General features: G+C 61.7%; 77 protein-coding genes, 2 pseudogenes and 1 riboswitch. Of the genes and pseudogenes, 47 read left to right on the top strand and 32 right to left on the bottom strand.

The features are described 5' to 3' along the window. Positions 1 to 102: 102 nt before the first annotated feature. Positions 103 to 1,077, bottom strand: coding sequence for a LysR family transcriptional regulator (locus HYE77_RS23365; protein ID WP_003215630.1), 975 nt, complete (start codon positions 1,075 to 1,077; stop codon positions 103 to 105). Between the two features lie 215 nt (positions 1,078 to 1,292). Between HYE77_RS23365 and HYE77_RS23360 the strand changes: the two genes are divergently transcribed. From HYE77_RS23360 to HYE77_RS23340, 5 genes are all read left to right on the top strand, one after another. Next, positions 1,293 to 1,727 carry a RidA family protein gene (locus HYE77_RS23360; RefSeq protein ID WP_003215629.1) on the top strand — a complete coding sequence of 145 codons (435 nt, stop codon included), beginning with the start codon at positions 1,293 to 1,295 and terminating at the stop codon, positions 1,725 to 1,727. Positions 1,728 to 1,744: 17 nt separating this feature from the next. Further along, positions 1,745 to 2,188, top strand: coding sequence for a type II 3-dehydroquinate dehydratase (locus HYE77_RS23355; protein WP_023658744.1), 444 nt, complete (start codon positions 1,745 to 1,747; stop codon positions 2,186 to 2,188). 109 nt (positions 2,189 to 2,297) lie between these two features. Beyond that, positions 2,298 to 3,548, top strand: a complete 1,251-nt coding sequence (locus HYE77_RS23350) for an NAD(P)/FAD-dependent oxidoreductase (RefSeq protein ID WP_177019890.1) — start codon at positions 2,298 to 2,300, stop codon at positions 3,546 to 3,548. Between the two features lie 303 nt (positions 3,549 to 3,851). Further along, positions 3,852 to 4,178, top strand: a complete 327-nt coding sequence (locus HYE77_RS23345) for a DUF6124 family protein (protein ID WP_177069466.1) — start codon at positions 3,852 to 3,854, stop codon at positions 4,176 to 4,178. 115 nt (positions 4,179 to 4,293) lie between these two features. Continuing rightward, entirely contained in the window at positions 4,294 to 4,692 is a 399-nt protein-coding gene (locus tag HYE77_RS23340) for a hypothetical protein (protein WP_177069465.1), read from the top strand. A 124-nt stretch (positions 4,693 to 4,816) separates the two neighbouring features. On the opposite strand, the gene HYE77_RS23335 is transcribed toward HYE77_RS23340, so the two are convergent. Continuing rightward, on the bottom strand, positions 4,817 to 5,224 hold the full coding sequence (locus tag HYE77_RS23335) for a VOC family protein (protein WP_102368782.1): 408 nt from the start codon (positions 5,222 to 5,224) through the stop codon (positions 4,817 to 4,819). Between the two features lie 215 nt (positions 5,225 to 5,439). On the opposite strand from HYE77_RS23335, the gene HYE77_RS23330 reads away from it, so the two are divergent. The 7 genes from HYE77_RS23330 to msrA all read left to right on the top strand — a co-directional run bounded on the left by HYE77_RS23330 (position 5,440) and on the right by msrA (position 12,181). After that, a complete protein-coding gene (locus HYE77_RS23330) occupies positions 5,440 to 6,405 on the top strand; it encodes an amino acid ABC transporter permease (RefSeq protein ID WP_003215624.1) in 966 nt (321 codons plus the stop codon). Positions 6,406 to 6,420: 15 nt separating this feature from the next. Next, the gene (locus HYE77_RS23325) at positions 6,421 to 7,185 is read left to right on the top strand and encodes an amino acid ABC transporter ATP-binding protein (RefSeq protein WP_023658742.1); all 765 of its coding nucleotides are present in this window, start codon (positions 6,421 to 6,423) and stop codon (positions 7,183 to 7,185) included. Positions 7,186 to 7,259: 74 nt separating this feature from the next. After that, positions 7,260 to 8,099, top strand: a complete 840-nt coding sequence (locus tag HYE77_RS23320) for a transporter substrate-binding domain-containing protein (RefSeq protein WP_177069464.1) — start codon at positions 7,260 to 7,262, stop codon at positions 8,097 to 8,099. A gap of 83 nt (positions 8,100 to 8,182) precedes the next feature. Next, positions 8,183 to 9,490, top strand: a complete 1,308-nt coding sequence (locus HYE77_RS23315) for an FAD-binding oxidoreductase (RefSeq protein WP_177019889.1) — start codon at positions 8,183 to 8,185, stop codon at positions 9,488 to 9,490. A gap of 27 nt (positions 9,491 to 9,517) precedes the next feature. Next, positions 9,518 to 9,988, top strand: a complete 471-nt coding sequence (locus tag HYE77_RS23310; RefSeq protein ID WP_003215617.1) for an Lrp/AsnC family transcriptional regulator — start codon at positions 9,518 to 9,520, stop codon at positions 9,986 to 9,988. 202 nt (positions 9,989 to 10,190) lie between these two features. After that, positions 10,191 to 11,678: an MFS transporter gene (locus HYE77_RS23305; protein WP_177022100.1), complete on the top strand. Its 1,488-nt coding sequence runs from the start codon at positions 10,191 to 10,193 to the stop codon at positions 11,676 to 11,678. Then, positions 11,675 to 12,181 carry a peptide-methionine (S)-S-oxide reductase MsrA gene (msrA, locus tag HYE77_RS23300; RefSeq protein WP_087693735.1) on the top strand — a complete coding sequence of 169 codons (507 nt, stop codon included), beginning with the start codon at positions 11,675 to 11,677 and terminating at the stop codon, positions 12,179 to 12,181. Before HYE77_RS23305 ends, msrA begins: the two co-directional genes overlap by 4 nt. A 139-nt stretch (positions 12,182 to 12,320) precedes the next feature. Here msrA and HYE77_RS23295 read toward each other — a convergent pair whose 3' ends face one another. The 4 genes from HYE77_RS23295 to HYE77_RS23280 form a co-directional block, all read right to left on the bottom strand. Continuing rightward, positions 12,321 to 13,664 (bottom strand): cytochrome c, encoded by a 1,344-nt coding sequence (locus HYE77_RS23295; RefSeq protein ID WP_177069463.1) that lies wholly within the window; start codon positions 13,662 to 13,664, stop codon positions 12,321 to 12,323. Positions 13,665 to 13,681: 17 nt separating this feature from the next. Next, a complete protein-coding gene (locus HYE77_RS23290; RefSeq protein WP_177044964.1) occupies positions 13,682 to 15,934 on the bottom strand; it encodes a molybdopterin cofactor-binding domain-containing protein in 2,253 nt (750 codons plus the stop codon). After that, positions 15,934 to 16,389, bottom strand: coding sequence for a (2Fe-2S)-binding protein (locus HYE77_RS23285; RefSeq protein ID WP_003215609.1), 456 nt, complete (start codon positions 16,387 to 16,389; stop codon positions 15,934 to 15,936). Before HYE77_RS23285 ends, HYE77_RS23290 begins: the two co-directional genes overlap by 1 nt. Before the next feature lie 250 nt (positions 16,390 to 16,639). Continuing rightward, complete coding sequence (locus tag HYE77_RS23280; RefSeq protein ID WP_177036115.1) at positions 16,640 to 17,533, bottom strand: LysR family transcriptional regulator; 894 nt, start codon at positions 17,531 to 17,533, stop codon at positions 16,640 to 16,642. Between the two features lie 94 nt (positions 17,534 to 17,627). Between HYE77_RS23280 and HYE77_RS23275 the strand changes: the two genes are divergently transcribed. From HYE77_RS23275 to HYE77_RS23260, 4 genes are all read left to right on the top strand, one after another. Then, entirely contained in the window at positions 17,628 to 18,812 is a 1,185-nt protein-coding gene (locus HYE77_RS23275; RefSeq protein WP_177036114.1) for an MFS transporter, read from the top strand. A gap of 185 nt (positions 18,813 to 18,997) precedes the next feature. Continuing rightward, entirely contained in the window at positions 18,998 to 19,519 is a 522-nt protein-coding gene (locus HYE77_RS23270) for a helix-turn-helix domain-containing protein (RefSeq protein ID WP_177069462.1), read from the top strand. A gap of 22 nt (positions 19,520 to 19,541) precedes the next feature. Further along, a complete protein-coding gene (locus HYE77_RS23265) occupies positions 19,542 to 20,651 on the top strand; it encodes an HlyD family secretion protein (protein WP_008434719.1) in 1,110 nt (369 codons plus the stop codon). Continuing rightward, complete coding sequence (locus tag HYE77_RS23260; protein ID WP_008434720.1) at positions 20,648 to 22,213, top strand: DHA2 family efflux MFS transporter permease subunit; 1,566 nt, start codon at positions 20,648 to 20,650, stop codon at positions 22,211 to 22,213. Before HYE77_RS23265 ends, HYE77_RS23260 begins: the two co-directional genes overlap by 4 nt. Before the next feature lie 9 nt (positions 22,214 to 22,222). On the opposite strand, the gene HYE77_RS23255 is transcribed toward HYE77_RS23260, so the two are convergent. Beyond that, positions 22,223 to 23,002: an SDR family oxidoreductase gene (locus HYE77_RS23255; RefSeq protein ID WP_177069461.1), complete on the bottom strand. Its 780-nt coding sequence runs from the start codon at positions 23,000 to 23,002 to the stop codon at positions 22,223 to 22,225. Between the two features lie 109 nt (positions 23,003 to 23,111). Here HYE77_RS23255 and HYE77_RS23250 point away from each other — a divergent pair, with 109 nt between their 5' ends. After that, positions 23,112 to 23,552, top strand: a complete 441-nt coding sequence (locus tag HYE77_RS23250) for a helix-turn-helix domain-containing protein (RefSeq protein ID WP_003215603.1) — start codon at positions 23,112 to 23,114, stop codon at positions 23,550 to 23,552. On the opposite strand, the gene HYE77_RS23245 is transcribed toward HYE77_RS23250, so the two are convergent. Then, positions 23,547 to 24,080 (bottom strand): hypothetical protein, encoded by a 534-nt coding sequence (locus HYE77_RS23245; RefSeq protein WP_177069460.1) that lies wholly within the window; start codon positions 24,078 to 24,080, stop codon positions 23,547 to 23,549. The genes HYE77_RS23250 and HYE77_RS23245 overlap by 6 nt on opposite strands. 46 nt (positions 24,081 to 24,126) lie before the next feature. Continuing rightward, positions 24,127 to 24,288, bottom strand: coding sequence for a DUF2986 domain-containing protein (locus tag HYE77_RS23240; protein ID WP_008434728.1), 162 nt, complete (start codon positions 24,286 to 24,288; stop codon positions 24,127 to 24,129). Between the two features lie 145 nt (positions 24,289 to 24,433). On the opposite strand from HYE77_RS23240, the gene HYE77_RS23235 reads away from it, so the two are divergent. Together HYE77_RS23235 and HYE77_RS23230 are read left to right on the top strand one after the other, a co-directional pair. Beyond that, positions 24,434 to 25,060 carry a glutathione S-transferase family protein gene (locus HYE77_RS23235; protein ID WP_102368774.1) on the top strand — a complete coding sequence of 209 codons (627 nt, stop codon included), beginning with the start codon at positions 24,434 to 24,436 and terminating at the stop codon, positions 25,058 to 25,060. A 95-nt stretch (positions 25,061 to 25,155) separates the two neighbouring features. Next, a complete protein-coding gene (locus HYE77_RS23230) occupies positions 25,156 to 25,782 on the top strand; it encodes a LysE family translocator (RefSeq protein WP_177022092.1) in 627 nt (208 codons plus the stop codon). Here HYE77_RS23230 and HYE77_RS23225 read toward each other — a convergent pair. Continuing rightward, positions 25,779 to 26,642 (bottom strand): sensor domain-containing diguanylate cyclase, encoded by an 864-nt coding sequence (locus tag HYE77_RS23225; protein ID WP_008434731.1) that lies wholly within the window; start codon positions 26,640 to 26,642, stop codon positions 25,779 to 25,781. The genes HYE77_RS23230 and HYE77_RS23225 overlap by 4 nt on opposite strands. Positions 26,643 to 26,951: 309 nt before the next feature. On the opposite strand from HYE77_RS23225, the gene HYE77_RS23220 reads away from it, so the two are divergent. Then, entirely contained in the window at positions 26,952 to 27,524 is a 573-nt protein-coding gene (locus tag HYE77_RS23220; protein ID WP_177069459.1) for a helix-turn-helix domain-containing protein, read from the top strand. A gap of 17 nt (positions 27,525 to 27,541) precedes the next feature. Here HYE77_RS23220 and HYE77_RS23215 read toward each other — a convergent pair whose 3' ends face one another. After that, complete coding sequence (locus tag HYE77_RS23215; protein ID WP_177069458.1) at positions 27,542 to 28,150, bottom strand: LysE family translocator; 609 nt, start codon at positions 28,148 to 28,150, stop codon at positions 27,542 to 27,544. A 114-nt stretch (positions 28,151 to 28,264) separates the two neighbouring features. On the opposite strand from HYE77_RS23215, the gene HYE77_RS23210 reads away from it, so the two are divergent. From HYE77_RS23210 to HYE77_RS23200, 3 genes are all read left to right on the top strand, one after another. Further along, positions 28,265 to 29,128, top strand: coding sequence for a LysR family transcriptional regulator (locus HYE77_RS23210; protein WP_177019879.1), 864 nt, complete (start codon positions 28,265 to 28,267; stop codon positions 29,126 to 29,128). A 101-nt stretch (positions 29,129 to 29,229) separates the two neighbouring features. Beyond that, positions 29,230 to 29,769, top strand: coding sequence for a YbhB/YbcL family Raf kinase inhibitor-like protein (locus HYE77_RS23205; RefSeq protein ID WP_087694683.1), 540 nt, complete (start codon positions 29,230 to 29,232; stop codon positions 29,767 to 29,769). 5 nt (positions 29,770 to 29,774) lie between these two features. Then, a complete protein-coding gene (locus HYE77_RS23200; RefSeq protein WP_134326305.1) occupies positions 29,775 to 30,584 on the top strand; it encodes an AraC family transcriptional regulator in 810 nt (269 codons plus the stop codon). Between the two features lie 134 nt (positions 30,585 to 30,718). Here the strand turns inward: HYE77_RS23200 and HYE77_RS23195 are convergent, their stop codons facing one another. Next, the gene (locus tag HYE77_RS23195; protein WP_177069457.1) at positions 30,719 to 31,978 is read right to left on the bottom strand and encodes a serine hydrolase; all 1,260 of its coding nucleotides are present in this window, start codon (positions 31,976 to 31,978) and stop codon (positions 30,719 to 30,721) included. Between the two features lie 319 nt (positions 31,979 to 32,297). On the opposite strand from HYE77_RS23195, the gene HYE77_RS23190 reads away from it, so the two are divergent. Together HYE77_RS23190 and HYE77_RS23185 are read left to right on the top strand one after the other, a co-directional pair. Continuing rightward, the gene (locus HYE77_RS23190; protein ID WP_003209751.1) at positions 32,298 to 33,524 is read left to right on the top strand and encodes an MFS transporter; all 1,227 of its coding nucleotides are present in this window, start codon (positions 32,298 to 32,300) and stop codon (positions 33,522 to 33,524) included. 358 nt (positions 33,525 to 33,882) lie between these two features. Then, positions 33,883 to 34,212, top strand: a complete 330-nt coding sequence (locus HYE77_RS23185) for a DUF6124 family protein (protein WP_032899015.1) — start codon at positions 33,883 to 33,885, stop codon at positions 34,210 to 34,212. A gap of 217 nt (positions 34,213 to 34,429) precedes the next feature. Here HYE77_RS23185 and HYE77_RS23180 read toward each other — a convergent pair whose 3' ends face one another. Then, the gene (locus HYE77_RS23180) at positions 34,430 to 35,743 is read right to left on the bottom strand and encodes a phospholipase D family protein (RefSeq protein WP_102605913.1); all 1,314 of its coding nucleotides are present in this window, start codon (positions 35,741 to 35,743) and stop codon (positions 34,430 to 34,432) included. A gap of 316 nt (positions 35,744 to 36,059) precedes the next feature. On the opposite strand from HYE77_RS23180, the gene HYE77_RS23175 reads away from it, so the two are divergent. From HYE77_RS23175 to HYE77_RS23135, 9 genes and pseudogenes are all read left to right on the top strand, one after another. Then, positions 36,060 to 37,049, top strand: coding sequence for an aldo/keto reductase (locus HYE77_RS23175; protein WP_003209745.1), 990 nt, complete (start codon positions 36,060 to 36,062; stop codon positions 37,047 to 37,049). After that, positions 37,046 to 37,636, top strand: a complete 591-nt coding sequence (locus tag HYE77_RS23170; protein ID WP_102605912.1) for a flavodoxin — start codon at positions 37,046 to 37,048, stop codon at positions 37,634 to 37,636. Before HYE77_RS23175 ends, HYE77_RS23170 begins: the two co-directional genes overlap by 4 nt. A 24-nt stretch (positions 37,637 to 37,660) precedes the next feature. Then, the gene (locus HYE77_RS23165; protein ID WP_177069456.1) at positions 37,661 to 38,653 is read left to right on the top strand and encodes an aldo/keto reductase; all 993 of its coding nucleotides are present in this window, start codon (positions 37,661 to 37,663) and stop codon (positions 38,651 to 38,653) included. Between the two features lie 62 nt (positions 38,654 to 38,715). After that, positions 38,716 to 39,183: a cupin domain-containing protein gene (locus tag HYE77_RS23160; protein ID WP_008432610.1), complete on the top strand. Its 468-nt coding sequence runs from the start codon at positions 38,716 to 38,718 to the stop codon at positions 39,181 to 39,183. Positions 39,184 to 39,411: 228 nt separating this feature from the next. Beyond that, positions 39,412 to 40,185 (top strand): carboxymuconolactone decarboxylase family protein, encoded by a 774-nt coding sequence (locus HYE77_RS23155; RefSeq protein WP_003209734.1) that lies wholly within the window; start codon positions 39,412 to 39,414, stop codon positions 40,183 to 40,185. 121 nt (positions 40,186 to 40,306) lie between these two features. Then, positions 40,307 to 41,251 carry an alpha/beta fold hydrolase gene (locus HYE77_RS23150; RefSeq protein ID WP_173406085.1) on the top strand — a complete coding sequence of 315 codons (945 nt, stop codon included), beginning with the start codon at positions 40,307 to 40,309 and terminating at the stop codon, positions 41,249 to 41,251. Positions 41,252 to 41,299: 48 nt separating this feature from the next. Further along, on the top strand, positions 41,300 to 42,352 hold the full coding sequence (locus tag HYE77_RS23145) for an alpha/beta hydrolase (protein WP_008432604.1): 1,053 nt from the start codon (positions 41,300 to 41,302) through the stop codon (positions 42,350 to 42,352). Between the two features lie 81 nt (positions 42,353 to 42,433). Continuing rightward, the gene (locus HYE77_RS23140; RefSeq protein WP_003209726.1) at positions 42,434 to 43,327 is read left to right on the top strand and encodes a LysR family transcriptional regulator; all 894 of its coding nucleotides are present in this window, start codon (positions 42,434 to 42,436) and stop codon (positions 43,325 to 43,327) included. A 283-nt stretch (positions 43,328 to 43,610) separates the two neighbouring features. Continuing rightward, a pseudogene (locus tag HYE77_RS23135) lies at positions 43,611 to 44,408 on the top strand (methyl-accepting chemotaxis protein); the annotation flags it as partial. Positions 44,409 to 44,549: 141 nt separating this feature from the next. Here HYE77_RS23135 and yiaY read toward each other — a convergent pair. Then, positions 44,550 to 45,698, bottom strand: coding sequence for an L-threonine dehydrogenase (gene yiaY / locus HYE77_RS23130; protein WP_177008673.1), 1,149 nt, complete (start codon positions 45,696 to 45,698; stop codon positions 44,550 to 44,552). A 329-nt stretch (positions 45,699 to 46,027) separates the two neighbouring features. On the opposite strand from yiaY, the pseudogene HYE77_RS32685 reads away from it, so the two are divergent. After that, positions 46,028 to 46,156 (top strand): annotated as a pseudogene (locus HYE77_RS32685) (DUF6691 family protein); the annotation flags it as partial. A gap of 47 nt (positions 46,157 to 46,203) precedes the next feature. Further along, complete coding sequence (locus tag HYE77_RS23125) at positions 46,204 to 46,980, top strand: nucleotidyltransferase domain-containing protein (RefSeq protein WP_003212643.1); 777 nt, start codon at positions 46,204 to 46,206, stop codon at positions 46,978 to 46,980. 36 nt (positions 46,981 to 47,016) lie between these two features. On the opposite strand, the gene HYE77_RS23120 is transcribed toward HYE77_RS23125, so the two are convergent. After that, a complete protein-coding gene (locus HYE77_RS23120; RefSeq protein WP_102606381.1) occupies positions 47,017 to 47,316 on the bottom strand; it encodes a hypothetical protein in 300 nt (99 codons plus the stop codon). Between the two features lie 291 nt (positions 47,317 to 47,607). Here HYE77_RS23120 and HYE77_RS23115 point away from each other — a divergent pair, with 291 nt between their 5' ends. The 3 genes from HYE77_RS23115 to HYE77_RS23105 all read left to right on the top strand — a co-directional run bounded on the left by HYE77_RS23115 (position 47,608) and on the right by HYE77_RS23105 (position 51,068). Next, positions 47,608 to 47,949 (top strand): hypothetical protein, encoded by a 342-nt coding sequence (locus tag HYE77_RS23115; protein WP_177069455.1) that lies wholly within the window; start codon positions 47,608 to 47,610, stop codon positions 47,947 to 47,949. Between the two features lie 436 nt (positions 47,950 to 48,385). After that, the gene (locus HYE77_RS32825; protein WP_177069454.1) at positions 48,386 to 49,882 is read left to right on the top strand and encodes a methyl-accepting chemotaxis protein; all 1,497 of its coding nucleotides are present in this window, start codon (positions 48,386 to 48,388) and stop codon (positions 49,880 to 49,882) included. A 385-nt stretch (positions 49,883 to 50,267) separates the two neighbouring features. After that, positions 50,268 to 51,068 carry a GNAT family N-acetyltransferase gene (locus HYE77_RS23105; protein WP_177069453.1) on the top strand — a complete coding sequence of 267 codons (801 nt, stop codon included), beginning with the start codon at positions 50,268 to 50,270 and terminating at the stop codon, positions 51,066 to 51,068. Between the two features lie 102 nt (positions 51,069 to 51,170). Here the strand turns inward: HYE77_RS23105 and HYE77_RS23100 are convergent, their stop codons facing one another. Beyond that, positions 51,171 to 52,112, bottom strand: a complete 942-nt coding sequence (locus tag HYE77_RS23100) for a LysR family transcriptional regulator (RefSeq protein WP_177036102.1) — start codon at positions 52,110 to 52,112, stop codon at positions 51,171 to 51,173. A gap of 98 nt (positions 52,113 to 52,210) precedes the next feature. Between HYE77_RS23100 and HYE77_RS23095 the strand changes: the two genes are divergently transcribed. Then, a complete protein-coding gene (locus HYE77_RS23095) occupies positions 52,211 to 53,410 on the top strand; it encodes an MFS transporter (RefSeq protein WP_177069452.1) in 1,200 nt (399 codons plus the stop codon). Positions 53,411 to 53,845: 435 nt separating this feature from the next. Here the strand turns inward: HYE77_RS23095 and HYE77_RS23090 are convergent, their stop codons facing one another. Further along, positions 53,846 to 54,610, bottom strand: a complete 765-nt coding sequence (locus tag HYE77_RS23090; protein WP_177069451.1) for a sulfite exporter TauE/SafE family protein — start codon at positions 54,608 to 54,610, stop codon at positions 53,846 to 53,848. Then, positions 54,595 to 55,257 carry an FMN-binding negative transcriptional regulator gene (locus HYE77_RS23085; RefSeq protein WP_008432591.1) on the bottom strand — a complete coding sequence of 221 codons (663 nt, stop codon included), beginning with the start codon at positions 55,255 to 55,257 and terminating at the stop codon, positions 54,595 to 54,597. Before HYE77_RS23085 ends, HYE77_RS23090 begins: the two co-directional genes overlap by 16 nt. On the opposite strand from HYE77_RS23085, the gene HYE77_RS23080 reads away from it, so the two are divergent. Continuing rightward, positions 55,256 to 56,857, top strand: coding sequence for a PLP-dependent aminotransferase family protein (locus tag HYE77_RS23080; RefSeq protein WP_008432589.1), 1,602 nt, complete (start codon positions 55,256 to 55,258; stop codon positions 56,855 to 56,857). The genes HYE77_RS23085 and HYE77_RS23080 overlap by 2 nt on opposite strands. A 250-nt stretch (positions 56,858 to 57,107) precedes the next feature. Here HYE77_RS23080 and HYE77_RS23075 read toward each other — a convergent pair whose 3' ends face one another. After that, on the bottom strand, positions 57,108 to 57,839 hold the full coding sequence (locus HYE77_RS23075; protein ID WP_177019861.1) for a hypothetical protein: 732 nt from the start codon (positions 57,837 to 57,839) through the stop codon (positions 57,108 to 57,110). 333 nt (positions 57,840 to 58,172) lie between these two features. On the opposite strand from HYE77_RS23075, the gene HYE77_RS23070 reads away from it, so the two are divergent. Together HYE77_RS23070 and HYE77_RS23065 are read left to right on the top strand one after the other, a co-directional pair. Further along, a complete protein-coding gene (locus HYE77_RS23070) occupies positions 58,173 to 58,934 on the top strand; it encodes a BPL-N domain-containing protein (protein ID WP_177069450.1) in 762 nt (253 codons plus the stop codon). Positions 58,935 to 59,097: 163 nt separating this feature from the next. Further along, positions 59,098 to 60,150, top strand: a complete 1,053-nt coding sequence (locus tag HYE77_RS23065; RefSeq protein WP_177069449.1) for a DUF1176 domain-containing protein — start codon at positions 59,098 to 59,100, stop codon at positions 60,148 to 60,150. Between the two features lie 74 nt (positions 60,151 to 60,224). On the opposite strand, the gene HYE77_RS23060 is transcribed toward HYE77_RS23065, so the two are convergent. The 3 genes from HYE77_RS23060 to HYE77_RS23050 are packed head-to-tail and all read right to left on the bottom strand — an operon-like array spanning position 60,225 to position 62,782. Continuing rightward, a complete protein-coding gene (locus HYE77_RS23060) occupies positions 60,225 to 60,881 on the bottom strand; it encodes a hypothetical protein (protein WP_177045014.1) in 657 nt (218 codons plus the stop codon). After that, positions 60,878 to 62,350 (bottom strand): M48 family metallopeptidase, encoded by a 1,473-nt coding sequence (locus HYE77_RS23055; protein WP_023658733.1) that lies wholly within the window; start codon positions 62,348 to 62,350, stop codon positions 60,878 to 60,880. The genes HYE77_RS23060 and HYE77_RS23055 overlap by 4 nt, the downstream gene beginning before the upstream one ends. A 3-nt stretch (positions 62,351 to 62,353) precedes the next feature. Then, a complete protein-coding gene (locus HYE77_RS23050) occupies positions 62,354 to 62,782 on the bottom strand; it encodes a hypothetical protein (RefSeq protein WP_003210496.1) in 429 nt (142 codons plus the stop codon). Between the two features lie 161 nt (positions 62,783 to 62,943). Between HYE77_RS23050 and HYE77_RS23045 the strand changes: the two genes are divergently transcribed. Then, entirely contained in the window at positions 62,944 to 63,891 is a 948-nt protein-coding gene (locus HYE77_RS23045; protein WP_177069448.1) for an AraC family transcriptional regulator, read from the top strand. A gap of 37 nt (positions 63,892 to 63,928) precedes the next feature. Here the strand turns inward: HYE77_RS23045 and uvrA are convergent, their stop codons facing one another. From uvrA to lexA, 6 genes are all read right to left on the bottom strand, one after another. Continuing rightward, positions 63,929 to 66,457 carry an excinuclease ABC subunit UvrA gene (gene uvrA / locus HYE77_RS23040; protein WP_177069447.1) on the bottom strand — a complete coding sequence of 843 codons (2,529 nt, stop codon included), beginning with the start codon at positions 66,455 to 66,457 and terminating at the stop codon, positions 63,929 to 63,931. Positions 66,458 to 66,622: 165 nt separating this feature from the next. Continuing rightward, positions 66,623 to 68,332 (bottom strand): ATP-binding protein, encoded by a 1,710-nt coding sequence (locus tag HYE77_RS23035; protein ID WP_177069446.1) that lies wholly within the window; start codon positions 68,330 to 68,332, stop codon positions 66,623 to 66,625. 113 nt (positions 68,333 to 68,445) lie between these two features. Further along, positions 68,446 to 71,535 carry an error-prone DNA polymerase gene (locus tag HYE77_RS23030; RefSeq protein WP_371321565.1) on the bottom strand — a complete coding sequence of 1,030 codons (3,090 nt, stop codon included), beginning with the start codon at positions 71,533 to 71,535 and terminating at the stop codon, positions 68,446 to 68,448. After that, a complete protein-coding gene (locus HYE77_RS23025) occupies positions 71,511 to 72,926 on the bottom strand; it encodes a DNA polymerase Y family protein (protein ID WP_177069444.1) in 1,416 nt (471 codons plus the stop codon). The genes HYE77_RS23030 and HYE77_RS23025 overlap by 25 nt, the downstream gene beginning before the upstream one ends. Positions 72,927 to 72,933: 7 nt before the next feature. Continuing rightward, positions 72,934 to 73,545 carry a translesion DNA synthesis-associated protein ImuA gene (gene imuA, locus HYE77_RS23020; protein ID WP_008432576.1) on the bottom strand — a complete coding sequence of 204 codons (612 nt, stop codon included), beginning with the start codon at positions 73,543 to 73,545 and terminating at the stop codon, positions 72,934 to 72,936. Further along, complete coding sequence (gene lexA, locus HYE77_RS23015) at positions 73,545 to 74,162, bottom strand: transcriptional repressor LexA (RefSeq protein ID WP_003210482.1); 618 nt, start codon at positions 74,160 to 74,162, stop codon at positions 73,545 to 73,547. Before lexA ends, imuA begins: the two co-directional genes overlap by 1 nt. Positions 74,163 to 74,263: 101 nt before the next feature. Further along, a riboswitch (cobalamin riboswitch) is annotated at positions 74,264 to 74,471 on the top strand. A gap of 93 nt (positions 74,472 to 74,564) precedes the next feature. On the opposite strand from lexA, the gene HYE77_RS23010 reads away from it, so the two are divergent. Genes HYE77_RS23010 through HYE77_RS23000 form a run of 3 tightly spaced genes read left to right on the top strand, consistent with a single transcriptional unit; the run spans position 74,565 to position 77,760 of the window. Beyond that, positions 74,565 to 76,499 carry a TonB-dependent siderophore receptor gene (locus tag HYE77_RS23010; RefSeq protein WP_177069443.1) on the top strand — a complete coding sequence of 645 codons (1,935 nt, stop codon included), beginning with the start codon at positions 74,565 to 74,567 and terminating at the stop codon, positions 76,497 to 76,499. Positions 76,500 to 76,510: 11 nt separating this feature from the next. Then, on the top strand, positions 76,511 to 76,843 hold the full coding sequence (locus HYE77_RS23005; protein ID WP_008432571.1) for a ferredoxin: 333 nt from the start codon (positions 76,511 to 76,513) through the stop codon (positions 76,841 to 76,843). Continuing rightward, entirely contained in the window at positions 76,840 to 77,760 is a 921-nt protein-coding gene (locus HYE77_RS23000; protein WP_177069442.1) for an ABC transporter substrate-binding protein, read from the top strand. The genes HYE77_RS23005 and HYE77_RS23000 overlap by 4 nt, the downstream gene beginning before the upstream one ends. Positions 77,761 to 78,053: 293 nt before the next feature. Here HYE77_RS23000 and HYE77_RS22995 read toward each other — a convergent pair whose 3' ends face one another. From HYE77_RS22995 to gspE, 4 genes are all read right to left on the bottom strand, one after another. Further along, positions 78,054 to 90,617 (bottom strand): filamentous hemagglutinin family protein, encoded by a 12,564-nt coding sequence (locus tag HYE77_RS22995; protein ID WP_177069441.1) that lies wholly within the window; start codon positions 90,615 to 90,617, stop codon positions 78,054 to 78,056. 201 nt (positions 90,618 to 90,818) lie between these two features. Beyond that, the gene (locus tag HYE77_RS22990) at positions 90,819 to 91,982 is read right to left on the bottom strand and encodes a substrate-binding domain-containing protein (RefSeq protein ID WP_003210472.1); all 1,164 of its coding nucleotides are present in this window, start codon (positions 91,980 to 91,982) and stop codon (positions 90,819 to 90,821) included. A 483-nt stretch (positions 91,983 to 92,465) separates the two neighbouring features. After that, positions 92,466 to 93,677, bottom strand: a complete 1,212-nt coding sequence (gene gspF, locus HYE77_RS22985; protein ID WP_008432563.1) for a type II secretion system inner membrane protein GspF — start codon at positions 93,675 to 93,677, stop codon at positions 92,466 to 92,468. Then, a complete protein-coding gene (gspE, locus tag HYE77_RS22980) occupies positions 93,677 to 95,095 on the bottom strand; it encodes a type II secretion system ATPase GspE (protein ID WP_008432561.1) in 1,419 nt (472 codons plus the stop codon). The genes gspF and gspE overlap by 1 nt, the downstream gene beginning before the upstream one ends. Positions 95,096 to 95,301 lie beyond the last annotated feature (206 nt).

The raw sequence follows: 95,301 nt of genomic DNA, 5'->3' as shown, positions 1-95,301 counted from the left end.
GCTGGCTTGCCTGCGATAGCATCGCCCCGGTGTACCTGGAAGACCGAGGTGCCTGCATCGCAGGCAAGCCAGCTCCCACAGAAAAGCAGGAAAGCACGCGGCTCAGCCCGCGCCGTTCAGGGTGCGCACCGCATGGGCATCAAAAAAGCTCGGGGCCGCCATGCCCGGGATGTACTGGTCTGAAACGAACATGCGGCAACGCTCGGCAAACGCCGACACCACGCGGGACAACTGGGTATTGCTCGCCGTGGCATAGCCCAGCTGCATGGGCCGGTGCGGGCCGGACAAGCGCAGGCGGATCAAGCGCTTGCCGTCCTGGGAAAGATTGGCTTTGGGCCGGGCATTCGCGAAGGAATAGCCGATGCCATTGCCAACCATCGAGCGCACGGTTTCAAGGTTGCTGGAGCGCATGATGATGTTCGGTGTGGTACCGGCCTGCATAAAGAAGCTGAGGAAATATTCCCGACTCCAGGGCGTGTCCAGCAGCACCACCGGGTAATCCTCAAGGTCGAGCATGCTCACCGCCGACAGGCTTGCGAGCGGGTGGTACTCACCCACCATCACATACGGCGGTAATTGCGCCAGCGGCTGGAAGTCGATGTCGTCACTGGTCACCAGGTCGTAGGTCAGGGCGATATCGATCTCGGCGCTGCGCAGTTTTTCCAGCATTTCCTCGTGGTTGCCCTCCACTTGCGTGAGGCGTACACCTGGAAACGCGCGGCCAAAACCAAACACCAGCTCAGGGGTGATCATCGGCGCCAGCCACTCCAGGCAACCCACCCGCAGCGGTCCGCGCACGGTGTTCAGCGACTCGGAAGCGATGGTGTAAAGGTTGGTCATCTGCTCCAGGATCAGCTTGGCCTCCTGCATCACCTGGCGCCCCACTGCCGTGAGGGAAATGCCCTGGGCGTGATGCCGCACAAACAGCTGGATGCCCAACTCGGCCTCCATGTGGGTGATCGCAGCCGAGATAGACGGCGACGACACATGAATGCGCTCAGACGCCGCACTGATGCTGCCTGCCTCACCGGAAGCCACGAAATATTCCAGTTGGCGCTGGGTAATACGACTGAGCATCACGCCTCCACATCATCAATAAGCTGACGCCAAGCCGGCGCCGCCTGCCTCAAACACAGCGTTGCATGGTTCATGCCGATTGCTGTTAGCCCGACGCTGACGCCGGCGGATGGCGCTTCGGTTTTGCCTAAGCATTACCTCGCGCAAATGCTGGTTTCGCGCGGGCGAGGCCAATGTGAAGCTGGATTTATTCCGCGCCTCATGAGTTGCCAGCAATGCCCACCCATACCCGTATCCGCATGTTCAACACCAAGCAGACCTACCCCAACCAGGCGCTGGACAACGACCTGTGCCAGGCCGTGCGCGCCGGCAATACCATTTATGTACGTGGCCAGATCGGCACGGACTTCGACGGCAACCTGATCGGCCTCGGCGACCCGCGCGCGCAAGCCGAACAGGCAATGAAAAACGTCAAGCAACTGCTGGAGGAAGCCGGTTCCGATTTGTCGCACATCGTGAAGACCACCACCTACCTGATCGACCCGCGCTACCGCGAACCGGTGTACCAGGAGGTCGGAAAATGGCTCAAGGGCGTGTTCCCGATCTCCACCGGCCTGGTGATTTCGGGTCTGGGCCAGCCGGAGTGGTTGATGGAGATCGATGTGATTGCGGTGGTGCCGGATGACTGGAACCCCAACCAGCAACCATGAGCCACCTGGAGCTTGCCATGCCCCGCACTGTGTATTTCCTCAACGGCCCCAACGCCAACCTGTACGGTCTGGACAAGAACGGCACCTACGGCAGCGAAAGCTTCGCCAGCATCGAAGCGTGCTGCCAGCGCCACGCTATCGAACTGGGCCTGACCCTGGATTTTCGCCAGAGCAACCATGAAGGGGTGCTGGTGGACTGGATTCAGGAGGCCCGGCTCAACGCCGACGCGGTGATCATCAACGCCGCCGGCCTGACCTACAGCTCGGTGCCGATTCTCGATGCGCTGCTGGCGTTCGACGGCCCGATCATCGAAGCGCACATGAGCAACATCTGGAAGCGCGAGGCTTTCCGTCATCACTCCTATGTGTCCAAAGCCGCCACCGGCGTGATCGCAGGCCTCGGCGCGCTGGGCTACCGCCTGGCCCTGACGGCGGTGGCCGAGCTGCTGGAGGCCGATTGAAGGGCTTTGGTTTTGCCTAACCTCTACGTTCAAAAAGCATAATTTCCGGCTGGCGGTTGCTTGATCACACTGATACCGGTCGATGGTCGCTTATCTTTAGGAAGCTCACATGTCAGTTGAAAAGATCAACACCCTGGTGGTGGGCGCAGGCCAGGCGGGGGTCGCCATGAGCGAGCATCTGTCACTCATGGGCGTGCCGCACATCGTGCTGGAGCGTAACCGCATCGCCGAGCGCTGGCGGTCCGAGCGCTGGGACTCGCTGGTCGCCAACGGCCCGGCCTGGCACGACCGTTTTCCCGGCATGAAATTCGAAGGCATTTCCCCCGAGAGCTTCCCGCCGAAAGAGCGCATGGCGGCCTACTTTGAAGAGTACGTGAACATGCTGAAGGCTCCGGTGCGCACCGGGGTTGAAGTGCAGCAAGTGGAACGCCACGTGGGTCGCCCCGGGTTCAAGGTGACCACCTCGGCGGGTGTGATCGAGGCCACCAACGTTGTTGCGGCGACAGGCCCGTTTCAACGTCCGTCCATTCCGAATCTGGTGCCCGCACACGCCACGGTTCAACAGCTGCACTCCTCGGCCTACAAGAATCCCGGCCAGTTGGCCGAGGGTGCTGTGTTGGTGGTGGGCGCTGGCGCATCGGGTTCACAAATTGCCGAGGAACTGCAAAAGGCCGGCAAGACCGTGTACCTCTCGGTGGGCGAACACTATCGCCCTCCTCGCTCGTATCGTGGCCGTGATTACTGCTGGTGGCTGGGCGCGCTGGGCTTGTGGGACGAGGTCAAAATCCAGCCGAAGAAGAAGCATGTGGCGTTTGCCGTCAGTGGCTATGAAGGCGGCAAGACCGTCGACTTCCGCCGCCTGGCGCACATGGGCATTACGCTGGTGGGTGTTACTCGGTCGTGGAATGAAGGCGTGATGGAGTTTGAGCCCGGCCTGGCGGCTAATGTGGCTGAAGGTGACCGTGCCTACTTTGATGTACTGCGGGATGCCGACGCCTATATCGAGCAGAACGGCCTGCCGTTTGCGCCGGAGCCTGAGGCGTGGGAATTGTTGGCTGACCCGGAGTGCCTGGTGAATCCGATCCTGAGCCTGGATTTGGCTGAGGCCGGTGTGACCACGATTCTGTGGGCCACGGGTTTCAGTTTTGATTTCAGTTGGTTGAAAGTGAATGCGTTCGACGAGAAAGGTGAGCCTTTCCATAAGCGCGGGATTTCGGCGGAAAGCGGGATTTACTTTTTGGGTTTGCCGAACCTGGTGAACCGCGCGTCTTCGTTTATCTACGGGGTTTGGCATGATGCGAAGTACTTGGCCGACCATATTGTCTTGCAGAATGAGTACATGGCCTATAGCAAGCCGTGAGGTGCCTTGCCCCATTGCCTACAGTTGCGTCAGAATCCGCCGGCTTGTGCGCATGGGTATGGGGCTCTAAGGTTGCTCGGTCGCTGAAACCTCAGTGATCGGGTTTAGTAGCCCGAAGTATTCTAGGCAATGTGCATAAGCATCATCTGTCAGACGTCTTTGTCTGTGTTTAATGGTGGCTGTGTGCAGGGCGCCCTCGGGCGCGCCGGTTTTGTCTGGAATATCCGGTCTACTAACCTGCACACAGCTGCCACCTTTCGTTTAGTAGCGATAAGGCGGGGGCCAAAATGGAGCATCCAGACAATGTTCAAGGTTACCCCTAATCCTCCGGGAACTTCCGATCCAAAACTCCACCAGGCCGCCCAGCGCGCCATGGATCACTACCTCAATCCCAGTTCCAAACCCGCCCCAACGCCCTCAGCCCTGTTCAGCGTCGCCGCCGACGCCAGCAGCGAAAGCCTGATCACCAATAGCTACGAAACCTTCTCCTCCGTGAGTGCCTTGGTGCTCGATTTGTCCGAAGAACTGACCGGGAAAGACCGCGATGTGGCGTTGGCTATTCACCAATTGAGCGAGTTGGGGGTGCTGTTAATGGGCAAACTGATGGATCGAGAGGTGCCGTGTAGCTAGAACGGATTGAACGCCAGGTCGTGGCAACGACTTGGCGATTTTGACGGGCACTTCCATGCAGTCCACTGCAACATGAGCTAAACCTCCTCACGTCGAATCGACAGAGGATCGCAGAATGCTAAGTTCACCAGCGTTGTTCAGTGCTTGCCATGAAAGCAAGTGGAGGTCGATCTACCTCTGCCTTCAGGCGAAAGGCGGAGACTTTTACCTGACGGTTGAACAAGGCAATGTCGGTAACGTCTTTCTCAAGGTGAAACGCGAGGATGTCGCCAGGGTTTCAGCGTTTTTTGCTGCACCGTCCTATCCGATGGCGGTGACATGTAAACCGGCAAAGTTTGCGTGGTTCCGGCTGAGCTTTTCCAAAAATATAGTGCCGGGAGTGATCAACCTTCGGATATTCAGGATTACGCCACTTTCGATTCAGTTCACATCGGTACCTTTTGCTGTGGGGAAATTGATGCAGCTCGGACTCACATGGCAGACGTTGGCGACGGGTCCTCACAAAACGTGTTGAGAGGCTGCTTCGGGTCGACGCTCTTCGGAATGTACGTTCCAGAAAGGCATCGGAAACAAACTGCTGCGTAGCGTCCTGGCCTATGCGAAATCCCAGCCTCAGCTTTTGCTCGTTCAACTCACCCTCACCGAGGGTAATTTGCTTGTGGATCATGGCAGCACACGCACAGCTTGTTGCCATCAGTATCTCGAAAATACGCGCCGTAATAATCGGGGTGGTAGTGAGGCCTTAATCCAGGCTCTCCTTCACATATCCCGCCGAGCGCCAACGCCGCTGTATAACTTCTTCTAACCGCTTCCCGACTGGGTGCAAGTAGCCCCACCATCTGCCCATTCCCAGGTGCACTCGGTTTGCCATCAAATGGCGCCCCAATGACGAAGATCGGGCGAGGTTCGGTTTCAGCCACCCAACCGGCCCACGGTTTATCCGCATCGCAAAATTTCAACCTGAGGCCCAACTCAGCCATCACCTTCGAATAGAAAGCAAAAGCCCGATCAAAATCACCTGTACCTAAAAACACATGGGAAATCATGGTGGCTACCTTGGGGCGATGAATGCCCATGAGTCTGGCGCGAAATGATTGCTGGCGAAAGCCTGATGACTCCGTCCGGCATATGTACGGCTCCCCTCCCCTCATACGCTCATAAAAACCGCAAATCCCAACAATCCGCAGGGTGCCGCCCGGCATTTCGTCAACCCATAATGGGCTTACAACAATAAAGGGGCTCACCCCGGGGCGCGTAAGCCATGTACAAAGACCATATCGTCAAGACCCGCATGACGGACAGCGCGGTATTCATGGGCGCGGTGGCCGTGGTGATTTTCATCATCACGCTCGCCTGCGGCGTCGGTGAAGGCCGCCTATCCCACTTGATGGGCCCCATCGTTCTCGACCTGAAGGCACCACTGGCACGAGATATTGCAGTGGGCGGCACGTTCACCCTGACGGTGGTGCTGAACCTGTTCATCCTTGGCCGCTTTCCCTTGCGCGCGCAGATCATCACGGTCTGGTGCGAGTTGCTGGTGCTGTTCCTGTTGTTCTTCGACACCTTCAACCTTTCCTACAGTTTCATCGCGACCAAAATCGGCTTCATGATCACCCAGGGGGTGTTCACCACCGTCTACGTGTCGGCGATTTCGATTGCGATTGCGTTCGTCCTGGCGCTGCTGGGCGCCACCGCGCGCTTGTCTTCCAACGGCTTCGCGATTGCGATTGCGAGCTTCTACACCTCGTTTTTCCGCGGCGTTCCGCTGCTGATCCAGATCTATCTGATTTACCTGGGCATTCCCCAGCTCGGCTATGTCGTCGGGGCGGTTCCAGCCGGGATCCTGGCGCTCTCGCTGTGTTATGGCGCCTACATGACGGAGATCTTCCGCGCCGGTATCAGCAGCATCTCGCGGGGCCAGTGGGAAGCCTCGCGGGCGATTGGCCTGAACCCGTTCCAGACGATGACCCGGGTGATTCTCCCGCAGTCCATGCGCTTGATCATTCCGCCAACGGGCAACCAGTTCATCTCGATGCTCAAGGACAGTTCGCTGGTGTCGGTGATCGGCGTCTGGGAGCTGATGTTCCTGGCACGAACCCAGGGACGTGCCGAGTTCCGGCACCTGGAAATGCTGATCACCGCCGCCGTGCTGTATTGGCTGCTGTCGATCGTGCTGGAAACCGTCCAGGCCCGCCTGGAAAAGCACTTCAACCGCGCCCATCGCTGAACCAGGAGCATGACGATGAATCAGCCCTCAATAGTCCCTGCTCCATACCCTGCGATATCGATCCAGGACATGCACAAATGGTATGGCGATTTTTATGTGCTCAAGGGCATCGACCTGCACATTGCCAGCGGTGAAATCGTGGTGGTCTGCGGGCCGTCGGGCTCCGGCAAGTCCACGTTGATTCGCTGCCTGAACCTGCTGGAAGACTTCCAGAAAGGCCACGTGTTCATCGAGGGCACCGAGTTGACCCGTGATGCCGCCTGCGTGGCGGGCATAAGGCGCCAGGTCGGCATGGTGTTCCAGCAGTTCAACCTGTTCCCGCACATGACGGTGCTGGAGAACCTCATGGTGGGACCGCGCCTGGTGAGCAAGCTCAGCGAGCCCCAGGCCCGCGAACTGGCCTATGAATACCTGGACCGGGTGCGCATCGGGAACCAGGCCGACAAATACCCCAGCCAGCTCTCGGGCGGCCAGCAGCAGCGCGTCGCCATTGCCCGGGCCTTGTGCATGCGCCCGCGCATCATGCTGTTCGACGAGCCCACGTCGGCCCTTGACCCCGAGATGGTCAAGGAAGTGCTGGACGTGATGGGCGAACTGGCCCAGGACGGCATCACCATGGTCTGCGTCACCCACGAGATGGGATTCGCCCGGCGGGTGGCCGACCGGATCATCTTCATGGATCAGGGCTGCATCATCGAGCAAGCCAAACCCACCGAGTTTTTTGACAACCCGCAGCACGAGCGTGCCCGGGAATTCCTGTCGCAGATTCTCAGCCACTGAGCAGCACCGTCGAACCTTGCGAAGTCACCGATAAAAACAACAGGCACCGCACTCAAGATACTGGAGGCTTACCCATGATCTCGTTCACTCGCTTCTTCACCGCAGCCGCTGTCGCCACCGCCCTCACCAGCCTCACAGGCGCGGCCTGGGCGGGCTCGACCCTCGACCGCATCCATGAAACCAAGGTGATCAAGGTGGCCACCTCGGCCAACTGGCCACCGCAATCGTTCCTGGGCCCGGACAATAAGCTGCAAGGCTTCGATATCGACGTCGCCAGCGAAATCGGCAAACGCCTGGGCAGCAAAGTCGACTTCGTGACGCCCGAATACGGGATCATCACCGCCGGGCGCTGGTCGAGCCGCTGGGACCTGTCGGTCGGCTCCATGACCCCGACCACCGAGCGCACCCGGGTGCTCGACTTCCCCGCGATCTACTACTACACCCCGTATGTATTCGCGGTGCACAAGGACGCGGCCGAGACCAAAGTGGCGGACCTGAACGGCAAGATCATCGGCGTCGAAGCCGGTACGACTTCGGAGGACTATATCAACCGCCGCCTGAAGATCGACGCCGCCGATGTGCCGCCGTTCACTTACGAAGTCACCCCCGGCGAAGTTCGCACGTACGGCGACAGCATGGGCCCGCTGGATGACCTGCGCATGGGAGACGGGGTGCGCCTGAACGCAACCCTGTCCGCCCTGCCCACCATCGTCGCCGCCGTCAAGAATGGCTACCCCATCGTCAGGGTGGAAGGCAAACCCGCCTACTACGAAGCCCTGGCCATCGCCGTGGACAAGGGCGATGAGGCGTTCAACAGCGCGCTGACCAAGATCGTCGCCGACATGAAAGCCGATGGCACGCTCAAGCAATTGTCAGAGAAATGGTACGGCGCCGACCTCACCCAGGTGCAGTAAAAAACCCCACAGGCCGTACAGGCGCCCCGTCCTCGACGCGGCGCGCTGTATGCCTGCGCCGCAAAAAAAGGACGGCCGACTTCATGTTCACCTATAACAACAATTACTACACCGCCACGATGCGCGACACGACTGAACGCCAGGCGCTGTGTGGCAACGCCCGGGCCGATGTGTGCGTGATCGGCGCCGGGCTGGCGGGGCTGAGCACGGCGTGGGAACTGGTCTCCCGCGGGCAGTCGGTGGTGCTGCTGGATGCCGGTCGCGTGGCCTGGGGAGCGTCGGGGCGCAACGGTGGCTTCGTGCTCCAGGGCTGGTCCGAAGGGTTGGCCGCCATCGAGCGACGCTGCGGCAAACCTACAGCCGCCGCGCTGTTCAAACTGTCGCTTGAAGGCGTCGAGATTGTTCGGGGCATGATCGCCGGTCATCAGTTGCCCGGCTGCACGCCAACCCCGGGAAAACTGAGTGTGGTGCGCTACGAGGATGGCGACAACCTGCAGCGTGTGCGGGACAAAATGGCCGCGGATTTCGACTTTCACCTCGACTACCTGGATCGCCAGGCGGTGCGCGAAAAGCTCAAGACCGAGCGGTATTTCCAGGCGCTGCGCGACAACCATGGCTTTCACTTCCACCCCTTGAACTATTGCCTCGGCCTGGCCCGACTGATCGAGCAAAGTGGTGGCAAAATCCATGAACGCTCGCCCATGACCGCCGTCGAAAGCCGCAACGGGCGACACCGGGTCATCACCGATCAGGGCACTGTCGATTGTGCCCACGTGGTGTACTGCTGCGGCGGCTATGGGGGACCTGAGTTCGGCAAATTACGCCGCGCCTTCCTGCCCATCGCGACCTATGCAGTGCTGACCGAGCACCTGGGCGATCGCCTGGCCGAGGCGGTCTGTACCTCCGATGCCGTGGGCGATAACCGCCGGGCCTCGGACTATTACCGCATCGTCGAGGGCGACCGCCTGCTCTGGGGCGGCCGCATTACCACGCGCAACCTGCAGGATGAGAAACGCCTGGGGCAATTGCTGACGCAGGATATCCTCGACGTTTATCCGCAATTGCGCGGCATCAGGATCGACAAGGCCTGGTCCGGGTTGATGGGTTATGCGCGGCACAAGATGCCGCACATTGGCCCGCTGGGGCAGGGATTGTGGGCGTGTACATCATTTGGTGGCCATGGTATGAACACCGCGCCGATCGGCGCACGCGTCATCGCCGAGGCGATCTGCGGCGAAACCGATCGCTACCGCCTGTTCGATGCCTACGGCCTGGAATGGAATGGCGGCCCCCTGGGCCCGGCGGCCGCACAAACGGTTTACGCCGGCCTGAAAATGATGGATATGTTTCAGGAAAAGCGCTCGCAACACAGGGCGACTCATAAAAACTGAACCCCAGCGAGGGTCAAGGACGTGTCCATGGATACGCAGAATCCCGGTCCATTGTTTAACCTCACCGACAAGGACAGGCAATTGCTTGGCCTGCTGCAAGCCAACGCACGCGAACCCACCGCGTCATTGGCCCGCAAGCTCGGGGTCTCGCGCTCTGCGGTGCAGGAGCGGATTACCCGCCTGGAAAAGGCCGGCGTCATCACCGGCTACAGCGTGCGCATCGACCAGGACCGGCTTCAGCAGACGGTGACCTGCTTTACCATGACCTCCTGCACCAACAAGAGCTACACCGATGTGATGACCTCGCTGCGCAGGATGGAAGCGGTGCAGGCCGTTTACGCGGTCTCGGGGGAGTCCGATTTCATCATTCACCTGGCCACCGCCACCCTGAGCGAACTCAATGCCGAGCTCATCAGGATCAACATGATCAAAGGGGTGGCGCACACCGCTTCGCATATCGTGATGGAAACCAAGTTCAGCCGGAAACTGATGGTGTGAAGTGCTGCCGGCCGTGGGAAACCGCGCGTCTCACGCTCCCCCCTCGGCTGCCATAGCGACTCGGCCACCTGACAAGTCATTCCTTGCAAAATAATTCGCCTCAACGCAATATTAAAAGCAATTGCTTGGTTAATTACCTCAAGCCTGACGCTTATGCCCTTCGCCGGCTTCCATACCGCGAACGCATTACAAGGAATCGTTGATGCAAACCCAAGACAGCAGTTGGGGCGAGTTGCTTAGCGGCAAGAACGCCACCCGCTCCATTGCCCTTTCAGGCGGCATCGCGCTGTATGCCACCAACACCTACATCGCCACCACCATCCTGCCGTCGGTGGTTGCCGAAATCGGCGGCCTGGCGCTTTATGCGTGGAGCACCACACTGTACGTGGTGGCCTCGATCCTCGGTTCCGCCCTCACCTCCAAGCTGTTGCAACGCACCGGTCCACGGCTGGCGTATGCGCTGGCCACACTGGTGTTCATGGTAGGCGTGCTGATCTGTGCCCTGGCGCCGAACATGCCGGTGATGCTCGCGGGGCGCTCCATCCAGGGGTTGGGCGGCGGGGTCTTGCTGGCCCTGTGTTACTCGATGATCCAACTGGTGTTCGAAGAGCGCCTGTGGCCGCGCGCAATGGCACTGGTGTCGGGGATGTGGGGCGTGGCGACGCTCGTCGGGCCGGCGGTGGGTGGCGTGTTTGCCGAGATGGACGCGTGGCGCCTGGCCTTCGGCTCGATGGTGCCGGTGAGCCTGGCGTACATGGTACTCACCAGCCGCGCCCTGCCCCCACGCGACACCACGGCGACCGCTACCACCCGTTTGCCGGTGCCACAACTGGTGCTGCTGGCGGGCGCGGTGCTGGCGGTGTGTGCCGGCAGCGTCTCGGCGCTGCCGAGCTGGAACCTGTTGGGTATCGCCACCTGCGTCGTGCTGGTGGTGCTGTTGATCCGCAAGGAGTCCAGCGCCACCGTGCGTCTTTTGCCCCGGGATGCATTGAAGTTCAGCACCCCGCTCTGCGCGCTTTATGCGACCACCTGCCTGTTGGTGATCGGCATGAGCAGCGAGATCTTCATGCCGTACTTTCTGCAGCACTTGCATGGCCAGTCGCCGCTGATCGCCGGTTACATGGCCGCGCTGATGGCGGCCGGCTGGACGGTCTCGGAAATCATCAGCTCCGGCTGGACCGGCCGCGGTCCACATCGCGCCATCATCGCGGGGCCGCTGTTTATCGTGGCGGGCTTGATGATGCTGGCGATCACTACGCCCATCGCCAGCCAGGGCGAATGGACATTGCTGGCCCCTATCTGCCTGGGGCTGTTCCTGGTGGGGTTCGGCATCGGCCTGGGTTGGCCGCACCTGCTGACGCGCATCCTGCAAGTGGCTTCGGAACAGGACAAGGACACGGCCGCTTCGTCGATCACCACCCTGCAACTGTTCGCCATGGCCATGGGCGCGGCGCTGGCGGGGGTGATCTCGAACATGGCGGGCATCAATGAAGTGGCGGGCAATGGCGGCATCGCCCATGCCGCGCGCTGGCTGTTCGCGCTGTTTACCCTGGCACCCGTGTTGGCGCTGTTGATGGCGCTGCGGGCAACGCGGACGAAGCCGATCGAAGGCGCGCCCCTCGACCTTGGAATCGTCCAACCTGCCCCCATAACTAGCGAGGTATCCAACAAGGGGAAGCACAGACCATGACCAACCCGACCGAAACCGCCCTGCTCGCCGGCGGCTGCTTCTGGGGCATGCAAGACCTGCTGCGCCGCTACCCCGGCGTGCTGCACACGCGGGTCGGCTACACCGGCGGCGATGTGCCGAATGCCACGTATCGCAACCACGGCAACCATGCCGAAGCCATCGAGATCGTCTTCGACCCGACGGTGATCACTTACCGGCAGATCCTCGAGTTCTTTTTCCAGATCCACGACCCCAGCACGCCCAACCGCCAGGGCAACGACCTGGGCCCCAGCTACCGTTCGGCGATTTATTACCTGAGCGAACAGCAACGCGACATTGCTGAAGACACCGCAGCGGATGTGGATGCCTCGGGGTTGTGGCCAGGCCGTGTCGTGACGGAAATCGAACCGGCGGGGCCGTTCTGGGAAGCGGAGCCGGAGCATCAGGATTACCTGGAGCGGATTCCGAATGGCTACACCTGCCACTTCATCCGACCCAACTGGAAACTGCCGAAACGCGCCTAAAAATGTGGGAGCGGGCTTGCTCGCGAAAGCGGTGTGTCAGTCAGCAAGTTCTTCACTGACCCACCGCCTTCGCGAGCAAGCCCGCTCCCACATAAAGCAGTTCCTACATAAAGCGCCTCCCTCACAAGGCGCATTTTCCTCAGCGCATTTGCAGAATGATCGGGCTACTGCTCGCCGGGCCCGTGTGCTCACGCAACTTGCCCACCGCCTTGGCATCCACCGCCCCACCCTGATTGCCCCAGGTGCCGCGCACAAACGTCAGCACTTCAGCAATCTCCTGGTCCGACAACTGCTCACGGAACGCCGGCATGCGATAAGCGTCCGCCACATTGGCCGCCACTACGCGCTGCGAGCCATTGAGGGTGATGTTGATCGCCGAGGCGTCCTCCTTGGCCAGTGCGGAGGTGGCGCCGGCCAGCGGCGGCATCCAGTCCGGTTGCCCTTTGCCTTCCAGCCCGTGGCACGAGGCGCAGCGGGTCACATAGGTATGCGCACCCGGCGCATCCAGGCGTTGCGCAGCCGACACCGCCTGATACTGCCAGGCCGCACCGTCGCGCTGCTCGTCGCCCGGCAATGACCGCAGATAGCGTGCAATCGCCGCCAGGTCATCGTCGCTCATGAACTGCGTGGAGTTGTTGAACGCCTCGGTCATCGAGCCATAAACCACCGCATGTTTGTTGCGACCGGTCTTGAGGAACTGCACCACTTCCGGCTCGCTCCAGCGCCCCAGGCCGGTGTTGGGATCATCCCGCAGGCTCGGTGCGTACCAGCCATCGAGCAAGCCACCGGCCAGGTACGGCTTGCCACTTTCATCCAGTGCCTTCTCGTTGAAGGCCAGGCCCCGTGGCGTATGGCAACTGCCGCAATGCCCCGGGCCCTGCACGATATAGGCGCCCCGGTTCCACAGTTCATCCTTCCCGGCCTTCGCGGCATACGGCTTGCTGTCGGTAAACACGCCATTCCACAGCGCGATCGGCCACCGCATATTCAATGGCCACGGGATCGAACTCTTGATATTGGCCTGCTGCACCGGCGCCACGCCCTTCATGAAGAACGCGTACAGGGCGCGCACATCATCGTCGCTGAGCTTGGCATAGGACGGATACGGCATCGCCGGATACAGGCGGCGCCCACCCGGCGCGACACCCTGGCGCACCGCGCGGTCGAAGTCGGCGAGGCTGTAGCTGCCAATACCGGTTTCCGGGTTTGGCGTGACGTTGGTCGCGTGGATCGCCCCCAGCGGCGTGGCCATTTCCAGGCCACCGGCAAAGGGCTTGCCGTTGGGCACGCTGTGGCACGCCACACAGTCGCTGAGCCGGGCGACATACTCGCCTCGGGCGACCAGCGCCGGGTCCGTGGCGACGGGCTCGGCCCCCAGCGGCGAGACAGGCTCGCGGGTGACATACCAGGCCAGCAGGCCTGCGGCGACCAGGCACGGCAGCGCCAGCCAGCCAACGGTTCTTGCGAATCGACGGTTGTTCATAAGTGCTCAGGCCCCGGTCAGGTGAAGGAGTGGCGGCTTAACGGCATGCTGCGAACGCGCTGCCCGGTCAACGCCGCGACGGCGTTGGCCACGGCAGGCGCCACGGCGGGCAGCGGCGGTTCGCCAATACCGCCCATTTTTTCCCCGCTCTCGATCACGCGCACGTGCACCCGGGCCATCCGCGAAGGCGGCAACACCGGGTACAAATCGTAGTTACGCGCCCGAGGTAAGCCGTCCACATACACCGCTTCCTCCAACAGCACCTGGGACAAGCCCAGCGACACCGCCCCATTCACCTGCGCCTCGACAATCGCCGGGTTGACGATGCTGCCCGGGTCGACTGCCTGCCAGATGTCATGCACCTTGACCTGGCCGTTCTCGATCGACACCTCGGCAATCACCGCCGTCTGGGTGCCGAACGGTGACGCCATCGCCACCCCTCGTGCGCGCTTGCTGCCGTCCTCGGCAACAAACGGCCCACGTTTCCAGCCACCCGACAACTCGCCCACCGCCTTCAGCAGAGTGGTCAGCCGCTGGTTATCCCGCAACAGATGCAGGCGCAACTCGAACGGGTCCTTGCCCCCCTTGTCGGCCAGTTCATCCAGGAAGGATTCGTAGAAAAAGTCATTCAGCGAATTGCCCACCGAACGCCAGTAGCCCAGCATCACCGGGCCCTTCACATAGATCTGCGCAATACGCTTGTTGGGAATCGCATAGGACTTGCCGGACAGTCCCTCAAGGGCCGTCGGGTCGAGCTTCTCGCCCTGCTTGCCCGCCAGGGCCTCGGTCGGTCCCTCCGTGGCGCTCACCGCTTCAATCGCCACCGGCCAGCCGTCGCTGTCCAGCGCCCCACGGAAATTCACCGCTGCGACCGGGCGCAGCACATCCCGCAGGAATTCTTCTTCGCGGCTCCAGATCAACTTCACCGGGCGCCCCACCGCCTTGGCCAACTCGATGGCCTGCGGGTAAGGACTGGCCGAGTCATACAGGAAGTGCCGCCCGAAAAAACCACCCAACAACGGCGAATGCAGGGTAATGCGCTCCGGGGCCAGGCCGGTGCGCTTGGCGATATCGGCCAGGAACATGTCCTGCGCCTGATTCGGCAGCCAGATCTCCAGCGAACCGTCAGGGTTGAAGCGCGCCAGCGCCGAAGGCGGCTCCAACTGGGCATGGTGCAGGTACTGGTTGTGGTAAGTGGCCTCGACCCTGGTCTTGGCATTGGCCAGCGTGCCGGCCACGTCGCCCTCGTTCTCATCATCACGGGCCGGGCCGGTTTCTGCGGCCAGGCGCTTGAAATGCTCGTCGCTGGAAAAGTCCTTCGGCATCCCGCGCACCTTGGAATCAGCCGTCGGCTCCAGCCAGTCGACCTGAATCGACTCCACCGCACGCTTGGCATGCCACCAACGCTCGGCCACCACCGCCACCGCACCGGGCAGGCGATGCACCGAATGCACGCCCGGCATGGCCTTGACCTGGTCTTCGTTGCGCAGGCTGCCCACGGTCATGCCGAGTCGGGGCGCATGCTGCACGGCGGCATGGAGCATGCCGTCGACCTTCATATCAATGCTGTACAGCGCCTTGCCGGTGGACTTGTCATACGCATCGAGACGCTTCACCGGCTTGCCGATCCAACGGAACTGGCTTGGGTCGCGCAGCTTCACACTGGCCACATCCGGTACCGGCAGGTCCATCGCCCGCCCGGCCAACTCGCCATACGCAAGGGAACGCCCGGACGCCGCGTGTACCACCTTGCCCGGCTCGGTCGACAGCTCGCTCACCGGTACCTTCAGCGCCTGCGCCCCGGCCTCCAGCAACATGGCCCGGGCCAGCGCACCCAGCCGGCGCATCGTGGGGTAACTCATCCGCACCGACATACTGCCGCCGGTGATGCGCATGCCGTTCTCCATCACCACAAAGGCTTCACCGGGCGGGGCACACTCAACCAGGAACGTGGCCGGGTCGGCGTCCAACTCCTCGCCGACAATCTGCGCCATCGCGGTGAACGTGCCCTGGCCGCCTTCGATAAACGGGCTGAGCAAACGAATCGTGTTGTCCGGGCGAATCTCCAGGAAGGCCGGCACCTGCGTACCGCGTTCGGCCGTGGCCGCGGCGGTGGCCGCCTGCACTCGGCCAGACCCCAGCGGCAGGCCAAAACCGATCACCAGCGCGCCCACGGCCGTACTGGCCAGGAAGCGACGGCGGGACAGGTTCACCGGGTCAGTCAGCGCCGCGACCAAGGGCAGCGCAGTGGGATCAATGCGAATGTTCATCAGGCCTCTCCCTTCTGCGCAAGGTCATGCACGGCGGCATGAATGGCGTTATAGGTGCCACAGCGACAGAGGTTGACCATGGCGGCCTCGATCTGCGCATCACTGGGCTTGGGCGTGTGCTTGAGCAGCGCGGTGGCCGCCATTACCTGGCCGGATTGGCAGTAGCCGCATTGGGCGACCTGGTATTCGACCCAGGTGGCAACGACCCGCTTGCCGACGTCATCGGACTCGATGGCTTCGATGGTGGTGATTTCGCGGCCGACCACGCCGGAAACGGGCGTGACGCAGGAACGCACGACATTGCCGTCCACAAGCACCGAACACGCACCGCATTGCGCCAGGCCGCAGCCGTATTTGGTGCCGGTCATGCCCAGGTTGTCGCGGATGACCCAGAGCAGGGGCGTGTCGGGTTCGGCGTCGACTTGGTGGGTCTGCTGGTTAATTCGTAATTCCATGGCTCACCCGCTGATCATCGGTTGGTGTTGCATTTTTTAGTATTTTTAGACGGCAAGACGGGGCCTCGCCGCTGGGCATCGATGGCCCGTCTGGTTCGCGCGCGCGTGGTTTGAGTAGTCTAGCGGGCGATGGGAATGACTTTAGACCCTGGTTCATCAAGGCGCTATGCAGGGGTGGGCAAGATCGCAGGATTAGGCAAGTATTCAAGAGGATTGCGTCAGGGGGAGCGGCCCGTGGTGTCAGTGGCGGTCACGCCGGGTGGTGTTCCACCAGAAAGTCGACAAATGCCCTGACCCGCGCAGGCATCGCCGCGCCGCCGACGAACACCGCGTGAATCGGCTCCTGGTCTCCGGGGTTGTACGCTTCAAGCAACGGCACCAGATCACCGCTGGCCAGGTCATCTGCCACGCTGAATGCGCCAATGCGTGCGATGCCGGCACCCAGCTTGGCCAGCTGGGACAATACCTCCCCGCTGTTACCCTCGATCGTACCCGACACCTGCAGCGAAAAATCGCGCCCGTCCACGCGAAACGGCCAGTCGGGCGCTGCCCGGCGGAAGTTGAAACGCAGGCAGTTGTGGTTGAGCAAATCCTGCGGCAGCCGCGGCGTGCCGTGACGCGCCAGGTAGTCCGGGGAAGCCACGATCACCTCGCCGATGGAGCCGATAAGGCGAGCGGTCAAGGGGCTGTCGGCCAATTGACCGAAGCGGATTGCAACGTCCGCTTGCCCGCCCAGGATATCCACCACCTCATCCTCCAGCCGCAACTCAACCACGATGGCCGGGTAGCGCGCGCTGAACGCGGCAACCAGCGGCACGATCGACAGCCGCCCGTGTGCGAGCGCCGCGCTGACCCTCAGCCGCCCCCGTGGCGCGCCCTGGTCGGTGATCGCATCCTCGACTTCGGCCATGTCCGCCAGGATCCGCCGGGCGCCGCGCAAATACGCTTCGCCTTCGGCGGTGAGCGTGATCGCCCGGGTGGTGCGCAGCAGCAGGCGGGTGCCTATGCGCCCCTCGATGCGGGTGATGATGCGGCTGATGGATGACGGTGTGAGGCCCAGCACCCGAGCCGCCCCCGAGAGGCTGCCCTGCTCCGCGACCATGGCGAACACCGCCATCTCCCCCGACCGACCGCCTATGTCCACTTGTGATCTCCACGCAAAGCTGTAGTGCCCTGCCGAGGGCTACCGCCTGAAAAGTCGTGATTGTAGCATTTGACACAAAGATGAGGAGTCACCCATGCGTATCAATCCCCCCCTTGTAGCACTGTCCATCGGCGCCTTCGGCATCGGGGTCACCGAGTTTGCCCCCATGGGCATGTTGCCCGGGATCGCCGCCGACCTCGGTGTTTCCATTCCCGCCGCCGGGCTGCTGGTCAGCGCCTATGCCATGGGCGTGCTGATCGGCGCCCCGATCATGACCCTCGCGACAGCCAGGGTGGCGCGCCGTTATCTGCTGGTGGGCCTGATGGCCATTTTCACCCTGGGTAATCTGCTGTCAGCCCTGGCCACCGACTACCAGACCCTGATGGTCGCCCGGTTGGTGACATCGCTGAATCACGGGGCATTCTTCGGCATCGGCTCCATCGTGGCAGCGAGTGTGGTGGCGCCCGACAAACGCGCGGGGGCCGTCGCCGCGATGTTCCTCGGGCTGACCCTGGCGACCATCGGTGGCGTGCCCCTGGCAACCTGGTTCGGCGAGAACTTCGGCTGGCGTACGGCGTTCTGGGGCATCAGCGGGCTCGGGGCGTTCGTGATGGTGGCCCTGTGGTGGGCGCTACCGAATACGCCCGCTCCAAAAGGGGGAAGCCTGATGGCCGAAATCCGCGTACTGGGCCGCGGGCCGGTACTGGCAGCGCTGGCGTTGACCGTGGTGGGGTCCAGCGCCATGTTCACGGTGTTTACCTATATCGCGCCGATTCTGCGGGATGTCACCCACGCCTCGACCAACTTCGTCACCGCAATGCTCGTGCTGTTCGGGATCGGCCTGACCCTCGGCAACGTCTGGGGCGGCAAGTCTGCGGACCGTTCGGTGGACCGCACCCTGATAACGTCGCTCGTGGTCCTGATTGCCGTGCTGCTGGCCTTCTCTGTGCTCATGCAATGGCCGCTGCCCGCCGCCTTGTCGATCCTGCTGTGGGGCGCCGCCAGCTTTGCGCTGGTACCTCCCCTGCAAATGCGCGTGATGGAAGCCGCCAAGGATGCACCCAACCTGGCCTCGGCGATGAACATCGGTGCGTTCAACTTCGGTAACGCCATTGGCGCGGCGCTGGGGGGAGCAGTGATCAACGCAGGGCTGGGCTACCCGGCCATTTCGCTGGCTGGTGCGATCATGGCGGCCCTGGGTTTGCTGATGGTGCTGGGGCTCGGCTGGCGTTCGCGGCGCACAGGTTCACGTATCTGCCAGGCACCGGCGCAGGCATAAGGACAGCCGCGCTCAAACGGCCCCCCTACACCCTCCCCTCTGAAAAGCCCCGAATCCCGGGGCTTTTTTGCGTCTGCCTGGCCGCCATCCATCGCTGCAAAAAATTTCAACTAGTGACTTTCATTATGAAATCCACTGTGCAATATTACTTGCGTAATATTTAGCAACAGTTCCCGGAGCCCCTCATGAAGAAAGCCAGCTTCCAACTCATGCCCTGCCCGGTCGCCCGTGCCCTGGAGCACATCGGTGATAGTTGGAGCCTGTTGATCCTGCGTGATGCGTTCTACGGGCTGCGCCGTTTCGACGAGTTCCTGCAGAGCCTCGGGATCGCCTCGAACACCCTGACCCGCCGCCTGAATGCGTTGGTGGCCGGCGGCTTGCTGGAACGGCGCCCGTACCAGGACAACCCGCCGCGCCATGAGTACCACCTCACCGAAGCGGGCCGGGACTTGCGCCAGGTCATCCTCACGCTGATGGCCTGGGGCGCGCGGCATGCCGAGGGCTCGACCAAGGTGTTTCTCGCCGATGAGGCCACCGGGCGCCTGGTGGCGCTGGCGTTGATGGATGCCAACACCGGCAAACCCATCACCCGTGCGGGCCACCGCGTACATGTCAGTGCCGATGCCGAACCGCTGACCCTGTGGCGCGCACGAACCGGCCGGGCCTACGCCGAAAAAGACCAGCTGGTCAGCCCCTTCCCCCACTAATACTCAACGAGGTCATTTCGTCATGGACGCTCCAGTCAGCGCTGTGCCCGAACCCACCCAACCATCCCGGCGCAAACAGGTTTTGCGCCTGGGGCTGCTGACCCTGGCCGTGGCGGGCGGCGTGTGGTACGCCAGCCACTGGTGGCTGGTCAGCCGGTTTATCGAAGACACCGACGACGCCTATGTCGGGGCGGATGTGACGGTGATCAGCGCCAAAGTGCCGGGCTATATCAGCGAAGTGACGGTGCAGGACAACCAGTTCGTACGGGCCGGCGACGTGCTGGCGCGCATCGATGTGCGCGACTACCGCACGGCCCTGGCCAAGGCCGACGGCGCCGTGGCCGCGCAACAGGCCTCGCTCGCCAACCTCGACGCCACCGAACAACTGCAACTGGCGGTGATCAACCAGGCCAAGGCACAGATCGACGCCACCGATGCCGAAGCACAACGGGCCGGCGACGATCAAACGCGTTACCAGAACCTGGTGCGCAGCCAGGCCGTATCGGTTGAAAGCGCACAGCGGGTCAGCGCCGTCTGGAAGACCGCCCGCGCCGACCACTCCCGGGCACAGGCCGGGTTGATGGCGGCGCGCCGGCAAATCGACGTGATTGAAACCCAGCGCGGCCAGGCGCGTGCCGCGTTGCAACAGGCCCAGGCCGAACGCGACCAGGCGCAATTGAACATCAGCTATACCGAACTGCGGGCGCCGGTGGATGGTTACGTGGGCAACCGCCGCGCCCGGGTCGGTGCCTACGCCGCGGCCGGCAGCCAACTGATCTCGGTGGTGCCCGCGAAAGGATTGTGGGTGGATGCCAACTTCAAGGAAGACCAATTGGGGCGCCTGCAGGTCGGGCAAAGCGTGAGCATCCGCGCCGACATCCTCCCCGGCCGTGAATTCCACGGGCACATCGAGAGCCTGGCCCCTGCCACCGGGGCGCAATTCAGTGTGCTGCCGCCGGAAAACGCCACCGGCAACTTCACCAAGATCGTGCAGCGAGTGCCGGTGCGCGTGCGCCTCGACAGCAATGACGCCGACTTCGGCGCCCTGCGTCCGGGCCTGTCGGTGATGGCGAAGGTCAACACCGATGAGGCGTTCGAGGACCAGGCCAGCGCCCTCAAGGCCCAGCTATGAACAGCCCGTTGCCCGCCCTCAGCACCGCACAAAAGGTCGCGGCCTTCGCCACCATGTGCGTGGGCATGTTCATCGCCTTGATCGACATCCAGATCGTCTCCGCCTCCCTCAAGGACATCGGCGGCGGGTTGTCTGCCGGCGCGGACGATACGGCGTGGGTGCAGACCGCCTACCTGATCGCGGAAATCATCGTGATCCCCATGTCAGGCTGGCTCTCCCGGGTGATGAGCACGCGCTGGCTGTTCGCGGCGTCGGCGGCCGGGTTCACCTTGACCAGCCTGCTGTGCGCGATGGCCTGGAACATCCAGAGCATGATCGCGTTTCGCGCCTTGCAGGGGTTCCTGGGGGGCTCGATGATTCCGTTGGTGTTCACCACCGCGTTCATGTACTTCAACGGCAAGCAGCGGGTGATCGCCGCCTCCACCATCGGCGCCATCGCGTCCCTGGCCCCCACATTGGGCCCGGCCGTGGGCGGTTGGATCACCGACATCTCCTCCTGGCATTGGCTGTTCTACATCAACCTGCTGCCCGGCCTCTTCGTGACCTTTGCGGTGCCGATGCTGGTCAAGGTCGACCGCCCCAACCCGTCATTGCTCAAGGGCGCCGACTATATCGGCATGGCGTTGATGGCGGTGTTTCTCGGCTGCCTGGAATACACCCTCGAAGAAGGCCCGCGCTGGAACTGGTTCAGCGACAGCACCATCTCGACCACGGCCTGGATAGCCGCAATCAGCGGCGGGCTGTTTATCTGGCGTTGCCTGGAGATCAAGGAGCCGATCGTCGACCTGCGCGCGCTTCGGGACAGGAACTTCGCCCTGGGCTGCCTGTTTTCATTTATCACCGGCATCGGCATTTTCGCCACCATCTACCTCACGCCGCTGTTTCTCGGGCGGGTGCGCGGGTACGGCTCGCTGGATATCGGCCTGGCGGTGTTTTCCACGGGGGTGTTCCAGTTGCTGGCGATCCCGGTGTACGCCTTGCTGGCCAATCGTTTCGACCTGCGCTGGATTTTGATGTTCGGGTTGTCGTTATTCGCCCTGTCGATGTGGGACTTCTCCCCCATCACCCATGACTGGGGCGCCAAGGAGCTGCTGCTGCCCCAAGCCATACGCGGGTTTGCTCAACAAATGGCAGTGCCGCCGGTGGTCACCCTGACCCTCGGCGCACTGGCCCCCGACCGCCTGAAGCTCGCCTCGGGCCTGTTCAACCTGATGCGCAACCTCGGCGGCGCCATCGGCATCGCCGCCTGCGCCACGGTGCTCAATGACCGCACCAACCTGCACTTCTTGCGCTTGGCGGAACACCTGAACATCCGGAACGAATCGATGAATGTGTGGCTTGACCAGCTTTCCGGGAATGCCCAGTTGCTGGGACAAAACAGCCTGGATTCGAGCCAGTTCGCGCTGAGTCAGCTGTGGGCGCTGACCTGGCGCGAGGCGCAAACGCTGACCTATGCGGACGCATTCCTGATGATCATGGTGTGCTTCATCGTCGCCGTGCTGCTGGTGCCGTTGATGCGCAAGGTGCAGCCGCCGAAGCAGCCGACTGCGGATGCGCATTGAATCGTCCGATCATGTTGAAGGCCGCACCGGCGCCAGCCGGCTGAGCTTGGTCATCTGTTTGAATATCAGGCCAGGCGCAACCCGGCTGGCTACCTTCAGCACCTTGCTCAACCCCGGGCATATGTCCAGTTGGCCGGCTTCGATTTGCCGGATGCAGTGCTGCACCATCAGCACCGGGTCCATGCCTTTTTCGTTCTTCATTTCTTCCGCGAACTCGGCCCTGAGCAGAGGTGTTTCGGTGCCGGGTGGGGCAAGCTCCACCACGGTGACGGCGCTGTGCTGAAGCTGTGCCCGCAGGCACTGGGTGTAAGCGTGCAATGCGGACTTGGACGCACTGTAGACGGGCGCCGCCGGAAACGGCACAAACGCCAGCCCGGACGAGACGTTAACAATCAGGCCGCGCGGGTGCTTGAGCAGCCAGGGAAGAAATTGCTGGATCATCCGGATCGGGCCGTTCAGGTTGATCTCGATCTCTTCAGTCACGTCCTCCAGCGCCCGCTCCCCGGCCAGCTTGATATTGCGCATCACGCCCGCGTTATTCACCAGCGTATCGAGCCCAGGGAACTGACCGGTGACTGCCGCAAACAGCGTTTGGATGCTGGCGGGGTCGCGCACGTCGCTTTGAAACGTGTGCAGGCTCGGCAGCAGTTGCCGCGCCTCGTCCAGCCTGTGCTGATCGCGGCCCGTCACGATCACGGTATTGCCTCGTGCCACAAGCTGGCGGGCAAGCTCAAGCCCGATACCACTCGAACCTCCCGTCACTAGCACTGTTCGTCCGGTCATCTTCATCGAAACTCTCCAATGGTGGGTCACACGCAAGGAGCTTGAGGGATACACTGGCCTTAAGTAAGTAGGCACCCAAAAGATCTATACGCACCTCAAAGAGAGTGTCCAACGAATGAACAAACACCCTGGCTTTACCGACGAGCAGATTGCCGCCGCCCAGTTTTATGCCCGGCAAACACCCCCGAAGGATCTGGACCCACGGATCGCGCCCCTGGTGACCGACCTGATAGGTCGCGTTGCAGACAAATGGACCATGCTGATTCTTGAAGCCTTGATCGAGACGACGCCGCTGCGCTTCACGCGCCTGAGTGAGCGAGTCGGCGGCATCAGCCAGAAGATGCTGACGCAGACTTTGCGGGGGATGGAGAGGGACGGCTTGGTGGTGCGCAAGGTCTACCCCGTCGTACCGCCGAAGGTTGAATACAGCCTGACAACCCTCGGCTTTACGCTGGGTGCCGCCTTTTGTGGCGTGTGGGTCTGGGCGGCAAACAACCTGGAGGAGATTGAACAGGCACGGGCAGATTTCGATCTACGGTGCAACACCGAGTCATAAGGCCGCAAGGTACTGGAGCACCTCTCCAATCCCGTCAATATCGGCAGCCTCGCTCACGGCGGCTTGCGGGCTGCACCATGGGTAACTCAGGCCGGACACCCAGCTCATCACGCTCCCCAGGTCTGACGCCAGCAGTGTCTTCATATGCTCGATGGTAATCGTCAGCCTTTCGACCAGCCCCGATTCGACACTGAACTGCCACTCATACACCCCGCACCCAACCCGGGCTTCGCCGGAGTTCTTGTCGGACATGCCCACCAGCCATTTGCACTGATAGGTTTTGGCCCCCGCCTGCGGTGGCTGCCCTAGGCAAAACGTATAGACGTTTTCAAAGGTCTGCCCGAACCGCCTCACCAGCACATCGCCGATGCCGCCCACCCCTTCGACGTGGGGCGGAAACGAGATGGACCCGGTGCGCACCACCATGTCCAGGATTGCCTCGGGAACAAACGCCCGGCTGAGCAAATGCGGGCGGTTGCCGTCCTTGGCGAGTATGTAGTGCTGAATCGCGAGTTGAGCAGTGTTCATGGTTTTTCCGTCGATTCCCTATCAAGTAATGCTTAGGCCTTCTGGATCAGCTCTCAGAGGTAACAACAGGCTCATCACCGGACTCGGCAGCCAGCTTCAATCGGTCTGCCTTGCTGATGTATTTATCCTTTTTGGCCGGTGCCAATTTGGCGCTGGCCTTTTTGGCCTTGGCCTTGAACAGCTGCTGTAGTTTTTTTTGACGATTCATGTTTTCTATCCGGTGTGTAATCAGTGCTTGCCGGCGTGATTATCCATCTTTCATGCCTTTATCGAAGCAGATTTAATTCACGGCACTCCACAGCGCCACCGCGGTCTGTCCCTATACGCCTCTATTCTCGCCCAGCGGAGCCACCATGATCATCGTCCACCACCTCAACAACTCCCGTTCGCAACGTATCCTGTGGCTGCTCGAAGAACTCGGCCTGCCCTACGAGCTCAAGCGCTACCAGCGCGACCCGAAAACCAACCTCGCGCCCCCTGAACTCAAGGCGATCAATGCCCTGGGCAAATCACCGGTGATTCAAGACGGTCCCCACGTGGTGATCGAGTCCGGCGCCATCATCGACTACCTGATTCGCCGCCATGGCAACGGCCGCCTGCAACCGGATCCGGCCACTGCAACCTATGACGAATACGTGCAATGGCTGCACTTCGCCGAAGGTTCGGCCATGCTGCCACTGATGCTCAACCTGTACGTCGGGCGCCTGGGTGACGCGGGTGCGCCGTTGCATCCGCGTATCGAATCCGAGGTGGCGAACTACCTGGGTTATCTGGACAACGCACTGGGGCTCACGCCGTACCTGGTGGGTGACGAATTGACCGGCGCGGATATCCAGATGAGCTTCATCGGCGAAATCGCCCGGGCTCAGGGCAAGCTGCAGGCCTACCCGAATGTGGCGGCGTGGGTGCAACGCTTTCAGGAACGGCCGGCGTATCGCAAGGCGCTGGAACAGGGTGGCGCATACGCGTTCGCGAAGTAAAAGGCCAGGCGGTTCCGGCGGGTGTTCATCTGTATTGCGTTAATCCCCGGGATGAGGATTACTGTAGGACGCATCCGGCATTGAGATAACACAGCATGTTCGAACTCGCCCCCATCCTGACGTATGTCGCCGTGGTCATCGGCCTTTTCCTGATTCCCGGCCCAGCCGTGCTGCTGGTGATCACCCGCACCCTCCAGGGTGGGCGCAAGGTCGGGATTGCCACCGGGCTGGGGGTGGCCTCGGGCGACCTGATCCATACGCTGTGCGCGGCGCTCGGCCTGTCGGCCATCCTGATGACCTCGGCCGTGGCGTTCAACGTGGTCAAAATCGTCGGTGCCTGCTACCTGATCTACCTGGGCGTACGCGCCTTCATGGCCAAGCCTGGCGTAACCACGCGTAAAGACCTGCCCACGGTGACCTCGACCCAGGCGTATTTCCAGGCGGTGGGTGCCGAAGTGCTGAACCCGAAAACCGCGATTTTCTTCCTGGCCTTCCTGCCGCAGTTTATTCACCCGGAATCGGGTTCTTCCCTGGCGCAGTTCGCGGTGTTGGGGTTGATCTTCTCGGGGCTCAGTGCGGTGTACACCACGCTGATTTCGGTGGCGATTCGTCCGTTGAGCCAATGGATGGTGGGCCTTTCAAGGCTGCGCCGTTGGGAGGGGAAGATCATTGGGACGTTGTTCATGGGATTGGGGCTGAAGATTGCTTTCCAGCAGCGTTAATCGGTTGCAAACCGCTGCCTTTTAACCCGGTACATCTCACCATCCGCGTGACTGAGCAGGCTGTCGGCATCTGCTCCATCCGCCGGGTAAAACGCTACGCCGATACTGCAGGACGGCATCTTGACCGCGCCAAACTCAGCGCTCAGGGGCTGGGTCATCACCGCAACTATCTGCTGCACTTTGGCCGACACGGCTTCCGGTGATTGAATATCCGTCAGCAGCACGGTGAATTCATCCCCGCCCATCCGGGCCACCAGGTCGCTCTCACGCACACACCCTTCCAACCGTCGTGCAATCACGCAAAGCACGCGGTCGCCCACGGCATGCCCGTGCACATCATTGATGGCCTTGAAGTCATTCACGTCCAGAAACAGCAAGGCCAGAGGACTTTTGTGGTGGTGAGCGGCTTGCAGGGCCTCGTCCAACCGGTCATTGAACAGCGAGCGATTGGTGAGGGCCGTCAACGGGTCGTGATGGGCGAGGAAACGCAGCTCTTCCTCCGCCTGCGTCAGGGCGGTTACGTCCCGCGCAACACCGATCCGCGCCCCCACTTCCTCGGACCAGAAGGCCGCCCACAGAATGTGCACCACACTGCCATCCTTGCGGATATAGCGGTTGCGGAAGTCGACGTGGGGCTTGCCATTCATGACCCGCACAATCGACGCCCGGGTGCGGGCCAGGTCTTCAGGGTGCATGTAGTGGGTGATCAGGGTGCCGGTCAGTTCCTCGGCGCGGTACCCCAGCAGCGCTTCGCAGGCATCACTCACAAACACGATCTGGTTTTCACTGTCGACCACGAACACCGTATCCAGCATCAAGTGGATCAGTTTGGGATAGAGGGCTTGCAGGTCAACGGGCATAGGTCTGGGGAGCGTCTGGTTCGGATTGGGCGATCATAGCCCGATCCCGAAGGATGGCGAAAAGGAATCATAGCGGCCCGCAGAATAGCCCCCGGCAATGTTGCTGCGCCAACTGCGTCGCCACCAGCAGGCTGCGCCACCCTTCAAGGTCGTAGGAGAGCGCCCGCCAGAGCAGCCACGGCCAATAGTCGCAGAGGTGGAACACGCACCAGATCATTCGACACTCGGTTTTTATAATGAACGAATGATTGCTATGCTGAACACCCGGCAACAAAGCGTCAACCCATTTATGGATGATTTGAAGAACAAATGACCGACATAACGAACAATCTCAATCTAAGCCGAATCGACCTGCTGGCCCTGTCGATCAAGCGCGAACGCCAGGCTGCGGGGCTTTCATTGACTGAACTGGCAAAACGCGCAGGCGTGGCGAAGTCGACCTTGTCCCAGCTGGAGTCCGGCATCGGCAACCCCAGCATCGAGACCCTGTGGTCGTTGGCCACGGCGATGGGCTTGCAGGTGACCCGGTTCTTCGAACAACCCCAGCAACACCTGCGGGTAATTCGCGCCAACGAGGGCCTGACCACCTATACCGAAACCGGCCACTACGCGGCCACACTGCTTGCGGATTGCCCGGCGGGCGTGCGTCGCGATATCTACCGGCTAAAGGTACAGCCGGGCGAAGCGCGCCTGTCTCAGCCCCACCCTGCCGGCACCGTCGAGCACGTGCTGCTGTGCAGCGGCAGCGCGAATATCGGCCCGGCCGGTGCGCCTGTGCTGCTGCACGCCGGCGACTACATCAGCTACCTGGCGAATGCGCCCCATGTGTTCGAAGCACTTGAGGCGGATACTACGGCGGTGATGGTGATCGAACATCCCTAAGCCGCGGGGATGTGCCCTCAGGCATGGATAGGCAGGGCCAACCCGAACAGAACAAAAAACCCGCCGCAGACTTTATTGAATCGGCGCCCGGTTCGCGCCAGCCAGGGCCGTACCCGGTGCGCGGCGCTGGCCACCAGGTACTCGACGATGAACTCCACCACGGCGTAGGTCAGGGCGATGGTGAGTGTCTGCGCGATGATGCTCCGGTGCGGGTCCAGGAACGGTGGAATAAACGCGGTGAACAGCAGCAAGGCCTTGGGGTTTGAGATCGCCGATACCAGCCCCTGGCGGAACAGCGGCCAGCTCCGCGAGCTGGTAGTGCCGCTCGCCTCAAGGCTGACCGGTGCCGCCCGCCACAGCCCGAAGCCCAGCCAGATCAGGTACAGCCCGCCCGCCACCTTCAAGGCCGTGAACAAACTGGCCGATGCCTGGATCAGCGCACCCAACCCCAACGCACACAGCGCCAGCACAATCGCAAAACCGAGCACGCCGCCGCTGATGGTGAACAGCGTTTTGCGGCTGCCGTGAAGCGCACCGTGGGTCAGCGCCAATAACGCATTGGGCCCTGGCACCACCGAGATGCCGAAGCAGGTAACCAGGTAAAGCAACCAGGTATCAAAGGGCATGGATCCGATCCAGAAGGTGTTGGTTCAAGGCAGAATGTTGCGGGTGAACAAGCGTCCATGAAAAGCGCATAATTCAGGCTTTAGCCATTCGATTAACGAATAGAGGTCAGCGCGATGCCCGCCAGCGATTTGCAACTCGATTGGCTCAAATGCTTTGTGGCCGTGGTGGATGCCGGCTCGTTGTCTGGCGCCGCCCACGAGGTCAACCGCTCGCAGTCCGCCGTCAGCATGCAGATGAAGAAACTCGAAGCCGCCCTTGGACGACAGCTCTTGAGTCGCGGCCCGAGGCACCTGCAACTGACTGCCGATGGCCAGACGCTGCTGAGCTACGCCCGGCGCATGCTCGCCCTGCACGCTGAAACCCAGGCGGCGTTTCACGGTGAAGAGCTGACCGGGCGCATCCGCCTTGGCGTTGCCGAAGACTACGCGGCCCGGTACCTCACGCCGCTGCTCAAACGCTATTCGCCGCGCTACGCCGGTGTGGAAATCGAACTGACCTGTGAACAGTCGACCACGCTGATCCCACAGTTGCGCAGCGGCGATCTTGACCTGGCGCTGGTGTCTCGGGACTCGCCCCAAAGCGGCACCTTCCTGTTCAAGGAGCCCATGGTATGGGTAGGTTCACCGCAGTTCGAACTGTGGCGGCGCGACCCGATCCCCATCGCCGTCTACGAAAGCGCAAGCCTCGCCCGGCGGTATGCGGTGAACGCACTCACCCAGCAAGGCCGCGAATTCAAGGTGGTGTACAACAGCTCCAGCCTTGCCGGCCAGGTGGCCGCCGTCGAGGGCGGGCTCGCGATTGCCGCGATTACCCAATGCACCGTGCAGGATTCGCTTCAGGTACTCGGTGACGAGCACGGTTTGGGCAGCATTGAGCCCATGGAGGTTTCGATTCTGCGTAGCCGGGCGTCCCGCGGGTCCAAGGCGGTCAATAGCCTGCATGCGTTCATCATCCGGACGCTGAGGGCTCAGCCTTAGTGAGCAGAGCGTTTCGGCACAATCATCGAGCGCTTCGGCGCAGTGCCGTGCCTACGCGCTGTTTAGGATCAAGGCTCAAACCATGCCTGGACACCACCGCAATGAAACTCAAAGCACTTGCCCCCGCGATCACCCTGATCATGGCCGCCAGCGGACACGCCGCCAGCTTCTCACTCAACAGCCCGGACATTGCCGACCAACGCCCGCTGACGCACCTGCAGGAATTCAACGGCTTCGGCTGCAGCGGCGGCAACACCTCCCCTGCCCTGTCCTGGGCCAACGCCCCGGCGGGCACCAAAAGCTTCGCCATCACCGTCTACGATCCCGACGCCCCGACCGGCAGCGGCTGGTGGCACTGGACGGTGGTGAACCTGCCCGTCACCGTCTCCAGCCTGCCGAGCAATGTGGGCACCCACCTGCCGGCCGGTGCAGTGCAAGGCCGCACGGACTACGGCCAACCCGGCTTCGGCGGCGCCTGCCCGCCCGTGGGTGATAAACCGCATCGCTATCAATTCACCGTGTGGGCGTTGAAAGTCGCCACCCTGCCGATCGACAATCAATCCAGCGGCGCCCTGGTCGGCTACATGCTCAATGCCAACAGCTTGGCCAAGGCCACAATCACGGCCCCTTACGGACGCTAGTCACGATGGATGTTCACGAAGGTCTGCGGCACCGGGAAAGCATCATCGAAAGCTGCGTGATCAGGGCCCGGCAACACCATACCCTGCAACGCGTGCCGATCTTCATGAGCGCCCTTTGCCGCGTGCGCCAGGGGCAAAAACTGATGCAGTGGGATGAGCGCGAAATGCGCGCTGGCCCACAGCACCTGATTCTACTGCCGGCGGGCCGCGAGCTTGGGGTGACCAATTTTCCCGGTGCCCAGGGTGACTACATCGCTGACGTGGTGTCGTTTCCGGTGCCGGTGTTGCGTAACTTCGTTGCCCGGTATGGCGCGCAGTTCAAGGGCAGCATGCATGCCGACCTGTGCGTACGCCTGGACAAACAGACCCGACAAGCCTGGGACCAATTGCTGACAGCACTGAGCACCGGCGCCCCGTCGGCCCTGTGCACCCACTATGGCGAGGCCGTGTTGCTCTGCCTGTGCCTGGCCGGCCAGGCGGGACCGTTGCTGATGGATCGCAACGACCCCTTGAGTGAACGCGTGCAGCGGTTGATCGGCAGCAACCTGTCCAGGGACTGGACCGTTGCCACGGTCGCGCAGCAGTTGAATCTGGGGGAATCGACGTTGCGTCGGCAGTTGGCCAATGAGGATGCGAGCTTCAGGGCCATCCTGGAAAATGTTCGGCTGGGGGCGGCGTTGCAACAGCTGCAAACCTCCAGGGATTCCATCGGGGAGATTTCCAGTGCGTGCGGGTATGCGTCGGCGTCGCGGTTTGCGGTGAGGTTCAAGTCACATTATGGGCTTTCACCGCGGTCGTTGCGGGCGGCTATGTGAGATACACACTACCTGAGTAGCCCATAACCTGTGGCGAGGGAGCTTGCTCCCGCTGGACTGCGCAGCAGGCCCATTTTTTGGGGCCGCTGCGCGCCCCAGCGGGAGCAAGCTTCCTCGCCACAGGTACTTCGCGGTTATTGAAGCGCTTTGGCAACCGCATCAAAGGCAAACATATCGTCGATCACCTTGCCACCCGTGGGTTTGGTCTGCGCCTGCCACACCACAATCACCACATTCCTGGTCGGATTGATGTAGAGGTACTGACCAAACGTACCGGCCGCCGTAAAGGCTTTATCCGCTTTGGAGGCGTCGGTCCAACCTGGCCACCACATGGACGCAAAGTCACCGTACGCCGCATCTGAACCCGTAGTCGCGCTGGCAAAACTCAACCAGCCTTCAGGCAACACTGGCTGCCCACCGGCCTTGCCACCGCTAAGCACGAACTGCCCAAAACGCCCGTAATCCTCAAGCGTCGCGCTGATACCGCTGCCGCCCACTTCATTGCCATTGAGGCCGTCGAGCCACCACTTGGCATCGGTTTGCATGCCGTAAGGCGCCCAGATCTTCTCGCTCAGGTATTGCGTCAGTGGCTTGCCCACCGCAGCGCTCACCAGTTGCCCCAACACTTGAGTTTCACCGGTGCTGTAGTTGGTGCGAGTGCCAGGCGGCGCGGCGGTGGGCAGGCTGGCCATGAACTTGAGGAGCGACCCGGGCACTTGTTCGCTGCGCAGTTTGATCAAGTGGCGCTCGTCCGAGGTAGGGTCCGTGTATTGCTCGTTCCACTTGATCCCGGAGCGCATGGACAGGATCTGGCGCACGGTGACCTGGTCGTAACCGCTACCGGCCAACGCGGGTAAATAACGGGTGACCTTGTCATCCAGGCTCTTGATGGCGCCGTCCTGCAGCGCCGCGCCCACCAGCGTCGAGGTGATGGACTTGGCCACCGACATCGACATCCACCGGGTGTCGGCGGTGTTGCCTTTTTCATAACGCTCATCGACGATCTTGCCGTCCTTGAGCACCAACAGCCCGGTTACCCGGTTGATCGCCACGTAGTCATCGAGGCTGTAATGCTTGCCTTTGTAGTCAAAGGCAACCGGCCCGAGTGGCTGGCTGCTGCGGGGTAACGGGAACGGATGGCCGCCCGCCTTGATCGTGCGCGTCGGGAACAATCGGTCGGTATTACGGAAGGTAGTGACCGCCAAGTCCTCGCTGAGCCTGCCGTCATAGATGGCCTGCACGTCGCCAATCGGTTCCTGTACATGAGGATAAGGCTTCGCGGGATCCGGGGTGGCCGCGCAGGCGATTAACGACAGCGCAAGTGTCGACGCACACACCAACACATGAAGCGCGCTGCGTTCAACCAGGGATGAAGGGCGATGAAGCACGGGCATAAACACCTCTTTATTATTGTTTGATCGGCCTTGAAACGCTTCGGCACGTAAGCAAAACCGACATGCCGAGGCTCAGGATGCAGCGGGGGATTTTTTCTGGCGCGCGGGATCGGGCCGGATTACGCGCGGAGTCGGGCCATGGGCAATCGAGAGGGTCTACACGGAAGAGAACGCTCTACGCAGGCAGTCTTATCAACGAGACTGATGATTACTATCGAACCGGTCGCCTATTGGCTTACCAAAACCGATTCCTATAATCGCCTCCACTTTCTCCCTCCCGTCTGCCCGCAGGCGAAATCTCCTCCCGGAACCCAACACCATGCCAAGCGCAAGCCGGGCCCCTAGCGGCCTCCCCGAACATAATCAACAAACCGTCCTGCAGCAGTGGCTGGCGATTCTTTCCGTTGCCGTAGGCGCCTTCGCCCTGGTCACCAGCGAGTTCCTGCCGGTAGGCGTACTCAACGACGTCGCCGCCGACCTCGGCATCAGCGCCGGCCACGCCGGGCTGATGGTCACCCTGCCCGGCATCATGGCCGCCCTCGCCGCCCCGTTGCTGTCGGTGGGCATTGGCGCCATGGACCGTCGCTACCTGCTGATCGGCCTGACCCTGATCATGATCATCGCCAACATGGTGGTGGCCTACGCCAGCGACTTCAGCCTGCTGCTGTTCGGCCGCGTACTGCTGGGCATCAGCATCGGCGGCTTTTGGGCCACCGCCATCGCCCTCAGCGGCCGCCTGGCGCCCAAGGGCGTGGGCGTCGCGAAAGCCACCTCGATCATCATGATGGGCGTGACCCTGGCCACCGTGCTCGGCGTACCCGTCGGCACCTGGCTGAGCGGCCTGATGGGCTGGCGCATGACCTTCCTCGTCACCGCACTGGTGGGCATACCGGTACTGCTGGCACAGATGTTCCTGCTGCCCCGTCTCGAACCGGAAAAAGCCATTCGCATCGCCGACCTGCCGGCCCTGTTCATCAACCCACAAGCACGGGTCGGCTTGATCGCCGTATTGCTGATCGGCCTGGCGCACTTTGCCGCGTACACCTACGTCGCGCCGTTCTTCAAAAACAGCTCCGGCTTCGACGGCCCGACCATCGGCTCCCTGCTGCTGCTCTACGGCGTGGCCGGCGTAATGGGCAACGTCTTCGCCGGCTTCGCCGCCAACCGCAGCGTGCGCCACACCTTGCTGCTGGTCGCGCTGATGATCGGCACCAGCACCGCCCTGTTCCCCTACTTCGCCACCGGCATGAGCGGCGCAGTAATGCTGATCGCACTGTGGGGCTTTGCTTTCGGTGCCTTCCCGGCCTGCGCAAGCATCTGGATGTTCGTGGTGGCGCCCAAGGATGTGGAACGTGGCATGCCGCTGTTCGTCGCGTTGTTTCAGGTGATCATTGCCGTGGGCTCGTTCTTTGGCGGGCAGATCGTCGACAAGATGGGGACGTCGGTGCTGTTGAGTTTGGCGACCGCGTTGGTGGGTGCCGGGTTTGTGACGGTGCTGGTGTTGGGGCGCAAGGTGAGTAATAGCCTGGCGGCCCAGCCTGCTTAATCGAGGAAAACGGGACTGATTGAATTCAGTCCCGTGGCTGGAGGCAGTGAGCACCGCACCTTGCTCCATTGCCTACAGTTGCGTCAGAATCCGCCGGCTTGTGCACCTGGGTGGGCGTCTCTAAGGTTGCTCGGTCGCTGAAAACTCAGTGATCGGGTTTAGTAGCCCGAGGTTAACTGCAAGTGCATAAGCAGCATCTATCAGACCTTCTTGTCTGTGCTTGATGGTGGCTGTGCGCAGGGCGTCTTCGGACGCGCCGGCTTTTGTAGTTTCCCCGGTCTACTAACCTGCGTACAGCCGCCACCCCATTTCGTTTAGTAGCGACGTGGTGAGGGCCCTGCTCAGGAAAACTACTGATATGTTCAAGGTAACGCCGAATCCTCCGGGATCTCCCGATTTGAAACTCAACCAAGCCGCGCAACGTGCCTTGGATCACTATCTCAATCCCTCCTCCGCCAAAACCGCCCCGCCGTCGGGTGCGCTGTTCAGTGTGGCTGCTGATGCCAGCAGTGAAAGTCTGATTACCAATAGCTATGAAACCTTTGCCTCGGTCAGCGCGTTGCTGCTTGATCTGTCGGACGAGCTGAGCGGGAAAGACCGTGATGTGGCGTTGGCTATTCATCAACTCAGTGAGTTGGGGGTGCTGTTGATGGGTAAGTTGATGGATCGGGAGGTGCCGTCTAGCTGAAACCGGACGCTGTCCAGGCTACTCAACTAGCTCAATCGACTGATCGCCGAGGCGCTGTAGGCATCTACGGCGGCTCAGCGACGACGATGCCGCTTTAGTTGAGTAAGTCGCCGCTCATGCTGCGCTCAATAGCGGTTTCAGGCCATTTGCCGCCATTACGAAACGCCGTTTTCGACTCCAAACGGACACTCCACTGATGTCAGGCAGGTGTGGGATTTCAGCTTCTGGTGGTCGCGACAAGAATGGGCTTTGTACCGTTGCGCCCTTTAAAGACCATTGTCACATCGACCACCGTATCCATTCCCTCAAAAAACACATCCGCGTTGACCCCATCGAGCCGTTTCTTCAGAGGGGTAGTACTGGTGATGTGGCGGCTCAGTAGGCTTTCAAAGTCAGCCCTATTGCTATCAATCCACCTCTTCAGATCGGTTCTGAGCTGCTCGATTGGCTTGAGCTTTTTACCCGACGGCTTTCGCTTGGGTCCTAGCGTGTCGAGAACGCTGATCTCGTCGATTGAGTAGAGAACCGGGACCATGCACAGTTCGGTCCCGTTCTCGTTCTTCAAGATGGCAACAAGAGTCGTGTCGGAAGGCGCCCGAGCAAGATCTTTTGGGGTGACGGAGAGTGTCACATCCACCCGATCGAACGGTTTAGGCAGAATCCCACCAATGGTCATGCTTTGAGCGAATTTCGTGATTTGTTGGCTCGCAAGCCTTGCCCAGCCGACCTTCTGTTGATTGAGCACGCATAGGCAACGGCTCGACTTAATCATCCGGGGGAGCACGATGCCGTTCTTCCTGGTCCACTGGAGCAGGTCAACCTTCGCATCAAATTTCAGTCGTGCAGAGCCCTCAGATGGCTTTACTGTTCCGGTGTATTTCGTGCCGGAAGGTGCGCCAGACCGAACGGCAGCACCAATTGCAGCTAGGTTCTTAGCCTTTCGTGCAGCTCTCTCTTGTTCCTGCTGATCCCGAGCAACCTGGACTCGCTTGGCTTGGTAGGTATCGGCTTTACCCTGAATCTTGGACATCGCTTCGTTGAATTCTTCGAAAGCCTTTTTGGCTAAGCGAACATCCTTCTCCATCCGCAACACCCTGGCCCAGTCGATCAATTCCAGATCCGGGTCGTCAATCCAATCATTGACCACGCTCCGAACTCGCTCACAAGAATTGGCTTTACTGTTATCGAAACAAACACTCAACTCCTTATTTTTCGAGGCCCCCCTGAAGGTAAGGTTCTGGCTGCCAAGTGTGACGAAGTCAGCCTCGTCCATGATGACTTTCGCATGAAGGTCCTTCACCTCGTAAATCGTGCACTTGTTGATGAGCAACAGCTTGAAGGCAGCGATTGTTGACGCCATACAGACGAAGTCCCTTACCTCGAACCGTGTGTAAAACGTTGCTTGCTTGTTGGCCAAGAGCTTAAGCGTGCTGTTTTCTGTGATGTAGGGGGACAGCACTGTCAGAGGCGTGGTGGCTTCTCGGATCTGCCGATTCCATCGAGGAGCCAAATTGGTTCTGATGCGGATCATTCAACCGTCCCTGGTCTGCCTGGGCGCGAGGCGCGGGGTATATTGCAATCCCTCCAGTATACCGCCGGCGCAGCTGACCATCACAGGCTGTAACCTTGATCGGCAGAGAACAGCCAAAAGCGAACGATCAAGAGAGTGTCAGATTTTTTGTGTACGAGCGGTGATGGCCTACCGTGAGGCAAGCCTTCATTCGACAGTCGCCACCGCCCCTCTTCCGGGACTGATGAGCAAACCTCATGAAGCCTTGCCGATTTACCCGTCTAGTCCTCAGTCGTTAGCGCGCTTACTGTCTCCCCACGCCCAACGGGAGATCAACATGCACAAACGCACACTCGGCAACAGTTCACTCGAAGTATCCGCCCTCGGCCTCGGCTGCATGGGTCTGAGCCATGGCTATGGCCCGGCCACGGATACCGAGCAAGCCATCGCACTGATCCGCTCAGCCGTTGAACGAGGCGTCACGTTCTTCGATACCGCCGAATTCTACGGCCCCTATATCAATGAGCAAGTAGTCGGCGAGGCGCTGGCGCCAGTTCGCGACCAGGTTGTGATCGCTACAAAATTCGGCTTCGCCGTCGGCACCGACAATACAAAACAGGCTCTGGACAGCCGGCCCGAACGTATTCGAATAGCCGTCGAGGGTTCGTTGCGTCGACTGAAGACCGATTACATCGATTTGCTCTACCAACACCGCGTCGATCCGGACGTGCCGATTGAGGACGTTGCCGGGGCGGTGAAAGACCTGATTAGCGAAGGAAAGGTCAAGCACTTCGGCCTGTCGGAGGCAGGCGCGCAAACCATTCGTCGCGCCCATGCGGTACAGCCGGTCACGGCGCTGCAAAGCGAATACTCGCTGTGGTGGCGCGAGCCTGAGCTGGAAATCCTGCCGACCCTTTGGGAGCTGGGCATCGGCTTCGTACCGTTCAGTCCATTGGGTAAAGGCTTTCTCACCGGCACGGTGTCGGCCGATTCCACTTATGGCAGTGACGACTTCCGCAGCATCGTCCCGCGTTTCAGCCAGTCGGCGCTGCAGGCAAATCAGGGTCTGGTGGTGTTGATCCGTCAGATTGCTGCGCAGAAACAAGCGACACCGGCCCAGATCGCGCTGGCCTGGCTGCTCGCGCAGGCACCGTGGATTGTGCCGATTCCGGGCACGACCAAACTGCATCGCCTGGAAGAAAACCTCGGCGGCGCGAACATCACCCTCGACGCTGCCGAACTCAAGGCCATTGATACCGCGCTGGCGCAGATCCGCATCGAAGGCGAGCGCTATCCCGAGGCTCTCAAGGCGCGCGTCGGTCGATGAGTACCGATCACGATCCGCTGCGGCGCACGGTCATCGCCGCACTGGCCAGCGCCCCGCTGCTGTCGCTCGCCGACGCGCAAGGCGCCAGTGAAACACCGCGTTCGGGCTCGCGGATTCTGGTCGCGTATTTCTCGCGCTCGGGCAATACCCGCGTGGTCGCCGGGCTGATCCAGCGTGGACTGGGTGCCGATCTGTTCGAGATTCGCCCCGCCCACGCCTACCCCGAGGACTATCTGCAAACCGTGGAACAGGCGCGCCAGGAACGTGACAGTGGCTTCGAACCCGAGCTGCAAAACACGGTTCACGCCCTCAGCGACTACGACACGATCTATCTCGGCTTTCCGATCTGGGGTGAAACCGCCCCGCCGATCGTGCGCGCATTCCTCAGCGCCCACGATCTGACCGGCAAGACCCTCATCCCCTTCAACACCCATGGTGGATATGGCCTGGGCAACAGCCGCCGTGTGCTGGTCAAGCATGCGCCGAAGGCCAAAGTGCTGGAAGGTTTTGTGATGGAGGGTGAGCAGGAGCGCAAGACCATGGAACGCGTGAACGGCTGGCTGAAAGATCACCCTCTCACGCACTAATCGAATTCTGTACGGAGTAACTCCATGAAAATCCGCACGTTGGGTAATGGCCTGGAAGTGTCCGCCTTGGGTCTTGGCTGCATGAGCATGACGTCGGCCTACGGGCCGGCAGCCGACCAAGCCAGCATGATCAAGCTGATTCGTTCGGCCCACGAGCAAGGCGTCACCTTGTTCGACACCGCCGAAGCGTATGGCCCGTTCGCCAATGAAGAGCTGCTGGGGGAGGCCTTGCAGCCGATCCGCGAGCAGGTCGTCATCGCCACCAAGTTCGGTTTCGATATCGACCTGATCACCGGCGCACGTGGCGGCGGCACCAACAGCCGCCCGGAGCATATACGCGCCGTGGCCGAAGCGGCGTTGAAGCGTCTGCGCACCGATTGCATCGACCTGTTTTATCAGCACCGCGTTGATCCCCAGGTGCCCATCGAAGACGTGGCCGGCACCGTCAAGGATCTGATCGCCGAGGGCAAGGTCAAGCATTTCGGCCTTTCTGAAGCGGGTGTGGAAACCATTCGCCGGGCCCACGCGGTGCAACCGGTCACGGCGGTGCAAAGCGAATATTCGCTGTTCTGGCGTGGCCCGGAGCTGGAACTGCTAGCCGTGCTGGAAGAACTGCGGATCGGCTTCGTACCGTTCAGCCCGCTGGGCGCCGGTTTCCTCACCGGTCAGATCGACGAGAACACGCAGTTCGACGCGAGCGATTTCCGCAATTTCGTCCCGCGCTTTTCCCCTGAAGCGCGCAGGGCCAATCTGGCGTTGGTCGATGTGGTGAAAGCCGTCGCGCAACGCAAACACGCCACGCCGGCGCAAGTGGCACTGGCCTGGTTGCTCGCACAGAAACCGTGGATTGTGCCGATACCGGGCACGACCAAACAGCATCGCCTGGAAGAAAACCTGGGCGCGGTCGAGCTGCAATTGAACGGCGACGATCTGCGCGTGATCAACGAACAGATGGCACAGATTCGGGTGCACGGCGAACGTCTGCCGGGGTCGGCACTGAAAATGACCGGACTCTGAGTCTGCCCGACGCGGCGCCATGTGCGGCGTCGCTTTCTCTGTCTGACCGGAGAACTCATCCGATGAACCGATTGATTGCGCCACTCGTTGCTTTGTCACTGATGGCGGCAGAGTCCCAGGCCGCCAGCGAAATCCGCGTTACGCCGAACGGATCCCAGCCTTCGATCAAGGGCGCAGCGGAAAACTTTACCGGCTCTGTACGCGTCGATGGCCTGTTCAAAGGTGAAGCGCCCGCGCGCATCGGTGGCGGCACGGTGACCTTCGAACCCGGCGCACGCACGGCGTGGCACACCCATCCGCTGGGACAAACGCTGATCGTCACTGCCGGCGTCGGCTATGTGCAGCAAGAGGGTGGCGCGCGTCAGGAGATCCATCCGGGCGACACTGTCTGGATTCCACCGAACACCCGTCACTGGCACGGCGCCACGGCCAGCAACGGCATGACCCACATCGCCATCGCTGAAGCCGAGGATGGCAAGACCGTCACCTGGGCGGAGCAGGTCTCGGAGGCGCAATACGCCGGCCAATAAAGTTACGGAATGTGTCGAAGCTGCTCGACCGGCACGTTCGCGGCGAACCGCCACGTAACCTCAATGCCCCGTAACAACCTGCCCGCACCGGGATTCCAGCGGTTATCGCACGTCGACTCATGAGTTCTGCTCATGAGTCCATGCGCTATTTCGGGGTTAATCGCCACAACCATCCTCCTTACGATCCAGCAACACCGCAGCGCCCCGCAATGGATGGAGCCCTTCACGATGATCACTGACACCCGCAACCGCACTGCCCTCCCCACACTCATGGCGCTCTGCCTGAGCGTCGGGGCGATGTTCAGCGTCACCACTCAAGCAGCCGAGGCTTCGCCCACCATGACCAGCACACCCGCCAGCGCAGCCCGCTTGTCGAGCCAGCAACAAGCCATTCCACTGATCGCGGCGTTCATGGCGACCAGCGACATGCCCAACCTCAACACGGCGCTCAACCAAGGGCTTGATGCCGGCCTGACCATTAGCGAAACCCGCGAAGTCCTCGTGCAGCTCTACGCCTACGTCGGCTTCCCGCGCAGCCTCAACGCCTTGAATGAATTGATGACCGTGGTGCAGGCGCGCAAACAACGCGGCCTTGACGATGCGCCGGGGCGTGAGCCGAGCCGGGTGATACCGGTGGGGGATGAGCTATTGGCAGCGGGTACGGCGAATCAAACGAAAATCTCCGGCGCCCCGGTCAAAGGCCCGGTGTTCGAGTTCGCCCCAGTGATCAACCAGTTCCTGCAAACGCACCTGTTCGGCGACATCTTCGAGCGCGACAACCTCGACTGGCAAAGTCGCGAATTGGCGACTGTCGGAGCGCTGGCAGCGACGCCGGGGGTCGAGCCTCAGTTGCGCTCGCACATGGCGGCGAGCCTGCGCGTCGGGCTCAGCGCAGCACAGTTGCACCTAGTCACCGAACTGCTGAAAAAGCATGGCGATGCACAGACTGCCGAGCGGGCCAACGCAGCGCTGGTCCAAGCCCTCGCGGCGTCGAGGAAGTGACATGAGAACTGCAAAACGTCTGCTGAGCGTCATGCTGTTGAGCCTGTTGGCGGCCTGCGCGAACCACTCCGAAGGCCCGCTGCTGATCCAGAAACAAGGCAGCTTCGCCGCCGGCGGAACGATGACCACGGCACCGGGCACCTTCAACCCGCGCCAACCGATGACGCCCAACGGTCAGACCTACCACGGTGACCACGCCTACGCCTTCTATCAAATCCCGGTGGACGCGCGAAAACTGCCCATCGTCATGTGGCACGGCGCAGGTCAGTTTTCCAAGACCTGGGAAACCACCGCCGATGGTCGCGAGGGTTTTCAGAACATCTTTCTGCGCCGCCACTACGGCGTCTATCTGATCGATCAACCCCGGCGTGGTGATGCCGGGCGCAGCATGGTCGAGACTACCATCAAGCCTGTGCCGGACGAACAACTGTGGTTCAACCAGTTCCGTATCGGCCTTTGGCCCCGCTACTTCAACGGCGTGCAAGTGGCACAGGACGCCCAGACCCGCGAGCAGTTTTTCAGGGCTATGACACCGAACACCGGGCCGTTTGACATGGGCGTGGTCTCCGATGGTGTGTCGGCGCTGTTCGACAAAATCGGCCCCGGCATCCTGTTTACCCATTCTCAGGGCGGCGGGCCGGGCTGGTTGACGGCGATCAAGAACGACAAGGTCAAAGCCATCGTGGCTTTCGAACCGGGCAGCAGTTTCGTGTTTGCTGACGGTGAAGTGCCGGCGCCGATCCCCAGCGCGTTCGACACGGTGCAAGGCGCAGCGGTGCCGATGGAGCAATTCATGGCACTGACGCGCATTCCGATTCTGATCCTGTACGGCGACAACATCCCGGAACAGGCAGTCGATCTGCCCGCTCAGGACAGTTGGCGCGCACGCCTGAAAATGGCCCGGCTCTGGCGTGACGCGGTCAATCGCCATGGCGGTGATGTGCGACTGATACACCTGCCGGAGATTGGCATTCACGGCAATACCCATTTCCCCATGTCGGATCTGAACAACGTGCAGATCGCTGACCTGGTCGCGCAGTTCCTCAAAGAAAAACAGCTGGACTGACCCAAATACTTTCGCAACTGCCGTCCTTTTTTTGCTCAGGAGCTTCACGTGAAGAACACCCTCAAAGCCACGTTCATGTCGGCATTGGTCGGCCTCTCGGCAGGCGAAGCCTTGGCCGCCGACTACAAGAAGAACCCATTCACCCTCGCCTACGACGGCGCGATCACCCGCAACGAACCGGGCAGGGTCAACATCCACCCGGTCAGCTATAAGCTCAACGGTCTGGACATCGCCGCCAACGTCTACACGCCTGCCAACTACGACGCGAAGAAGACCTACCCGACCGTGGTGGTTGCGCATCCAAATGGCGGCGTAAAGGAGCAAGTCGCCGGTCTGTATGCCCAGCGCCTCGCCGAACAGGGCTACATCACCATCACGGCCGATGCGGCCTATCAGGGCGCCAGCGGTGGTCAGCCGCGCAGCATCGATAAACCGGCGTATCGCATCGAAGACATTCACGGCATGGCCGATTTCATCAGCCAGTTCGCTGGCGTGGATGACAATCGTCTGGGCCTGCTCGGCATTTGTGGCGGCGGTGGTTATTCGTTGGCGGCGGCGCAAACCGACAAACGCTTCAAATCCCTGGCAACGGTGAGCATGTTCAACTCGGGTCGAGTACGCCGCAACGGCTACAGCGACTCGCAACTGGACAGCATCCAGCAACGTTTGCAACAGGCATCAGCAGCCCGCGCGCAAGAAGCAGCGGGGGGCGCGGTGCTGTATACGGGGGATGCCAACCTCACCGATGAGCAGACTGCCAAACTGCCTTTCGAACTGTATCGCCAAGGCTATGAGTACTACTGGAAAACCCACGCGCACCCGAACTCGACCTTCAAATACACCACCAGCAGCCTTATTGACCTGATGCGTTTCGACGCCACCGACCATATCGAGTTGATCAATCAACCGTTGCTGATGATCGCCGGCAGCAAGGCCGACAGCCTGTACATGACTCAGGATGCGTTTCCCAAAGCCGCCGGCACCACCGACAAGGAAGTGTTCATCATCGATGGCGCCACCCACATTGAAACCTACTGGGTGCCGCGTTATGTCGATGCGGCGATCGGCAAACTGACGGATTTTTACGCACGCACCTTGTGATCAGCGCGCCAAGGGTCGCACATCCGTGCGCGACCTGCTTTCATGGAATAATCACGCGCTCCTCATGAGAGGTTCTCATCAATGTCCCGCCCCAATCTCAACGACCTGCAAGCCTTCGTGGTCATCACCCGCGAAGGCAGTTTTACCCGTGCTGCCGCGCAACTGGGCGTTTCGCAGTCAGCGCTGAGCCACACTCTGCGGGCACTGGAAACCCGGCTGGGCGTGCGCTTGCTGACGCGGACTACGCGCAGTGTTTCACCAACGGAGGCGGGCCAACGCCTGTATCAAGCGATGGCGCCGCGCTTTGAAGAAATTGAACTGGAACTGGCTGCCGTCAGCGAGTTTCGCGACACCCCCGCCGGCAATGTACGGATTCAGGCGTCCGAGCATGCGGCGAACAATATTCTCTGGCCGAAGCTGCTGAAGGTGCTGCCCGACTACCCGGACATCAAGGTCGAAATCACCGTCGATTACGCCCTCGCCGACATCGTCGCGCAGCGCTATGACGCTGGTGTTCGACTGGGTGACCAGGTGGCCAAGGACATGATCGCCGTGCCGATCGGGCCATCGTTACGCATCGCCGTTGTCGGCTCACCGCAGTATTTCCAGCAGCGGCCTTACCCGATGGAACCGAGAGATCTGGCGGCGCACAACTGCATCAACCTGCGCCTGCCGACTCACGGCAGCCTGATGCAATGGGATTTCGAAAAGGATGGCCACGAACTCAAGGCCCGCGTCGAAGGCCAATGGACATTCAACAGCAGCGTGCCCATTCTGCGTGCGGCCGTGGCGGGATGTGGCTTGGCTTTCCTGCCAGAGGACATGGTGGCGAAGGAGCTTGCCGACGGTAGCCTTGTGCGGGTGTTGGAAGATTGGTGCCAACCCTTTGCCGGTTACCATCTCTACTACCCCAATCGCCGTGAACATTCGTCAGCGTTTGGCGTTGTAGTTGAGGCGTTACTCTACAAGAGCTGAGTCATCGACCTTCAAGGCGTCTGAATTTTTCCCGCCCCCTCAAACCGTGAATGAGCAGATGATTTTGATCGACTGCGTCGGGCGCGACCGGCTGCAAGCCGATTGCTGCCCCTCGTAACAAGCAGCTTCTGGCTTATCCCCCCTAAAACCCCACCCAAAAACGCCGATAACCTCCTACCATCAATCACCCCCCGCTCCCCTACACCCGATTCGCTCCCCGCATGCCCGTATGGCACATCGCATGCTTGCCTCACCCCGGCCCGTCCACATGGAGTACGAGTGAATGCCTGCCCAAGCCCGTTTCATCGAGCACTACCGCAAAGCCGACCGCATCATGCTCGCCCTGATCTGGCTGATGACCCTCTTTTCCCTCGGCCTGGCGTTCTGGCACGACACGCTACTTCAAGCGCTCTTCATAGGCGCCGGCACCAGCGTGGTGCTGACCCTGGCCTATCGCGTCATCGGCGGCACTCGCCTGATGCGTTGCGCCCTTGGCGTCGGCCTGATGGTGATGGCGGCGTTGCACATCAACCAGGCCCAGGGTGTCATCGAATCGCACTTCGGTATCTTCGCGCTGCTGGCGGTGCTGACGTTCTACCGCGACTGGCTGCCTATCCTGGTGGCCGCCGTCACCATCGCAGTGCACCACGTGGTGTTTCATGCCTTGCAGCACCAGGGTTTCCCGGTGTTTGTGATGGAGCATCACGGCGGCTGGAGCATGATTTTCGTCCACGCGTTCTACGTGGTGATGGAGACGGTCGCCCTGCTCTACCTCGCGGTGCACAGCCAGACAGAAGCGGTAGAAAGCCAGGAAATGCTCGAAAAAATGCTCGCCGTCACCACGCAGTTCAGCGGTGAGGCCGTCAAGGGCAGTCCGGAAAAAGTGCATGTCTCCCTTGCCACCCGTTTCGATCACTTTCTGACCCAGATCACCGGCCTGATCGACGGCGTCGCCCGCGACTCCCACGGCCTCGGCCAACTGGGTCAGGAGCTGGCTCACGCCAGCGGCACCTTCAAAAAAGGCGCGCGCCACCAACTGGCGGAAATCGCCCAGATGACCGGTTCCATGCAGCGCATGGACTAATGGCCGACAGTAGCCGCTCATGACAGACCACTTCCAGCCAAGCCAGTGAGCCACTCCAACCCTATCGGTGAACAAAACCAAAACACCCCGCACTTCAACCAAAGGCGGGGCGTTCTCTCCAGCATCACTTCACATCAATCACATCGCCGTATGAAAAATCTGCTCGATCTCATCCTGATTGGCAGGACGCGGATTGGTAAAGCCGCAGGCATCTTTCATGGCATTGGTTGCCAGGGTCGGAATATCGTCAGCCTTCACACCCAGCTCAACGAGCCCGCTCGGAATCCCCACATCCGCAGACAATTTACGGATCGCCGCGATGGCCGCCGCAGCGCCCTTCTCCGCATCCAACTGCTGAGTCTCAACCCCCATCGCATGGGCGATATCCTTAAACCGGGCCGGACATACGCTGGCGTTGAAGCTCGACACATGGGGCAGCAGGATCGCGTTGCACACGCCGTGAGGCAGGTCGTAGAAACCGCCCAGCTGGTGCGCCATGGCGTGCACGTAACCCAGCGAAGCATTGTTGAAGGCCATGCCGGCAAGGAATTGCGCGTAGGCCATGTTTTCCCGGGCGGTCATGTTGTCACCCTGGGCAACGGCGGTGCGCAGGTTGGCCGAGATCAGTTCGATGGCCTTGAGTGCGCAGGCATCGGTGATCGGCGTGGCTGCGGTCGACACGTAGGCTTCGACCGCGTGGGTCAGTGCGTCCATGCCGGTGGCGGCGGTCAGGCCTTTGGGCATGGCGGCCATCAGCGAAGGGTCGTTGACGGATAACAGAGGGGTGACGTTGCGGTCGACGATGGCCATTTTCACGTGGCGGACTTCGTCGGTGATGATACAGAAACGGGTCATTTCACTCGCGGTGCCGGCGGTGGTGTTGATGGCGATCAGTGGCATTTGTGGTTTGGCGGATTGGTCCACGCCTTCGTAGTCGCTGATGTGCCCGCCGTTGGCGGCGCACAGGGCAATGCCCTTAGCGCAGTCATGGGGGGAACCGCCGCCCAGGGAAATAATGAAATCACAGTCGCTGCGGGCCAGCAGTTCCAGGCCCTTTTCCACGTTGCTGACGGTCGGATTCGGTTTGGCGCCATCAAACAGGGTGGAGTCGATATCTTGCTGGGCCAACAGGCCGGCGACCTTGGCCGCCACGCCGGCTTTGGCCAGGCCGGCATCGGTGACGATCAAGGCTTTGCGGAACCCGTACTTGCGGATTGCGAGCATCGCCTCGTCGAGGCTGCCAATGCCCATCATGTTCACGGAAGGAATGAAGAAGGTGCTACTCATGATAAATCCTCTTTTTATTATGGAGACACGGGAGTCAGTGAGGTTTTCTACTCATCTCGCAGGTGATGCGGCGCCTCTTGTTGTCATCGTTGACGATCACAAGGCTGAGCCTAAACCTATGGCGTCAGACCGAAATGGTCCTTTAGCGGGCATTGACACCTCCTTTAGTACTGGAAGCAGGGCTTCACCCATTCCATGGGGGGCGGCAGCAAAATCTGACTTGCGCAGACCCCGACCCGCACGGATGGTTATGATGGTTCGCTGAGCAACAGCCCTCACCGACTCTCCTGTGCAGGAACTGATCGGGCTGTCCGTCAGCGTGTTTGTTCTCGGGTATCTGCCCTGGGCCTGCGGTCGCCCTTCTGTTTACCGGGCACTGGCAAATTCTCATCTTCGTAGTGGCGATGCTGGCGGGTATGCATGTGTTTTCCAGCCTGGAAGGCCGGCGCACGTCTTGATGGGGTTTGACCCCGATTTTTACTGAACGCAACTCAAGGACGGCTTCATGGAACAACTCCAACCTCGTGGCACTGATGCGGACGGTTATATCCTCACCGTGTCCAACGTCGAGACGCAGCCACAGTTTCAGGCTTTGCTGACGGACGTTTGCATGACGCTCGCGCGGCCGGAACCTTTGCTGGACGGGATTTATCTTTATGGCAGTGTCGCGAGAGGCGACGCCGTGCCGGGGGTTTCTGACCTTGACCTAACCCTTATTCTGCACAGCCCACCTACGTCGCAGGATCTGGAAATGCTGGAGTCGAAAAGGCGCACGCTGGAAAGTCGGCATGCCGAAGTCACCAAGATCGATTTCGATATCGGTAGTCGTGCTGAAGTATTGGCACCTGACAATCGATTGAGCTGGGGGTATTGGCTCAAGCATCACTGTCGTTGCTTATGGGGCGATGATCTGACCCAACGCTTCGACCGGTTCAAGCCGTCGCGCGCTATCGCCATTGCCGTGAATGGTGACTTTGAATCCGTGCTGACCCGGTATGCCGACCTTATCGACCAGGCGACCACACCGACGCAATCGCTACGCTTGCAGCGAGAAGCTTCGCGCAAACTCATCCGGTCAACTCAAGTGCTTCGCTCTGAACAGGACTTGATGTGGCCGCAAACACTGGAAGAGCTTGTCGAGCAGTTTGTTCAGCATTACCCGAGTATGAGAATGCAGATCTCTTTTTTCTTGTCCCAGGCAAGAAACCCGGATGCCAAGCCAAAGAAATTTACGACTCAGCTCCATGATTTTTTGACCTGGATGGCTACACAAACCGGTTGAATCCATAACGCGCCTATGAAATCAGGGGCGATTCACTTATTGATGAGTGTCAGCCTCCTCTGCGGGATAAAACTCGCCCTCCTTCCCCATTTTTTTCAGCCGTTCGCGCACAATTACCTCGACGCTGGCTACGGCGGTTTGATCGTCAGGGTTGACCAACTGCAAGCACAGGCGTTGGACATTCTGATCGTGGGTGCCCTCGCTCATCATCTCGTGGGTGAAGACCTGTTCGCCACGCCATAGGCATAGCTGGGTATGCGTCTCGCCAAGCCATATTTCGTTGATTGATCGAAGGTCGGTTGTCTCTAGTTGATCGACGGTGATTGTCTTATCCATTGCGCTGTACCTTACCCATGAGTAGATACAGGTAGACTTGCCGGCATAGCGGGTCGTTCCACGCGTTGGCAGTTCAACCGGGCTAATGGTGGTTAAGCACGTCCCGGTTGGAACCAGGCCAATTGACGATTGAAGGCGGACAGTGCGAGCCATCACGAACAAAGTAGGTGGTCGCTTTGGCAGTCCATCGGTCGTATTTTCTATTGATCCTAACGCAGTGAATTGGGCGGACGTTGGGGTACTAATATCAACGTAGAATTTGGTAGTTATAACCATTTTTAGGGGGTGGGTATGCGTAATTTAAAAAGCCCGAGATTCAAAAAAATCAAGCCTCTAATTGCGATAGTGTTGATCGTCGTGATCGCAGGATTTGTGCTGAGGTACTACGAGGCAAAGGATGAGGCTAACATTGCGTTTCAAGAGTATTTACGCTCAAACCAACAGATCGCTACTCAGGTAGGCAATGTCGCTTCCTTAACATTGCTGAAGCGGTTCACATATTATAAAAGTGACACTGAGCCAGGTTTTCATCAGCACCTTTACTTGGTCAAAGGCGAGCATGGGAGCATGACTGTAGAAGTCAGAAGGATCGAGGGGAGTTCGCAGATTGTGATCAGTGATATACAGCAGTAGCAGTGCTGTTGAAGGCAGTAAGGAAGCTGAATTAATGCCTGTTTTGATTCTGGACTGGCAGTAAACACTGGTCTTGGCTTGCCAGCCATCTTTGAGGTGCCGGACAGATTGGAAGCTCATGCTTTGCGTACCGGTCTTTGTCGGATGGGTGAGCGCGTGTTTTCCATGCCCACTCTCCGCGGAATTAGCGCGGTAGTTAAGATGGGGCAAATCGGCTCTAATTTTGTAGAGCATTGAAAGACTGCTTTTGGCCGATTGCAGCCCCTCGTAACAAGCAGCTTCTGGCTTATCCCCCCTAAAGCCCCACCCAACACCGCCGATAACCTCCTACCACCAATCACCACCTGCTCCCCCACACCCGATTCGCTCCCAGCATGCCCGTATGGCACGTCGCATGCTTGCCTCACCCCGGCCCGTCCACATGGAGTACGAGTGAATGCCTGCCCAAGCCCGTTTCATCGAGCACTACCGCAAAGCCGACCGCATCATGCTCGCCCTGATCTGGCTGATGACCCTCTTCTCCCTCGGCCTGGCGTTCTGGCACGACACGCTGCTTCAAGCGCTCTTCATAGGTGCCGGCACCAGCGTGGTGCTGACCCTGGCCTATCGCGTCATCGGCGGCACCCGCCTGATGCGGTGCGCCCTTGGCGTCGGCCTGATGGTCATGGCGGCGTTGCACATCAACCAGGCCCAGGGTGTCATCGAATCGCACTTCGGTATCTTCGCGCTGCTGGCGGTGCTGACGTTCTACCGCGACTGGCTGCCTATCCTGGTGGCCGCTGTCACCATCGCGGTCCACCACGTGGTGTTCCATGCGTTACAGCATCAGGGTTTCCCGGTGTTTGTGATGGAGCATCACGGCGGCTGGAGCATGATTTTCGTCCACGCGTTCTACGTGGTGATGGAGACGGTCGCCCTGCTCTACCTCGCGGTGCACAGCCAGACCGAAGCGGTAGAAAGCCAGGAAATGCTCGAAAAAATGCTCGCCGTCACCACGCAGTTCAGCGGTGAGGCCGTCAAGGGCAGTCCGGAAAAAGTGCATGTCTCCCTTGCCACCCGTTTCGATCACTTTCTGACCCAGATCACCGGCCTGATCGACGGCGTCGCCCGTGACTCCCACGGCCTCGGCCAACTCGGTCAGGAGCTGGCTCACGCCAGCGGCACCCTGGAAAAAGGCGCGCGCCACCAACTGGCGGAAATCGCCCAGATGACCGGTTCCATGCAGCGCATGGAAGATGCCATGGGCCATATCGCCGTGCACGTGGAGCATGCCGTCGAGCACGCGGGGCAAGCCAGCCAGCAGATCATCCGTGGCCAGGAAAGCGTCGGCCGCGCCCAACTGGAAATCACTCAACTCGCCACCCGCCTCCACGACACTAACGAGACGGTCGAAGGGCTGGCTGTGCAAGCCGAACAGATCGGCTCGGTGCTGGAGGTGATCAACAGCATCGCCAACCAGACCAACCTGCTGGCCCTCAACGCCGCCATCGAAGCCGCCCGCGCGGGTGAGCAAGGGCGCGGGTTTGCCGTGGTCGCCGATGAGGTCCGCAGCCTGGCGCAGCGCACGGCGGTGTCGACCCAGGAGATCAAGACGATTATTGAAGGGCTGCAACACGGCAGCCGGCAAGCGGTAGAGGCCATGCACGACAGTCGCCAGGGCGTGGAGCGCTGCGTGGAGGACAGCCAATTGGCGGTGGAGATGCTGCGGGCGGTGGGCAACGATATTTCGCAGATCGATCAGTTGAATGGGCGGATTGTGTCGACCACCCGTGAGCAATCCACGGCGAATGTGGAGATTGTCGGGCGGCTGCAGTCGGTGCAGAGCATTGCGCAGAATACGGCGCAGGATGTGGAGACGCTGGCCAGGAGCAGTGAGCGGTTACCGCCGATTGCGGTGCGGTTGGATGCGTTGGGGCGCCGGTTTCATCAGTGAGTGGGAGCATGGGCCGGTGCTCGATTCAAGCGCTGCTTCTGACGCGGATGGATAGTCCAGGCGTGAGCGTCGCTACGGGCAGATCGGGTTTCAATCAAATGAATCGGGCCCTTTCTGCTCCTTTATTTGGACGTGGCGTGTTCATTTTGAGCGTGGGCCGGATAACGCATAGCGGCTTGCCTCTTCCATCAAGTCATCGCACATCGGATTGGCTTTGAGCATGTACGCAGCCGGGTCGATTATCGACAAGCCAAGCGATGTCTCTTCTGTGGCAGATGCCCAAACTTCTCCCATTGGCCCGACAATCTATTTCACTGCCCTCCCAGGTGCGTAGGGGTTGATTTACCGCTACCTTCCCTGGAAATCTTGCAAAGAGACGATGCACATGGATGTTGAATGGGCGCATGCCATCGAAGCCGCAGAAAGCGAGTACTTGTGTTCCCGCGTTGAGAGCTTGTCGCGGGTTAGTGGAAATCCTTTTGGTGCTCGTGTGTTTTTCAATGGGGCCTTTCCGTGCTTTCAGGTGAAGGCAACACCTAGCCCGATGTTCAATCGTATCTACGGTGACAGCACCGGCAACCCCCATTCACTGCTGAGCTTGCTCAAGGAGTCAGCGGAGTATTCAACAGTAACGCCCCTTATCGGGAAAGCCTCGACGTTGGAGCAATTCGCTTTTGTGGGTGAGGAGCGATTCGAGCGTTTGAGGGGGTGGACGCATCTGCAGCTTGCGTGCCCCATCGAGGATGCGGTGTTGCCCCCCCAATTATTCAACATCGAAGAGGCCACTTCAGACTCTCTTCCGGAGTTCGCGGCAGTTCATGCGAGTGGCTTTCATACCAAGCCAGAGCATCGTCAGTTGAGCCAGGCTTGTTTTGCAGGACTGATGTCGAATGAACGCCTGAAAATCTACGTCCTTAAAGCTGATGGGCAAGTCGTTGCAGGCGCGTTGATGTACCTGGCCAGCAATGGCGTTGCCTACCTGGGCACGGCTGCCACTCGAAAAAATGCACGAGGCTTGGGCTATCATGGAGCGCTGATATCTCACCGGATAGAGCAAGCAAAGAAGCACGGCAGCCTGGTGATTGCTGCAACTGCGCTTCCAAGTTCGCAGAGTCGCCGCAATTTGCAGCGCATTGGGCTGGCGGCGTCTCATGCTCAGGCGCTGTACCGCTTGGCAGATGGTTGAAACAGATTCGTAATCTACCTTCCGCTTGTGCGAACGGTAGATGTAAAAAGCTGCTGCGCCTATGGCGAAAATGGTAAGTCAGCCAGAGCTGTTCATATTCATTTAAAACCTCGGCACATCGACGTCGCGCAGAAGTTCCTCGGTGGCACATTTGAAACGCTCCACCAGAAAGTCCAACAGGACCCGCACTCTGGCAATTCGGTACCGATTGCCATGCAGCACCGCAAACACCCCAGCTTCTGCTACGCAATAGTCAGGCAGCAGCACCTTCAACCGCCCGGCACGGATATCCGCTGCTGCGTCCCAAATGGTCTTGCGTGCAATGCCATGACCGGCCAATGCCCAAGCACGTGCCACGGCGCCATCGTTGGTTTCCCAGGCGCTTTCCAATGGCACACTGTGGTTCCATGTCTGGCCGTCCACCCTGAAATGAAAGGTGTTTAAAGGACCCGCCGGAGTCACCAGCAGAATAAATTTATGCCCGGTGAGCTCGGCCGGCGTCTGCGGCTCGCCGTGGCTCGCCAGGTAGTCCGGCGAGGCACAAAGCACCCGCCAGTTGGGTGCCAGTTGCCGGGCGATCAACGAGCTATCACGCAGTGGGCCGAAACGAATGGCCAGGTCGACATCGTCCTGTACCAGGTTAGACATAGCGTCCGACAAGGTCAGCGCCACCTTCAACTGCGGATGCTGCGCGCAAAAGGTCTCGAGCCAGTCATTAAGCAGGTGACGGCCAAAGTCAGTAGAGGCAGACAGACGGACTTTACCGCGTACTTCCTGCTGACTCGCCTGCAACCCCGCCTCCGCCTCATCAATGGCGCGCAAAGCGACCCAGCATTGCTGCAGATAGAACCGGCCTTCATCAGTCAGCCGCAGTTGACGGGTTGTGCGATCAAACAAGCGGGTATGCAGCGCCGCCTCCAATTTGAGCAACCGTGCGCTGGCCGCCGCCGGCGACAACCCCAACTTGCGTCCAGCGGCTGAAAGACTGCCGAGGTCGGCAGCCTCAACGAACAAGCGCATGTCCCCCAATCGATCAGTGGCCATCTTCAATCCAGATTTGATTAAGCATCAAATTCTAGACCAATTATCAAATCACAGACACTTCATCACAATCAGGCCTCACCTGTTTTTCGAGCAAGCTCATGAACCGCGAAGAATCGATTCAACCCACCCCCCCGCCGTCCTCAGAACTACCTATCACTGGCTTACTGGCCCTGACCACCGCGAGTTTTATCGCCACTGCCAACGAGAGCGTACCCGCCGGCCTGTTGCCACACATCTCCGACACGTTTGAGGTTTCCCAGGCATGGGCGGGGCAATGGGTCACCGCGTGTGCCCTCGGTTCCGGGCTGGCGGCCGTTCCCTTGACCTTGGCCTTGCAAGGTTGGCCACGGCGCCTTGTGTTATTACTGACAGTGGGGGTGTTCTGTTTGTGCAACGCGGTAACTGCCTTGTCGCCGTATTTTGCCCTCACCCTGGTCGCGCGCCTGATCGTCGGGGTCGCCACTGGTGTGGCGTGGAGCCTGTTGGCCGGTTATGCGCGACGCATGGTCGCCGCGCCCTTGCAAGGCCGCGCGATGGCAGTGGCTATGCTGGGTATCCCCGTCGCCTTGGCGCTGGGCGTACCACTGAGTGCCTGGCTGGGTGAACAGATCGGTTGGCGCAATGTGTTCGGGCTGCTAGCGGCGTTGAGCCTGGCGCTGATGGTTTGGATTCGGCTGAATGTCCCTGACTTTGCCGGGCAACGGGCTGGCCAGCGCTTGTCCCTGGGTCACGTTTTTTGCAGGCCAGGCGTGCGACCGGTGCTGACGGTAGTTATGCTGTGGATCATGGCTCATTACATGCTCTACACCTATATGGCGGCATTCCTGGCATCGGTCGGGTTGGATGGACAGGTCGAGCAGGCATTGCTTGCGTTCGGCATTGCGGCTCTCGTGGGTATCTGGCTCACTGGGCTATTGATTGACCGCTGGCTGCGGCGGTTGGTGCTGTTGAGCCTGGCCGGGTTTGCGCTGGTATCGCTGACATTGGCGTTGGGTGGCCTGCCTGCCATAGCGGTTTATCTGGCGATGGCTGCCTGGGGCCTGAGTTACAGCGGTGCACCGACCCTGCTGCAGACAGCTTTGGCGAATGCTGCTGCCGACGGTGCCGATGTGGCTCAGTCGATGCTGGTGACCGTACTGAACCTCGCGTTTGCGGGCAGTGCCGTAGTGGGCGGTGTACTGCTTGAGACGACAGGCGTGGGATCGATCCCCTGGGCAACCTTGGGATTGGTGCTGCTGGCCTGGTTGGTTGTTAAGGTGGGTGGCCAAGCTGGGTTCAGGAGCTTGTCCAAGCCCTGATCGGTTTTACTGCCGCTTAGTCCGAATTCGGCTCAGCCAAAATGCAGGCAAGCCAGTTCACACAAATGCTGTGTGATGCCTTCCTCGGAGTGTTCCGGAGCTGCAATCAACAGCATCTCCGAGGCACTCGATGAGGCTCAAGCGACGGCACGCAATGCCGGTGATATTACGCCGCCGCTCAATCTCAACTTCGTCACTCTAAGCAGCTCGATTAAATTGTTCGGAGCGCCGTCTGAGTATCTGCGTCCAGTTCAGATGCTCGGTTACTACCCTGACGAAGTCCTCAAGCGCTAATTTTAGCTCGATGAAGCACGCCTAGCCGAGCAGAGCATCCTAGTGTCACAGGCCATTTGAACGGCCTCTGACTGCTAACATTCCGTTGGCAGCCAGTCGGATAATGGCCGTAACGTTGGGCCTCATAGTGGTGAGGCATTTTCAGACGATATAGCCACTTATGCCGTCCCACAGAAGTTTTACCGCGGTGACTACGAGCAGGCAGTAGCAGGCAAGGTACATCTGGCGTTGATCCAGCTTGGTGTGCAGTCGCCAGCCCAGCCAGACACCACTTGGAACTGCTAACAGGCAGATGACCATCAGGCTTAGCACGTTACCGGTGGGCCTGGCTAGCAGCAGCCAAGGCACTGCCTTGAGCAGATTGCCTACGGTAAAGAACATGCTGGTGGTGCCGGCATAGGTTTTCTTGCTTAGACCGAGCGGCAACAGGTATATCGCTAATGGTGGCCCACCAGAATGCGCGACCATAGTCGTGATCCCAGAGGTGACGCCTGCGGACACCGCCTTGAGCGATGAGCGCTGGCTGACCCTGATTTCCCCACCGGTTTTGAACCAGAGGCCGACAAAAATCAGGGTAACCGCCGCCATCACTAACGCGACTGCGCGGTGATCCATGACGCGAAAGAGTAGATAGCCGACACCGATGCCGACAACCAGACCTGGTAACAACAGCACCAGGTCGGGTTTAGACCAAGTGGATGGCTTCCAGTAACGCAGGCCGAACAGGTCCATCGCGATAAACAACGGCGCTAGCAGTCCGCCGGCTGTGAGCGGATCCATCACCAGCGACAGCAGCGGAATGCCGACAATGGAGAAGCCTCCACCGAAGGCACCTTTCATAAAGCAGATCAAAAAAACTCCGGCGAAGGTCACCAGAATCGTGGTGGTGGTCAACTCAAGGTCCACGGTGCTGCCCCCTGATCCGGCTGCTCAAGGTTGGCCAGCATTATCGAAGAAAGCTCAACGTGCCCGCGCTCGCGCAAGTGCGCGATCGCAGACAAGCGATCAGCGTGCGACTTGTTTTGATTGAGCTTGCGCTTGCATTCAACGCACTGCATTTCGATCTCGATACCGACAACTCTCGACACCATCTCGTCCAGATATTCACGCGGCGCATCGCCCATCTTCCAGGGCTTGATCTCCTTGGACTCCTGGTGGCGAGTCAGCTGGGCCAGGGTGCGGCGCAGGAGCTTTTCTTCCGACATCACGCGCATGACGCCATGCACATGCACCACCTCGTAGTTCCATGTGGGAACCTGGCGATGCGTTTCGTGCTTGGACGCATACCAGTTGGGCGAAATGTAGCCTTCTGCCCCCCTGAAGATCACCATGACAGGCGTGCCGCCGGCGCAACGTTGCCACACAGGATTGGCGCGGGCCACATGAGCGGTCAGCAACCCGTATGTTCCGTGGCCGGTATCGAGTTCAAAGGGAATGTGGTCCGCATCCATGCCGGATTCACCCTCAGTCACGAGGATGCCCAGCGGATTGTCGCGGATAATTCGGTGCAACTGTTCCGGGCGGTGCTCTGCGAAGTGTTCGGGAATGTACATGGGATTTCACTACGGATTGTTGGGAGTCCATAATGTCGACCACGACCTGCATCATCGAAAGTGCCAGTTTCGAGGTTTTTCCATGGGCCAGTTTTCAGCCAATCCGGATGCATTTTCCCGCGGCGCGCAACGTCGGATCTATGCCAGGCTGCGCGCGCAGATAGAAGACGGCACGCTTGCCGCCGGCACGAGGCTCATGTCGACGCGGGCAATCGCGGCCGAACTCGGCGTGTCGCGAACCACGGTAACGGCGGCTTACGAGCAACTGGCGGCCGAAGGCTTTGTCCTGACATCAGTGGGCAAGGCCGCCACGGTAGCGAGCATAATCAGCACTCAATCTGGGCATGCCCAAGGGGACTCGGCGCAGCAAAAGGAACTGCCGCCAGTGCTTTCCCTTTACGGGCAACGAGTGGCCATCATGAAGCCGTACAACATGGCGTCACCCCAAGCCCGCATCGATTTCAGGTACGGCTCGGTCGCTACCAGGGATTTTCCGGCGCTGGGTTGGCAGCGCGCCTACCGTTCCGAACTAGTCAAGCGTCAACCGAGCCTCGCTTACGGCCACCCCGAAGGGGAAGAGCGCTTGCGCAATGCGCTGCAAGGTTATCTGCGACGCGCACGCGGTCTGGCGTGCGATGCGGATCAAATACTCGTCGTGCATGGCTCGCAGCAAGGACTTGACCTGTGCGCCCGGCTTTTGCTGAACCCGCAAGATGCATTCGTCTTCGAAGAGCCTGGCTACCGCATGGCCAGATATTGCTTTGAGGCCACGGGCGCGACGGCGTTGCCCATACCCGTCGATGCCTCTGGACTGGATACCAGTGCTCTGCCGGAAGGTGATCGCGTGCGCCTGGCCTTTGTCACTCCGTCGCACCAGTTTCCCATGGGGGCGGTGCTTCCTGTCGCACGTCGCCTCGAACTGCTGAGTTGGGCGAGGCGACATCGCGCGTGGATCATTGAGGACGATTACGGCGGCGAGTTTCGCTATGGCCAGCGGCCCATCGACGCACTGCAATCCATGGACGCAGATGCTCGCGTCATTTATGTCGGAACGTTCTCCAAGGCACTCTCACCGCAGCTCAGGTTGGGTTATCTGGTTCTTCCACGCGAGTTGGTTCACGTTTTCCGTGAAGCAAAACGGCTGACCGATCGACACTCACCGCGCTGGGAGCAAAACGTGCTCGCCTCATTGATCGAAAGTGGAACCTATGAGCGTCACGTTCGCCGCCTGCGGCGGGAAAATGAACTGCGGCGAAGGGCATTACTGGAGGCTTTTGAACAGCATCTGGCGGAATATGGGCAACTGGCCGGCATGGCGGCGGGCTTACACGGCGTATTAACGCTACCCGCGCTTCGCGCTCAGGATGAGCCGACGTTGCAGGCGATAGCGCTCGAACGCGGGGTTGGCGTATATCCGCTTTCGCCGCTGTTTGCCGAACCCACGTCGGTAGAATACGAGCGACCGGCAGGGCTCATTTTGGGCTATGCCGGCCTGACAACGCAGCAGATTCATGAAGGGATCGGCATTCTTGGCACGGTGGTTCGGGAGGTTGAAGAGCTTGGGGCTCGGTCCGGATCAGTGGATGACTATGTCATCTAATATGCGGCTCGAACACGAGCAAATTTACAAGGTAGAGATAAGGCGAATAAGAAAAAGTGGTCGGCTTGAGTGACTGCTAAGGGTGGAAAATGGTTCTGGACGGAGGGACCGCTATTGGCCGATTGCAGCCCATCATGACGGGTAGCTTCTTGAAAACTGGCCCCCATTATCGGCCCCAATTTTTCGATGCTGATAATTGACTACTTTTCCCCGAAAAACCTCCTGGCTTGGGTCGAAGTCGTCGATACAACTACCACCGCCTCCACCACGCTTTCTGAGCAACCACCTCAGGCTTCAGCGAGGCAATCTTAGAGCCTGCAATCTTTACCGGTGCGACGTCCAGACCATCGAAGCTACCTAGACCCAGAGGGGGGCTTTCTGCTTGTAGAAAGCGAGTGGTTTCTGCTGAAGCCACTGCATGCAGTAACGACGAGGGCGTTATATTCCGACTCAAGACGTGAATGCCGCTCTCTGGGTCATGCAGACCACTTACATCGGTGCCTTCAACGCCGTCTATCAGAAGCGGCTGGATCATGACCGTCCCAAGCTCGTAGGTGATATCCAGATCACCGCAAACGCAACGCAGCCTTTGCAGTTCACCATTCGAAGATACACACACAAAATCCAGCCCGTCGTCATCCGTGCAAAAGCTGCAAACGTGTAATTGAAGGCTTTTACTCAGCGCTAAATTCACATTCAGGAAAGCTCTCTTGAAGTAGTCGGCTAGCTGAGCATCCTTAAGCACTTTGTATATCCGCGATAGCGCTGCCAATTCTTGAGGGAGCTCAAGCGGTACATCCTTGATGGGTGGCATAGACGTAAAGGGCCATTTCCGTTCTTCGCCAGCCTTGAACGTGTCTAAGTAGAACGACGTGGCGTTTTCATCCTGGTGCAATGACCAACCAATGCTCACCGGCAACGTAGAAAGTGGTTCTAACTCCGGCTTCACATTCATCGCGTGAGCAACGACAAGGTACCCCATTGTTTAGATCCTTCAGGTACAGGGCTGAATCGCTCCAAGCATAGTCGATACTTGAGTGTGTGCTATTGGCCGATAGCATTCGCGCATGGCCGAGAGCTGACTCAAACGGCCTGAAAAATTCCGGGGACTGAAAATGGAAGAAACGCTCTCTTCGATATTTATGCACTAAAGGAAAACCCATAAATTTCAATGGGAAAACCGTCGTTGCGATCATCAATCCCGATTTTTCCTAGCCGTTTTACAAATGTTAACTCCTTCAAGTGGCTATTGGCTTTAGGCTTCGAATCACAAAGTCCGATCGGACCCAATCAGCTTTAAGACGACTCTACAACCATGAATCTGCACGCCATCGCCGCGACGCTTTTTGCGTTTTTCACGCTGCTTCCTTACTCGGTACACGCCGCAACCCCCATCGCCCATGTCGCTATCTACCGAGGCCCGGCGGGCTGCGAGGGATGTTCAGAGAATGTCAAAACAGCCCTGCTGCGCGTCCGCCCAACTGCGCAGATTGACTTTGTAGGTGCCGATGAATCGATCGACATCACGCCGCAAAACCTCGCTCGTTATGACCTCTACGTTCAACCCGGCGGCGGTCAGGACATCCCTGCGGCGCTTGATAGTTTGGGGGATGCGCGGGTGCAGGCCATTCGTGACTTTGTCGCCCAGGGTGGGCGCTACCTGGGGCTGTGTATGGGCGCTTATCTGGCCGACGACAGCAACTTTGGCCTGATACCCTACGACCTTGATTCAGAGGCGGGCAGGCCTGGGTTTGAGGTCGCGGGCATTGCAGACGCGGCGGTGCAGGTTGTGTGGGATGGGAAAACCGATAGCGTCTTTTATCAGGATGGGCCTTACTTCCCCAGGCCTGACGCGACCTCGCCTTCTTCAACCATTGCGACCTACCGGAATGGTGATGTGGCGGCAGCGCGTTACACCTATGAAAACGGGGTAGTGGTGCTGAGCGGCCCGCACCCAGAGGCGGATCGGGAGTGGTTCGAGAAGGCGAATATTCCCTTGAGCGAGATGCCGCAGGGTGAGCTTTTTGGGGCGTTGGTGCGCAGCATTGAGGGGCGCAACGGCGCAAAGTCACCCTGATGTGCAGCGCACTGGACTGGCGACATCCCACGTTCAGGCGCTGGCTGGAACACCGTACCGATTGTTCCAGCCGGGGTTTCTGTTGTGCCTGACGGCCATGCAATAGGTATTGGCAAAGAACCCTGCCCTAATAGCGTTTTTCCAGTCTACAGGCACCTGTTTGATGACCCGACTCCCCCTCATATTCCTGATGGCTGCTGCAGTTACCAGTGCGAACGCCGCCGATAATGTCCCTTTGGAGCGTTCGATCAAGGACTGGATTGTCGGCTGTGATAACACGCGTGCCTGCACGGCTATCGGTGCCGTCCCGGAGCGTGACGATATCGGTATCTCGACGTTCAGCCTGCGGGTAACCCGTGAAGCCGGCCCACATGGAGACTTGCGGGTAGGCGTGTTCAGCTACACCGCCCCCCAGGGTCAGCCAACACTCGATGGCAAGCCGCTGAAAAATCGATTCGAGCCTGGCGAACTCAAAAAAGGTGAGGTATCTGAGGTGTTTGCTCTGACCGGAACGAATGCCGACGCCTTGATTGCAGAGTTGCGCAACGGGCGGGAGTTGATTTTACCCATTGAGGGCGGTACCTCCGTCGCCTCGCTAAACGGGATGAGCGCGGCGCTTTTGCTGATCGACTCGGTCCAGGGGCGCGTTGGTACACAGGACGCACTGATTTCCAAGGGGCAGGCGCCCGCCAGCAGCGTGCCGCAAGCACCGGCCGCACCGCCGGCACCGAGTTGGCAGGCACCCGTTGCGATAACCCCGGACAGGGCAAAAGAAGTCGCGGATGCCGTGGTGGCGGCCACGCGCAAGGAGTGGCAAGCGGATCTGAATGAAGGCGTTGCGCCAAAGGCTAACGCCTATGCCTTGAGTGCAGATCAAGCGCTGGTGATCATCGAAACCGGCTGTGGGGCATACAACTGTTTCTACAATATCTACCAGGCGCCCCTGGACCACCCTGAGCAGGCGCGCCCAGCACGGGTCGCCGAAGTGCCAAATCTGCCGGAAAGAGAGCCCAACGGCCTGGTCGATTTTGATCCGGCCACGGGTGAGCTGAGCAGCCAGGCAATGGCGATGGGCATGGGGGGTTGTGGCACTGCGCTGCGCTGGCGCTACGACGGTAACGGTTTCACGCTGACCCATGCGGCTGAAATGAACACCTGCATGGGGCTGGAGCAGGTTCATTGGCCTGTGCTGTGGCGTACCGAGGCAAGTCGCTGAAACTGTCGAATACATCAATGTGTGTGGCGAGGCGCGAGCGCCCTCGCCACAAACGGGTGTAGCCCCCTACCCCTTCAGGAAGCCTTCAACGCCCGCAACTCACCCTCTACACGCGCCGCGTTGCAGTAGGTGTCCAGCATTTCCAGCACTTGTTCGCCGGTGAGGACGTTACCGTTCAGTTGCAGGCCGAACAGCGTCAGGCATATCTGAGGCTCCCGGGAGCGCTTGATCTTGACGTGGGGCATCAGGGGGCCCGCAGCGTTTTTGCAGGCGGGCAATGGCGCACCCTCGCGCAATGTCAGCGTGATCCATAGCTTGATGCGGCCCTCTTTGATGTGGATATCGCCGATATCCAGCAGATCGATTTCTGCATCAAGGTTGCGAAACCACAAGTGGCTATGGGTCAGGCGCATCAGGATTTCTTCGCCGGCCCGACGGTGCAGCCACACCCCGCTGAGCAAGACCAGCGCCACGATTGCAAAAATGCCTCCCATCAACGCGTTTTTGCCATCCCATGCACTCCCGCCCGCCATCACGAAAGCGAACACTGAAAAGAGCAACAGGGTGCGGCGCACCTTGCGTGGGTAGGCCAGTTCGGTGACTGCGGGAACCTCGGCCAACCACTCCTCGCGTTCCTGGATGGCCGCCTGCAACTGATCGCCAGTGTGCTGATTAAAATCCTCAGTGAGGGATTGGGCCAGGCTGGCCAGTGGATCATCAGGGTGGTTCATACCGGTACTCCATTCTTGTTGGCATCTTCAGCCGACTGCGGATCATGAGTGAGTTGACTGAACCACTGCCGGTCGTGCGCGGTGGGCGTCCGTGTTGCCTGGGCCAGCAACTGGTCGTCGAGAACCACACCCAGTTGCTGCAGGCGCACGGCAGTGGGGGGATGGGTATCGAACGGATGAGCGATCGCGTGATCCATCACCGCCTCGTTCAAGATCACCGGAGCCTGGCGAAGGTGGTCCGCTAACGCCTGGATCAAGTTGCTGTGGGTACGCTGCCCAAGCAGTTTGTTGACTTCGGCATCAAGGGCGATGACGCGCAGCAGCGCCTGGCAAAACAGCCGCTCGCCGGCAATTTGCGCCCCGACCTTATCCGCCACCAATTCCTGCGCACGACTCCAATGGTGCACGGCTATCTGGAAGTGGTGCAGAAAGCGCCACGTCATCCAGATCGCCGGGCGTTCGATCCAGGACGGCATGTCATCCACCGCGCTGATGTTCAGGAAATGCATGTACATCAGGCTGAACCGTGCCCCGGCTTCACTCCCGCGCTCGGTGTCGCGGCTGCTGAAGTGGCCAAGCTCATGGCCGATAATCGAGGCGGCTTCTTCCTGGCTCAGGGTCGACAGGAAAGTCAGCGGCAGGTACATCGTACGGCCCGTCAACAGTTGCCCCGAGGGTTGCAGGGCCACCTGGACACTGGTGACGAAAAACGATTGGTCGACCCCAATCACGATGTGGTCCGGCACGGGCGCGCGGGTGACGGCTGCCAGTTTTTCTATCCACTCCCATAAGGCCGGGGCGCTGGCCCGGCTGATTGAACGCCCCAGAAACCCGGATTGCGGCGTTTCCATATCCTGCCATTGCCGACGCAGGCGCCCAATCAACAGCACGCCCAGGTACAGCATCACCAGCAAGGGCACCACCACCAGCAGTATCACCATGCCGCTGTTCTGGCGGTTGCTCCAGCCCCAGCTGACTTCATACAGCAGGGCCATCGCCAGCGCCCCCACTATCAACCCGGTGTAGACCACCAGCCACTGCCCCAGCGCACGCCAGCTCAGGACCAGTCGGTCATAAAGAAAGTCCCGCGAACGCAACGCGCGCCAGGCATCCAGGCGCAGTTTTACCCAGGTCGCGCAGCCCGCCAGCACGGCCGCGACCGCCAGCCAGTAACCGAGAAACGCCAAGACCTGGCGCATGTGCACCGAGCCCTGGTCGGCATCGGCCCGAGCGACCTCACGCTGCAGGTAGCCGCGCAGGCTGTCGTCCGGGAGTACCGGCGTTTTGCGCCATTGTTGCGGCAGTTGCTGCCTCAATTCATCGCTCGGGCTGGCGAGCCATTGGCGCATCACCTGCGCTTCTTCCAGGGTACTGTCGGCACGCCAGCTCTGAAGGCTGCTCCAGCCCATCAGTACCAGCGGCAGCAGCAACATCGCCAGGCCCCACGACCATCGTCTCAACAGGCTCATGGCTCAGTTCGCCTGGAGATAGTCAGTGAGAAATGCTTGCGCATTGCCCTGACTCGCCAGCGCCTCGTTATAGGCGACGGCCAGCGCTTTTGCTTCGCCTGGCAAGTACAGCTCTCCCCAGCCGTTTTGCAGAATCAGTACGACGAACTTCTGACCGTCTACCGTGGTGTAATAGCGCGTGTCCTTGCTGGTCTTCTCGACAGACATCTTTTGGATTTTCAGGTTCCAGTCGTGGTCAGCCCCTTCCACTTGCACCAGTGCCTGATTTTCGTCACGGGCCCCGATACGCAGTGTCCAGACTTTCACCCCGGCCTCACCCGAATACGCAGCGACCTTATCTGCGACTTCCGGGCGATCTTGAGCGAAGGTATTGCCCGTCATGACGGCCAGTACCATGCTTAGCACGGCAGCCCATTTGCGATAAATCAGCATACTCAGGTTCCTTGAATTTCACGGCCGACCATTGAAAGTCACCCTCGGCGATCTGCCAACCGTGCAGGCCGTTGCGCACAACAATGAGACTGCGGTTCACAACGACGAGTGACGGGGTACAATGGAGCGAACACATAAGGACATGACTCAAACCCTTCTCGATGAAACGCCAGAATCCTTATCTCGACACACACTTCTGCTTCGATCATCCGGGTCCCCTGGACCAGGCCGGCGTATTCGACGACAGCGCTCGTCAGGTTATTGGTTCTGCCATCGGCCACTACCGCGCACGGACCGTTCGGCCAGACCTGCAGTATTTCGACTGTGACTTGCAGTTCCCCGAGCCGCTGAAGATCCACAAGGTATTGCCCGACAGTGTGTGCATCGTGCAGGTGCTCGGCGGCGAGTGGCAGCATCGGGTCGACGGTGTGCTCAATGAATACACCACGGGCGCAGTCCATGTGCTGGGCCTGAGTGAGAGCATGGAAACCGTCGATCAACTGCCCGCCGGCAGTCATGCGCGCATGGCCGGGCTACGCATCGCAGGCGATTATTTGCGCGAGCTGGCCGAAGAGGACTCGGCGCTCCAGCCGTTACTCAGCCTGCTCAATGACGGCGTTCAGTTTTCGGGACTGCACGGCTGCCCGGCACTGGGGCGTTTGCTGGAGCGGATTTATCACTCACCGTACCAAGGCGCCTTGGAGCGCCTTAATCAGGAAAGCCTGAGCCTGGCAGCGCTGGTGGAGCTGGCGGCCCATCTCGCCCCTCAACCTGCCAGGCCAATACCTGCGGTACGCGGTCATTCAGACCTGGCCCATGAAGCGCGGTTTCAACTGGATGCCAACCTGATCGACCCTCCCGGCACTCAAGCGCTGGCCCGTAGCCTGGGTGTGGGGGAAACCACGCTGCGCCGGGCGTTCAGTCAAATCTACGGCCAGTCGATGCTGGATTATGTGCGCCAGCAACGCATGGAGCTTGCGCGCAATCTGCTTCGTCAGCGCAAGTGGCAGGTGGCGCAGATCGCCTACCGCCTGGGCTATGCCAATCCCGCTAACTTCAACCATGCCTACAAGGCCTACTTTGGTCACCCGCCAGGTGCCGAACGCTAGAGAGCAAAGCCATGAATAAACCCCTTCCGGCCATTAGCTATCCCAACTCCCGCCCCAAAAACGGCGCAGTCCGGCTCCCCTTACTCTTCGCCACCTTCTGCGGCGTCCCGCTCACCACCACCTTCCCGCCTCTGTCCCCAGCCCCCGGCCCAATATCAATCACCCAATCACTCTGCGCCACCACGCGCATTTCATGCTCTACCACAATCACCGTGTGCCCCGCCTCCACCAGATGATTCAACTGGCTCAACAACCGATCCACATCCCGCGGATGCAGCCCGGTCGTCGGTTCATCCAGCACATACAACGTCGCGCCCCGGGCATTGCGTTGCAGCTCGGTCGCCAGCTTGATGCGCTGCGCCTCCCCGCCTGACAACTCGGTCGCCGGCTGGCCAAGGCGCAAATAACCCAAGCCAATATCCCGCAGCACTTGCAGCGAGCGCAGCACACCCGGCTCTTCGGCAAATACCTCTACCGCCTGTTCAACCGTCAGCCCCAGCACCTGGGCGATGGTCAGCCCTTCCCACTTGATCGCTAACGTTTCCGGGTTGTACCGCGCGCCGTGGCACGTCGGGCATGGCGCGTACACGCTGGGCATGAACAGCAATTCAACGCTGACAAACCCCTCGCCTTCGCAGTTCGGGCAGCGGCCTTTGGCGACGTTGAAAGAAAATTGCCCGGCGTCGAAATGGCGCTTTTTCGCCGCGGGTGTGGCGGCGAACAGTTTGCGTACGTTGTCGAACAGGCCGGTGTAGGTCGCGAGGTTGGAGCGCGGTGTGCGGCCAATGGGTTTCTGGTCCACCTGCACCAGGCGGCGGATGTGTTCCAGGCCGCCACTGATACGGCCGCCGCTGGTTTGCGGGGCGTCGTCTTCGAGGCTGGGTTCGTCTTCGGTTTCCACCACGCGGCCCAGGCCTGCGCCTACCAGTTCCAACAGCGCCTGGCTGACGAGGCTGGATTTGCCCGAGCCGGAAATGCCGGTGACGGCGGTGAAGCAGCCCAGGGGAAAGTCCACGCTGAGGTCGTTGAGGTTGTTGCGCGTGACGCCTTCCAGGCTCAGCCAGCCGGTGGGTTGGCGCGGTGGTTGGCTGACCGGGCGTTTTTCGGCGAACAGGTATTCGCGGGTTTGCGAGGCTTCGACCTGCGCCAGGCCGGCGGGTGGGCCGCTGTACAGGACCTGGCCGCCGTGTTCACCGGCAGCCGGGCCGACGTCGATCAGCCAGTCGGCGCGGCGCATGGTTTCCAGGTCGTGTTCCACCACGAACAGTGAGTTGCCGGCGGCCTTCAGGCGGTCGAGGGCGGCGAACAGGGCTTCGCCGTCAGCGGGATGCAGGCCGGCGGAAGGTTCGTCGAGCACGTAGATTACGCCGAACAGTTGCGAGCCCAGTTGGGTGGCCAGGCGCAGGCGTTGCAGTTCGCCGGAGGACAGGGTCGGTGTGCTGCGTTCCAGGGCCAGGTAGCCCAGGCCGAGGTCGGTCAGGGTGCTGACGCGTTCGAGCAGGTCCTGGGCGATGCGTTGGGCGGCCAGACGTTTTTCCACGGAGAGCTTTTTATCGCCCTGCCCTTCAGCCACCGGGCGCAGCAGTTCGGCAAGTTGCAGCAAGGACATTTGCGACAGTTCGCCAATGTCTACGCCGGCAAATTTCACCGACAGCGCGGCCTTGTTCAGGCGCTTGCCTTCGCACAGCGGGCATGGGCTGCCTTGCATGAATTGCGACACGCGCTTTTTCATCAGGGCGCTTTGGGAGTGGGTGAAGGTGTGCAGGATGTAGCGTCGGGCACCGGTGAAGGTGCCCTGGTAGCTGGGTTCGAGTTTGCGTTTGAGGGCGTCGCGGGTTTGGGCAGGTGTGAAGCCGGCGTACACCGGGACGGTGGGGGTTTCGTCGGTGAAGAGGATCCAGTCGCGCTGCTTTTTCGGCAGGTCGCGCCACGGGATGTCGACGTCGTAGCCGAGGGTGACGAGGATGTCGCGCTGGTTCTGGCCTTGCCATGCCAGTGGCCAGGACGCCACGGCGCGTTGGCGGATGGTGAGGGAAGGATCGGGCACCATCAGGGCTTCGGTCACTTCGTACACGCGGCCCAGGCCGTGGCATTGCGGGCAGGCGCCCTGGGGCAGGTTGGGGGAAAAGTCTTCGGCGTAGAGCATCGGTTGCCCCGCCGGGTAACTGCCGGCGCGGGAGTAGAGCATGCGGATCAGGCTGGACAAGGTGGTGACGCTGCCCACTGATGAACGTGTGCTGGGTGTACCGCGCTGTTGTTGCAGGGCCACGGCGGGCGGCAGGCCTTCGATGGCGTCGACGTCCGGTACGCCGACCTGATCGATCAGGCGGCGGGCGTAGGGCGCCACGGATTCGAAATAGCGGCGCTGGGCTTCGGCGTAGACGGTGGAGAATGCCAGCGAGGACTTGCCGGAGCCTGACACGCCGGTGAACACCACCAGGGCGTCGCGGGGGATGTCCACGTCGACGTTGCGCAGGTTGTGCTCCCGGGCACCCCGCACCCGCACGAAGCCTGGGCGTTGGGTGGTGAGTGAGGTGTCTGGGGGAAGATTGCGCTGGGAAGTCATGGGTAACCTTATCGGTGTGTTCAAGGCAGTGAAGATCCACTGTGGGAGCCGGGCTTGCCCGCGATGACGGTGTGCCAGTTACCGGATGGGGTGCCTGACACTCCGCCATCGCGGGCAAGCCCGGCTCCCACAGTGGCTTGGTGTTGCTGGCTGGATCTTCATTCGTCACATCATTCGGGAGGTCAGTACCGAGCGCACCCGTTGCGCCAAGTCATCCGGGCCATAGGGTTTGCTCAGCAGGTGAATGTCGTTGCCCAGCAGGTGGTTGCTGGAAAGAATGTCGCGGGTATGCCCGGAGGTAAACAGCACCGCTATCGCCGGCACTTGCCTGCGCGCCCACTCGGCCAGGTCGGTGCTTTTGACCCGGCCCGGCATCACCACGTCGGTGAAGATCAGGTCCGGTTGCAGGCCGGCCTGGAGCATCAGCATGGCCCGGTCGCCGTCTTCGGCGGTGAGCACGGTGTAGCCGGATTGTTCAAGCAATTCCACCGCGGCCGCGCGTACGCTTTCGTTGTCCTCAACCACCAGGATCGTCTCATGGCCGCCGGTGGGTTGTGTGAGCTCGACGGGCGCATCGTGGTTTTCCGGCTCTCCCAGGTTGCGCGGGAAATACATCTGCACCACGGTACCGCTGCCCTCCACGCTCTCGACCTCAACATGCCCGCCACTTTGGCGCACGAACCCAAACACCATGCTCAGGCCCAGGCCGGTACCGTGGCCATTCGGCTTGGTGGTGAAAAACGGTTCGAAGGCCCGTGCCAGGATCGTTGGTGACATGCCGGCGCCGCTGTCGGCGACGGCCAGGCGCACATATTCACCGGGGTTGATGCTTTTACCGGCGCAATCCGGAGGGTTGAGAATAATGTTTTCGCCGGTGATCCGAATCACGCCCTCGCCTTTCATGGCATCCCGGGCGTTGATCGCCAGGTTGAGCAGTGCGTTTTCCAGTTGGTTGCGGTCGACGTTAATGCACCATGGATCCTGGGGCAGTTGCACATCAATGTGGATGGTTTCTCCCAGCGCCCGCTGCAGCAGCTCGCCCAGGCCTTCATAGATGCGCAGCGGGTTGTACACCGCCGGTGACAATGGCTGGCGACGGGCGAAGGCCAGCAGTTGCGAGGTCAGCTTGGCCCCACGTTCCACTGCCGCGATGGCGGCGCTGACACGGCGCTGCACCTGGGGGTTGTCCGGCTCATGCCGGGCCAGCAGGTGCAGGTTGCCGGCGACCACTTGCAGCAGGTTGTTGAAGTCGTGGGCCACGCCGCCGGTCAGGCCGCCGATGGCTTCCAGCTTCTGTGATTGACGCAACTGTTCTTCGGCGGCGGAACGGGCCTGCACCTCCGCGGCCACGCGCTGCTCCAGGTTGTGGGTGAGTTCCTGGCGCAGGCGCTCGGAGATCATATGTTCGGTGGTCTCCACCACAATCGCCAGGACCCCGGCCGGTTGTTGGTCGTCACCGGCCACGGGGCTGTAATACAGGTCCATCCAGACTTCTTCCGGGCGGCCGTCGCGCAACAGTTCCAGGGGCAGGTTGCGGTAGGACAAGGTGCCGCCGGCCAGGCAGGTGTCGACCACATTGCGGTTGAAGTCGGCGACTTCCGGCCAGCCCAGTTCCACCGGCGCACCCAGCAGATAAGGGTGGCGACCGCCGGCAAATACCGAATAGCTGTCGTTGTAGATCATGTAACCGGCGTGCCCCCACAGCATCACCATGGGCATGGGCGATGCCAGCATCATCTGCACGGCGCTGGTCAGGCTGGAGGGCCAGGCATTCATCGGGCCGAGGTCGGTGGTGGACCAATCGAAAGCACGAATCCTCTGGGCCATTTCCCCAGCCCAACCCTCACAGCCGTGGGTATTGGATAAAAACTGCATCGGTCGGCTCTGCAAAAGATAAAAGGTGGGCGGCGATGAAAACTTTGAGCCCGGCAGCGGCGGTTGGTTTCATCGCATATTGCTTATGCCGGCAGGAAGGAGCAAGGGCCGGCTCAGCGAAAGTCCCGGCTGCGCACACTGATGCCCGACAGCAACGGGGTCAGGTCGGTCAAGCGCCCGGCGATCAGGTGCCGAACCTCGCCCACCGCCTCCCAGCGGCCATCCACCTTGAGCAACCGCGAGCCCACCAGCGCCTGGCGTTGGCGCTCGGCCAAATCGCGCCAGACCACCACATTGATATTGCCGAACTCATCTTCCAGGGTAACGAAGGTAACGCCGCTGGCCGTGCCAGGACGTTGTCGACCGGTGACCAGGCCGGCGACGCTGACGTTGCGGCCATGCTCAACCTGCAGCAATTCCCTGGAACTGCGGCAACGCCGCGCGCGCAGTTCATCGCGCAACAGCGCCAACGGGTGTGGGCCCAGGGTGGTGCCGACGCTGGCGTAGTCGGCATACAAATCTTCGCCGACTGTCGGTTGCGGCAGCTCCACCACCGCCTCTTCCGGGCTGGCGATACCGGCAAACAGGCCCAGTTGTTTCTGCACCCCGGCCACCTCCCAACGCGCCCGGTGCCGATGCCCGGCCAGGCCGCGCAAGGCACCGGCATCCGCCAGCAGTTCCTGGGCGCGAGTGTCCAATTGGGCACGCTCGCCCAAGTCGGCAATATCAAAAAACGCCCGGGCCTGGCGCGCCGTTTCGATACGCCGGCCGTCCTCTTCGCGAAACCCGGAGATCATGCGCAAGCCCATGCGAATCGCCGGTTGCTGGCCTTCGATCGGCTCAAGGCTGCAATCCCAGTCACTGGCCTGCACATCCACCGGGCGGATCTGCAAATGATGGCGACGGGCGTCCTGCAGGATCTGGTCGGGGCTGTAGAAACCCATGGGCCAGCTGTTGATCAGGGCGCAGGCGAACGCTGCCGGTTCATGGCATTTGAGCCAGCAACTGGCATAGGTCAGCAAGGCGAAACTGGCGGCGTGGGACTCGGGAAAACCGTAGCTGCCAAAGCCCTTGATCTGCTCGAAGATCTGCGCGGCGAAGGCTTCGCTGTAGCCGTTTTTCAGCATGCCGGTGCGCAGGCGTTGCTGATGGGGTTCGAGGCCGCCGTGGCGTTTCCAGGCGGCCATGGAACGGCGCAGTTGGTCGGCTTCACCGGGTGTGTAATCGGCGGCGACCATGGCGATCTGCATGACCTGTTCCTGGAACAGCGGGATGCCCAGGGTGCGCTCCAGTACGGACTTAAGTTCCGGCGACGGGTAGGTGGTTTCCTCCTCCTTGTTCCGCCGCCGCAGGTACGGATGCACCATGCCACCCTGGATGGGCCCCGGCCGCACGATGGCGACCTCAATGACCAGGTCGTAGAATTTTTCCGGTCGCAGGCGGGGCAACATCGACATCTGCGCCCGCGACTCAATCTGGAACACGCCGATAGTGTCGGCCTTGCTGATCATCGCGTAGGTTGCCGCATCTTCCTTGGGCACCGAAGCCAGGCTCAGGTCCCGGTTGCGATGGCGGCGCAGCAGGTCGAAGCAGCGGCGAATCGCACTGAGCATACCCAGCGCGAGGATGTCCACCTTGAGCAGGCCCACGGCGTCGAGGTCGTCCTTGTCCCACTGGATGATGGTGCGCTCGGCCATGGCGGCATTTTCCACCGGCACCAGGGTGTCCAACGGGTGTTCGGAAATCACGAAGCCGCCGGGGTGCTGGGACAGGTGCCGGGGGAAGCCGATCAGTTGTTGGGTCAAGGTCAGCACTCGGCGCAGCACCGGGCTGTCGGGGTCGAACCCCCCTTCGCGCAGGCGTTCCAGGGGCGGTGCTTCGTCGCTCCAGCGCCCACAACAGTCGGCCAGGGCGTTGACCTGATCCGGTGGCAACCCGAGGGCCTTGGCCACGTCGCGCACCGCGCCGGCGCCGTGGTAGCTGCTGACCACCGCCGTCAACGCGGCGCGGGTACGACCGTAGCGCTGGAAGACGTATTGCAGCACTTCTTCGCGGCGTTCGTGCTCGAAGTCCACGTCGATGTCCGGCGGCTCGTTGCGTTCACGAGACAGGAAGCGCTCGAACAGCATGTTCATCAGGCTCGGGTCGATCTCGGTGATGCCCAGGGCAAAACACACCGCCGAGTTGGCCGCCGAGCCACGGCCCTGGCACAGGATCGAACGGCTGCGGGCGAAGCGCACAATGTCGTGTACGGTGAGGAAGTAGCTTTCGTAGCCGAGGTCGCTGATCAGTTCCAGTTCGTTATTGATCTGCTGGAGGGTCTTGGCGTCGACCCCTTTCGGCCAACGCTGGGCGATGCCTTGCTCGGTCAAGGTGCGTAACCAGGATTTTGCATCCTGGCCTTCAGGTACCAACTCCCTGGGGTATTGATAGCGCAATTGGCCGAGGTCAAAGGTGCAACGCCGGGCAATGTTCAGGGACTCTTCCAGCAAGTGCGCCGGGTACAGCGCGGCCAATGCATCGAGGCTGCGCAAGTGCCGTTCACCATTGGGATGCAGGCGCGCGCCGGCTTCGGCCACCGGGACGTGGTGACGGATTGCGGTCATGGTGTCTTGCAACGCACGGCGACCGCGCACATGCATATGCACATCGCCGCAGGCCACCGCCGGCAGGTGCAGGCTGGCGGCCAGGTTCAGGCGTTGCTCAAGGTGACGGGCATCGTTCTGGCCGCAATGCAGTTCCACCGCCAGCCACAGGCGATCGGTGAAGGTGCTGCACAGCCATTGGATATGGGCCTGGGTGTCGGTGTCTTCGACCATCCATAACGCGAGCAAGCCGTGTACCGCGGTGAAGTCTTCCTGCAGCAAGCGGTAGTGACCTTTTCCCGCACGGCGACGGGCAATGGTGATCAGCCGGCACAGGTGTTGATAGCCTTCCAGGTTCTCCACCAGCAGCACCAGCTTGGGGCCGTTTTCCAGGCGCATCTCGCTGCCGATAATCAGCGGCAACCCGACTTCCTTGGCCGCCTGCCAGGCACGGACGATGCCCGACAAGGTGCATTCATCGGTGATGGCCAGCGCCTCGTAACCCTGCTGCCTGGCCCGTTCAAACAGCTCGCGGGCACTGGAGGCGCCCCGCTGGAAACTGAAGTTGGACAGGCAGTGCAGCTCCGCGTACTTCATGCAAACCAGCCTTGCAGCCACAGCGTGCCGCTTTCGCCCACGGTGCGGTAAGCCCAGCCCTGCTGGCCGGCGCGGGTGCGCACCAGGTAGTAATCGCGGCGCACATCGGCACCATCCCACCAGCCGGACTCGATGCGTTCCGGGCCCATCAGGATGTGTAGACCTTGCTCGGCCAGAGGCGTCGGTTCATGCAGCAACCAGCCCGGGCGTTGCACGTTATTTGAGGGGGTGCACGGGCGAGTGTCAGCACCGGCTTGCCAGGCGCATTCGGGGCGGTGGTCGGCGTGAAAGCGCAGGCCTTGCACCGCTTCGTCCCCCAGCCGCGCCCGCAGGCGTTCGCGCAGTTGTTCCCACGGCAGGGTTTGTTGCGGGCGCTCGTCGAACAGGTCCTGGCGCTGGGGCACAAACACCGGCAGGTCCTCGGCCACCAGGCGAAAGCCGCGCACCGGCGAGGTGACTTGCACTTGCTCCAGGCGGCCACGGGCCAGTTCGAACAGCATCGCCGCGTCACGCTCGGCGCTGAGCAGGCCGACCTTGATCACGCTGTCGGGCTCGGCCGCGTGTTCCAGGTGCAGGTCAAAACGCTGCACGCCACTGTCGCGACCACACAGGAACGCCGACAGATCGCCAGTCAAACGGCGCAAGGGAAACAGCAAGGCCTGGTGGGACAACACATCAAAATTCAGCTCGATGCGCACATCAAACCGGTCCGGCGGCTGGTAGAACGCCAGCGCCAGGGGCCGTTGGCCGCACAGTGCATCGAGGTGCTTGAGCAGCGCAGCGTCGAAGCGCCGGGCCAGGGTATGCCGAGGCAACGCCTGCACCTGGGCCAGGGTGCACAAGCCCATGCGCGACAATGCGCTGGCGGCTTGCGGGTCGAGGCCGGCGCGGTCGATGGGGATCGGTGCCAGGGCGTGTTGCAGGTATTGCTCATCGGCCACGGCCAGGCCGTCGTAGACATTCGCCAATATCCGCGCCGCCGCCGGGTTCGGCGCGGCGACGATGCGGTGACGAAACCCCAGTTCGGTCAGCTCCTTGCGCAAGCGTGCTTCGAGCAACGGCCAGGGCCCGAACAGGCCCAGGCTCGACTCGATCTCGAACAGCAACGCCCGTGGGTAGAACACGCTGACCTGGGAGCTGAAACGGTAGGCCCAGGCCGCGAGAAACTGCTGCCAGTATTCGATCTGCGCCGGGTCGTATTCGGCGCAGGCGAACGCCTTGGTCAAGGCATGAGCCGCCGTCAGCGACTGGCCGGGGCGCAGGCCGAGTTTGCGCGCGGCGTCATTGACGGTTTGCAGCACCCGCCGCTGCGGCGTGCCGGCCAACAGGGCCAATGGCTGATCCGGTTCGGGGCGCAGACGCAGCACCCCGTCCAGCGCCAATTGCGGGAACACAATACACACCCAGCGCATGCCAACCTCAGTGCCCAAGCGCAATGGGCGCGGGATGGGCCAGGCCACCCCGGCACTTGAGCACCCGCACTTGCGCAGGGCTCGCCTCAACCGCCAGGCGCAACGCGGCCGGTGACGGGTTGATGGCCTCGTTCAAGGAGCGCCAGGCAAAGGCCAGGGTCTGGCCGGTTTCCGCCGCCACCTGCAAGCGGCGCAAGGCCCGGTCATCGGCCTTGCGCGGCCAGCACAGCACCGCGCCACAGCTGCCGGAACGCAGGCATTGCTCCACTGCCCACAAGGCATCGCGTTCATCGGCCTGGATCACTGACAGCTGGCGCACATCCACCCCGGCGTTTTGCCAGGCGTGGGGGTACGGCGTGTAGGGCGGCGCCACCAGCACGATGCGCTCACCGGCCGCCGCCAACCGTGCCAGGGTCGGCCACACCAGCTGCAACTCGCCCACGCCCTCCTTCGCCATCAGGATTTCGCTCAACGCCGCTTCCGGCCAGCCACCGCTGGGCAGCACCGCATCCAGGGCCGCAAGCCCGGTGGGATGGACGCTGGCCGGCGGCGCGGCGGGCCGGCCTTTCCAGACCCGGCCGCCATTGAACAGCGAGTCCAGTGCAACGACGGCGCCCATCAGCCTTGCCTCACCAGGCCGCAGAACACCCCTTCGATGGCCAGGTCCTGATCGGGCCGCACCACGATGGGTTGATAGGCGGGGTTGCGCGGCAGCAGGCGCACGCGCTCGCCCACGTGTTCGAAACGTTTGATGGTGACTTCACCGTCCAGGCGTGCCACCACGATCTGCCCGTTCAAGGCCTCGGCACTGCGGCGTACGCCCACCAGGTCGCCATCGAGGATGCCATCTTCGATCATCGAATCGCCCTGCACCCGCAGCAGGTAATCCGGGGTTTTCGCGAACATGCCCGGGTCGAGCAATAGACGGTTGTGCACTTCGGCATCGGCGCCAATGGGCAAACCGGCGGCCACCCGGCCGAGCACCGGAATATCCAGCAGCTCCGGCCGCGCCGGTTGATTGAGCAGGCGGATGCCGCGCGCCTGGTTGGGGTTGACCTCGATAAAGCCGCCCTCGGTCAGCGCCAGCACATGCTTGCGCGCCACGCTGCGGGAGGCAAAGCCGAACGCCTCGGCGATCTCGGCGAGGCTGGGGGACTGGCCTTGCTGCGCGATACGGTCGCGGATAAAGGTCAGGATGGCGGTACGGCGGGGCGTTAGATTCTTCATGGAGTACATTTGTACTCCTGTGGGAATTTTCTGGCAATATCCGTCAGTCGCTTCCCTGGCAACCGCCGGAAAAGTACCCGCCAAGTTGACGAACGGTCTTTCGAATGTTCAGATGCCGGCCTGTTTCAGGTGCCTCATGCCGCCGTGCATGGGGTGAAACGGGAAACCGGTGCCGCTCTTTTCGAGCCAGTCCGGTGCTGCCCCCGCAACGGTAGACGCGTGATTCCTTCGACACACCACTGTGGCCTGCGCGCCATGGGAAGGTGAAGGTGTCCATACGCGTGAGCCCGGAGACCGGCCTGGAATTCTGTTTGGCAAAATCCTGCGGTGGGCGGGCATGGGCCGGTATTGGCGTGTGCTCGGTGCCTACTCGTGCGTGCTTTTCGCGAAAGATACTTTTCCGAGAAGACTATGATTCGACCTTTCAAGACTCCTGTGCCCGGCCTGTTTTTCGGCTGCCTGTTCAGCCCCCTGCTGCTGGCCGACGACAACACCCTGGAACTCAAGCAACTCAACGTTTCCGCACCGTCGGTGGAGTCCACCACCGTGGCCGATATGGCCCAGTACGGCAGCAAGGTTGAGATCGTCACCCGCGAACAAATTGAACGCGCCGGCCCCGCCGCCGATGTGTCGCGCGTGATGCAGATGTTCATCCCCGGCCTGTACGTGGCCCCCAAGAACGGCCCGTTCGACTACGGCACCTATTCCCTGCTGGGTGGGCGCAACGACGACACGCTGATCCTGCTGGACGGCGTGCGCCTGAACAACCGCCTGTACGGCGGCCTGTACCTGGACACCCTGCCCGCCAACGCCATCGAGCGCATCGAAGTGCTCAAGGGTGGCCAGAGCCTGCTGTTCGGCACCCAGGCGGTGTCGGGGGTGATCAACATCGTTACCCGCAGCCCGCAAACCCGCGAGGCGTCCGGCGAGGTGAACCTGGGTGCAGACACCTTCGGCGGCACCACCGGCGATGCCCGGGTCGAGAAGATCTTCAACAACGGTTTCGGCGATCTTGGCTTGCTGGCCTACGTCAGCCGCAACGTCTCCGAGGGCTACCAGCCGTTTCGCAACCGCGACATGAAAAACGTCAGCGACAAGAAGCGCTCCTACGAAGTCACCACCTTCGGCACCAAGGCGATCCAGTCGTTTGGCGATGACACGCGCCTTGAGCTGTTTTACCAGTACGCCGACGCCAACCTCGATTTCGCCCGCCCGGTGGACAACCACAAGACCACCAACGACCGCGTACAACAAATCGCTACGGCGACCTTCGAGCAAACCCTCAACGAGCGCCTGAGCTACTTCGTCAAAGGGCATATCAACGATTGGGACACGCGCTATACCCGCATCAACAATATCGAAGGCGGCGGCACCCGGGCCATCAACCACAACGACTACTGGGGCTTCACCGACTGGGGCGTGCAGGCCGAAGGCAAGGCCGTGCTGCCCGGCGAGCACGTGCTGGTGTTCGGGTCCGACAACCAGTGGTTCAAGGGCCAGGACGATGTATTGATCATCGACGACAACAAGGCCCAGGCCCACGCGCTGTATACCCAGTTGCGGCCGAATATCGAAGCCCTGCCGAACTGGCACCCGAGCATCGGCGTACGCCACGAAGCCATGAGCGGCGGCGACAGCGCCACCGTCGGCATGCTCACTTCGCTCTACGACCTCAACGACAACTGGGCCCTGCGCGGCCAATACGGCACTGCCTACAAACTGCCGAATGCCGAGCAACTGTTCGTCAACGAAGACGATGAAAAAGGCAACCGCAACCTCAAGCCGGAGAAGAGCCGCAACGCCGAACTGGGCGTCGACTACAAGGGCAGCCTGCTGGCCCGGGACTTCAGCGCCAGCGTCACGCTGTTCAAACGCAAGATCACCGACCTGATCACCCTAGACGATATCCAGTGGGTCAACGGCCAGGGGCAGATCCAGATGCGTGGTTTCGAGGCCGACGCCAAGCTGCAGCTCAATGAACAATGGAGCGTGCAGGCCGACATGACCCGCAACCTCACCGAGTCCCGTGCGGGTGTCACCATCAACGATATCCCGGGCTTCTTCGCCCGCTCGCGGGTCGGCTATGAATCGGCGGACCGCCTGTGGGGCGCCGGCACCGCCGTGCGTTACATCGGCGATATCGTCAGCTCGAAAAAGGTCGAATACGGCAACTACACCGTGGTGGATGCCGACGCCTATCGCTACCTCGACAACGCCCACCAACACCGCGTGAGCCTGCTGGTAGAGAACCTGTTCGACCGCGACTACGTCACCAGCCGCGCCAGCAACGTCGACAACCTCGGGCGGCCGTTCACCTCCGAAGTACGCTACACGTATCGCTTCTGATGAGTACGCCCGTGGAAACTCATCCGGACTGGTCCCACGTGCCTGACCACGCCCGTCACGTGTTCCTGTGCACTGGCCCACGCTGTACGCAGCGTGGCGCGCTGCAACTGTGGAAAACCCTGCGCCGCCACCTGCTGCAACACGACTGCATCGAAAAGCCTGGCGGCGTGCTGCTGACACGCACCCACTGCCAGTTCCCGTGCAACCTGGGGCCAATCGTGACGGTGTACCCGGACACTTGCTGGTACGGCGTGCACAACAAAGACGATGTGCAACGGCTGGTGGAAGTGCATCTGGTGGGCGGCGAAGTCGTCGAGGATCTGCTGATCAAGGAGCGCCCATGAAGGCCTCGTGGTTGCTGTTGGGCGCCCTGCTCTGCCCATCGTTGGCCCTGGCGGACCGTTATCGCAACTGCAACCAGGACTGGACGGCCACCCACTCACCGCCCTCGCGCATCGTGGCCCTCAATCAGCATGCGGCCGACCTGTTATTGGCGCTGGATGTCGGTCCCGCATTGGTGGGCGTGGCGTATCTGGATGACAACGGTGTGGCCCACCGACACGGCGAGTATTTCGGCGTGCCGGTGATTGCGCCCAAGTACCCGTCCAGCGAAGTGCTCTATGCGCAGAAACCGGATCTGGTGGTCGGTGGATTCGCCACTGCCTTTGGCACTGGTGTCACCTCCCGCACAGGGTTGGCAGGCAACGGGGTTGGGTCGTACTTGCTGGAGTCGGCGTGCGACGGGCACTCGCTGGATTACTTCGGGCATATTCGCAACGACCTGTTTACCCTCGGCGCCCTGGTGCACAAACAGCAACGGGCGCGGGCGTTGAGCGATGCCATGGACGCCGACCTGGCCAGTGCCCAGGCGCTGGCTGGTGAGGGTAAACCGCTGTCGGTGTTTTACCTGGACAGTGAGGTCAACGGGTTGGACAGCGAGGGTCGGCGTGGTTTTGTCACCACGTTGGTGGCGGCTGCTGGTGCGCGCAATTTATTTGCCGGGATCAACCAATACCGCGTCACCGTGAGCAGCGAAACCCTGCTGATGAGTGACCCGGATGTGATTTTGCTGGCAGATGCTCTGTGGTCACCGGCCAGCCGCAAACGTCAGTTGCTGACCACTGACCCGGTGCTGTCGCGTTTGCGGGCGGTGCGGGAGAACCGGATGATCGATATTCCCTTTACCCATTTGGTGCCCACCGCGAATAGCGGCCGAATCGTGTTGGAGTTGGCGAGGCAATTCAAACAACTGGCTGAATAATTCACGAGCGAAGCGCCTGACCAATTTACTCAGTCCATGCCACCGACCAAAGTTGTGAAACGCTGTAGGTTTCCAATGCTGAGCGCTTCGTACTTTTAATCGCCTCCAGCTCCTGGCCTGACAGATCAGGGTGATAGAGCTCGCACTTGGTGGCCGAGATATCACTCATCCCGGCCTCAGTGACTACCGGCTCGACCGCGCCACCATCCCACCTGGGAAAGCCGAGACCCCAAGACGAAAAAAAGGGGCGATCAATGATCGCCCCAAATACAACGAGAGGTCCTTTTCTAAAACTACAAGCTGATCTGCTGGCGCTCCTCATCCGTCAACCGCGCCCGCGCCTGGTCACTCAACGGTCCGGCGCCGAGTACCTGCACCGGGCTGTTGGGGTTGTAGCCCGAAGTCTTCTGCCCGTCCTCCGGCTTGCGCTCCACTGGCTCGCTGCCAAAGCTCAACACTTCCACTGTGACAATCGACGCCCGGCCCTGTTTGGCCGCCGCCTGCTGGCTACGCGCGGCATCTTCCGCCGCCTGGGACGCCGCCGCACCGGCTGCGCTCGCCGAGGTCATGGCCCCGGTGTTTACCGCCGCCGACACCGGCACCCCGGACGACTTGCCCTGGGTCTGGATGTTGGCGGCATTAACGACGCGCAACGCGGCAATGTTGATGTTGCCCGAGACCCGAATCCCCGCTTCACCCGCATCGATGGTGCCCAGCGGGGCGATCAGGTCGATGTCTCCGGCCGGCACTTCGGGAATCGGGTTCAAGGTGGCAATCCCCGCCCCGGTGCTCGGCACCGCCGGCGACAGGGTCACGTTGCCCCAGTTGTCGTAGACACGCTTGGGCGGCGTGTACACCACGGTGGTCTTGGATCCGCGACCGGCGTTGATGTCGCCCTCGCCGGACCAGCCCATGATCGAGCCGCCGAAGGTGGTCATGATGCGGCTCTGGCCCAGCAGGATGCTGCCCATGGAATACAGCTGGATATCGCCGGCGCCCTGGGTGATCACACCGGCGGTGGACGGCGGTGCCGCGCCTTCGATGCCGAAGGTCTGCCCACCGCCCGGGGTGAGCATCTGGATCGAGCCGCCGAAATTGGTGTGTACACCGGAGCCGCCGAACAACGTGATATCGCCCTTGTAGGTGATCGGGTTGCCGGCCACGTCCTTGTCCGGGAACAGCGCGGCAATCGCCGCACGCCCCCGTACATAGCTGCCCTGGCGCACACCGCCCACCGCGTTGTACTCACGGCCGGCGGCCTTGAGTTCGGCGAAGTACACATCACGGGCGAACACCCGTTGCTGTTCAGCGGGCAGTGCGGCGTAAACCGCGCGGGCCTGCTCGCGGGTGCCGACGAAACCGAAGCGCTCGGCGAGCCAGGTGACCAGTTCGTTCTCATAGGTCTTGGCGACCTTGCCGCCCTGGATCGACAGGGCCTCGCCTGGCTGGACGAGGTTGGCCGGGTCCAGGTAGGCCTCGACAAAGCGCCGGTAATCCGGGCCGTTGGGGCCGACGCCAGCTTGCATGACGATGCCTGCGCCAGGGCGGTTGTCGCCCGCGACCACCGGGCCCAGGCTGGTGATGCTGACTTCGCCGCCCTTCGCCGGGTCACGCCCGGACATCAGGATATTGCCGCCCGCCGTCACTTCCAGCAGGCCAGGACCGGCAACCTGGAAGTTGCTGTACAGAATGTCGCGCCCGGCGGAGACGATGGAGATGTCAGTGGGGTTGTTGTGGATGAACAGGTTGCCGGTCGACTGCTCGCTGACCGCACCAGGGGCCGTATTAAAACGGCTGCCACTGCTGACAATGTCTCGCCCCGCCATCATCCAAACTGGCCCGTTGCCCTCGTACCAGGTCTGCCCCGAATGCAAAAACGTGGGGGAAGAATTGAACGTCAGGGTCCGGCCGCTGCTGACCCCCACCAGATCGCCGGTCAAGGCATAGAACCGCGCCGGTTCCGTTGGCGCGTAAGCGGCTGCCGACGCCGTGGCGGAGCCAAAGGCAAACAAAGGCCGCGGAATGGAACCCGGCGAGCTACCGTTTTCCGACAGATTGTTGCCATCGACAACCACCTGACCATCAATGGTCCCGACGAACGCCGGCCGCCAAGGAGTGGCCATGATGCTGGGGTCGGCCCCGGAAGGCGTGACAAACATACCGCCCGCATAAATCGAGTCATGGGCCAGGAATTGCAACTGGCTGCTGGCACCGGGGGCGAGCACCAAGGCATTTATCGGACTCGTATCGGCTTGGGACCCCAGGACGGCGTTACCGTAATAAATACTGCCGCCAGCCGCCGTCGCTCGAACGATCGATGGGTAGACAGTTGCCAGGTCGGACGCTGCGGCGGAGACAGATGGCGTCAAGTTGCCCCCCGCTGAAAACAGGTCGATTGCCGTGTGCCCGGTCCATAACGAGAACCAACTTTCGCCGGTCCCACTCGTCCTGCCACGGGTAAACGATGAGTTGTTCAGCAGGACGACACGGCCCGGGTCAATCACTTGCTGCAGCACCAGGTCACCCAATGTGGTCAGGTTGAATGTGGCATCCCCCGGCACCAGGGTGATGCCCCCCACTGCCCGGCCACGGGTCGCCTGGAACGGATCGAATGCGCGGGTTTCGCCCGGGCTCTGCTCAGAGCTGTTGCTGCCGTAGGTCAGGTCGATCCGGCCCGTGGTCGCACTTTGCAGTTGGACATTGCCCCGGATATTCACCAACTGGCCGTTCTGATCGTTTACATCAACCACGCTGCCAGGGTTCAGGGCGCCACCGATACGCACCCGTAAATCACCACCGCCCGTCAACTGCAGGCTGCCATCACCGGCAACCCGCCCGGTACTGCCGACCGCCAGCACCAGCCCCTGGCTGCGCGGGTTGGCAGAGGCCGACATTGGGTTGCCGTCCATGCGCCGAAGCACACCGGCATCTCCGCCTACCTGTACATCCACGTCACCGCCGCCGAGGGTGCCGAAACCGGTAAACCCGACGAACGCATCAGCCTTGGAGGCGTTGGCGGTATAGCTACCGAAATTGATCCACCAGGCCGTCGGCTGCGCCTGCCCGCCGGTGTTCACCGTGCCGCTGCCCTGGCGCCACAGCCAGTTGGCCACATCGGCGGAGTCGATGCCGTTATCCAGGGGGTTGGGCCGACTTGGGTTGAAGACGCCTCCCAGGATATTCCCCGTCAGGTTGCCCCCCACGTTCACGCTCAAATTCCCCCCTGCCTCCGGGTACCAGGCACGGTACAGGCTGTCAGATGAGCCGTTGACGAACTGTTCAAAATAACTGTTGGTATCGTTCAGCACCGTCTTCGCGCTGTTCAGCGCCTTGGGCTGGTTGTAGGGGTCACTGGCACCGGTTGCAGTGGACGATGTACCGGCGGTGTAGACCCCGTACAGGGAGTCCATGCTCAAGTCGCCGGCGCTGAGTAGTTCGAGGTCGCCCGTACCGGTGCGAATCACACTGAAACGGCTGCTGGAGGGGGTCGCCGCATACTCTTTGCCGCTTTGGGCCTGGCAGTAGGCGGGCGAGCTTGCACAGAACTCATCGATGGACGGGATACCGAACTGGTCCAGGATGCTTTGCTCGATCGGCGTTCCGACGGTGACGATAATCCCGTTGTCCGCCAGGTCCTTGGCGCCGAATTCGGTCCAGACATAGCCAACTTTCACGGCGCAGTACGCCGGATTGCCCCCACAGAAATCATCAATCGAACCCAGCCCGAAATCATCGAGGATCTTTTGGTCGATCGGGTCGCCTTCCTTGACCACCACCCCATTGGCCGCAAAGTCCTCCACCGCGAAGGCGGTCCAGGTCAACTTGCCCTTGGCGGGCATCTCCTTGGCAAACATGCCGTAGTGGCTGTCAGCCAAACGCAGGTCGCCGCTGCGCGGATGGGCTTGCAGGATGCGGCTGTCGGCCGCCTCGGTGTCAGCACCTGCAACCAACCGCAGCGACCAGGATTGCGAACCTTCTGCCAGCATCGGCGAGAGGGCCCACAGCTTGCCCTGGCGCCCCGCCACTTCCGGGCGCAACGCCACCGACTCAGCCCCGCCCGGCAACTTGACGTTGGTGCCGGAAGGAATCAACGCGCCGCGCGGCAGCGGTATGTCGCCATTGAGGGTCACGTAGTTTTGCGTCGGGTTAAGCGCCTCGTAGTTCGTCGGCAACGGCACCCCTTTGGGCCAGGTCAGCGCCCCGAGCCGGGTGTCCTGGGTCAGCAGGCTGCCGGCGTCCAGCTGTGAGCCGGCCGCCAGGGTGTGTGCCTGGCTCAATAACGTGCCTGCGGCAAACAGCACATTGCCCGCGCTGTCGAACACCGCTGCGGCCAGTACCGTACCGGCAGGCAGCGTCAGGTCCTGGTTCAGCGTCGCCCGGGTCGGCAAGCGCGTACCGGCGGCCACGCCCACGGCCTTGATCGGCAGGTCGTAGTTGAGCACGGTGCCCGCCGGGAAGGTCGTGCCGTCCGCCAGGGTGATGCCGTTACCCGGCACGATGATCGTGCCCCCGGTAAAGTCGATGCCCGGCAACAACACCCAGCCCTTGTCATCGACGGTCTGCAGTGGCGGCGCAAAACCGTCGTTGATGCTGCCGTAAATGTTCAGGTCGCCACCGGCGCGCAGGGTCAGGCTGCCCGACTCACCGGAGCCATACACCGAGGTTTTCTGGCTGTTGGGGTTGAGGCTGGCGTAACGGTAGCCGGACAGGTCCAGATCGCCCTGCACCACCAGGTCACCGTCCGCGGTCTTGCTGACGATTTCCACGCCCGGGCGCAGGTGGAAGGCATCGGCGTAGGTTGCATTGTTAAGCCCGGCGAGTTTGTTTTGCAGCAGGTTCTGGTTGAGCAATGCACCGTTGATAAAGGCCGTGCTCAGCACATGCTTGCCATCCAGGTAGGCCTGGTCGATCTGTTGGTAAGGCCGCCCGCTGGCCGTCGGATCGGTGACCAGTGGCGCATCGTCGTAACTGATCATGCCGTTGAGGGTGATCGAGCGCGCGCCCTGGATCGTCAGGGGGCCATGGGCATCGATGTTGATGTCGTTACTGGTGCCATCGACGTTGATCAGCCGTGGTGCATTCAGTTCCAGGGTGCCGCGGTTGCGCCCGTCATTGCCCTGGACCGCCTCGGTGCCGTGGCGCAGGTCGACGCGTGCGCCATCGGCCAGAGTCAGTTGACCGGTGCCGGAGCCGAGCACCACCATGGCCCGGTTGGGCGAGTCGATGATCTTGCCGTAGCTGTCCACCCGCAGCTTGCTGCCATGGGCGTCGAGTACCGCGCCGCCGTCCAGCGTCAGGCCGTGCTTGCCGGCCAGGTTGATGCTGCCGACGCGCTCGCCACTGGCGTCCACCAGGCCGGTGACCCGCAGGCCGCCGTTGTCCACGGAGACGTTGACGGTGCCGGCCTTGAGGCCATTGCCGATGGTCAAGTCGCCCTGCTTGAGTTGGAAGCTGCGTGTGCCGAACACCTGGCCTTGATTCAGGCGCTGGTTGAGGTCGGCGAACTGCTGGTCCAGTGAACCGCTGCTGCCCAGGCGCTGGGCCTGGATTTCCACGGTACCGGCCTCATAAGGCATCGTGGTCCCGCCCGCATCGTAATAGCCACTGCTGCCGGCGAGGATCGTGCCTTGCAGGTCGACGATACCGCCCGCCGCGTCCACCGCAACCGCCCGCAGTTTGCCGGCCTGGTTGTTTTTGGCCGAGAGGTCGATGGTCGAGCCGGCAGCCTGCAGTATGTTGCCGCTGCGGCTGTCCAGCAGCACCGTGCCGCCCGCGCCGTACTGGGTCACATCGTTGAACACAGTGGCGCGACCGGCCACGTCGATCAACGCCGCATCCGTCAGCACCACATCACCCCGGGCGCCCAGGCTGACTTTGCCGCTGGGCAGCACTACCGCCGTGGCCAGGCGAATGCTGTCGCCTTGCAGGGACAGTTCGGCGCCCTGGCCGTCGGCCTTGCCACGCGACCCCGCGGACGCTGCAATATCAATCGCCCCTCCTGCGGTGATGCGGTTCACCGAACCGGCTTCGCCGGTCATCAGTGGGGTGAGGATATTCAGGTCGCCGCCGCTGTACTGGAAGCCCTTCACCGGGTCATAGGCGCCCTGGCTCTGATACACCGAGAGGCTGCCCTTGTGGTTGGCGGTAATGCGCTCGCTGGCATTGAGGTTCACGCTGGCAAAGCCCAAAGCCAGGCGATCGAAACTGCTCACGGTGTTGGTCTGGGCAAAGGCGCCGTAGCCGAACTCAATACGCTCGGCGTTGATATCCAGGCGCCCGCTGCCAGTGCCCGCCCCGCCGGCGATCACCGAGCCCGGTGGGGTGGTCGCGCCCTGCCAGATCAGGTTGGCGGTATGAATGTTGGCCACGTCGCCAGCGCCACCGGCACCGTAGATCGCCGGAGTGGAGAGCATCAGGTTGCTCAGCCGCGACTTACCCGTCAGTGGGTCATAGGTGTCCAGGGAGGTACTGCCGTAGAAGTTGAAACTGTCCCGCGCCGAGAGCTGCAGGGTTTCCAGGGCCGGCGCACCGAACTGTGAATCACCTTTGAGCAGGCGATCAAGAAGCGCCTGGGTGAGTGTCAGGCCGGCCGGCAACTGATTGGCCGCAGCGGCCGCGGCCAGGGCTTGGGCGCTGCCGAGGTTAATGGTGTTGACCCCCAGGTTGAGGTGACGGGTGCCGTAGCGCACCTGGTCGCCCAACTGGAAGGTATTGTTGGTCAACGCCACGATGCTGCCTTCGGAGTACAGCCCGGTTTGCCCGCTGCACAGGCCCGTGTCACACACACCGATGCTGATCCCGCCGCTGGGCACCGTCGTATTGAATGCAATGACATTGAGCAAGCCGTTGGACGCCGCCAGCATATTGGTGACTTTGTAGATAAAACCGTCACGAGCGTCGTAGCTGGCTTTGCCACGGCCGATGGTGTTGATGGATGCGCCCTGCTCCAGGACGATCGCGTTGGTGTCACTCAACAAAAAGACTTCCGGCGCTGCGAGCGTCACACCTTCCCGAAGCGTGACGGTGCTGTTGGCCCGACTCGTACCGCCAGCCAGGACGATGTAATTCCCGGACTGGCCATACGTAACTGCCGTCATCCCCCCCACCATCAAACGCGAGGCTCCCAAGGCGTTGAGGCTGTCATCGTTGAAGGTAATGCCGGAAAAACCGCTGGTTGCGGAACTGCCCGCCGCGACGACTTCAATACCCAGTTTGCTTGGATCAATCACCGCCACCGCGCCGCCATAGCCACCCGCCGCGGCCTCAAAACGGCCTATGCCCTGGAACGAAAACGCATCAGCGCCGCCCCCTGGCCGCAAGGCCAGTTTCAGGGTCTTGGCGTCGACGGCGAGCATCGGGCGTGGCACACCCTGTTTCGCGGCGTCGGCCATGGCGAACTGGGCGTAGCTGGTTTCGTTGTATTGGGAATAGCGACGCAAGGTATCGGCCGAGGTCAGAATCAACTGGCTGGCAACGCTGCTGCCGATCCCGGTGTTGGCGATGGACAAGCGCCCGGCGGTGGACCAGGAGCCATTGCGCATCCGCTGGGTGGCGGCATCACTGCCGAGCCCGGCCAGGCCGTTGATCTCGACGCGGAAAGCGCCGGGCATCAAGGCGTAGGTGGACGGCATCAGGGTATAAGTACCCGCCGGCAGCCCCGGCACTCCGGCGCCGATGGTGACCTGCTGGCCCACCAACGGATCGACTGCGCCTTTCTCCGGTGCCACCGGCGCCGCGCCAGGCTGCACCCCGGGCACGATGGCGTAAATCGGGTTGGTGCCCAGGCCCGGCAACACAAAACCGCCATTGGCACCAAACTGCACCAGTGGGCTGTAGCGCGCATCCGTAGAGCCTCCGCGCCCGGAAACGAAACCGGCCCCCAGCAATTCGCCGCCGCCCGACAGATCCAGGGTAGCCTCAGGCTGCACCTGCACCGACTGGCCGCCGAGAATCACCCCGACGCTGAGTTCCGCGTCCTGGTTGACCAGCCCGCCCTGGCCGACAAACGTCACGGTCTTGCCGTTGTACTTATAGACCTGCCCGTCCAGGGTGCCGCCATACGGCAGCACCAGGCCCCTGCCGCTCACCGACGTCACGCTGCCCGGCAGCAATTGCACCTGGCTGCTGCCCATGCTGCCGATATCGATCAACCCCAGGGGCGCCCGCACCACACCGCCCTGCCGCACCGTCGCGGCGCCCAGTTGCAGGCGCCCGAATGCCGAGTAAGGCACCGCGGCATCCGTGTTGCCGGTACGGCCAATGGTCAGGGTGCGCAGCGGGTCGAACGTGATGTTGAGGCTGTTGAATTCGCTCAGGTAGCCGGCAATGACCCGCGCACCGACCTCCGTGGCCGGATACAACTGCGCCGCCCGCAAGGTCATGTCGCCCTGGGTCAATAACTGGGTGCTGACCCTCAAGGCCACGCCGTCCGGGTTCGCACCCGCCAGGAAGCGCAGATCGCCCTGGCTGGTCAGGTTGACCTGATCAAAGCCGCGACGCTCAAGGCCGACCAGGCTGTCGTCGGCCTGGCGCAGTTTGCCCTTGCTGCCAAACAACACGCTGCCGCGCACATCGATCAAGCTGCCGCTGGCATTGAACTGCGCCTCGGTGGCGCGCAGCGAGGGTAACGGCAACACCGACACCGGGTTCACGTAGAACTCCCGGGCCGGCGAATCCATGCCGGACAGCAGCAGAGACGGTGCCGACAGATTCACCCGGGCATTGGCTGCCGCGCCCTCACTGAGGTTGAAGGCACCGCTGTACAGGCGCAGGCTCTGGCCCATGTTCAAGGACACATCGCCGTCGAAACTCAACAGGCCGTTGCTCATCAATGCCAGGTTGTCGAAGCCGCCCGCACTGACCTGGTCGACGCCCAGGCGAGCGTGGCCGTATTCCAGGCTGTCGGCCGCGTCGGCGGCGGTGCCGGCGAGCGGGTGGGCCTGATGGGTCTGGCCGAGCACCAGTTCACGCACCTTCAGCACGCGATCCGTGACACTGCTCTTAGTGTAATACGGGCTGTCCAGCGCTACGTTCAGGCTGCCGCCCGCTGCGCCGGCACCGCCGGCCCGGGCCACCAGACTGCCGTCCAGGTACAAGCCATTGTTGGACGCCAGGCTGATGCTGCCGCCATTGCTGGCCACCCGGGTTGCGCCCTGCCCCGGCACATCCAACACCGCTTGCGTGCCCGACGCGTCCAGCCGGGCGCCCTCGCGTACCACCACAAACAGGTCGCTGGCAGTGACCGTGCCGGTGCTCAGGTTGATCTCGCCACCGATGCTGATCTTGCCGCCGTCACGGACCAACCCGTATTGGCTCCCGCGATTGTCCACGGCAGTCGCGGCCCGGGCGGCGACATCGATCAGTGCGTTTTCACCCAGCCAGATGGAGCGGCCGTGGCCAACCGCGTTGGCCGGCTCGAACGCGCGCGTGGTCAGGCCGTTCAGGTTGACGCTGCCACCCCAGGCATTGAGCGTGCCGTCGACCGTCAGTTGACCGATGCTGCGCAGGTTGATCGACTGGCCCGGGTCGACGCTGATCACCGCGCCCTTGCCGACCACCAGCGCGGTTGTCGGCAGTTGCTCGGCAGGCGACTCCAGGTGGCCGGCGGAAAGAGTCAGGCTGGCGCCACGGCGTTGGCCGAGTACGCCCTTGCTCGCGTCTTCCTGGTAAAGCGGCGGGGTCCAGCGCTCCATCACGCTGGCCGCAGCGCCGCCGCCCGGCGTCGTGGCGGCCTGCTCCGAGAGCCGGTAGGCCGGCACGTTCACATCCACCTGAGTACCATCGGCGACCAGCAATCCTTCGTTGCCGGTAATGTCATAGGCCGAAAAACCCTTGTTGAAAAAATCCCCGGCCAACTGCAAGGTCTTGGCATCCGGCGCCTGCGGGCTCTGGCCGATCTGCACCTTGTTGGCCTGCAAGGTCAGGGTGCCGCCTGCGCTGACGCCATAGCCGCGAATCTCGGCGCCCAGGTCCAAAGCCCCCAGTGCGCCCACGGTCACGTCGCCGCCCTTGCCGCCCCGGACTTTGCCATCCAGGCCGATGGTCGCCCCGGACGACGTTTCCACCAGGCTGCCCGCCGCGAGGTTCACGTCGCCGGAGCTGCGCAACGACACCTTGCCACCGTTGATATACGCCACCCCGTCAGTGGCCGAAGGGTCCAGCGCCAGATTATTCCAGCGCCCGGAACTGTCCAGCTTGACTCCGGCGGCCACATCGAGCCGGCCGATGCCCGGCAGAATCACATCGCCAACGACATTGGAGCGATTGAGGTCGACCTGATTCAGCAGGTTGCCCGCGTTGATGCTGCCGCCGTGGGCCGTGAGGTTGGCATTGACTGAAACCACGGGGCCGAACAGGGTGATGTCGCCGCCGTCAGCCACCTTGAGTGCGCCATTGACGTCAATCTGCTGCTTTGCGCCGACCTTGATCGCGCCCAATCGGTAGCCCTTGAGCTGGTCACTGTCGAGCACCAGTTTGCCCTGGCGTTCGGTCGGCAGCGCAGTGGCCAGGTCCAGGCCGTCGGCGATTTTTTGCGTGCTGCTCTCGATCAGCACCTGGTCGATGGTCGGGGTCAAGGCGTAGCGCAAGGTGCCGGTGGCCTTGTTGTACACCGGCGTGTACTGGCCAATGATCAACTGCGCCCGCTGGGCCATGGCCTGCTGTGACTGCTGATAACCATCAAGGTTGATATTCGGTGCCTGGGTCTGGCGATCGCCCTGGAATACATCGCTGATCAACTGGCCTTCCAGCACCGCGTTGGTGGTGCCCACCACCAGCTTGCCGGCGTCGCGGCCCACGGTGTAGCCCGCCTCGTAGCGGCTTTGCTGGGCCACCAGCGGGTTGTAGTAGAAATCGCTGCGGCCCCAGCGGACGCTGGTGTCTTCAAAGCCCTTGTAGATCCCCGCGTAGAGAATGTCCCCGGGGGCTTTCGACAGCTCATAGAGCTGGCCGTCAGGCCCCTTGAGCCAGGTCTGGCGGATGTAGCCGGCCTGCACATCGACGGTGCCGCCCGACAGATTGACCTGGGCCCCCTGCTGGGTCACCACGTCCTTGCCGGTGAACGTCACAGTGCCGCCCTGGGCCATCCACTCGCCGACCGAGTGGCCCTGGGTGCCCAGGTAACCGCCGACTTCCAGCAGCCCGCCGGCGGTGTACCAGCGGTCCGTCGCATAGCCGTTGGTGCCGGCCGGGACGAACACCAGGTCCCGCAGGTCGACCCACACGTCGTTGTTGATCAATTGCCCGCCGTCACGGTTGGCGGGCGCGTCGCGCTGTTCGTTGCCTTGCACGTTGATCTTGATGTTGTTGGCTTCCATCGCCACCTTGACGCCAATCGCGCCGGACACGTCGATCATCGCGCCATCACGCACCAGGCTGCGCTGGCCGGCACTGACCGCCACCTGGCCGCCGGTGGCCAGGGTGATCGAGCCTTTGCGCAAATCCACAGTGCCGCCGCTGACGATCTCGATCCGCGACTGGTCAGTGCGGTCGGCCACCGCGCTGAGGTTGTTGAACTGGCCGGTGATCAGGTTGGCAGGCAAGCCGTCGAGCTTGATCAGGCCGTTGTCCTTCTGGCTGTTGAGGGCGGTGCTGCCGCTGGCGTCCAGCAGGATCGCCGTGGTGCTGCCCTCGCCCAGGGTCACGCTGGCGCTGGTGTCGCTGGCGGCGTTGAGCAAGTGAATCGTGCCGCGGGTATCCACCGAGGTGCTGGCCAGGGCCACGCCGTTCTGCTGCACCTGGTGCCCGGTGAGGGTGATGTCGCCGGTCGACGCCATGATCAGGCCGCTGTTGCTGACCTTGCCCGACGTGCTGCCGGCCTTGAGGCTGGTGGCCACTTCATTGCCACGGGTGGTGGAGCGGTCGTTGCCGGTGGTGCCGACGCCCTTGCGGATATAAAAACTGTCGCCGGCGGCCAGGGTGGCCTGGCCCCTGGCGGTGATGATGCTGCCGGCGTTCTCGACCTCCGAGCCGAGCAGCAAGGCGTAGCCACCGGCGTCGGTAGAGGTGGCCGGGTTGTGAGTCTGGATCAACGCGCCGCGCTGCACCTCGACCTTGCCCGCCGCGTCGGTGAAAGTCGGCTGGGTGCCGTTGGCATCCACATAGATCCCGCGTTGGGTGAATTGGTCATCGGTGATGGTGGCGGCGGCCGCCACCAGGTTGCGCACATTGACCTGGCTGCTGCCGCTGAAGATCACCCCGTTGCGGTTCATGATCATCACTGTGCCAGGGGCGTTGATCTGGCCCTGGATTTCGCTGGGGCGCGCGTTGGGGTCGTTGACACGGTTGAGCACGGCCCAATTCGATTGCTGCTGGAAATCGACCGTGGTGTTGCGTCCGACGTTGAAGGTTTCCCAGTTGAGGATCGCCTTGTCGGCGGTCTGCTCGATGGTCACCGTGGTCTTGCCACCGGACTGGCTCTGGGTCGGGCCCTTGGCGTTGGTCCAGCCCTGGGTCAGGCTGTTGTCCACCTGCAAGCCGCCCTTGCCGAGGCCGTCGGGAATCGTCGAGACCTGGCCGAGCGCCGCTTGCCGGCCAGCGGCCTGGGCGGCCTGCTGGGCCGCAATCGCCGCGACACTGTTGTTGAGCGTGCTGATGGAACGTGACAACTGCTGGTTCGCCCGCGCCTGCTGATTCAACGACGGAATCCCCGGCACCTGCGCCCCGTTGAGGCGGGCCGCTGTCGCCGCCTGGGAGGCACCCTTGTCGGCAAACCAGCCGGAGCTGAACGCTGTCGCCGCGTGGGCGCTGCCTGCCACCATGAACAAGGCAATCGCCTGGGCCAGGGGTTTGAGGCGCAGGATCGTCTGGCCGCCAGGGCCTTGGGCATTCAGGTTGACCGGTGGTTTGCAGCGGACCATCAGGAAGCTTCCTTCTTTGTTATTGCCCATGGGGAACTGGCGACGTGCGTCACGTATGGGAGTTAGGCGGTTGGCGAGGGGCGGGACTGAACTTCTGTCATGGAAAGTTCATGTAAGGCTGATAGCCGAGCCGCAAACGCAAAAATCAGCAACGGCACAGGCCGTTGCTGATCGGGTGTTGCCGGTCGGTAAAAGCGTGGGTTACAGCGGACGACCGATGGCGTTGCAGACATCAGACTTGCCGATGCTCAGCGCGCTGGTTGCGGTAACGAAGTTGCTGGTGATCGCGGCTTTCCAGGCAGCTGGCAGTGGCACGAAGCGGTTGGCCTTGATCGCGTTGTCGTTGCTGTTCAAGGCGCTGGCACCGAAGTGACGGGTGAAGAACGCACGCACTTGCGAGGTCTGGGTGGCGTCGGCGTAGCACTGGCTGAAGATCAGGTTGGTGAAGCCCAGGATCGGATAACCGCTGCTTGGGTAAGGCACGACGCTTGGATCGTTGGCATCGGCGGCGGCAGCAAACACCGGTACCCAGGCGTTCTGGTTGGCGACGTTGGCAGCAGCCGGTACGGGCACAGCAGCGATGGCGGCGGAAACGTTATCAGGGGCTGGAGAAACACCGGCGACCTTGGCCACTTTGGTGGCGTCATCCAGGCCAGCCAAGGTAGGCGCGGCATAGTCCGGGCTCATGTAGGTGATGCGACCATCACCGGCGTTCAGCGCGGTCATCACGCCTTGGCTGGTCACGGCAGGCACGGCGCCTGGTGGCACGCCGAAGCTGTCCGCGAAGTTGGTGGTGACCACAAATTTCTTGGACTCATTGACGCACTTGGCCGCCAGGAAACGGGTGAACAGCTCGGTGGTGCCACTGGCTTCGTTACGGTAAACCACCACGATATTACCGGTGCGACCGGTAGCCGGGAGTTGGTTCCAGGTGGTGATGCGGCCCGAGAACACGCCGCACAGTTGATCAACGCTCAGGTCAACTGCGTTGGTACCGGCCTTGTTGAATGGAATGGCAACCGAAGTGGCGACCGAAGGCACTTGAATCAGCTTGCCCCAGGTCGCTTGTTTGGTGGAGGCGTAGGTGGACAGTTCAGTCGAGGTCAGCTTCGAGTCGCTGCCCGCCCAGTGAACGTTCTTGGTGCCGGTGCCGAACTGGCTGTAGTCGTTGTTCAGGAACGCCAGTTTGCCCTTGCCGCTGCCCACGCCGATGTACGGGGCGAAACCGGCGGTCAATACGCCGGAGGTCTGGTACAGCGGTTGTGGCAGGGTGGCGCCGCCGCCGTTGATGTCTGCCATGGCAGCCTGGGCCGAGCACAGTGCAGCGAGGGTCATGGATACCGCGAGAACGTTGCGCTTAAACATGAAGAAGCTCCTTTCGTCGTGTTTGTACGTTGGGGTAGATGACGCTATGGCTTCGGTCCCGGGCTGTGTTCCGGGGGGTACCCAGGGGTGAGGCCATGGGTATGAAATTTCGCAGCATCCGATGACAGCTAAAGGAAAAAACCTCGGGAGAAACGGCTTGATTTTTAAAAAGATTCTCGGGTGTTTTGGTCACACTTTTGAGCGGTTTGGGGGTGAGGTGACAGCGAGGTTTCAGCGCGGATTTCGAGGACCGGGCTGGAGGCGTTACGGGCCGTGTGGTGGGGTTGGGCAGATGACAGAATGAGGAACCCGAGGTTGGGACCCGCGTGTCGGGCGCGCGAAAATAGTCTTGAAGAAACGCGATTCAAATGTGGGAGCTGGCTTGCTCGCGAAAGCGGTGGATCAGGCGCGACATGTGTTGACTGACACACCGCTTTCGCGAGCAAGCCCGCTCCCACATTTTTGATCGTGTTTCGTCAGCAGTCAGGTCACCAGTTGGTTGATTTCGATAATGGGCAGTAGGACGGCCATGACGATGACCAGCACAACGGCCCCCATCACCACGATCATCAGTGGCTCAAGCAACGCCGTCATGCCCATCGCCCGACGCTCGATATCCCGCGACAGGGTTTGCGCCGCGCGCTCGAGCATTGGCGGCAGCGAGCCGGTTTTTTCGCCGCTGGCGATCAGGTGGATCAGCACGGGCGGAAAGACCTTTTCCACCGCCAGCGCAGGAGCCAGGTTGACGCCCTCGCGCACCTTGGCCGTCGCGTCGCTGACACACTGGCTCAGGCGGTCGTTGGACAAGGTCTGGCGCGCCGCTTCCAGGGCGCGCAACAACGGCACGCCCGCCCCGCCGAGAATCGCCAGGGTCGAGGCAAACCGCGCGGTGTTGAGGCCCAGTACAAAGCGCCCGATCAACGGCAGGCGCAACACCCGGCTGTGCCAGCTCAACCGCGCCACGGGGTTGCGCAGGTACAGGCGCCAGCTCCAGAAACCACCCACGATCCCGGCAAAACACAGCCAGCCCCAGGCGCGGATAAAGTCACTCGCATTGAGCATCGCCAACGTCAGGCCCGGCAGGTCCTGGCGGGCCTGGGAAAACGCACTGACCACCTGCGGCACCACGTAGCTGAGCAGGAAAATCACAATGCCGATGGACACCAGCCCCACCACGCCCGGGTAGATAAACGCCGTGAGGATCTTGCCCCGCAGGTTATTGCGTTCCTCGATGTAGTCGGCGAGGCGCTCCATGACCTGGGCCAGGTCGCCGGACTCCTCCCCCGCCGCGATCAGCGCCCGATAGATCGACGGAAAGTCCCGGGGCCGGGCGGCCAACGCATCGGCCAGGCGCATGCCGCTGCGCACATCGGCGCGCACCGCGCTCAAGGTCTGGGCGATGTGTTTTTTCTCGGCTTGCTCCACCGTGGCGCTCAACGCGGCCTCCAGTGGCAGGCTCGCACCGAGCAGGCTCGCCAGCTGGCGCGTGGCCCAGGCCAGGTCATTGTCCGAGAGTTTGGCGCTGAACCGGCCGCCACCGCCGGCACGCTCGTTGTTGTTCTCGACCTGCACCCGCAAGGCCGTCAGGCCACGGCTGCGCAGGTGGGCAAACGCGCCGCTCTGGCTGTCTGCCTCAAGGTGCCCGGACTCCAGCTTGCCGCTGGCGTCGGCGGCTTCGTAGCGGTATCGGTTCATCAGGCGTCCCGTGTTACGCGCAGGATTTCTTCGGGGGCGGTGGCGCCGCTGCGTACCCAGCGTTCGCCATCTTCACGCATGCTGAACATGCCGGCCCGGCGTGCGGCGGCTTTCAAGGCCTGCTCGCCGGCGCCCTGGTGGATCAGCCCGCGCAGCTCGTCGTCGATGCAGAACAATTCATGGATACCGGTACGCCCGCTGTAACCGATCTGGTTGCACTGCGCGCACCCGACAGGCCGCCAGGTGCCGGGCGCGGCCGGGTCTTCCTGCTTGCAGTGCGGGCACAGCCGACGCACCAGGCGCTGGGCCAATACGCCGAGCAGTGACGAGGCCAGCAGGAACGGTTCGACGCCCATGTCGATCAAGCGGTTGACCGCCGAGACGGCGTCGTTGGTGTGCAGGGTGGCGAGCACCAAGTGGCCCGTGAGCGAGGCCTGGACGGCAATTTGTGCGGTCTCCAGGTCGCGGATTTCGCCGATCATGATGATGTCCGGGTCCTGGCGCAGGATTGCCCGCAGGGCCAGGGCGAAGGTCATGTCGATCTTGGCGTTGACCTGGATCTGGCTGATGCCCGGCAGGTCGTATTCCACCGGGTCTTCGACGGTCAGGATATTGCTGGTGCTCGCATCCAACCGAGCCAGGGCGGCGTAGAGGCTGGTGGTCTTGCCGCTGCCGGTGGGGCCGGTGACCAGCACGATGCCGTGGGGTTGGCGGATCAGGGTGTCGAGTTTGGCCAGGACGGCGGGGTCCATGCCGAGGGTTTCCAGTTGCAGGCGGCCGGCTTGTTTGTCCAGCAGGCGCATCACTACGCGCTCGCCATGGCCGGTGGGCACGGTGGAGACGCGGATATCGATGGGGCGACCGGCCACGCGCAGGGCGATGCGGCCGTCCTGGGGCAGGCGTTTTTCGGCGATATCGAGTTGGGCCATGATCTTGATGCGTGAGACCAAGGCGCCGTGCAGGGCCTTGCGCGGGGACACCACGTCACGCAGCGTGCCGTCGACGCGGTAGCGCACCACGGAGTGGGTTTCGTAGGGTTCGATGTGGATGTCGCTGGCTTCGTCGCGGGCGGCCTGGGTGAGCAAGGCGTTGATCATGCGGATCACCGGGGCGCCGTCCTGGGTGTCGAGCAGGTCGGTGATTTCGGGGATGTCTTGCATGAGGCGGTCGAGGTCGACTTCGTTTTCGGCGGCGCCCACGACGGCGGCGGCGCTGCCGGTGTCGGCGTAGGCAGTGGCCAGGAGGCCGTCCAGTTCGTCGTCGCGCACCTGGATCAGGTGGGTTTGGCCGAACTGGCGGTAGACCTCGCTGATGGACCAGCCGGGGGTCGAGGGGCAGATGGTCAGCGTCGGGCCCTGGGTTCCCGGGTGAAGGAGGATGCGTTGGGATTTGGCCCAGGCGTAGGGCAGGAGGCTCATGCTTTTGGGCTTCGTTTGGTTGAGTACATATCCATTCCTTCGGTTACGGCTTGTATTGGTTCCGCTCTTACAGCGGCTCACTTTTGAAAAGCGCAAAAGTAAGCAAAACGCTCTTGCCCCACCACTCGGCACCTCGCCTAGGCTCGGTGTGCCCTCACTCCGGCTTTGGACCGTGGGCCGCCGCGATGGGCCATCCTTGGCCCAGC

Source organism: Pseudomonas sp. IPO3774, assembly GCF_013386835.1.
Lineage (GTDB): Bacteria > Pseudomonadota > Gammaproteobacteria > Pseudomonadales > Pseudomonadaceae > Aquipseudomonas.
Note: the sequence above shows the minus strand (reverse complement) of the source record. Positions and strands in the feature narration are given on the sequence as shown.

Excerpts from the sequence above, each read along its gene's own strand:
- HYE77_RS23250 (WP_003215603.1), top strand. The coding sequence starts at position 23,112 with ATGAACAAACACCCTGGCTTTACCGACGAGCAGATTGCCGCCGCCCAG.
- HYE77_RS23010 (WP_177069443.1), top strand. The coding sequence starts at position 74,565 with ATGATTCGACCTTTCAAGACTCCTGTGCCCGGCCTGTTTTTCGGCTGC.
- HYE77_RS23245 (WP_177069460.1), bottom strand. The coding sequence starts at position 24,080 with ATGAACACTGCTCAACTCGCGATTCAGCACTACATACTCGCCAAGGAC.
- HYE77_RS23190 (WP_003209751.1), top strand. The coding sequence starts at position 32,298 with ATGCCAAGCGCAAGCCGGGCCCCTAGCGGCCTCCCCGAACATAATCAA.
- HYE77_RS23330 (WP_003215624.1), top strand. The coding sequence starts at position 5,440 with ATGTACAAAGACCATATCGTCAAGACCCGCATGACGGACAGCGCGGTA.
- HYE77_RS23255 (WP_177069461.1), bottom strand. The coding sequence starts at position 23,002 with ATGAAGATGACCGGACGAACAGTGCTAGTGACGGGAGGTTCGAGTGGT.
- HYE77_RS23055 (WP_023658733.1), bottom strand. The coding sequence starts at position 62,350 with ATGAGCCTGTTGAGACGATGGTCGTGGGGCCTGGCGATGTTGCTGCTG.
- lexA (WP_003210482.1), bottom strand. The coding sequence starts at position 74,162 with ATGTACTCCATGAAGAATCTAACGCCCCGCCGTACCGCCATCCTGACC.
- msrA (WP_087693735.1), top strand. The coding sequence starts at position 11,675 with ATGACCAACCCGACCGAAACCGCCCTGCTCGCCGGCGGCTGCTTCTGG.
- HYE77_RS23270 (WP_177069462.1), top strand. The coding sequence starts at position 18,998 with ATGAAGAAAGCCAGCTTCCAACTCATGCCCTGCCCGGTCGCCCGTGCC.
- HYE77_RS23140 (WP_003209726.1), top strand. The coding sequence starts at position 42,434 with ATGTCCCGCCCCAATCTCAACGACCTGCAAGCCTTCGTGGTCATCACC.
- HYE77_RS23165 (WP_177069456.1), top strand. The coding sequence starts at position 37,661 with ATGAAAATCCGCACGTTGGGTAATGGCCTGGAAGTGTCCGCCTTGGGT.
- HYE77_RS23350 (WP_177019890.1), top strand. The coding sequence starts at position 2,298 with ATGTCAGTTGAAAAGATCAACACCCTGGTGGTGGGCGCAGGCCAGGCG.
- HYE77_RS23315 (WP_177019889.1), top strand. The coding sequence starts at position 8,183 with ATGTTCACCTATAACAACAATTACTACACCGCCACGATGCGCGACACG.
- HYE77_RS23365 (WP_003215630.1), bottom strand. The coding sequence starts at position 1,077 with ATGCTCAGTCGTATTACCCAGCGCCAACTGGAATATTTCGTGGCTTCC.
- HYE77_RS23060 (WP_177045014.1), bottom strand. The coding sequence starts at position 60,881 with ATGAACCACCCTGATGATCCACTGGCCAGCCTGGCCCAATCCCTCACT.
- HYE77_RS23125 (WP_003212643.1), top strand. The coding sequence starts at position 46,204 with ATGGAACAACTCCAACCTCGTGGCACTGATGCGGACGGTTATATCCTC.
- HYE77_RS23155 (WP_003209734.1), top strand. The coding sequence starts at position 39,412 with ATGATCACTGACACCCGCAACCGCACTGCCCTCCCCACACTCATGGCG.
- HYE77_RS23200 (WP_134326305.1), top strand. The coding sequence starts at position 29,775 with ATGGATGTTCACGAAGGTCTGCGGCACCGGGAAAGCATCATCGAAAGC.
- HYE77_RS23340 (WP_177069465.1), top strand. The coding sequence starts at position 4,294 with ATGCTAAGTTCACCAGCGTTGTTCAGTGCTTGCCATGAAAGCAAGTGG.
- HYE77_RS23215 (WP_177069458.1), bottom strand. The coding sequence starts at position 28,150 with ATGCCCTTTGATACCTGGTTGCTTTACCTGGTTACCTGCTTCGGCATC.
- HYE77_RS23210 (WP_177019879.1), top strand. The coding sequence starts at position 28,265 with ATGCCCGCCAGCGATTTGCAACTCGATTGGCTCAAATGCTTTGTGGCC.
- HYE77_RS23085 (WP_008432591.1), bottom strand. The coding sequence starts at position 55,257 with ATGTACATTCCCGAACACTTCGCAGAGCACCGCCCGGAACAGTTGCAC.
- HYE77_RS23175 (WP_003209745.1), top strand. The coding sequence starts at position 36,060 with ATGCACAAACGCACACTCGGCAACAGTTCACTCGAAGTATCCGCCCTC.
- HYE77_RS23265 (WP_008434719.1), top strand. The coding sequence starts at position 19,542 with ATGGACGCTCCAGTCAGCGCTGTGCCCGAACCCACCCAACCATCCCGG.
- yiaY (WP_177008673.1), bottom strand. The coding sequence starts at position 45,698 with ATGAGTAGCACCTTCTTCATTCCTTCCGTGAACATGATGGGCATTGGC.
- HYE77_RS23220 (WP_177069459.1), top strand. The coding sequence starts at position 26,952 with ATGACCGACATAACGAACAATCTCAATCTAAGCCGAATCGACCTGCTG.
- gspF (WP_008432563.1), bottom strand. The coding sequence starts at position 93,677 with ATGAACCGATACCGCTACGAAGCCGCCGACGCCAGCGGCAAGCTGGAG.
- HYE77_RS23160 (WP_008432610.1), top strand. The coding sequence starts at position 38,716 with ATGAACCGATTGATTGCGCCACTCGTTGCTTTGTCACTGATGGCGGCA.
- HYE77_RS23045 (WP_177069448.1), top strand. The coding sequence starts at position 62,944 with ATGAAACGCCAGAATCCTTATCTCGACACACACTTCTGCTTCGATCAT.
- HYE77_RS23115 (WP_177069455.1), top strand. The coding sequence starts at position 47,608 with ATGCGTAATTTAAAAAGCCCGAGATTCAAAAAAATCAAGCCTCTAATT.
- HYE77_RS23295 (WP_177069463.1), bottom strand. The coding sequence starts at position 13,664 with ATGAACAACCGTCGATTCGCAAGAACCGTTGGCTGGCTGGCGCTGCCG.
- HYE77_RS23075 (WP_177019861.1), bottom strand. The coding sequence starts at position 57,839 with ATGGGGTACCTTGTCGTTGCTCACGCGATGAATGTGAAGCCGGAGTTA.
- HYE77_RS23345 (WP_177069466.1), top strand. The coding sequence starts at position 3,852 with ATGTTCAAGGTTACCCCTAATCCTCCGGGAACTTCCGATCCAAAACTC.
- HYE77_RS23150 (WP_173406085.1), top strand. The coding sequence starts at position 40,307 with ATGACCACGGCACCGGGCACCTTCAACCCGCGCCAACCGATGACGCCC.
- HYE77_RS23320 (WP_177069464.1), top strand. The coding sequence starts at position 7,260 with ATGATCTCGTTCACTCGCTTCTTCACCGCAGCCGCTGTCGCCACCGCC.
- HYE77_RS23105 (WP_177069453.1), top strand. The coding sequence starts at position 50,268 with ATGGATGTTGAATGGGCGCATGCCATCGAAGCCGCAGAAAGCGAGTAC.
- HYE77_RS23205 (WP_087694683.1), top strand. The coding sequence starts at position 29,230 with ATGAAACTCAAAGCACTTGCCCCCGCGATCACCCTGATCATGGCCGCC.
- HYE77_RS23335 (WP_102368782.1), bottom strand. The coding sequence starts at position 5,224 with ATGATTTCCCATGTGTTTTTAGGTACAGGTGATTTTGATCGGGCTTTT.
- HYE77_RS23180 (WP_102605913.1), bottom strand. The coding sequence starts at position 35,743 with ATGATCCGCATCAGAACCAATTTGGCTCCTCGATGGAATCGGCAGATC.
- HYE77_RS23230 (WP_177022092.1), top strand. The coding sequence starts at position 25,156 with ATGTTCGAACTCGCCCCCATCCTGACGTATGTCGCCGTGGTCATCGGC.
- HYE77_RS23080 (WP_008432589.1), top strand. The coding sequence starts at position 55,256 with ATGGGATTTCACTACGGATTGTTGGGAGTCCATAATGTCGACCACGAC.
- uvrA (WP_177069447.1), bottom strand. The coding sequence starts at position 66,457 with ATGACTTCCCAGCGCAATCTTCCCCCAGACACCTCACTCACCACCCAA.
- HYE77_RS23235 (WP_102368774.1), top strand. The coding sequence starts at position 24,434 with ATGATCATCGTCCACCACCTCAACAACTCCCGTTCGCAACGTATCCTG.
- HYE77_RS23050 (WP_003210496.1), bottom strand. The coding sequence starts at position 62,782 with ATGCTGATTTATCGCAAATGGGCTGCCGTGCTAAGCATGGTACTGGCC.
- HYE77_RS23325 (WP_023658742.1), top strand. The coding sequence starts at position 6,421 with ATGAATCAGCCCTCAATAGTCCCTGCTCCATACCCTGCGATATCGATC.
- HYE77_RS32825 (WP_177069454.1), top strand. The coding sequence starts at position 48,386 with ATGCCTGCCCAAGCCCGTTTCATCGAGCACTACCGCAAAGCCGACCGC.
- HYE77_RS23195 (WP_177069457.1), bottom strand. The coding sequence starts at position 31,978 with ATGCCCGTGCTTCATCGCCCTTCATCCCTGGTTGAACGCAGCGCGCTT.
- HYE77_RS23185 (WP_032899015.1), top strand. The coding sequence starts at position 33,883 with ATGTTCAAGGTAACGCCGAATCCTCCGGGATCTCCCGATTTGAAACTC.
- HYE77_RS23355 (WP_023658744.1), top strand. The coding sequence starts at position 1,745 with ATGCCCCGCACTGTGTATTTCCTCAACGGCCCCAACGCCAACCTGTAC.
- gspE (WP_008432561.1), bottom strand. The coding sequence starts at position 95,095 with ATGAGCCTCCTGCCCTACGCCTGGGCCAAATCCCAACGCATCCTCCTT.
- HYE77_RS23120 (WP_102606381.1), bottom strand. The coding sequence starts at position 47,316 with ATGGATAAGACAATCACCGTCGATCAACTAGAGACAACCGACCTTCGA.
- imuA (WP_008432576.1), bottom strand. The coding sequence starts at position 73,545 with ATGGGCGCCGTCGTTGCACTGGACTCGCTGTTCAATGGCGGCCGGGTC.
- HYE77_RS23225 (WP_008434731.1), bottom strand. The coding sequence starts at position 26,642 with ATGCCCGTTGACCTGCAAGCCCTCTATCCCAAACTGATCCACTTGATG.
- HYE77_RS23025 (WP_177069444.1), bottom strand. The coding sequence starts at position 72,926 with ATGCGCTGGGTGTGTATTGTGTTCCCGCAATTGGCGCTGGACGGGGTG.
- HYE77_RS23070 (WP_177069450.1), top strand. The coding sequence starts at position 58,173 with ATGAATCTGCACGCCATCGCCGCGACGCTTTTTGCGTTTTTCACGCTG.
- HYE77_RS23260 (WP_008434720.1), top strand. The coding sequence starts at position 20,648 with ATGAACAGCCCGTTGCCCGCCCTCAGCACCGCACAAAAGGTCGCGGCC.
- HYE77_RS23310 (WP_003215617.1), top strand. The coding sequence starts at position 9,518 with ATGGATACGCAGAATCCCGGTCCATTGTTTAACCTCACCGACAAGGAC.
- HYE77_RS23240 (WP_008434728.1), bottom strand. The coding sequence starts at position 24,288 with ATGAATCGTCAAAAAAAACTACAGCAGCTGTTCAAGGCCAAGGCCAAA.
- HYE77_RS22990 (WP_003210472.1), bottom strand. The coding sequence starts at position 91,982 with ATGTTTAAGCGCAACGTTCTCGCGGTATCCATGACCCTCGCTGCACTG.
- HYE77_RS23065 (WP_177069449.1), top strand. The coding sequence starts at position 59,098 with ATGACCCGACTCCCCCTCATATTCCTGATGGCTGCTGCAGTTACCAGT.
- HYE77_RS23170 (WP_102605912.1), top strand. The coding sequence starts at position 37,046 with ATGAGTACCGATCACGATCCGCTGCGGCGCACGGTCATCGCCGCACTG.
- HYE77_RS23285 (WP_003215609.1), bottom strand. The coding sequence starts at position 16,389 with ATGGAATTACGAATTAACCAGCAGACCCACCAAGTCGACGCCGAACCC.
- HYE77_RS23000 (WP_177069442.1), top strand. The coding sequence starts at position 76,840 with ATGAAGGCCTCGTGGTTGCTGTTGGGCGCCCTGCTCTGCCCATCGTTG.
- HYE77_RS23305 (WP_177022100.1), top strand. The coding sequence starts at position 10,191 with ATGCAAACCCAAGACAGCAGTTGGGGCGAGTTGCTTAGCGGCAAGAAC.
- HYE77_RS22995 (WP_177069441.1), bottom strand. The coding sequence starts at position 90,617 with ATGGTCCGCTGCAAACCACCGGTCAACCTGAATGCCCAAGGCCCTGGC.
- HYE77_RS23035 (WP_177069446.1), bottom strand. The coding sequence starts at position 68,332 with ATGCAGTTTTTATCCAATACCCACGGCTGTGAGGGTTGGGCTGGGGAA.
- HYE77_RS23360 (WP_003215629.1), top strand. The coding sequence starts at position 1,293 with ATGCCCACCCATACCCGTATCCGCATGTTCAACACCAAGCAGACCTAC.
- HYE77_RS23275 (WP_177036114.1), top strand. The coding sequence starts at position 17,628 with ATGCGTATCAATCCCCCCCTTGTAGCACTGTCCATCGGCGCCTTCGGC.
- HYE77_RS23095 (WP_177069452.1), top strand. The coding sequence starts at position 52,211 with ATGAACCGCGAAGAATCGATTCAACCCACCCCCCCGCCGTCCTCAGAA.
- HYE77_RS23290 (WP_177044964.1), bottom strand. The coding sequence starts at position 15,934 with ATGAACATTCGCATTGATCCCACTGCGCTGCCCTTGGTCGCGGCGCTG.
- HYE77_RS23100 (WP_177036102.1), bottom strand. The coding sequence starts at position 52,112 with ATGGCCACTGATCGATTGGGGGACATGCGCTTGTTCGTTGAGGCTGCC.